Below are 96,087 nucleotides of genomic sequence, written 5' to 3'. Positions count from 1 at the left end.
CGTCGCCATCGCCGGGCACGCAGCACTCGCCCCCGAGGGCGGCCCTTCCCGTGCGGGCACGCGACTGGCAGCCGCCCATGAGCGACAGGGCGGCGGGCGCGGTGGTCGACGAGGCCATGACGTATTTCCAGAAGTTCGAGAAACTCATGGCCGACCCGCAGGTGAGCCAGGACGTCACCGCGCGCATGCTGCCCGGCGCGCTGAAGGCCGCCCGGCGCGCGCTGGAGGCCATTCCCCATCTGAACATCCACCAGCTGCACAGCGTGCAGGGCGAGAAAGCCCGGAGCTATCTCCCGCAGAAGCAGGCGGTCCTGGCCAGCGATCTCGCCGGGGTGCTGATCGATACCTTCGATGCGAAAGATGCCGGGGGCAAGCTCCAATGGCGCATGCGCGCGGCCGAGGCGGCACGCACGGAGACGGCGCCGGAGTTCGACCAGGAACTCGTCGAGTACCTGAAAAGCCTGGACGGGACCCTGGCGCAGCTCGAGCCCTGCATGGACGCCGCATCGTCGTCGATCCGGCTCCTGGGTGCCAGACCGGATCTCAAGGCCAGCGAGGGGATGGCCCAGTGCCTCCGGGAGGCCGTGGTCAGCCTCACCGAGATGCGGCTGAAGCGGATCGAGCGGCACCTGGACGGCATCCGGCTGTGCATCCAGCGCCTCGGCATGGCGCCGGAACTGAAGGCCACGCCGGCCGAAAGCGCCCTCGGCGCACTGAAAGCCCGCGCCGCCGTCCAGGAGGAACTGCTGGACGTGCTGGACGTGCTGCTGGATGCGCGCGCCCCCGCATCGCCGGAAAAGGTGGTGCAGCTGCAGGGCCAGCTGGACGCGCTGCTGGGCGCTGCGCGCAACTTCGTGGAAGTGGCGGGCGCACAGTTCGCCGACGGGGGCGACGATCCGTCCGCCGCGACGGTGCGCCTGGCGCCGTACATCCTGCACGCCGTCGCGCGCATCGCCAGCGAGATGGAGGATGCCCTCGGTGCCTATAAGTTGCCGCGGTCCGTGGCCCGGCACGTGCACGGCACCACCTACCTCGGCGTGGCCGTGGGGCTGGAGGCGGCGCGCAGTCCGGAGCGCAGTCCGGAACGCAAGGTACGGGGCACTGCCGCCCGGGGCGCGGCGCCCGGCGCGCCCGCTCCCCCGGCCTCCCTGACGCGCCCCTCCCGGCAGGCCGAGGCCGCCGCCGCCCCCTCCCGTCCGCGCAAGGCCCCGCCCGGCGGCGGCCGGCCTTCCGCTTCCGGCGCTGCGTCCGCGTCTTCTTCCGGTGCGCAGGAGCCCGCGCACGGGGCCGTGCTGCAACTGGCGCGTGACCGCCTGGGCGCGTACCGGCGCCCCCCCGAGGCCACCGTGGCCCGGCTGGAGGACGTGATCGCGTTGGGCGGCTCGCTCGGCAAGGACACGTCGGTGCTGGAGGCCTACCGCAACGCGGGCAGCGATCCGCTGGAAGCCGGCAGGCAGATGCGGCTGGCGCTCGACGGCTGGTTCGGCCATGCGGGCCGCTGGGCCGGCCTGCACGAGCAGCTGCGGTCGCTGCCGGGTGCAGCGGGCGGGGCCGGCGGGGCGGAGGCGAAGGAACTCCTGAGGAAGATCGACCAGGAACGCATCCAGCCGCTGCGGAAGCTGCATGCGCAGATCGACGCCCTCGAACTGGACCGGACCAGGACTTACCCGCACCCGCGGCTCAAGCACCTGCAGCACCTGATGGACTCCGACCCGCAGGGCGGCAGCGTGCGGGTCGGGGCGCCGCGGCGGCTGCGCGCCCAGGGCGACGCCGACGGGCGGCGCGGCACGCTCTTCGAAGTGGAGCTGCGGCCGGGACCGCTCGCGAACGGCCAGCCCGCGCCGCCGCTCTACGTGCACCTGCACACCCGGCAGCCGGTCACGGCCGAGGCCTGCCGCAGCATCGCCTTCGACGACCTGGACGCCATCCACGTGAAGAACGCGGAGCAGCGGGGCCGGGGCCGTACCTGGGAGCTGCTGAACGACGCCCTGGACAGCGTACACCGCGGGCCCCTGGACGCCAGGGTGCTGGAGCAGCTGCAGGAGCGCATGGCGCGGAGCTGACGCGGCCGCCAGGGCTTTGCGGCCAGGGGCCTTCCCCTCGCGCCGCACCTGCAAGAATGCCGTCTCCATCCGCACATGAAGGAGACAACGCATGACAGCACCCCGCGGCGAACACGCCATCGACTGGAACCAGCCCTACGCCTCGCACCGCAGCGCGGTCATGGGCCGCAACGTCGTGTCCACCTCGCAGCCCCTGGCCGCCCAGGCCGGGCTGCGGATGCTGCAGGCCGGCGGCAACGCGGTGGACGCGGCCCTCGCGGCGGCGATGGTGCTCACCGTGGTCGAGCCGACGGGCTGCGGCATCGGCAGCGACGCATTCGCCATCGTGTGGGATGGCGAGGAACTGCACGGCCTGAACGCCTCGGGGCGGGCCCCCGCGGCCTGGACGCCCGGCTACTTCGCCGAGCGCGGCGGCATCCCCGAAATGGGCTGGAACGCCGTCACGGTGCCGGGCGCCGTCTCGGGCTGGGTGGCGCTCTCGCGGCGCTTCGGCCGCCTGCCTTTCGCGCAGCTCGCGCAGCCGGCCATCGATTACGCGCGCGGCGGCTTCGCCGTATCGCCCACCATCGCGCGGCAATGGGCGCTGGGCGCCGCCAAGCTGGGCGGGCAGCCGGGCTTCGCCGAATGCTTCATGCCCGGCGGCCGCACGCCGCGCGCCGGCGAGATCTTCCGCAGCGAGGCCCATGCCCGCACGCTGGAGCGCATCGCCGCCACCGAGGGCGAAGACTTCTACCGGGGCGAGCTGGCGCGGCAGATGGCCGCGCATTCCCGCGCGAACGGCGGCGCGATGACCGAGGAGGACCTGGCCGCCCACCAGGCCGACTGGGTGGGCACCGTGAGCCGGCGTTTCGGCGATTCGGTCATCCACGAGATCCCGCCCAACGGCCAGGGCATCGCGGCGCTGATGGCGCTCGGCATGCTGGACGCGCACGGCATCGGCGCGCAGCCCGTGGACCATGTGGAGACCGTACACGCGAGCATCGAGGCGATGAAGCTGGCGCTGGCCGACCTGTACCGCCACAACGCCGACGCGGACGCCATGCGCGTGGCCGCGCGCGACCTGCTGTCCGACGCCTACGTGCGCGAGCGCGCCGCGCTCATCGACCCGGCCCGCGCGGGCGACCCCGGCCACGGCACGCCGCGCCCCGGCGGCACGGTGTACCTCGCCGCGGCCGACGAGAGCGGCATGATGGTTTCCTTCATCCAGTCCAACTACATGGGCTTCGGCTCGGGCGTGGTGGTGCCGGGCACGGGCATCAGCCTGCAGAACCGCGGCCACTGCTTCACCGCCGAGGCCGGCCACGCGAACGAGGTGGCGCCGCGCAAGCGCCCCTCGCACACCATCATCCCGGCCTTCGCCATGGACGCCGACGGCGCGCCGCGCATGGCCTTCGGTGTGATGGGCGGGCCGATGCAGTCGCAGGGCCATGTGCAGATGGCGCTGCGCGTGCTGCGCTACGGCCAGAACCCGCAGGCCGCCGCCGATGCGCCGCGCTGGCGCGTGACGGGCGGCCGCGGCGTGGCCGTGGAGCCGGCATTCGACCCCGCCGTGGTCGAGGCGCTGCGCGCACGCGGCCACGAGGTGGCGGTGGAGGCGGGCAACGGCGTCTTCGCATTCGGCGGCGCCCAGCTGGTGCTGCGGCTGGACGGCGGCGCCTATGCGGCGGGATCGGACCCACGCAAGGACGGGCACGCCGTCGCGTACTGAGCCGAGGGAAGGGGCGAGGGGCGGGAGAGCGGGCGACGCTTCGCACCGCCGCGCGGGGTTTCGCACGGGCCCTGCGCGGAAACGGCAGCGCGCGGACCATGGCATCCACATCCGCAATGCGGAAACCAGCGGATGCCGGTGCCTGCGCTCCATCGCGTGGAGCCCGGCCCGGCGTTCCCCTCCAACCCACTTACGACACATTCCCACCATGAGAAGATGTTTCATCGGTTCCGGCAGCAGCAGCCGCGCGTCGCGCGCGCAAGAGCATGAGCGGGCGCAGCAGTCCCGGGAGGCGCCGCGTTCCACCAGCCCGGACAGGAGCGCATTGCTGCACGAGCTCGACAGCAGCCTGCAGGCGCTCTCGCTCAACCGTTCCCGGATCGACGGTGTCCTGCAGCACGAGACGTCCAGCCTGATTCCTCCGCGGGATCGGCAGTCGCTGGAACGGGCCCGCGAGGCCACCGATTACGACCGGTACCGGCTGGGCATGGAGCAGGGCGTGCTCCAGGGTCGGATCACCGGCACCCCGCATTCGGACCCGTACGAGGCGGCCGCCGAGGCCTACCGCGTCGTGAACAGGGCGCACCGCCATCTCTCCCACATCGATGACAGGGGCGTGCTGGACGATCGGGAAGTGGCGCGCGGGCTCTACGAGTCCCATCCGGAGTTCCGCTATCCGGACGCCCGGGACTGACGCACCCTGCGTCGGCGGCCGCCGGGGATTGGTGGGCGCCGCCGGAACGCGGCGAGCCCGCGTCAGCGGCGCGACAGCAGCATCGCGTCGCCGTAGCTGAAGAACCGGTAGCGCTCGGCGATCGCGTGCCGGTACAGATCCATCGCGTGGCCGTAGCCCGTGAAGGCGCTGATCAGCATCATCAGCGTGCTCTTGGGCAGGTGGAAGTTGGTGACCAGCAGATCCACCACCTGGAACGCGAAGCCCGGCGTGATGAAGATGTCGGTATCGCCCGTGGCCTGCCCGCTGCGCGCCCAGGATTCGAGCGTGCGCACCGTCGTCGTGCCCACGGCCACCACGCGGCCGCCGCGCTGCCGGCAGCGCTCCAGCGCCGCGAGCGTGGCCAGCGGCACCTCGTACCATTCGCTGTGCATGCGGTGGTCCGCCAGGCTCTCGGTCTTCACGGGCTGGAAGGTGCCCGCGCCCACGTGCAGCGTGACGCTCGCGCGCTCCACGCCGCGCGCCGCCAGCGCCGCCAGCACCCCTTCGTCGAAATGCAGCGCCGCCGTGGGCGCCGCCACCGCGCCCGGCGCGCGCGCGAACACCGTCTGGTAGCGCTCCGCGTCCTCGGCCGCATCGGGATCGCCGCCGCCCTCCTGGTGGCGCTCGATGTAGGGCGGCAGCGGCATGTGGCCGTGGCGCTCCATCAGCGCATGCGGGCCCGCGCCGTCGGGGCTCGAGAGCGCGAAGCGGAACAGCGGGCCGTCCTCGTCGGGCCAGCGGCCCAGCAGCGTCGCGCCGAAGCCGCCGCCCGCGGGGCCGCCGGCCATGTGGAGCGTGGCACCCACGGCGGGCTTCTTGCTCACCTTCATGTGCGCGACCACCTCGTTGCCGGCTTCGCCCTGCGGGCCCACCAGCACGCGCTCGATCAGCAGCTCCACCTTGCCGCCGCTGGCCTTCTCGCCGAACACGCGGGCCTTGACCACGCGCGTGTCGTTGAACACCAGCAGGTCGCCCGGCTGCAGCAGGTCCGGCAGCTCGCGGAAGATGCGGTCCACGGGTGCCTCCGCACGGCCGTCGAGCAGGCGCGAGGCGCTGCGCTCGGGCGCGGGGTGCTGGGCGATGAGTTCGGGGGGCAGCGAGAAATCGAAATCGCTGAGGGTGAAGGCGCGGGGGGGCTGGCTGGCGGACATGGGAGGCTTGAGGGCCGGACGGGCCCGTTCCAAGGAGAGGATCAGGAAGACGAAACTTTCGATTCTCCCATGGAGGGGTGGGCGCTTTGCTGGGCCCGGCGCCGGCTCCAGGGCGTTTGATCGCTGATGGGCACCTTGGCACGGGCGACTTACAGGCGGCGGTCTTCGATGGCTTTCTCGCACCGATGCGGATCTGCGATCCCGAAGCGGACAGCGCAGTAGTCCCGGAACGCCTGCTGCCGTGCCGCGTCCAGGGTGTCGAAGGCATCCCTGTCCAGGCCCTGCTGCGCAGGGTTGGTGAAGAGCAGGGTGAACGTGGGGCGCGACTTGAGAAACGGCTCCCACGACTTCCCGATTTCATGGTCCCCTACATATCTTTCGATGCCGACCCAGAGCCAGCTGCTGAGCAGCAACAGGCTGGCTATGGTGAAGGAAGTGCGGCGCTGCATGGCCGCCCCAGTCTGAGGGGCGGACAGAACGCAAGCCATGAGGTTCTTTTCCGGCCTGCATGTCGGGCCGTTATGGGATTGGCCCCGCAGGCTCCGCCTCACACCACCTTCAGCGCCAGATCCGGCAGCCCGTCGATGTGCGCCACCATCACGTCCCCCTTCACCACCGCCCCCACGTTCTCCGGCGTGCCGCTGTAGATCAGGTCGCCGGCCTTCAGCTCGAAGGCTTCCGAGAGCTTGGCGATCTGCTCGGCCACGCTCCAGATCATCTGGTCGAGGTCGGCCTTCTGCTTCACGGTGCCGTTCACCGCGAGGGTGATCGCGCCCCGCGGGAAATGGCCGGTGCGGGCCACGCGGTGGATCGGGCCGATGGGCGCGGAGAGGTCGAAGCTCTTGCCGATCTCCCAGGGCTTTTTCTGGTCCTTCATGTCGCCCTGCAGGTCACGGCGCGTCATGTCCAGGCCCACGGCATAGCCGAAGACGTGCTGCAGCGCCTGGTCGGCCGGGATGTTGCGTCCGCCGCTGTGCAGGGCCGCCACCAGCTCCACTTCGTAGTGGTAGTTGCGGGTCAGGGCGGGGTAGGGGTGGTCCACGGTCTGCCCCGGCGGCACGAACTGGATCGCATCGTTGGGCTTCTGGAAGAAGAACGGCGGCTCGCGCGTCGGGTCCGAGCCCATTTCGCGGGCATGGGCCGCGTAGTTGCGGCCGATGCAGTAGATGCGGTGCACGGGAAACACCTCGCCGCTGCCGGCGATCGGCACCGCGGGCACGGGCAGGGTGAAGGGCGAGGGCGCGGAGGGCGCGGCGGCGACGCTGGCGCAGCCGGCGGCCAGGGCGCCGCCGAGGGTGGCGGTGGTGTTCATGAGGATGTCTCTGCGTTGCATGGGAATGTCTCCTGTGTCCGGTATGGGATGGCGGGCGGCCTCTCGCGGGCCGGTGCCTGCCACTCTAGGCGCGGCGGCGCGCCCCCATGCGGACGATTCAACGCAAGACTTGGACGCGATCGGGGGCGCCGCCGGCCTCGCCCTGCAGTTCGCGCAGCCGCTCCGTGCGCCAGTCGCGCGGGCTCAGTCCGTGCCACTGGCGGAAGCGCCGCGCGAAGTAGGCCTCGTCCGCGAAGCCGCAGCGCCGTGCGATCTCGCCGATGCGCTCGCCGGTGGCCAGCAGCAGCTCCTGCGCCAGGGCCAGCCGGCGCTCGGTGAGCAGTTCGGTGAAGGTGCGGCCGGTTTCCTTCTTGATGAGGTGGGCGAGGTAGTTGGGCGAGAGGCAGGCCGCCTCGGCCGCGCTCGCGAGCGTGGGCTCGCCCGCCAGCTCGCCGCGCAGGTAGCGCAGCACCCGCGCCAGCGCCGCGCGCCGGCTGCCGCGCTGCGCCTGGGTGGCCGCCAGCGCGCGCAGCTCTCCCTCCCAGCGCTGGCAGGTGCGCGCCAGCAATTCCAGCAGGCCGCCGCGGATGCGCGCGGACGAGGCCAGCCGCCGTGCCGTGTTCTCGTGCTGCAGCATCTCCAGCAGCGCCAGCACGGCCGGCCATTCCCCGCTGCCGAAGGTGAAGTCCAGGTGCTCCTGGAACTGGAAGGGGGCCAGCTCGGGCGCGAGCGCCAGGGGCACGTCCTCCAGGTCGAGCGGGTCCACGTGCAGGTCGGGCCAGAGGAAGCGCTGGCTGAAGTTCACCACCAGCCAGCGCGTGCCGGGCGGGTGCGGCACCAGGTGCATGCGGTGGGGCAGCACGAAGCTCAGCGTGCCCGGCGTGAACGGGCGCACGGTGCCGCCGACGTGGTGCTGCGTGGCGCCCGCCAGGTTGGCCTGGATCTGGAAGTATTCGTGCTTGTGCGGCTGCGTGAGCGGTGCGCGGCCGCTCTGGTCGCGGATGTCGAAGTCCAGGTGGCGCGAGCGCTCGACCATCGCGTAGGTGCGCACGGCCGCGGCGGCGCCGCGCGGCGCCGCGCCGCTCATGACGCCTCGCCCTCCGGCAGGGCCCACAGTTCCGCGAGGTCCGGGAACCGCCATTTGTCGGGGTCTTCACGGGCCACGATCTTGTCGGTGCCGCCCGGCTGCGAGAGATCGACGACTTCGGGGGGGATGCGCAGGTCGGAGCGGGTGGAGAAGAACACCCGCACGCGCGGCGAGACGAGCGAGGCCGACTGCTCCATCACCACCCCGACGCGGCCGGAGGCGAGCCGCACCAGCGAGCCCACGGGATAGATGCCGATGCTCTTGACGAAGGCCTGGAAGAGCCGGGCGTCGAAATGCCCGTTTGTCCATTCGGCCATGCGGCGCAGCGACTCGGCCGGATCCCAGCCGCGCTTGTAGGGGCGGTTGGAGGTGATGGCGTCGTAGACGTCGCAGATGGCGGTCATGCGCGCGATCAGGCCGATGTCCTCGCCCGCGAGCCGGTGCGGATAACCGCTGCCGTCCATTTTCTCGTGGTGGTGCAGGCAGGCGTCGAGCACCTCGTCGTCCACCCCGCCGCAGGCCAGCAGCATGCGGTGCCCGTGCTCCGAATGGCCGCGGATGATGCCGAATTCCTCGTCGGTGAGCTTGCCCGGCTTGTTGAGCACCGACAGGGGGATGCGCGCCTTGCCGATGTCGTGCATCAGCCCCGCCATGCCGGCGGTGCGCAGGCGCTCGCCCTCCAGCCCGACCTGCCGGCCCAGCGCGACCATGAGCGCGCACACGGCTACCGAATGCATGTAGGTGTAGTCGTCGGCGCTCTTCAGGCGCGCGAGGCTGATGAGCGCGGAGGGGTTGCGCGTGACCGAATCGGAGATCTCCTCCACCAGGCTGCGCGCCTCGGTGGAATCGACCACCCGGCCCATGCGCGCCTCGGTGAACATCGAGCTCATCGTCTGGCGCGCATGGTGGGTCAGCGCGGCGGCATGGGCCAGCTCCTCGGCCATGCTGGTGGGCGCCGTCCCGTGCGTGCGGGCCTCCGCGCGTGGCCGAGGCTGCGGCGACGGCGGGGGGGCGCTGACCTTGAGCTCCGGCATTTCCTGCAGCTTCTGGAAATCCGTCTCGCGCAGCGCCTCCGCCTCTTCCGGCGTCACGGCCTCCACGCCGGAGGCCACGTCCAGCCCCTTGGACACGTCGATCCAGACTTCCTGGATGGCCGTGCCGTGGATGCGCGACAGATCGGCAGGGTCCTTCAGCACGAACCCCGTGCGCCAGAAGGGATGGTCCATCCACGAGCCGCAGAACTGGTGCAGGTACATGCCCAGGGTGAGGTGCTGTACGCTGATTCGCTTGAGCATGGGAGGACGGGGACGTGTGCGGGCGGGAGAAAGCGGTCGGCCTGCAGACATGTTAGCCTTTCCGCATCCTGCGGTAACGCGACGGTGCTCCGTTTCCATTTTTGCAGGCCTGCCGTTTATTGCCGTCTTCGGCGGGCATCTTCCGTCCGCATTCCCGTCCTGCCGCCGCTCTCTCGTTCCCCGCATGCCCAGCCCCGCGCCCAGTCCCGCCCAGAAAGCCCTGCAGAAGATGGGACTGTCGCGCGACATAGACCTGGCGCTGCACCTGCCGCTGCGCTACGAGGACGAAACGCGCATCACTCCGCTGCGCAACGTGCGCGACGGCGACACCGCGCAGATCGAGGCCACGGTGACGGACAGCGAGGTGCAGCTGCGCCCGCGCCGCCAGCTCGTCGTCACCGTGGACGACGGCACCGGCACCTGCGAGCTGCGCTTCTTCAGCTTCTACCCCTCCCACCAGAAGACCCTGGCCGTGGGCGCGCGCCTGCGCATCCGCGGCGAGGTGAAGGGCGGTTTCTGGGGGCGCCAGATGCTGCACCCGGCCTTCCGGCTGGCGGGCGGGGAACTGCCGGCCGCGCTCACGCCGGTCTACCCCACCACCGCCGGCCTGCCGCAGCCCTACCTGCGGCGCGCCGTCGTGGGCGCCCTGCAGCGCGTGGACCTCTCCGAGACCATCCCCCCCGGCCTGGAGCCCCCGATTCCGCGGTTCCTGGGCGAGGGCGGCGGCGGCCGCGCCTGGTGGACGCTGCGCGACGCGCTCGTGTTCCTGCACCACCCCGCCCCCGACGTGGCCCTGGCCACGCTGGAGGACCACAGCCATCCGGCCTGGCAGCGGCTCAAGGCCGAGGAGCTGCTGGCGCAGCAGCTCTCGCAGCTGGAGGCCAAGCGCGAGCGCGACCGGCTGCGCGCCCCGGTGCTGCGGCCCGTGCCGGGCGAAGAGGGCGGGCCCGCGCTGCACGAGCGCCTGCTGGCCGCGCTGCCCTTCGGCCTCACGGCCGCCCAGCAGCGCGTGTGCGCCGAGATCGCGGCCGACCTGGCGCGCCCGGTGCCCATGCACCGGCTGCTGCAGGGCGACGTGGGCTCGGGCAAGACCGTGGTGGCGGCGCTGTCGGCCGCCGTGTGCATGGACGCCGGCTGGCAGTGCGCGCTCATGGCCCCCACCGAGATCCTGGCCGAGCAGCATTTCCGCAAGCTCATCGGCTGGCTGGAGCCGCTGCTGGCCGAAAGCGGCCGGCGCGTGGCCTGGCTGGCGGGCGGGCAGAAGAAAAAGGAGCGCGCGGCGATGCTGGCGCTGGTGGAGAGCGGCGAGGCCGCGCTGGTCGTCGGCACGCACGCCGTGATCCAGGAGCAGGTACGCTTTCGCAACCTCGCGCTCGCCGTGGTGGACGAGCAGCACCGCTTCGGCGTGGCGCAGCGCCTGGCGCTGCGCCGCAAGCTCGCCGACCAGGGCATGGAGCCGCACCTGCTGATGATGAGCGCGACGCCGATCCCGCGCACGCTCGCCATGAGCTACTACGCCGACCTCGACGTCTCCACCATCGACGAACTGCCGCCCGGCCGCACGCCCATCGTCACCAAGCTCATCGCCGACAGCCGCAAGGACGAGGTCATCGCGCGCATCGGCGCGCAGGTCGCCTCCGGCCGGCAGGTCTACTGGGTCTGCCCGCTGATCGAGGAGAGCGAGGCGCTGGACCTCTCCAACGCCACGGCGACGCACATGGACCTGAGCGAGGCCCTGCAGGGCGACCCGGCGCGCGGGCAGCCGCCGGTCATGGTCGGCCTGCTGCACTCGCGCATGCCGCCCGCCGAGAAGAAGGCCGTCATGGAACTCTTCACCAGCGGAACCATGGGCGTGCTCGTCTCCACCACCGTGATCGAGGTGGGGGTGGACGTGCCCAACGCCTCCCTGATGGTGATCGAGCATGCCGAGCGCTTCGGGCTCTCGCAGCTGCACCAGCTGCGCGGCCGCGTCGGGCGCGGCGCGGCGGCCTCGGCCTGCGTGCTGCTCTATTCCACCAACGAGAGCGGCCGCCTGGGCGAGACCGCGCGCGACCGGCTGCGCGCCATGGCCGAGACGCAGGACGGTTTCGAGATCGCCCGGCGCGACCTGGAGATCCGCGGGCCGGGGGAATTCCTCGGCGCCCGCCAGTCCGGCGCGCCGATGCTGCGCTTCGCCGACCTCGCCACCGACACCGTGCTGCTGGAGTGGGCCCGCGAGACGGCCCCGCGCATGCTCGACGGCCATCCCGAGGAAGCCCGCCGGCACGTCGGCCGCTGGCTCGGGGGCAAGGCCGATTACCTGAAGGCGTGAGCCGGGCCGCACCCGGGGGGCGCTATCCGTGGCAGACTTGGCGGCTGAGCGCGCGGACGCCAGGCCGGCCCTGGAAGAAAGGCCCTGCATGCCCCCTGCCCGGCGCACAATTGCACATTCCCGCATCGCCGTCCTTCAGTCATGACCCTCACAGAACTCAAATACATCGTCGCTGTCGCCCGGGAGAAGCACTTCGGGCGCGCTGCGGACGCCTGCTACGTCTCGCAGCCGACGCTGTCGGTGGCCATCAAGAAGCTTGAGGACGAACTCGAGATCAAGCTCTTCGAGCGCAGCGCGGGCGAAGTCTCGGTGACGCCCCTGGGCGAGGAGATCGTCCGCCAGGCGCAGAGCGTGCTGGAGCAGGCCGCGGCGATCAAGGAGATCGCCAAGCGCGGCAAGGACCCGCTGGCGGGCGTGCTCACGCTCGGCGTCATCTACACCATCGGCCCCTACCTGCTGCCCGAGCTGGTGCGCCGCGCCATCGCGCGCACGCCGCAGATGCCGCTCATGCTGCAGGAGAACTTCACCGTCAAGCTGCTGGAGATGCTGCGCACCGGCGAGATCGACTGCGCGATCATGGCCGAGCCGTTCCCGGACACCGGGCTCGCGATGGCGCCGCTCTACGACGAGCCCTTCCTGGCGGCCGTGCCGTCGTCGCATCCGCTCGCCGAGCGCAGCAGCATCTCCGCCGCCGAACTCAAGAGCGAGACCATGCTGCTGCTGGGGGCGGGCCACTGCTTCCGCGACCACGTCCTGGAGGTCTGCCCCGAGTTCGCGCGCTACGCGAGCAACGCCGAGGGCATCCGCCGCACCTTCGAGGGATCGTCGCTGGAGACCATCAAGCACATGGTCTCGGCCGGCATGGGCGTCACGCTGGTGCCGCGCCTGTCGGTGCCGCGCGACGCGCTGCACACCGGCAGCAAGCGCCGCAAGAGCGACGACACGCACATCCGCTACCTGCCCATCGAGGAGGCCGACGGCAGCCCGCCGCCGATGCGCCGCGTGGTGCTGGCCTGGCGCCGCAGCTTTACGCGCTACGAGGCGATCGCGGCACTGCGCAACGCCGTGTACGCCTGCGAGCTGCCGGGCGTGACGCGCCTGTCCTGATCACCGTTGTTTCCAGCCCATCCATCGAAGGAGTCCATCCCATGGCCAAAGCCCCCGGCAAATCCGCAGCCCGCCCGTCCGCCTCCACCGCGCCGCGCATCAACATCGGCATCAGCGACAAGGACCGTGCCGCCATCGCGCAGGGCCTGTCGCGCCTGCTCGCCGACACCTACACGCTGTACCTGACCACGCACAATTTCCACTGGAACGTGACCGGTCCCATGTTCAACACGCTGCACACCATGTTCATGGGCCAGTACACCGAACTGTGGAACGCCGTGGACCCGGTGGCCGAGCGCATCCGCTCGCTGGGCCATCCCGCGCCGGGCTCGTACGCCCAGTTCGGCAAGCTCACCTCGCTGCCCGACGTACCGGCCGAGCCGCCCCATGCGCTGGAGATGGTGCGCATCCTGGTCGAGGGCCACGAGGCCGTCGCCCGCACCGCGCGTGAACTGTTCCCCGTGGCGGACAAGGCGAGCGACGAGCCCACGGCCGACCTGCTCACGCAGCGCCTGACGGTGCATGAGCAGACCGCCTGGATGCTGCGCTCGCTGCTGGAGGATTGAGCGGCTGGCACGCGCCTTCTGGCGCCGTCGCCGCATCGCCCTCGAGGCCACGCCCGCCCGCCGCGGGCGTTTTGCATTCCCGACCCCCCACCCATGCAGAGCACCGCACCGCACATTCCCCCCCGGCCCCCGCGCCTGGCGCTGTACCTCGACCTGATCCGCTGGAGCCGGCCGGCCGGCTGGCTGCTGCTGCTCTGGCCCACCCTGTCGGCGCTGTGGATCGCGGCCGGGGGCTTCCCGGGCTGGCACCTGCTGGCGGTGTTCACGCTCGGCACGGTGCTGATGCGCAGCGCGGGCTGCTGCGTGAACGACGTGGCCGACCGGGATTTCGACCGGCACGTCAAGCGCACCGCGCAGCGCCCCGTGACCAGCGGCGCCGTGTCGGTGCGCGAGGCCCTGGCCGTGGGCGCGGTGCTCGCGCTCGTGTCGTTCGGCCTCGTGCTCACCACCAACGCGGCCACCGTCGCCTGGTCGCTGCCTGCGCTGGCCGTCACCATCGCCTACCCGTTCGCCAAGCGCTTCGTCTCCATGCCCCAGGCCGTGCTCGGCGTGGCCTTCAGCATGGGCATCCCGATGGCCTTCACCGCGGTGGGCGGCAGCGTGCCCCCGCTGGCGGCCTGGCTGGTGCTGGGCAATCTCTGCTGGGTGCTGGCCTACGACACCGAGTACGCCATGGTCGACCGTGACGACGACCTGAAGATCGGCATGAAGACCTCGGCCATCACCCTGGGCCGCCACGACGTGCCGGCCGTGATGGCGTTCTACCTGGGCTTCGTGGCGCTCTGGGCCTGGGCGCTGGCCCCCTTCGCCCTGGGCTGGCCCCTGCATGCCGCCCTGGCGGCGATGCTGGCGCAGGTGGCCTGGCACTGGCGCCTCATCCGCCACCGCACCCGCGAAGGGTGCTTCCGCGCGTTCACGCGCAACCACTGGCTGGGTTTCACCCTGTTCGCGGGCATCGCCGCGGGATTCGCGCTGCGCTGAAGCCGCGCCGATCCGCCCTCGTCAGGCCCAGGGTGCCGCCGGCCCCTGGTGCACATGCCGGCCACTGCGCTGCAGCAGCGCGCCGAAGGCGTCCGACATCAGGTAGGCGAACTCCACCGGCCGCTGCGCCCCGATCGCATCGCCGTGCACCACGTCCGCGGCCGGGTGGCACATCAGCAGCCCGCCCTCCGGCAGGTGCGGCACCCAGCGCTCCATCTGCGCGCCGTAGGCCGCGGCATCGGGGGCGTCGAAGCCGTACACCCCGCCGAAGCCCGGGTTCGTCGCCACGCCGGCCCGGTGCCAGCGCCGCGTGGCCGTCCAGCCGCCGAGCAGGGCGATGACGGCCGCCTTCGGTTGGCGCCACAAACCGGGCGCGGGTGCTGTGGAGCGCACCCAGGGCTGCTCGCCGGGTGCATAGCGGGCCTGCAGTTCGGCCAGCAGGGCATCGCGCACCCGGGGCAGCTGGTGCACGTGCTGGTGGCCGTCGATGAAGTCCGGCGGCGTGCCCACGGCCTGCTCGAACGCATCCAGCTGGGCCCGCCATGCGGCGCGCAGCGATGCGCCGGACCACCGCCGCGCATAGGTGCGCAGGATCACGCGGCCCAGCGGATCCACGGCGTGCGCGCCGCCGTGGCCTTCGGTCAGGTTGAAGTGCAGGCCCACCGCCAGGCGGGGCCGCAGCGCCGGCAGGCGCGCCGCGGCCTCGGCCCAGCGCGGCGACGTCGCCATGCAGCTGGTGGCGGAGAGGCGGCCGGCATGCACGAGGCGCTCGACCGCTTCGTCCACCGCCGGGTGCAGCGCATAGTCGTCCGCGCACAGCACGAGGGCGCGCGAGTTCGGCGCCGCGCGCGCGGCGGGCGGGCGCAACTTTGTCATGGCGTGCGGGCCTTGAACGCCCAGCACTTGCTCAGCACGAAGGTGCCCACGGCCACCAGCACCAGCACACCCGCCAGGCTCCAGAAGTAGTGCCAGTGCAGCCAGTGCAGGGCGATGTAATACAGCGCTTCGTTGGCCGCGAACGACAGGCAGGCCACGGCGAAGTAGCGTGCCGCCACGGCCGGGCCGCGGGCCTGCGTGCGGGCGAAGGTGAGCCGGGCATGGCCGGCATAGCTCACGGTGAAGGCCACCAGGAACGCCAGCACGTTGGCCGCCAGCGGCGGCATGCCGGACAGCGCCACCAGCAGGCCCACCACGGCCAGGTGCGTGGCCGCGGCCGCGCCGCCCACGAGAATGAACTGCAGGCCCTGCGGCAGTCGCTGCAGCAGGGCCCACGGTCCGCGCACCGCCAGGCTCATGGCCGCGGGCCGCCCAGCGGGCTGCGGTCTTCGTCGCGCGCCACCAGGTAGATCGGCCGGCGCTTGACTTCTTCGTAGATGCGTCCGACGTATTCGCCCAGGATGCCGATCGACATCAGCTGCACGCCCGAGAACAGCATGATGCTCACCGCCAGCGTGGGCCAGCCGTCCAGCGGGTTGCCGAACACCAGCGTGTCCACGGCCACCCACAGGCCGTAGGTCAGCGCGGCCAGCGAGATGCAGCCGCCCACCATGCTCCACACGCGCAGCGGCAGCGTGGTGAACGAGGTGAGCCCCGAGAGCGCCAGCGAACCCAGGCGGCGCAGGTTGAAGCTCGACGTGCCCGCGGCCCGGTCGAGCGGCACGAAGGGCAGGGCGGCGGTCTTGAAGCCCACCCAGGCATACAGGCCCTTCATGAAGCGGTTGCGCTCGGGCAGGGCCTTGAGCGCATCGACCACCTTGCGGTCCATCCAGCGGAAGTCGCCCGCGTTGGGCGGGATCTTGACCTGGTTGCCCGCATTCATCAGGCGGTAGAACACGCCGGCGCCCAGGCGCTTGGCACCGCTTTCCGCCCCGCGGTCGGCGATCACGCCATAGACCATGTCATAGCCGGATTGCCACAGCGCATGCATCTCGGGAAGCAGGGCCAGCGGATGCTGGAAGTCCGCATCGATCAGCAGCACCGCATTGCCCCGTGCATGGTCGATCCCCGCGGAGAGGCTGGCCTCCTTGCCGAAATTGCGCGACAGCGCGAGATAGCGCAGCGGCAGCTCCTGCGCCAGCCGCATGGCCACCGCGTGCGTGCCGTCGCGGCTGCCGTCGTTGACGACGACGAGCTCGAATTCCTGCGCCAGCGCGCCGGCCGCCTGCGCCAGCGCGCGCAGGAAGCCCTCCAGGTTCTGCTCCTCGTTGTGCGCGGGCACGACGCAGCTCAGCCGCAGGGGCTCGCGCGGCAGCAGCCCCACCGGCGCACCGGGTGCGAACTCGGCGTGGAAGTCCGGGGCCGCATCGGCGGAGGAGGTGGAGTCCGTCATCGGTGGAGGGGTGGCGGTGGTCAAGGTTGGCGGACGCATGCGGCCGGCACGTAGGCGCGCCAGTGCATCGCGAGCGGTTCGGCGGCGCTCCGGTGGGGCCAGCCGATCTTCGCCTGGCCCTGCTGCACACGCATTCCGGGCTGCGCGGCCAGCGCGTCGAGCCCGGCCGGCACCGGCGCGTCGTCGCCCAGGCCGATCCACAGTGTGCCATGCTCGCGCAGGCGCTCGGGGGTGATCCACGGCGAGAAGCGCGGATCGCCCGCGATGTAGACCGAGGGCCGCTGCGGCAGCTGCGCCGCGACCAGCCCCACCGCCCAGTAATCGCCCGAAACCGAATCCAGGGCGCAACGCGACTGCGCCTGCCATGCCGACAGCGCCTGCTGCGCGATGGCGGCCTGCGGCCAGTCGGTGCGCGACGGCCGGTGGCGCCACTGCGCACCGAAGGCCAGCCAGAGGCCCGTCGCCACCGAGATCAGCACCAGCCACACCGCCAGGCCGCGCAGCAGCCGCGGCTGCAGGGCCGACAGCCAGGGCGCGGGCAGCCACGCCGCCACCAGCAGGCCGCTGAACACCCACATGGGAACGCCCCACATGTCGCGCACCCGCAGCCCGGCCGCCAGGCCCACCAGCACCACCAGCAGGCAGGGACCCAGGGCGACCGTCCACAGATAGGCCGCACGGTCGCCATGCCATTGCCAGCGCCGGCCGGAGAGCGGCGCGGCCCGGCGCTGCCGGCGCGTGCCGGCCCAGGCCGCCAGCACGATCACCGCCAGGGGCAGGTGGTTCACCGCCTGGGTGGCCACGAAGGACAGGGCGTCCCAGCGGCCGTGCGTGCCCGCGCCGGACGCCCGGTCCTGGACGTAGGCCATGGGCAGCCAGTCCGACTGCCACAGCCAGTGCAGGTGCGGCGCGAACAGCGCTGCCATCACCGCCAGGGCCACCCACGGGCCGGCGCCGCGCAGCACCCGCCGCTCGGGCGTCAGCAGCAGATAGAGCGCGAGCGTCGCCAGCAGCAGCCCGACCGAATACTTGGTCAGCAGGCCCAGGCCCGCCGCCATGCCCAGCAGCACCCAGTGGCGCATGCGCCCGTCCTGCAGCGCGGCGAGCAGGCAATACCCGGCCGCCGCCCAGAGCGGCATCTGCGCGATGTTGTGGTTGAACTCCAGCGCCGGACGGGTGTAGTAGGCCACGCCCATGGTCAGCAGCGTGCCGAGGAGGGCCCGCTCGCGCGACATCAGCCGGCAGCCGGTGCGCCAGACCAGCCACAGCGTGGCCACGATGAAGAGCTGGCTCAGCAGGAACGGGCCCACGTGGCCGAAGGCGCGGTAGGACAGCTCCAGCACCCACGGCGCGAGCGGCGGGTGCTTGTAGTAACCCCATTGCCACTCCCGTCCCCAGGACAGGCTTTCGGCGACGTCCAGCGGCAGGCTGGAACTCAGCAGCGGAGGCAGCAGCGACCAGGCCAGCACATAGACGACCGCCGCCAGGGCGATGGCGCGCAGGGAGGTGCGGTACTGCGGCGAAAGGGTGGCGGCGGACATGCAGGGCGGGCCAGTGGCCGTGAGCGGAAGAACCGGCGATTGTAAAAGTCGCAACGGCCCTGCTCATGCATGGCGGAGCCCCGCCGTGCCGCCCGTGCCGTCACCTGCCGTATTCGTCGCCCAGTTCGCGCGCGCGGGCCTGCGCCGCCTTCATCGCGCGGATGAAATGCTCCGGCACGTCCGCCTGCTCCATCGCCTGTACCGCCGCGAAGGTGGTGCCGCCCTTGGAGGTCACGCGCTGGCGCAGCACGGCGGGCGACTCGTCCGACCGGCGCGCCAGTTCGGAGGCGCCCGTGAAGGTGCCCACGGCCAGCTGGTGCGCCTGCTCGGGAGCGAGGCCCATCTCCACGCCCGCGCGCGCCATGGCTTCCAGGAACAGGAACACGTAGGCCGGGCCGGAGCCCGACAGCGCGGTCACCGCGTCGAGCTGGGATTCCTCGTCCACCCACAGCAGCTCGCCGGTGGACGACAGCACCTGCTGCACGGCCGCGCGCTGGGCGGGGCTGACCTGCGGACGGGCGTAGAGCGCCGTCATGCCGCGCGCGATCAGGGCCGGCGTGTTGGGCATCGCGCGCACCACGCATTCGGAGCCCAGCCAGGCGGCGATGCTGTCCGAGCGGATGCCGGCGGCCACGCTCAGGTGGACCGCATTCGCCGTATAGGGGCGTGCCTGCCGGGCGGCTTCCTTGAAGGTTTGGGGCTTGACGGCCCACACCACCACCCCGGCGCGCTCCAGGGCCGTGCCGGCCTCGGGGTGCGCCTCGATGCCATGGTGCGCGCGCAGCGCGGCCCGGGCTTCATCCCAGGGCTCGACCACCTCGATCTGCGAGGCCGGCATGCCCTGGCGGATCAGCCCGCCGATGATGGCGCTGGCCATGTTGCCGCCGCCGATGAAGGCGATGGCGGGCTGGTCGGATGCCGAAGCAAGGGGGGAGGCGGTGTCGAGGGGCATGGCTTGCGGTAGTTGGCGAAGGCGCTCGCGGGAAGAAAAAAGTCCGCGGCGGACGTGCCGCAGCGGACCCCGGATGCGCCGGATGGTAGCGTGCCCGTGGCCGCCCCGGGTCGCCCCGGCTGGCGGCCGGGGGATCAGACCACCGTGGTGCTCAACTGCAGGATCCTCATCTGGAGACCGATCTGCAGCATGCGCTGCTGCTGTGCGAATACCTGCATGCTTTCCGCGGCCTGGCCCAGCAGTTCGCGCACGGACGACATCGGGTCCTGCGCGAGTGACTGGCGAAGTCTCGTCTGCTGCAGGTAGTTGGCCAGGATGCTCGCGGCGTGCTGCCCATCCATGGCCTGGGCCGGAGCCTGCGCAGGCTGCGCGCTCTTGAGCACCTTCAGGATCTGCCGCAGCACATCCTGCACGGGGCTGTCGTTGTCGGTGGCCTGATCGGCCGTCGTGCCCCGGGCGGCCGACGGAGATTGCCGCGTGGCCGTGGCCTGCACCAGCGAGAGCAGCGAACTCAGCACCTGCAGCAGTTGCTGGAGCTGTTGCTGCTGCTGGCCCGTTCTGCCGTTCACGCCCGGCACTTCGCCGCGCGCGGCGGCCAGCAGGTTGCCCAGGCCGGAGATGCCGTCGGCGCCGGCCACGTCATGGGTTTCGATGGCGCGGTAGATGTCCGGGTGCTGGAGCATGAATCTGGCGGCATCCGCCACCGGACCCTGGCCCTGGCTCAGCTGGTAGAGGCGGTCGGGCGTCATCGGTGCGGTCGCAGGCGGGGCAGCGTTGCCGACCAGTTGCCGCGCACCCCCGGCCTCGGAGATCATGTAGTCGGCCAGGATGCGCGCGGCGCCCTGCGCGTCCAGCGGCTGCTTCGATGCGGGCGACGGTGCTGCGTCGGCGGGCTGCGACAGGGATTTCAGCAGCTGCAGGAGCAACTGCAATTGCTGCAGCAGTTGGCCCAGCCGGTCCTGCGTACCGCTTCCGGTCGCAGGGACCGCGTTGCCCGCAGGCGCCAGGGTGCGTGAACCGCCCTGCGCGTCGAGCGGCTTCGCGGCGGGGTGGTTCGCTCCGCTGGAGGAGGCGGGCGTACCGTTCAGTACCTGCAGCAGCAACTGCAGCAACTTCAGGATGCTGTTCGTGGTCTGGGAGGACTTGCCGCCCACGCCGGGGATCTCGCCGCGCGCGGCGGCCAGCAGGTTGCCCACGGCGGATTTTCCATCGGCGCCCGGCACGTCGTGGGTTTCGATGGTCCGGTAGATGTCCGGATTCTTGAGCATGAACTTCGCGGCGGCTGCTACCTCGGGTGGGGCCTTGCCGCCCTCGGCGAGGCGGTAGAGCTGATCCACCGTCATGGCCGAGGGAGCGGGGGATGCCGCCGTGCCGGCGGAAGTGCCGGTGGTGCCGGACAGCATATGGCCGGCCAGGATGCGTGCGGCGCTCTGTCCATCCAGCGCCTGTGAACCGCTGGCGGGCGCGCCGCCGGTACGGGCGGGGCTGGCCGCGGCGCTGCCTGGGGTCTGCTGCGTGGCGCTCTGCTCCGGACCTTTGGGCGCCGACGCGGCAGGGCTGGCCGCGGGAGCGGCAGTGGTCGTTGGCGTGGTGGCGGGCGTAGTGGCTTCCGGGGCCGGTGCGGTGATCTTGTCGAGCACGTCCGGGTTCTTCAGCAGGAACTTGGCCGCGGCCGACGTCGCCGGCGCGGTGTCGCTGTCCGGGCGCATGGCCAGCTGGTAGAGCGTGTTGGGATCGATGCGCGCGGTGGGGTTCTGTTGCCGGAAAGCAGCGATGGCGTTGCGGGCGTCCTGTTCGGTCACGGCCGGCGTGGCGGCCTTGGCAGCGGACGGTGCCGCATCCTGCAGCTGGGCGTCGTAGCCCCCGCGGGCGGCGAAGTCGAAGTTCGACGCGCCCGAGATCCCGTCGCGCCCGGCCACGTCGTGCGTCTCCAGCAGCGCGTAGATGTCGGGGTTGCGCAGCAGGAAGGAGGCCGCGGCGGACACGTCGTCCGGCGCATTGCGCGCCAACTGCGACAGCTGGTTCGGCGTCATCGTATCGGTGCCACTCTGCTGCATGTACTGTCCGATCGCGGCAGCGGCCTGCCGTGTGCGTGCGGCGGTGCTGCCGGTGCTGCTGTCGCCGGCGCCGGTCGTCAGCGCGGGGCCGATGCCGATACCGATGGGGGCTGAATAGCCATTGACTCTCGTGCTCATGGGTCTGCTTTCGTCAGACAGCGGAGACGGATTTCCAGGCCCATCCCCCCTGCCCGAGGTGGAGGATGCGGTCTCGTGTGCCGAGCCGGAAGTGATAGTGGAAGGCTACCGCTCCCGATCATCGAAAGCCGCATGCGTGCGGCCGCGCACCTCTGCGAAGCAATACCACGGAAAACGGAAGCAGGAGCAGATGCCCGTCACGGCAGGCTACGCCGCACGCTGCTGAAGCTCTGGATGCAGAGTGCCGGGGGCGGCATCAGTCCAGCGACGCCTGCCGCACCGCGTGCTCCCAGCGGGCCATGCATTCCTGCGCGCGGTGGGAACTGAGCGTGGGCAGAAAGCGCCGCTCGGCGCGCCAGAGCGAGGACAGCGCCTCGGTGCCGGCATAGACGCCGCTGGAGAGCCCGGCCAGGTAGGCCGCGCCCAGCGCCGTGGTCTCGATCACCGCCGGCCGCACCACGGGAATGCCCAGCAGGTCGGCCTGGAACTGCATCAGCAGGTCGTTCACGCAGGCACCGCCGTCCACGCGCAGCTCGCTCACGGGCGCGCCCCCGGCCGCCACGGCGTCGCGGCTCATCGCCTGCAGCAGCGCCGCGCTCTGGTAGGCGATGCTCTCCAGCGATGCGCGCGCGATGTGGGCGATCGTCGTGCCGCGCGTGAGGCCGGTGATGGTGCCGCGCGCCTCGGGCTTCCAGTAGGGGGCGCCCAGGCCGGTGAAGGCCGGCACCATCATCACGCCGCCGGAGTCCGGCACGCTCTCGGCCAGCGACTGCACCTCGTTGCTCGACGAGATCGCGCGCAGGCCGTCGCGCAGCCACTGCACCACCGCGCCGCCCACGAACACGCTGCCTTCCATCGCGTACTGCACCCCCGCCGGCGCACCGGCAGTGCCCGAAGGCGGCGCGATCTGCGCCGCACTCGTCGTCAGCAGCCCATTGCGCGAGGTCTGGAAGTTGCCGCCCGTGTGCATCAGCATGAAGCAGCCCGTGCCGTAGGTGTTCTTGGCCATGCCGGCGGTGAAGCACGCCTGGCCGAACAGCGCGCTCTGCTGGTCGCCCGCCACCCCGCCGATCGGGATGGCGCCGCCCAGCAGCGCCGCGTCGGTGGCACCGAAATCGCTCGCCGACGGCTGCACGCGCGGCAGCAGTGCGCGCGGAATGCGCAGCAGCGCCAGCAGGTCGTCGTCCCAGTCGTTGGCATGCACGTCGAACAGCATCGTGCGCGCGGCATTGCTCACGTCGGTCACGTGCACCTTGCCGCCCGTCAGCTGCCAGATGAGCCAGCTGTCCACCGTGCCGAAGGCGAGCTCGCCCGCCTCCGCCGCCGCGCGCGCCCCGGGCACGTGGTCCAGCAGCCAGCGCAGCTTGGTCGCCGAGAAGTAGGCGTCGATGCGCAGCCCCGTGCGCTCCTGGATCATCGGCTCGTGGCCCTGCTCGCGCAGCTCGGCGCACAGCGGCTCGGCGCGCCGGTCCTGCCAGACGATGGCGTGGTGCACGGGCTGCCCGGTGCGGCGGTTCCAGAGCACCGTGGTCTCTCGCTGGTTGGTAATGCCCAGCGCCCGCACGTCGGCCGGGCCGATCTTCGCCTGCGCGAGCGCCTGCCGCGCCGTGGCCAGCTGCGTGCGCCAGATCTCCATCGGGTCGTGCTCCACCCAGCCGGGCTGCGGATAGATCTGCGGCAGCTCCTGCTGGGCCTGCGCGACGATGTGTCCGCGCTCGTCGAAGACGATGCTGCGCGAGCTGGAAGTGCCTTGGTCGAGGGCGAGCAGATAGGTCATGGCGAATCCGGGAAATGCGGTGTTGGAAGATAACAAAGGGCCGGCAGCGCAGCGCGGCGGCGCAGTTCGGCGCTCACTCCGCCACGTCGAGCTCCACGCCCGCGTCGCGCAGCAGCGCCGGGAAGGGCTCGGGCGGCGCGGCATCGGTGAACAGGCGGTCGATCTGCGCCAGGGTGGCGACCTGCACCATGGCCGGCCGGTCGAACTTGCTGTGGTCCGTGGCCAGCCACACCTCGCGGGACTGGGCGATGATGGTCTGCGCCACCTTCACCTCGCGCAGGTCGAAGTCGCGCAGCGAGCCGTCCGGCTCGATGCCCGAGATGCCGATGAGCGCGATGTCCACCTTGAACTGGCGGATGAAATCCACCGCCGCCTCGCCCACGATGCCGCGGTCGCGCGCGCGCACCACGCCGCCCGCCACGATCACCTCGCAGTCGGGGTTGCCCGCCAGGATCGCCGCCACGTTCAGGTTGTTCGTGATCACGCGCAGCCCCCGGTGGTGCAGCAGCGCCCGTGCGATCGCCTCGGTGGTGGTGCCGATGTTCAGGATCAGCGAGCAGTTGTGCGGCACCGCCTCGGCCACGGCGCGGGCGATGCGCGCCTTGCCCTCGGCATGCAGCGTCTCTCGCTGGGTGTGGCCCAGGTTCTCCGTGGTGGAGCTGGGCACCCGCACGCCGCCGTGGAAGCGCAGCAGCAGTCCGCTGTCGGCCAGTTTCTGGATGTCGCGGCGCACGGTCTGCAGCGTCACGCCCAGGGTGTCCGCGAGCTGTTCGACGGTGGCCGTGCGGCGGGCGCGGACTTCGTCGAGGAGCAGGAGCTGTCGGGGATTGGTGTTCACGCGGGGGTAGGGTGGCCGTCGGTGGAAAAGGTTCGGTACGGCAGAGACCCGACTTTAAAACGAACGAAAAAGAAAAAACCGAGGGTAAACCTGGAGGCAAAGCGAATCCAAAAGAACAAAAATGAACGCAACCGAAACGCATGCGTCGCACAAAGGTGCGCGTTCCGGCAAAAACGCGCAGGCACGTCCTGCGGACCAAAACAACGGGAAAGGTGCGGGGATGCAGCTGGTACTCGAGCGCATCGGCAAGACGGTGGGTGCGCAAACCTGGCTTCACGGCATGGACATGGCGCTCCAGCCGGGCGCCGTCACGGTACTGCTGGGCGCCACCCAGGCGGGCAAGACCAGCCTCATGCGCATCATGGCCGGGCTGGATGCGCCCACCGAAGGGCGGGTGCGGGTGGATGGCAAGGACGTCACGGGCATGCCCGTGCGCGAGCGCAACGTCGCCATGGTCTACCAGCAGTTCATCAACTACCCCTCCATGACCGTGGCCGACAACATCGCCTCGCCGCTCAAGCTGCGGGGCGACAAGAACGTGCAGGAGCGCGTGCGCGCCCTGGCCGAGCGGCTGCACATCGACATGTTCCTGAACCGCCATCCGTCGGAGCTCTCCGGCGGGCAGCAGCAGCGCGTCGCCCTGGCGCGCGCCCTGGCCAAGGGGGCGCCGCTCATGCTGCTGGACGAGCCCCTCGTCAACCTCGACTACAAGCTGCGCGAGGAGCTGCGCGACGAACTCACCCAGCTCTTCGCCGCGGGCGACTCCACCGTGGTCTACGCCACCACCGAGCCCGGCGAGGCCCTGCTGCTCGGCGGCCACACCGCGGTGCTGCACGAGGGCGAACTGCTGCAGTACGGCCCCACCGCCGAGGTGTTCCACGCTCCCGCGTCGCTGCGCGTGGCGCGCGCCTTCAGCGATCCGCCCATGAACCTGCTGGCGGCCGAGACCGTGGCGGGCGGCGTGCGCGTGGCGGGCCGCGACGTGTTCCCCCTCCCCGAACCACTGCCGGCCGGCGCGGCCTCCGGGCTCACCGTCGGCGTGCGGGCCAGCGCCCTGCGGCTCACCGCGCGCCCGGGCGACGTGTCCGTGCCCGGCACGGTGGAGCTCGCCGAAATCGCCGGCTCCGACACCTTCGTGCATGCCCAGACCCCCTGGGGCGAACTGGTCGCCCAGTTCACCGGCGTGCATGACTTCGCCCTCGGCTCCGCGCTCACGCTGCACCTGCAGCCCGGCGACGCCTACGTCTTCGGCGCCGACGGCGCCTTGCTGCGCGCCCCGGCGCGCCGGGGAGGGCGCTGACATGGCCCGCATCCAGCTCGATCTCGCGCACTCGTACAAGCCGAACCCGCAGCAGGACAGCGATTACGCGCTGCTGCCGCTCTCCATGGAATTCCGCGACGGCGGCGCCTATGCGCTGCTCGGCCCCTCGGGCTGCGGCAAGACCACCATGCTCAACATCATGTCGGGCCTGCTCGTGCCCTCGCAGGGCCGCGTGCTGTTCGACGGCCGCGACGTCACCCGCGCGAGCCCGCAGGAGCGCAACATCGCCCAGGTGTTCCAGTTCCCGGTCATCTACGACACCATGACCGTGGCCGAGAACCTCGCCTTCCCGCTCAAGAACCGCAAGGTGCCCGAGGCGCAGATCCGCCAGCGCGTGGGCCAGATCGCCGAAATGCTGGAGATGAGCCACCAGCTCGACATGCGCGCCGCCGGCCTCTCCGCCGACCAGAAGCAGAAGATCTCGCTGGGCCGCGGGCTCGTGCGCCCGGACGTCTCCGCCGTGCTGTTCGACGAGCCGCTCACGGTGATCGATCCGCACCTCAAGTGGCAGCTGCGCCGCAAGCTCAAGCAGATCCACCACGAACTGCGGCTCACCCTCATCTACGTCACCCACGACCAGGTCGAGGCCCTCACCTTCGCCGAAGAGGTGGTGGTGATGACGCGCGGCCGCGCCGTGCAGGTGGGCTCGGCGGACGCCCTCTTCGAGCGTCCCCAGCACGTCTTCGTCGGCCACTTCATCGGCTCGCCCGGCATGAACTTCCTGCCGGCGCAGCTGGACGGCGGCGCGCTGCGCGTCGGCGGCCAGGCGCTGCCGCGCCCCGCGCGCGAACTGCCCGACGGCCCGCTGCAGCTCGGCGTGCGCCCCGAATACCTCGCCGTGGTGCCCGAGGGCACCCCCGGCGCGCTGCCCTGCACGGTGGACAAGGTGCAGGACATCGGCACCTACCAGCTGCTCACCGCGCGCCTGGACGGCCAGCCGCTCAAGGCCCGCGTCGCGCCCGCCGAGGTGCTGCCCGCGCCCGGCGGCACCGTCTGGGTGCAGGTGCTGGGCGCCCACACCTGCTTCTACCGCAACGAGGAGCTGTTGGCATGAGCCAGACCACCAAGCCCGTGAACCAGAAGGCCTGGTTCCTGATCCTGCCCGTCATCCTCTGCGTGGCCTTCTCGGCCATCCTGCCGCTGATGACCGTGGTCAACTACTCGGTGCAGGACATCATCTCGCCCGAGCGCCGCGTGTTCGTCGGTACCGAATGGTTCGCGCAGGTCATGCGCGACGAAGAGCTGCACGGCGCGCTGCTGCGCCAACTCGGCTTCTCGCTCGCGGTGCTGGCGGTGGAGATCCCGCTCGGCATCTGCCTGGCGCTCTCCATGCCCGCCCAGGGCTGGAAGTCCTCCGCCGTGCTGGTCACCGTCGCCCTGTCGCTGCTGATCCCCTGGAACGTGGTCGGCACCATCTGGCAGATCTACGGGCGCGCCGACATCGGCCTGCTCGGCGCGGCGCTGCAGTACGTCGGCATCGACTACAACTACACCGGCAACGCCACGCACGCCTGGCTCACCGTGCTCGCCATGGACGTCTGGCACTGGACGCCGCTGGTCGCGCTGCTGTGCTTCGCCGGCCTGCGCTCCATTCCCGACGCGTACTACCAGGCCGCGCGCATCGACGGCGCCAGCAAGTGGGCGGTGTTCCGCTACATCCAGCTGCCCAAGATGCGCGGCGTGCTCATGATCGCCGTGCTGCTGCGCTTCATGGACAGCTTCATGATCTACACCGAGCCCTTCGTGCTCACCGGCGGCGGCCCCGGCAACGCCACCACCTTCCTCAGCCAGTACCTCACCCAGAAGGCCGTCGGCCAGTTCGACCTCGGCCCCGCCGCCGCCTTCTCGCTGATCTACTTCCTCATCATCCTGCTGCTGTGCTTCATCCTCTACAACTGGATGCAGCGCGTGGGCACCGACACCGCCCCGGAGAACGGCCATGCATGAGAACCGCTTCCGCAAGCGCACCCTGTTCCTGATCGCCTACCTCGTCTTCGCGCTCCTGCCCATCTACTGGATGGTGAACATGAGCTTCAAGACGAACTCCGAGATCCTCTCGACCTTCTCCTTCTGGCCCGAGCACTTCACCTGGGACAACTACCGGACCATCTTCACCGACGAGTCCTGGTATTCGGGCTACATCAACAGCCTGATCTACGTCGCCATCAACATGGTGATCTCGCTCACCGTGGCGCTGCCGGCGGCCTACGCGTTCTCGCGCTACCAGTTCCTGGGCGACAAGCACGTCTTCTTCTGGCTGCTCACCAACCGCATGACCCCGCCGGCCGTGTTCCTGCTGCCGTTCTTCCAGCTCTACACCACCGTGGGGCTCATGGACACGCACCTCGCCGTCGCGCTCGCCCACCTGCTGTTCAACGTGCCGCTCGCGGTCTGGATCCTGGAAGGCTTCATGAGCGGCATCCCGCGCGAGATCGACGAGACCGCCTACATCGACGGCTACAGCTTCCCGCGCTTCTTCCTCACCATCTTCCTGCCGCTCATCAAGGCCGGCGTGGGCGTGGCGGCGTTCTTCTGCTTCATGTTCAGCTGGGTGGAGCTGCTGCTGGCCCGCACGCTCACCAGCGTGAACGCCAAGCCCATCGTCGCCACCATGACGCGCACCGTCAGCGCCTCCGGCATGGACTGGGCCACGCTCGCCGCCGCCGGCGTGCTCACCATCGTGCCCGGCGCCATCGTGATCTGGTTCGTGCGGCACTACATCGCCAAAGGCTTCGCCATGGGCCGGGTCTGAAAGGAATAAGCCATGTTCGATTGGATGGCCTGGACCACTCCGGTGGCCGTGTTTTTTGTATGCATCGTCCTCATGCTCGCCGGCATGACCGTGTGGGAAATCAAGTCGCCCACGACGCTGCGCAAAGGTTTCCTCCCCATCACCACCACGCGCGGCGACCGGCTCTTCATCGGCCTCTTGTCCGCGGCGTACGTCAACCTCGCCTTCGTGGGCCTGTCGGGCCGCATCGCGGAATGGATGAAGCTGGAGCAGGAGCCTTCCATCTGGATCAGCTTCGTGGCGTCCATGCTCCTGCTCGCGCTCATCCTGCGCAAGGGCTGAATTTTCACGGCCGCGCGGCCCCCCGTTCCCCGGGGCCGGCGGCCGATCGCAACGGCAGCAGGGGACACACCTAACAAGGAGACAGTCATGAAGATGCGTTTGACCGCCCTGGCGTTTGCCGCCACGGCCCTGGTGATCGGGCAGGCCGCGTGGGCCGGCGAGGCGGAGGCCAAGAAGTGGGTGGACAGCGAATTCCAGCCGTCCACGCTCAGCAAGGACCAGCAGATGGCAGAGATGAAGTGGTTCATCGAAGCCGCCAAGAAGCTGCAGGCCAAGGGCGTGAAGGAAATCTCGGTCGTCTCCGAAACCATCACCACGCACGAATACGAATCCAAGACGCTCGCCAAGGCGTTCTCGGAGATCACCGGCATCACCGTCAAGCACGACCTCATCCAGGAAGGCGACGTGGTCGAGAAGCTGCAGACCTCGATGCAGTCGGGCAAGTCCATCTACGACGGCTGGATCTCGGATTCCGACCTGATCGGCACGCACTACCGCTACGGCAAGATGATGAGCCTGACCGACTACATGGCGGGCGACGGCAAGGAATGGACCAACCCCGGGCTGGACCTGAAGGACTTCATCGGCATCAAGTTCACCACCGCGCCCGACGGCAAGGTCTACCAGCTGCCCGACCAGCAGTTCGCCAACCTCTACTGGTTCCGCGCCGACCTGTTCGCCCGCCAGGACCTGAAGGACAAGTTCAAGGCCAAGTACGGCTACGAACTGGGCGTGCCGCAGAACTGGAGCGCCTACGAGGACATCGCCGAGTTCTTCAGCAACGACGTCAAGCAGATCGACGGCAAGCCCATCTACGGCCACATGGACTACGGCAAGAAGGACCCGTCGCTGGGCTGGCGCTTCACCGATGCCTGGCTCTCCATGGCCGGCGCGGCCGACATCGGCACGCCCAACGGCCTGCCGATCGACGAATGGGGCATCCGCGTGGCGGACGACAAGTGCACCCCCGTGGGCGCCTCGGTGGCGCGCGGCGGCGCCACCAACTCCCCGGCGGCGGTCTATGCGCTCACCAAGTACGTGGACTGGATGAAGAAGTACGCGCCCAAGGAAGCCCTGGGCATGACCTTCACCGAGTCCGGCCCCGTGCCGGCCCAGGGCCAGATCGCCCAGCAGATCTTCTGGTACACCGCCTTCACCGCCGACATGGTCAAGCCCGGCCTGCCCGTCGTGAACGCCGACGGCACGCCCAAGTGGCGCATGGCCCCCGGCCCCAACGGCCCGTACTGGAAGCAGGGCATGCAGAACGGCTACCAGGACGTGGGTTCGTGGTCGTTCTTCAAGGGCCATGACGCCAACAAGACGGCGGCGGCCTGGCTCTATGCCCAGTTCGTCACCGCCAAGACCACGTCGCTGAAGAAGACGCTGGTGGGCCTGACGCCGATCCGCGAGTCCGACATCCAGTCCAAGGCCATGACCGACGCGGCTCCGAAGCTGGGCGGGCTGGTCGAGTTCTACCGCAGCCCGGCCCGCGTGGCCTGGTCGCCCACCGGCACCAACGTGCCCGACTACCCCAAGCTGGCACAGCTCTGGTGGAAGAACGTGGCCCAGGCCGTGACGGGCGAGAAGACGCCGCAGGGCGCCATGGACAGCCTGGCCGGCGAGATGGACGACGTCATGGCCCGCCTGCAGCGCGCCGGCATGGCCCACTGCGCGCCCAAGCTCAATCCCAAGAGCGACCCCGCCAAGTGGCTGAGCGACGAGCACGCCCCCTGGAAGAAGCTGGCCAACGAAAAGCCGAAGGGTGAAACCATCGCCTACGACAAGCTGCTGCAGGCCTGGAAGGACGGCAAGACCCGCTGACCGACGGCGGCCCGCCGGGGCCGCTTCCGCTTTCGGCACTCTCCCGCCCGGCCCGCTCGCGGGGCTGCGCGGGAGATCCGCTTTTTGAAGGGTCATATCAGGGTTTACCCTGTACATCGGCCCGGTTGAATGGACAATTCATCGCCATGACATCTCCGAACACGCCCCTGCCCACCGACCGCGCCCGACTGCTGGCGCAGCTTGCCGAACCCCGCCAGTACGATCTGGCGGTCATCGGGGGCGGCGCGACGGGGCTGGGCGTGGCACTCGACGCCGCGGCGCGCGGCTTCAGCGTCGTCCTGGTCGAGTCCCACGATTTCGCGAAGGGCACGTCCTCGCGCGCCACCAAGCTCGTGCACGGCGGCGTCCGCTACCTCGCACAGGGCAATATCTCGCTGGTGCGCGAGGCGCTGCACGAGCGCACCACGCTGCTCGGCAATGCGCCGCACCTGGCGCAGCCGCTGCCCTTCGTGATGCCGTCCTACCGTTTCTGGGAAACGCCTTTCTACGGATTGGGCCTCAAGGCCTACGACCTGCTCGCGGGCCGTGCCGGCCTGGGCACCACCGAATTCCTGGGCCGTGAGGGCACGCTGCGCCTGCTGCCCACCGTGCGCCGCGACGGCCTGCAGGGCGGCGTCAAGTACTGGGACGGCCAGTTCGACGACGCCCGGCTCGCCCTGGCGCTCGCGCGCACCGCGGCGCTGCGCGGCGCGCTGCTCGTCAACTACTGCCCGGCGCGCGAACTCATCCACGAGAACGGCAAGGTGGTGGGACTGCGCTGCGAAGACACCGAGACCGGCACCCCGTACACGATCCGGGCGCGCTGCGTCGTCAACGCCACCGGCGTCTGGGTGGACGGCCTGCGCAGCCAGGACGCCGAAGCCCTGGGCCGGCCCGCGCGGCCCATCGTCGCGCCGAGCCAGGGCGTGCACATCGTGGTGGACCGCGAGTTCCTGCCGTCCGACCACGCGATGATGGTGCCCAAGACCGCCGACGGCCGCGTCCTCTTCGCCGTGCCCTGGCTCGGCAAGGTCATCCTCGGCACCACCGACAGCCCGCGGCAGGACCTGGAACGCGAGCCGCGTCCGTTCAAGGAAGAGGCCGACTTCATCCTCAGCGAATCGGCGCGCTACCTCACCCGCGCCCCGTCGGCCGCGGACGTGCGCAGCATCTGGGTGGGCCTGCGCCCGCTGGTGCGCCCGCCCGACGACGAGGGTGGCAACACCAAGAGCATCAGCCGCGAGCACACCGTGCTGGCGAGCCCGAGCGGCCTGGTCACCGTGACCGGCGGCAAATGGACCACCTACCGGGCCATGGCGGAGGACGTGTTGCAGAAATGCTTCGATGCCGGCCTGCTGCCGGCCCGCGCCGGCGGCGCCACCCAGCGCCTGCCGGTGGTGGGTGCGCCCAACGGCCCGGTGCGGCACGGCATGGACGAGGCCCAGGGGCCGCATTCCTACGGCTCCGAGGCGGTTTTCCTGGACAATGTGCCCGGCGCGCAACACTGGCTGGCGCCGGGCCTCTCCGAGGCGATGGTGCGCTTCGCCGCCCGCCACGAGTACGCCCGCACCGTCGAGGACATGCTCGCGCGCCGCAGCCGCATGCTCTTCCTCGACGCCGCCCAGGCCCTGCGCCTGGCCCCGCAGGTGGCCGCCATCCTGCAGGAAGAGCTGGGCACCGACCCCGGCCTTGCCGCCTTCGAGGCGCTGGCCGCGCAGTACCACACGGTTCCTGCGTAACGGCTTGACACGCCCCTTCTTTTTTGAAAGAATCGAGGGCTTCGCGTTTCTCTACGCGGATTTCTGCCCAGCGGGAAGCGGCGCAAATGGTTTGCGCCGCGGACGACGGGCCCAAGACTGACTGGCTGGTCCGCAGCCCTGAGACGTTCCCAGGGCTGTCGATCTGCTGGTGCAAGTTGGGAATATTCACATGATCCAGACAGAAACTCGGTTAGACGTTGCCGACAATACCGGCGCGAAGTCCGTCCTGTGCATCAAGGTGCTGGGTGGTTCCAAGCGTCGCTATGCCAGCGTGGGCGACATCATCAAGGTGAGCATCAAGGAAGCCGCTCCGCGTGGCCGCGTCAAGAAGGGCGAGGTCTACAGCGCAGTGGTGGTCCGCACCGCCAAGGGCATCCGTCGCGGCGACGGTTCGCTCGTCAAATTCGACGGCAACGCAGCAGTGTTGCTGAATGCAAAGCTGGAGCCCATCGGCACCCGCATCTTCGGCCCCGTGACGCGTGAACTGCGTACCGAGCGCTTCATGAAGATCGTGTCCCTGGCTCCCGAAGTTCTCTGAGGACTCGCCATGAACAAGATTCGCAAGGGCGACGAAGTGATCGTGCTCACCGGGCGCGACAAGGGCAAGCGCGGCACGGTGTCGCTGCGCAAGGATGACTCTTTCCTGGTCATCGACGGCATCAACCTGGTCAAGAAGCACGTCAAGCCGAACCCCATGAAGGGTACGACCGGCGGCATCGTGGAAAAGGCCATGCCCATCCACCAGTCCAACGTGGCCATCTTCAATGCTGCCACGGGCAAGGCCGATCGCGTGGGCATCAAGGTGCAGGCGGATGGTTCGCGCGTTCGCGTGTTCAAGTCCAGCGGCGCTGAAATCAAGGCGGCCTAAGGAGTCAACATGGCACGACTGCAACAACACTACCGCGACAAGATCGCCCCCGAACTCACCAAGCAGTTCGGCTACACCTCGCCCATGGAGGTCCCCCGCCTCACGAAGATCACCCTGAACATGGGTGTGAGCGAAGCGGTGTCCGACAAGAAGGTGATGGACAACGCCGTGGCCGATCTGACGAAGATCGCCGGCCAGAAGCCCGTCGTGACGAAGGCCAAGAAGGCCATCGCCGGCTTCAAGATCCGCGAAGGCCAGGCCATCGGCTGCATGGTCACCCTGCGCGGCGTCCAGATGTACGAATTCCTCGACCGTTTCGTGACCGTGGCCCTGCCCCGCGTCCGTGACTTCCGTGGTATTTCCGGCCGTGCCTTCGATGGCCGCGGCAACTACAACATCGGCGTCAAAGAACAGATCATCTTCCCCGAAATCGAATACGACAAGGTGGATGCCCTGCGTGGCCTGAACATCAGCATCACCACGACGGCCAAGTCGGACGAAGAGGCCAAGGCCCTGCTCGCCGGCTTCCGTTTCCCCTTCAAGAACTAAAGGCTGCGTATGGCTAAACAAGCTTTGATCCAGCGCGAACTGAAGCGCGAAAAACTGGCCGCCAAGTACGCCGCGAAGTATGCGGAACTGAAGGCCATCGCCAGCGACGCGAAGCGCAGCGACGAGGAGCGCGAAGCCGCCCGCCTCGGCCTGCAGAAGCTGCCCCGCAACGCGAACCCCACGCGCCAGCGCAACCGCTGCGAAATCACGGGTCGTCCCCGTGGCACGTTCCGCCAATTCGGTCTGGCCCGCGCCAAGATCCGTGAACTGGCTTTTGCCGGTGACATCCCGGGTGTCACCAAGGCCAGCTGGTAAGCAGGCAGGAGAAAACACATGAGCATGAGTGATCCCATCGCTGACTTGCTGACCCGCATCCGCAATGCACAAATGGTGTCCAAGGCCACCGTGTCCGTGCCTTCTTCCAAAGTGAAGATCGCCATCGTGCAGGTGCTGAAGGACGAGGGTTACATCGACGGCTTCGAAGTGAAGGCCGACGGCAACAAGTCCGAAATCGAAATTTCCCTGAAGTACTACGCCGGCCGTCCGGTGATCGAGCGCATCGAGCGCGTGAGCCGTCCCGGCCTGCGCGTGTACAAGGGCCGCGACTCCATCCCCCAGGTCATGAACGGTCTGGGCGTTGCCATCGTCACCACCCCCAAGGGCGTGATGACGGATCGCAAGGCACGTGCCACCGGTGTCGGCGGCGAAGTGCTTTGCTACGTCGCTTAACGTGGCATTGAGGAGAAACTGAAATGTCCCGCGTAGGAAAAATGCCGGTGGCCATCCCCAATGGTGTGGATGTGTCCATCACGGAACAGCAGATCAGCGTGAAGGGTTCGGGCGGTTCGCTGTCCGTCGCCCAGAACCGCCTGGTCAAGGTGTCCAACAACGAAGGCAAGCTCAGCTTCGAGCCGGCCGACGAATCCCGCGAAGCCAATGCCATGAGCGGCACGATCCGCCAGCTCGTGAACAACATGGTGGTGGGTGTCAGCAAGGGCTTCGAGAAGAAGCTGAACCTGATCGGCGTGGGCTACAAGGCCCAGGCTTCGGGCGCCAAGCTGAACCTCGCCGTCGGCTACTCGCATCCCGTGAACTTCGAGATGCCCGCAGGCATCACGGTGGCCACGCCGACCCCCACGGAAATCGTGATCAAGGGTGCGGACCGCCAGCGCGTGGGCCAGCTCGCCGCCGAAATCCGTGCCGTTCGTCCTCCCGAGCCCTACAAGGGCAAGGGCATCCGTTATTCGGATGAGAAGGTCACGATCAAAGAGACCAAGAAGAAGTAAGGAGCTGCAGCATGTTGACCAAGAAAGAGCAGCGTCTTCGTCGTTCGCGCCAGACCCGTATCCGCATTGCACAGCAAGGCGTGGTACGCCTGACGGTGAACCGCACGAACCTCCACATCTACGCCAGCGTCATCTCCGAAGACGGCACCCGCGTGCTTGCCAGCGCTTCCACGGCGGAAGCCGAAGTGCGCAAGGAACTGGGCTCGTCGGGCAAGGGTGGCAACGCCGCCGCGGCCCAGATGATCGGCAAGCGCATCGCTGAAAAGGCGAAGGCCGCCGGCATCGAGAAGGTCGCATTCGACCGCGCCGGGTTCGCATACCACGGCCGCGTGAAGGCCCTCGCAGAAGCCGCGCGTGAAGCCGGCCTGCAGTTCTAAGCGGAGCGAATAGAAAATGGCTAAGTTTCAACCCAAAGTGCAGACCGAAGGACAAGACGACGGGATGCGCGAGAAGATGATCGCGGTCAACCGCGTGACCAAAGTCGTGAAGGGCGGCCGTATTCTCGGCTTCGCTGCACTGACCGTGGTCGGCGACGGTGACGGCCGCGTGGGCATGGGCAAGGGCAAGTCCAAGGAAGTGCCTGCTGCCGTGCAGAAGGCGATGGAAGAGTGCCGCCGCAACCTGGTGAAGGTTGCGCTCAAGAACGGCTCCATCCACCACTCGGTGAAGGGTCACCACGGTGCCGCTTCGGTGGAACTCCACCCGGCTCCCAAGGGTACCGGCATCATCGCCGGCGGCCCGATGCGCGCCGTGTTCGAAGTGGTGGGCATCACCGACATCGTGGCCAAGAGCCATGGTTCGTCGAACCCCTACAACATGGTCCGCGCTACGTTCGACGCCCTGGTGAACTCCACCACCCCGGCGAACGTGGCAGCCAAGCGCGGCAAGTCGGTCGAAGACATCTTCGCCTGAACGGAGCTCTGCAAATGACTACGCAACAAACCGTCAAGATTCAACTGGTGCGCAGCCCCATCGGCACCAAGGAATCGCACCGCGCCACCGTTCGCGGCCTGGGCCTGCGCAAGCTGAACAGCGTCAGCGAGCTCAAGGACAGCCCCGAAGTGCGCGGCATGATCAACAAGATCAGCTATCTGGTCAAGGTCCTCTGAGAGGTTGATGATGGAACTCAATAGCATCAAGCCCGCAGAAGGCGCGAAGCATGCCAAGCGCCGTGTCGGCCGTGGCATCGGCTCCGGCCTGGGCAAGACCGCAGGCCGCGGCCACAAGGGCCAGAAGTCGCGTTCGGGTGGCTACCACAAGGTGGGCTTCGAAGGCGGCCAGATGCCCCTGCAGCGCCGTCTGCCCAAGCGCGGCTTCAAGTCGCACCTGCTGAAGTTCAACGCCGAAGTGACGCTGAGCACCCTCGAGCAGCTCGGCCTGGCCGAAGTCGACCTCGCAGCGCTCAAGAGCGCCGGCGCGGTGGGCCAGCTCGCCAAGGTGGTCAAGGTCATCAAGAGCGGCGAACTCACCAAGGCCGTGAAGCTGAACGGCATCGGTGCCACGGCTGGCGCCAAGGCCGCGATCGAAGCGGCCGGCGGCAGCCTGGCCTGAGCGGACACGCTGGAAAAGGAACGCATTCGTGGCTACCAGTGCAGCGTCGATTGCAAAGACCGGTAAATTCGGCGACCTGCGTCGCCGGCTGGTTTTCCTGCTGCTGGCCTTGATCGTCTACCGCATCGGGGCGCACATCCCGGTGCCGGGCATCGATCCTGCCCAGCTGCAGCAGCTGTTCAGTGGCCAGCAAGGCGGTATCCTGAACCTGTTCAACATGTTCTCGGGCGGGGCCCTGTCCCGCTTCACGGTGTTCGCACTGGGGATCATGCCGTACATCTCGGCATCGATCATCATGCAGCTGATGACCTACGTCCTTCCGACCTTCGAGCAATTGAAGAAGGAAGGCGAGGCGGGACGCCGCAAGATCACGCAGTACACGCGCTACGGAACGCTCGGTCTGGCCATTTTCCAGTCGCTCGGCATCGCCGTGGCGCTGGAGAGTTCCGCCGGCCTCGTGCTGAGCCCGGGCTTCGGCTTCCGCCTCACCGCGGTGGTCAGCCTGACGGCCGGCACCATGTTCCTCATGTGGCTCGGCGAGCAGATCACCGAACGCGGCCTCGGCAACGGCATCTCGATCCTGATCTTCTCGGGTATCGCGGCCGGCCTGCCGAGCTCGATCGGCGGCCTGCTGGAGCTGGTGCGCACGGGTGCGATGAGCATCCTGGCAGCCATCTTCATCGTGCTGCTGGTGGCGCTGGTGACGTACTTCGTGGTGTTCGTGGAACGCGGTCAGCGCAAGATCCTCGTGAACTATGCCCGCCGCCAGGTGGGCAACAAGGTCTACGGGGGGCAGTCTTCGCACCTGCCGCTGAAGCTGAACATGGCCGGGGTGATTCCACCGATCTTCGCGTCGTCGATCATCCTGCTGCCCGCCACGATCGTGAACTGGTTCAGTGCTGGCGAATCGATGCGCTGGCTGCGCGACATCTCCGGTGCGCTGACCCCCGGTCAGCCCATCTACGTGATGTTCTACGCGGCTGCCATCGTGTTCTTCTGCTTCTTCTACACGGCGCTGGTCTTCAACAGCCGTGAGACGGCGGACAACCTGAAGAAGAGCGGTGCGTTCATCCCCGGCATCCGTCCGGGCGAGCAGACGGCCCGCTACATCGACAAGATCCTGGTGCGGCTGACGCTGGCCGGCGCGGTGTACATCACCTTCGTCTGCCTGCTGCCGGAGTTCCTGATCTTGAAGTACAACGTGCCGTTCTATTTCGGTGGCACGTCCCTGCTGATCATCGTGGTCGTCACCATGGACTTCATGGCCCAGGTGCAGAACTACATGATGTCCCAGCAGTACGAGTCGCTGCTCAAGAAGGCGAACTTCAAAGCAACACCAGGCTCCTGAGGTCTGGCGAGCCGGAAGCGGATCCGCTACAATCGCGGGTTCGCCTCCAGCATGTACGGTTAATGATGCCCATCGATCCATCGCGGGCACGCAAAGTGTGTTCCGCGCGTGGCCGGAACGAATGGACTAGTTTTAGGAGAGTGAAATGAGAGTTTCGGCTTCGGTCAAGAAAATCTGCCGCAACTGCAAGATCATCCGCCGCAAGGGTGTCGTGCGGGTCATCTGCACCGACATGCGCCATAAGCAGCGCCAAGGTTGATTGAAAGTTTAGAGGACGCAAATGGCACGTATCGCTGGCATCAACATTCCGCCGCATCAGCATGCTGAAATCGGCCTGACGGCTATCTTCGGCATCGGACGCACGCGCGCTCGCAAGATCTGCGAAGCCTGCGGCATCGCCTACTCCAAGAAGATCAAGGATCTGACGGACGGCGATCTCGAAAAAATCCGCGACCAGATCGCTCAGTTCACCATCGAAGGTGACCTGCGTCGCGAAACCACGATGAACATCAAGCGCCTGATGGACATCGGCTGCTACCGTGGTTTCCGCCATCGCCGTGGTCTGCCGATGCGTGGTCAGCGCACCCGCACGAACGCCCGCACCCGCAAGGGTCCGCGCAAGGGTGCCGCAGCGCTCAAGAAATAAGCAGATTGAAAGATCCACATGGCAAAGTCTCCCGCCAATAACGCAGCGCAGCGTGTGCGCAAGAAGGTTCGCAAGAACGTCTCCGACGGCATCGCGCACGTGCACGCTTCGTTCAACAACACGATCATCACGATCACGGACCGCCAGGGCAACGCCCTGTCGTGGGCCTCTTCGGGTGGCCAGGGCTTCAAGGGTTCGCGCAAGTCGACGCCCTTCGCAGCCCAGGTGGCTTCCGAAGTGGCCGGCCGCGCCGCGATCGAGCAAGGCATCAAGAACCTCGACGTCGAGATCAAGGGCCCCGGCCCGGGTCGCGAATCGTCGGTGCGCGCCCTGGGCGCCCTGGGCATCCGCATCACGTCCATCTCCGACGTGACGCCCGTGCCGCACAACGGCTGCCGCCCGCAAAAGCGTCGCCGCATCTGATTTTTTCGCGCAAGTAAGCCCACCGCCACCCGGCGCATGCGTGGTTGCATGGTACGGGTGGCTCCCGCGTTTCCAACGCGGCAGATGACAATTCAAGGAAGCTCAAGTGGCACGTTACCTCGGCCCCAAGGCCAAACTCTCCCGCCGTGAAGGCACCGACCTGTTCCTGAAGAGCGCACGCCGCTCCATCGCGGACAAGTCCAAGTTCGACTCCAAGCCCGGCCAGCACGGCCGCACTTCCGGCGCCCGCACGTCCGACTTCGGCCTGCAGCTGCGCGAGAAGCAGAAGGTCAAGCGCATGTACGGCGTGCTGGAAAAGCAGTTCCGCCGCTACTTCGAGACCGCCGACCGCCGCAAGGGCAACACCGGCGCGAACCTGCTGTCGCTGCTCGAGTCCCGCCTGGACAACGTGGTGTACCGCATGGGCTTCGGCTCCACGCGCGCCGAGGCACGCCAGCTGGTGTCCCACAAGGCGATCACGGTGAACGGCCAGTCCGTCAACATCGCGTCCTACCTGGTGAAGCCGGGTGACGTGGTGGCCGTGCGCGAGAAGTCCAAGAAGCAAGTCCGCATCGTGGAAGCTCTGCAACTGGCTCAACAGGTCGGCATGCCCGCCTGGGTGGAAGTGAACGCCGACAAGGCCGAAGGCACCTTCAAGAAGACGCCCGACCGCGACGAATTCGGCGCAGACATCAACGAATCCCTGATCGTTGAGTTGTACTCGCGCTAATCCACGGCGTTCATCGATCGCAATTGTTTCCCGTACCGCGAGGCATCGCGGTACGGGTGCTTCGCCAGCCTTACCGGTGTAACGAGCTGGGGGTATTGAGAGGAAGTCTGCATGCAAACCAATTTGCTGAAACCCAAGACGATCAACGTCGAACAGCTCGGGCACAACCGTGCCAAGGTGGCGCTCGAGCCCTTCGAACGCGGCTACGGGCACACGCTCGGCAACGCCATCCGGCGTGTGCTGCTGTCGTCCATGGTGGGTTACGCAGCAACGGAAGTGACGATCGCCGGTGTGCTCCACGAGTACTCGTCCATCGACGGCGTCCAGGAAGATGTCGTGAACATCCTCCTGAACCTGAAGGGCGTGGTGTTCAAGCTCCACAACCGCGACGAAGTCACGCTGAGCCTGCGCAAGGACGGCGAAGGCGTCGTCACCGCGCGCGACATCCAGACGCCGCACGACGTCGAGATCGTCAACCCGGACCACGTGATCGCCCACCTGTCGCAAGGCGGCAAGCTGGACATGCAGATCAAGGTGGAAAAGGGCCGCGGCTACGTGCCGGGCAACCTGCGCCGCTATGCCGACGAATCGACCAAGTCGATCGGCCGCATCGTGCTGGACGCCTCGTTCTCGCCCGTCAAGCGCGTGAGCTACAACGTCGAGAGCGCCCGCGTCGAGCAGCGCACCGACCTGGACAAGCTGGTCGTCGAGATCGAGACCAATGGTGCGATCACCGCCGAGGACGCCGTGCGCGCCTCCGCCAAGATCCTGGTGGAACAGCTCGCCGTGTTCGCGCAGCTCGAGGGCGGCGAACTGGCTGCGTTCGACGCGCCGGCCGGCCCGCGCGGCAGCGCCACGTTCGATCCGATCCTGCTGCGCCCCGTGGACGAGCTGGAACTGACCGTGCGTTCGGCCAACTGCCTGAAGGCCGAGAACATCTACTACATCGGCGACCTGATCCAGCGTACCGAGAACGAGCTGCTCAAGACCCCGAACCTGGGCCGCAAGTCGCTCAACGAGATCAAGGAAGTGCTGGCTTCGCGCGGGCTGACGCTCGGCATGAAGCTCGAGAACTGGCCTCCGGCAGGCCTGGACAAGCGCTGAGCGGATCGTTTTATAATCTTCGGTTCCCCACTTCGGGGACCAGTGCTGCGGGCAGTACCTGATACGGCTGCCCGTTTTAATTGACTGATAAGGAAAAGCACCATGCGCCACGGACACGGCCTTCGCAAACTCAACCGCACCAGCTCGCACCGCCTCGCGATGCTGCAGAACATGATGAACTCGCTCATCGAGCACGAGGCCATCAAGACCACGGTCCCCAAGGCCAAGGAACTGCGCCGCGTGATCGAGCCCATGATCACCCTGGCCAAGGAAGACACCGTGGCGAACCGCCGCCTGGCTTTCGACCGCCTGCGCGACCGTGACAGCGTGACCAAGCTGTTCAACGTGCTCGGCCCGCTGTTCAAGGCCCGTCCGGGCGGCTACACCCGCATCCTGAAGATGGGTTACCGCGTGGGCGACAACGCACCCATGGCTTTCGTGGAATTCGTGGAGCGTCCGGAAGTCGCCGAAACTTCTGCAGATTCTTCCGCAGACGCCGCAAAGTAAGCTATAATTCATTTCTACCGCGCGATGGAGCAGTCTGGTAGCTCGTTGGGCTCATAACCCAAAGGTCGGAGGTTCAAATCCTTCTCGCGCAACCAAATAAGTGCCCTGCACTTCAAAAACGCCCACTGAACAGTGGGCGTTTTTGTTTTTGTGCTCTCCTTGCGCAGTGCTCTTCGTGCACGGCATCGCGCCGATGCACCTGCCCTGGGCCCGCGAGGTGATGCCGCCTGCCGGCGGACAGCTCTCCGCGGTGTACCGCTGCCGTCCTATTTCGTTTTTTCCACCAGTTTTCGCTGTTCTCCCATGCGCCCGTTGACCCTCGGCATCGATTTCGGCACTTCCAATTCCGCGATGGCGGTCCGGCGGGACGGCGAGCCGGCGCAGATGGTGCCCGTGGAAGACACCCACCACACGCTGCCGACGGCGATGTTCTTCAACACCGAGGAGTCGCGCACGCACGTGGGCCGGGACGCGATCACCCAGTACCTGGCAGGCACCGAAGGGCGGCTGATGCGGTCGCTCAAGAGCCTGCTCGGCAGCGCACTGCTCGAAGAGAAGACGGCGGTGCAGGGTACGCTCATGAGCTACCAGGACATCATCGCGCTGTTCCTGCGCATGCTGGCACGCCGTGCCCAGGCGGTGGTGGGCGAAGCGCCCACGCGCGTCGTGCTCGGGCGGCCGGTGCATTTCGTGGACGGCGATCCGAAGCGGGATGCGCTGGCGGAGAGCGCGCTGCAGCGGGCCGCCGAAATGGCCGGCTTCACGGACATCGCCTTCCAGCTCGAACCGATTGCCGCCGCGCTCGACTACGAGCAGCGCGTGGACCGGGAGACGCGGGTGCTGGTGGTGGACATCGGCGGCGGTACTTCCGATTTCACCGTGGTGCTGCTGGGACCCGATCGCATGCACCGCGCCGACCGCAGCGGCGACGTGCTGGCCACGGCCGGCGTGCACCTGGGCGGCACGGACTTCGACCAGCGGCTGAGCCGTGCGCACGTGATGCCGCTGCTGGGCCTGGGGCACCACGGGCCGTCCGGCCGCGAGGTGCCCAGCCGCGTGTTCTACGACCTCTCGACGTGGCATCTGATCCAGTGGCTGTACAGCCCGAAAGCGCTCGCCGAAGCGAAGGGGCTGCGATCGGACTACCGCGATGCGCAGCTGCACGACCGGCTGATGCGGGTGCTCTCGGAGCGCTGGGGGCACCGCCTGGCGCAAAGCGTGGAGCAGGCGAAGATCGAGGTGTCGAGCGCGGGCGTGCCGGCGGTACTGCCGCTCGACTGGCTGGAGCGCGGGCTCGCAGCGCAGATCACGCCGGAGGCGCTGGCTGCGAACCTGCAGGCGCCTCTGCAGGAGGTGGTGCGCTGCGCGGCGGACTGCCTGGCGGCGGCCGATCTGGGAGGGCGGGGCGTGGATGCGCTCTACCTCACCGGCGGCTCGTCGGCCCTGAAACCGTTGCGCGACGCGCTGGCGATGGCGTTTCCTGGCGTGCCGCAGGTCGAGGGCGATCTGTTCGGTGGCGTGGCTGCAGGGCTGGCGTACACCGTCCGGCCCTGAGAGCGGCTGACGCGACCCTCCTGGCGTCGCCGCCGCATCTTGCCGTACGACCTGTGCTGCCTGCGATGAGACGCCTGGCCAGAACCGCTTCGCTGGCCCGTGCCAGCCGCCCTGATGGCGCGCCGCCGGCCACGGGTTGGCGCGGCAGCGCGCGCCTGCTGGCCGAAAGCGGTCAGCCGGCGTCGTCCTCCCGGCCGTTCTCTTTCTTCATCGCCAGTGCCGCGTCGTAGAGCGTATTGCGCGGCGCTCCGCTGATCTCGGCGGCGAGGCGCACGGCGGTCTTCACGGGCAGTTCGGCCAGCAGCAGGCGCAGGGCGCGCAGGCCGGCGGTGGTGGCGGGCGAGGCATCGCCCTCCGGCGCGGGGGCGGGGTGCACGACGACCACGAATTCACCGCGGGTGCGCGAGGTGCCCTCGGCCTGCAGCCAGTCCGCCAGCGTGCGCGCGGGCAGGGTGGCGATCTCTTCGAACTGCTTGGTGATCTCCCGGGCGAGGGTGACCGGCCGATCGCCCAGGGGTTCCAGCGCGGCCGCCAGTTCGGTGATGCGGTGCGGGGCTTCCAGCAGCACGGTGCAGCGGTGTTCTGCGGCCAGCGCCTGGACCGCGGCGTGGCGCTCCGCGGAGCGCGTGGGCAGAAAGCCCGCGAACAGGAAGCCGCCGGCCAGCGGCTGGTGGGCGGCGGGTCCTGCGGCCAGGGCGCCGGCCACGCTGAGCGCGGCGGTGACGCTGCTCGCTCCCGGCAGCGGCAGCGCACGCAGGCCGGCCGCCTGCACGGCGGCCACGAGGCGCGCGCCCGGATCGCTCACGCCCGGCGTGCCGGCGTCGCTCACGTAGGCGACGCGTTCACCGCGCTGCAGCCGCTGCACGACGGCCTGCGCCGCCTCGGCCTCGTTGTGCTGGTGCACGGCCATGCATTGCGCGGATGCCTTGTCGATGCCGTAGGCGCGCAGCAGCGCCTGGGTGTGGCGGGTGTCCTCGCAGGCGACGGCATCGGCCAGTTGCAGCACGTGGAGGGCGCGCAGGGTGATGTCCGCAAGGTTGCCGATCGGCGTGGCGACGACGTAGAGTGCGCCCTGCGGATAATGCTGCGCTGCGGCCGCGTCGCGCGCGGCGGACAGGGCGGAGGCGAAAGAGGCGCTCAATGGGAATCCTTGAAAAGAAGACGGCCGGCCCGGGAGGGGCCGCGCGGAAGACGACGACGCGGGCCGCGGGCATGGCTGCGGAAGACCGGGCGCTGGCGCATCTGCAGGCGGCCGGGCTGCGGCTGCTCACACGCAATTATCGGACGCCGGGCCGCGGCGGCGGGGAGATCGACCTGATCCTGCGCGACCGCGACGGCACGCTGGTGTTCGTGGAGGTGCGCAGCCGCGCCAGCGCGGCCTTCGGCGGGGCCGGCGCGAGCATCGGCGCGGCGAAACAGCGGCGCATCGTGTTCGCCGCGCGGCACTACCTGCTGCGCTGGCCGTCGCTGCCGCCGTGCCGGTTCGATGCCGTGCTGGTGGAGGCGGACGCGGTGCGGTGGGTGAAGGCGGCGTTCGACGCCGGGTAGGCGGGCCGACCCTCCGACCCGCCAACCCTTTGCTACCTTCGCCGCCAGCCCCGGCGGGTATCATCGGCCTTCATGCTCGAGCAACGCATCCAACAGCATTTCATCGACAGCGCGGACCTCAAATACCAGGCCGCGCAGCTTCTCAGCCAACCCATCGAGGCCGCCGTGCAGGCCGTCCTCGCGTGCGTCACCAGCGGGGCCAAGGTGTTGGCCTGCGGCAGCGGCGCGGCGTCGGGGCTGGCACGGCAGTTCGCCGCGCTCTGCGTGGCCGGCTTCGAACGGGAGCGTCCCGAGCTCGCGGCCATCGCGCTGGAGCCCGACGCGCTCTGGTCCGCCCCGGGCACGCCGGGCGGCGACGCCCAGGTGCTGGCCCGGCAGGTGCGGGCGCTCGGCCAGGCCGGCGATGTGCTGCTCGCGGTGACGGACGGCAGCGCCGGCACGGATGCCGCGCTGGTGGAGGCCGCGCAGGCCGCCCACGAGCGCGACATGACGGTGATCGCCCTCACGGGCCGGGCCGGTGGTGCCCTGGCCGGCATGCTGCGCGAGACCGACGTGCTGATCGGCGTGCCCCACGACCGTGCCGCCCGCGTGCGCGAGGTGCATGCGCTGGTGCTGCACTGCCTGTGCGACGGCATCGATGCCCAATTACTTGGTGAACAGGAGATACCGCTATGACTTTCCGGACCTTGACCCGTACCACCGGCGCCGTGTTGGCCGCCATCGCGCTGGGCACCGTGCTGTCGGCCTGCGCGCCCCTCTTGATCGGCGGCGCGGCCGTGGGCACCATGATGGCCGCCGACCGGCGCACCACCGGCTCCCAGGTGGAGGACGAAGGCATCGAGCTGCGCACGGCCAACCGGCTGCGCGACACCTTCGGCGACCGGGTGCACGTCAACGTCACGAGCTACAACCGGCAGGTGCTGCTGACGGGCGAGGTGCCCTCGCAGCAGGACAAGGAGCGCGTGGAGCAGGCGGTGCTGGCGGTGGAGAACGTGCGCTCGGTGGTGAACGACATCGCCGTGATGTCGGCCAGCACGCTCTCGCAGCGCGCCAACGACACGCTCATCACGGGCAAGGTGCGCGCGAGCCTGGTGGACGCCAAGGACCTCTTCGCGACGGCCTTCAAGGTGGTGACGGAGCGCAACACCGTCTACCTGATGGGCCGCGTCACCCAGCGCGAGGCCGACCGCGCCACGGATATCGCGCGCGGCGTGAACGATGTGCGCAAGGTCGTGCGCGTGTTCGAGATCGTCTCCGAGCAGGAACTGGCGCGCGGGTTCTCGCAGCAGCCGCGTCCTGCACCGGTCACCACGGACAATCAATAAGAGGCACCCCCCTGAGCGGCTGCGCCGCTCCGGGCTGCCGGTTCAGCCGTTCTGCGGCTTCTTCACGCCCAGGCGGGTGATGAGGCTGGAGGTGTCCCAGCGCGCGCCGCCGGACTGCTGGACGTCGGCGTAGAACTGGTCGACGAGGGCGGTGAGGGGAAGGCGGGCGCCGTTGCGGTGGGCTTCCTGGAGCACCAGGCCCAGGTCCTTGCGCATCCAGTCGACGGCGAAGCCGAAGTCGAAGCGGCCCTCCACCATGGTCTTGCCGCGGTTGTCCATCTGCCAGCTCTGGGCGGCGCCCTTGCCGATCACGTCGAGCACGAGCGGCATGTCCAGGCCCGCATGCTGGCCGAAGGCGATGGCTTCCGAGAGGCCCTGGACGATGCCCGCGATGCAGATCTGGTTGACCATCTTGGCGAGCTGGCCGGCGCCGCTGTCGCCGATGCGCGTGAAGGCGCGCGAGAACGCCATCGCCACGGGGCGCACCTGGTCGAAGGCTTCGGCATCGCCGCCGCACATGACGGTGAGCTGGCCGTTCTGCGCGCCGGCCTGGCCGCCGGAGACGGGCGCATCGACGAAGCGCAGGCCCAGCGTGCGCGCGGCCTGGGCCAGTTCGCGGGCGACTTCGGCCGACGCCGTGGTGTGGTCCACGAAGACCGCGCCGGGCTGCATGCCGGCGAAGGCGCCGTCGGCGCCGAGCACGACCGAGCGCAGGTCGTCGTCGTTGCCCACGCAGCAGAACACGATGTCCGCGCCCTGGGCGGCCTCGCGCGGCGTGGCCGCATGCCGGGCGCCGGCCGTCTGCGCGAATTCCCCGCACCAGGCGGCGGCCTTGGCGGCGGTGCGGTTGTAGACGGTGACCTGGTGCCCGGCGAGCGCCAGGTGGCCGGCCATCGGGTAGCCCATCACGCCCAGGCCCAGGAAGGCGACCTTGCGCGGGGGGAGGGCGTCGTAGCTGCGCGGGGCGGTACTGGATGGCATGGGGTCGGGTCTCCTGTCGGGTGCGGGTGAACGGTGGAAAAGACGGCGCCCGCCGGGGCGCGGCGGGCGCGGCGTGGAGGGACGGCGTCAGACGATGGCGAAGTGCTCGGTGCCGGACGACAGGTCGTTGCTGCGCGCGCGCTGGCTGCCGAGCTTGATCTGCAGGCGCAGGTCGTTGAGCGAGTCGGCATTGCGCAGCGCGTCTTCGTAGCTGATGACGTTGGCCTCGAATAGATCGAACAGCGACTGGTCGAAGGTCTGCATGCCGAGGTTGCGGCTCTTCTTCATGATCTCCTTGATCTCGACGACCTCGCCCTTGAAGATCAGGTCGGCGATCAGCGGCGTGTTGAGCATGACTTCCACCGCCGCGGCACGGCCCTTGCCGTCCTGCCGGGGGATGAGGCGCTGCGACACCATGGCGCGCAGGTTGAGCGACAGGTCCATGAGCAGCTGCGTGTGGCGTTCCTCGGGGAAGAAGTTGACGATCCGGTCCAGCGCCTGGTTGGCGCTGTTGGCGTGCAGCGTGGCGAGGCACAGGTGGCCGGTCTCGGAGAAGGCGATGGCGTGGTCCATGGTCTCGCGGTCGCGGATCTCGCCCATGAGGATCACGTCGGGGGCCTGGCGCAGCGTGTTCTTGAGCGCCGCCTCCCAGCTGTCGGTGTCGAGGCCCACTTCGCGCTGCGTGACGACGCAGTTCTTGTGCGGGTGCACGAATTCGATCGGGTCTTCCACGGTGATGATGTGGCCGAAGGAGTTCTCGTTGCGCCAGTCGACCATGGCCGCGAGGGTGGTCGATTTGCCCGAGCCGGTGGCACCCACGAGGATGCACAGCCCGCGCTTGGACATGGTGATCTCCTTGAGCACCTGCGGCACGCCGAGCCCGTCGATGGTGGGCAGCGTGAGCGGGATGGTCCGCAGCACCATGCCGACGCGGCCCTGCTGGATGAAGGCGTTCACGCGGAAGCGGCCGATGCCCGCGGGGGAGATGGCGAAGTTGCACTCCTTGGTGCGCTCGAAATCCGCCACCTGCTTGTCGCTCATGATGGCGCGCGCCAGGGTCAGGGTGTGCGACGGCGTGAGGGGCTGGGGGGAGACCTTGGTGACCTTGCCGTCCACCTTGATGGCGGGCGGGAATTCCGCGGTGATGAAGAGGTCGCTGCCGCCCCGGCCCACCATGAGCTTGAGCAGGTCGTTGATGAATTTGCTGGCCTGATCGCGTTCCATTCAGTGCTCCGGTCGGTGCGCGGCGTGTCAGCGCTGGCTGTCGCTCAGGCGGGCGCTGACCACGCGCAGGCGCTGCGAGAGCTTGCGGGCGAGCAGCGCGACGAGGCTGGCGGCGAGCTGCGGGTCCCGGGCCATCATGTCGTCGAGGGCCTCGGCGCTCAGCACCGCGATCTCGCAGTCGGTGAGCGTGGTGCAGGCGGAGAAGCGGATGCCGCTGTCGAGCAGCGACATCTCGCCCAGGATGTCGCCCGGGCGCGTTTCGGCGAGCCGCAGGTGCTCGCCCCAGGGCTGGACGCGGTCGACGGCGATGGTGCCGGTGAGCAGCACGACCATGAAGTTGCCGTATTCATCCTGGCGGATCACGTCGCGGTCGGCGGGCACGGACGCGAACTGGAAGAAGCGCTCCATGCGCTCGACGGCGGAGGCGTCCAGGTGCGCCATGTAGCGGTCCTTCGACCAGAGCGCCTGCAGCAGCTTGCCGCCGCGGCTGGTGGGCAGGCGCTGGGCCGCGACCTCGACGGCGCGCGCCTCCCAGGGCACGAGCATGGAGCTGTCCACGCCCTGGCCGGCGAAGGCCGTGGTGAAGAAGACCGAATCGCTGCCGCTTTCGCCGCTGGACTTGGCGCCGCTGCGGGACTTGGCCTTGAGCAGGCCGAGGATGCCTTTCATGGGATGCTCCGGTTCGCGCGGCGGTCAGGTGGGCCGTGCGGTGTGTGGAAGGGGGCTGCCGTCGGCGCCGAGGGATCCTTGGGGCCTCAGCCCGGGAAGTTCTCCGGGATCTTGGCCTTGCTGCGCGCCTCGGCGGGGCTGATGACGTTGCGCCGCACGAGGTCGGTGAGGTTCTGATCGAGCGTCTGCATGCCGACGCTGCTGCTGGTCTGGATGGTGGAGTACATCTGCGCCACCTTGGCCTCGCGGATCAGGTTGCGGATGGCGCTGGTGCCCAGCATGATCTCGTGCGCCGCCACGCGGCCCTGGCCGTCCTTGGTCTTGCACAGCGTCTGGGAGATCACGGCCTGCAGGGATTCGGACAGCATGGCGCGCACCATTTCCTTCTCTTCGGCGGGGAAGACGTCGATGATCCGGTCGATGGTCTTGGCGGCGCTGGAGGTGTGCAGCGTGCCGAAGACGAGGTGGCCCGTCTCGGCCGCGGTCATCGCGAGGCGGATGGTCTCCAGGTCGCGCATTTCGCCCACGAGGATCGCGTCCGGGTCTTCGCGCAGGGCGGACTTGAGCGCGGCGGCGAAGGAGAGCGTCATCGGCCCGACCTCGCGCTGGTTGACCAGGCACTTCTTGGAGTCGTGCACGAACTCGATCGGGTCTTCCACCGTGAGGATGTGCCCGTACTCGGTCTCGTTGAGATGGTTCACCATGGCCGCGAGCGTGGTGGACTTGCCCGAGCCGGTGGGGCCGGTGACGAGCACGAGGCCGCGCGGCTTGAGGGCGAGGTCGGCGAAGATGCGCGGCGCGTTGAGCTGCTCGAGCGTGAGGATCTTGCTCGGGATGGTGCGGAACACGGCCGCGGCGCCGCGGTTCTGGTTGAAGGCGTTGACACGGAAGCGCGCCAGGCCTTCGATCTCGAAGGAGAAGTCGACCTCGAGGAACTCTTCGTAGACCTTGCGCTGGGCATCGCTCATGATGTCGTACACCATGGCGTGCACCATCTTGTGGTCGAGCGCGTCGACGTTGATGCGGCGCACGTCGCCGTGGACCCGGATCATCGGCGGCAGGCCGGCGGAGAGATGCAGGTCGGAGGCCTTGTTCTTCACGCTGAAGGCGAGCAGTTGGGTGATGTCCACGGAAGGCCCTTAGGTCGTTTGGTACGCTTGGAGAGCAAACATTATGACGACGATTGGTAACAACCTCCAAGGGGTCCTGGACCGCATCGCGCAGGCCTGCGCATCCGCCGGCCGGCCGCCGCACAGCGTGCGCCTGCTGGCCGTTTCCAAGACGTTCGACGCCGCCGCCGTGCGCGAGGCGGCGCGGGCGGGGCAGCACGCCTTCGGCGAGAACTACATCCAGGAAGGCGTGGAGAAGATCGCGGCCCTGCGCGCGCCGGGCTCGGGGTGGGAGCGGCCGCTGGAGTGGCACTGCATCGGCCCGGTACAGAGCAACAAGACGCGCCTCGTGGCCGAGCACTTCGACTGGGTGCACACGGTGGACCGGCTGAAGACGGCCGAGCGGCTGTCGCAGCAGCGGCCGGAGCACCTGCCTGCGCTGCAGGTGTGCATCCAGGTGAACGTGGACGGCGGCGCGAACAAGGCCGGGGTGCCGCCCGCCGAGGCGCAGGCGCTGGTCCGCGCGGTGGCCGGGCTGCCGCGGCTGCGGCTGCGGGGGCTGATGGCCATTCCCGAGCCGGCGCCGGATTTCGCTGCGCAGTACGCGGTGCACCGGCAGGCGCGCGAACTCTTCGAGCGGCTGCGCGCGGCGGGCGATGCGGGGCTGGAGGCCTTCGACACGCTCTCGCTCGGCATGACGGCCGACCTGGAGGCCGCCATCCACGCCGGCAGCACCCTGGTGCGCGTGGGCAGCGGCATCTTCGGCCACCGCAGCTATCCGGCGCGCTGAGCCGTCCTCAGCCAGTGAAACGTTCGACGCAGTCGAGCGTGTGGGCCACATCGTCCGGCCCGACGTCGAGATGGGTCACCCAGCGCAGGCGGATCTGGCCGCCGCAGAGGCTGCGCGTCACGCCGATGCCGTGCTGCGACAGCCAGGCCAGCAGCGAAGGGGCGATGTCGGAGTGCACGTCGGTGAACAGGATGTTGGTGTGGGCCGAGGCCACCTCCAGCCGCCGGCGCAGCACGGGGTGGCTGCGGCCCGCTTCGGCCAGGCCGTCCGCCAGCGTGCGCAGCAGGGCGTGGTCGTCGGCCATGCGGCGCACGTGGTGCTCCAGGGCGTAGTGTCCCGCGGCCGCGAGCAGGCCCGCCTGCCGCATCGCGCCGCCCAGCATCTTGCGGGTGCGGCGGGCGGCCGAAATGAAATTCCGCGAGCCGAGCAGCAGCGAGCCCACGGGCGCACCCAGCCCCTTGCTGAGGCAGACGGAGGCCGAGTCGAAGTGCGCGCAGATGGCGCGCGCCTCGTCGTAGACGTCGGTGCCGTGGGCCGTGGCATTCGCCGCCGCGGCGTTGAAGAGGCGCGCGCCGTCCAGGTGCATGGCGAGGCCGCGGCCCTGCGCGAGCGCCGCCACCTCGGCGATGTAGGTGTTGGGCAGCACCTGGCCGCCGGTCGTGTTCTCCAGCACCACGAGGCGGGTCCGCGCGAAATGCGGATCGTCGGGCTTGATGGCGGCAGCGATCTCGTGCAGGCACATCGTGCCGTCGGCGCGGTTCTCGATGGGCTGCGGCTGGATGGAGCCGAGGGTGGCCATGCCGCCGCCTTCCCAGCGGTAGGTGTGCCAGGTCTGGCCGACGATGGCCTCGTCGCCGCGCTGGCAGTGGCCCATCAGCCCGATGAGGTTGGCCTGGGTGCCGCTGGGGGCGAAGAGCGCGGCCTCGAAGCCGAGCATGTCCGCGGCCCGGTCCTGCAGGGCGTTCACGGACGGATCGTCGCCGAACACGTCGTCGCCCAGGGGGGCTGCGAGCATGGCCTCGCGCATGGCGGCGGTGGGCCGGGTGACGGTGTCGCTGCGGAAGTCGTGCATCGGGTCGGTTCCTGAATGGGGGCGGGCCGTGCCGAAGGGCGCGGTGGGCGGTCGCCATACTAGCCGCGTCCGCCGCCCGGCTCCGGGGCGGGGGCCGAATTCCCCTGCGGGCACCCCACGGTCCCGGCGGCGGGGGCGGTGTAAGCTGCTGCCATCCGTGCGCGGCTTGCCGGTATCTGCTGGCCTCGGGGCCGCTTCCGCGCCTTCCCTCTCCATTCCCCCTGGCCGTTTCCGTTCCAAGGAGTTGCCCCGCCATGCCCGGACTGTTGCCCGATGTCGATCCCGACGGCCTGCTGGAGTTCTCGGTCGTCTATACCGACCGCGCCCTCAACCACATGTCCAAGCGCTTCACCGGCGTGGTGCAGGACATCCTCGCCACGCTGAAGACGGTGTACGGCGCGCACACCGCGGTGCTGGTGCCCGGCAGCGGCACTTTCGGCATGGAAGCCGTGGCCCGCCAGTTCGCCAACCGCGAGAAGGCGCTGATCGTGCGCAACGGCTGGTTCAGCTACCGCTGGAGCCAGATCTTCGACGCGGGCGGGCTGGGCGGTGGGGCCGTGGTCTGCCAGGCACGCCAGCAGGGCGAGGGCCCGCAGGCACCGTGGGCGCCGTGCCCCGCCGACGAGGTGGCGCAGGCCATCCGCGCCGAGCTGCCGAAGGTGGTGTTCGCGCCGCACGTGGAGACGGCCAGCGGCATCCTGCTGCCGGACGACTACCTGCGCACGGTGGCGGACGCGGCGCACGAGGTGGGCGCGCTGTTCGTGCTCGACTGCGTGGCTTCGGGCGCGATGTGGGTGGACATGCGCGCCACGGGCGTGGACGTGCTCATCTCGGCACCGCAGAAGGGCTGGAGCGGCTCGCCCTGCTGCGCCATGGTGATGCTGAGCGAGCGGGCCCGGCAGGCGATCGAGGGCACGCAGAGCTCCAGCTTCTCGTGCGACCTCAAGAAGTGGATGCAGATCGCCGAGGGCTACGAGAAGGGCCAGCACGCCTACCACACGACCATGCCGACCGATGCGCTGGTGCGGTTGCGCGACGTGATGTTCGAGACCCGGGACGACGGCTTCGAGCAGGTGCGCGAACGGCAGATCGAACTGGGCGCGAAGGTGCGCGCGCTGCTGGAGTCGCGCGGCTTCCCGAGCGTGGCGGCCGAGGGCTGGAAGGCGCCGGGCGTGGTGGTGAGCTACACCACCGATCCGGGCATCCAGAACGGCCGCAAGTTCCTGGAGGCCGGCCTGCAGACGGCCGCGGGCGTGCCGCTGCAGTGCGGCGAGCGCCCGGATTTCCAGACCTTCCGCCTGGGCCTGTTCGGCCTGGACAAGTGGCGCAACGTGGACCGCACCGTGGGGCACCTCGAGGCGGCACTGGACCGCGTGGCGCCGCGCTGAGGCCGGGCCGCAGGGCCTGCGCAGGGCCCGCGGTGCGGCCGCGTTGCCCGCCAAGCCCGTACGGGCAACAGTTGCTTACGCGCGGGCCGCGCACCGGCGGGCTATTCTCGGGGGAATGGACAGCAGCACGCGCAACCGCAGTTCCGGCGATGGCGGCCCCGGCACGGCAGGCGAGGCGCCGGGTGCCGAGGGCCGTTCCACCGCCCCCCTGCCTGCCGACGGGCCGGAGGCATTCGCCGTGCCCCCGCCCGCGGCGACCGCGCACGCGCTGGCGCTGGCACGCTCCAAGTGGCTCGCCACGGGGCTGCTGCTGGCGGTGACGGTCGTGTTCGCCGGCACGTATGCCTTCCCTCCGGGCCTGGCGGTGGACTGCGTGCGCGCCATGGCCGAGGCCGCCATGGTCGGCGCGCTGGCCGACTGGTTCGCGGTGTCGGCGCTGTTCCGCCGCATCCCGCTGCCGTGGGTGCAGCGGCACACCGACATCATCGCGCGCAACAAGGAGCGCATCGGCGGCAACCTGGCCACGTTCGTGCGCGACAAGTTCCTGGACGCGCCCTCGCTCGTCAATCTCATCCGCCGGCACGATCCGGCCGACATGCTCGCGCAGTGGCTCACTTCGCCGGGCAATGCCCAGCTGCTGGGGCGGCAGGTGGCGCGGCTGGCGCTCGCGGCGCTGGACACGGTGGAGGATGCGCGCATCCAGCGGTTCATGAACCAGGCCGCGCGCGCGCTGGTGGGGCAGCTCGACCTGTCGCGCACCATGGCGGCGGCGCTGGAGGCCCTCACCCACAATGGCCGGCACCAGGTGCTGCTCGACGACGTGCTCGGGCGCGTGACGCTGCTGCTGCGCGCGCCCGAGACGCGCACCTTCATCGCCGAGGCCATCGTGCAGTGGATACGGCGCGAGCACCCGCTCAAGGAGAAGGTGCTGCCCACCGACTGGCTGGGCGGCAAGGGGGCGGGCGCGATCGCGCAGGCGATCGACAGCCTGCTGGCCGAGGTGGCGAGCGATCCTTCCCACCAGCTGCGCACGGCGCTGGATGCGGCCGTGCAGCGGCTGATCGAGCGGCTGCAGACCGATCCCGAGTGGGAGCGCCGCGGGCTCGAGCTGCGCGAATACCTGCAGAACGACGAGACCCTGGGCCGCTACGTGCAGGAGCTGTGGACGAGCCTGCGCGAGCGGCTGCAGAAGGACCTGTCCGACGAGAACTCCGAGGTGTCGCGCAAGGTGGCCGCCATGGGCCAGTGGCTCGGCATGGCGCTCGCGGGCGACCCGGCGCTGCGGGTGCGGCTGAACGTGCGCCTGCAGCTCTGGGCCACGCAGGTGGCGCCCGACCTGTCGCAGTTCGTGGCCGAGCACATCCGCAACACGGTGGACCGCTGGGACGCCAAGGAGATGGCACGGCTGGTGGAGCTGCACATCGGCAGCGACCTGCAGTACATCCGCATCAACGGCACGGTGGTCGGCGGCCTGATCGGGCTGGTGCTGTTCGCGCTCTCGCACGCCTCCGAGCTGGCCCGGGGCCTGGGCGCCCTGGCCGGCTGAGCGCGCCTTCCCGCGGACCGGCCCCGGCGTGCGGGGCGGCCGGTCAGCCGTCCCGGTCCTTGCGCTGCGCTTCCCCGGCCTCGTGCGCCCGCGCGATGGCCAGGATCACCTCGCGCGCCAGCCGGCGCTGGGGCACGGGCAGCTTGAGGTAGATGTCGAAGAGTTCGCGGTCGTCGTAGCCCAGCCCCGCATGCCACTTGTGGAGGGGCTCGCCGGTGGCGCGCAGGGCCGCGCCCTCGCCCGCATCGACGAAATCCTCCAGGGGCACGCGCAGCCACTGCGCCAGCGTGGTGAGCTTGCGCGGGCCCGGCATGGTCTCGCCGAGCAGCCAGCGGCGCACGCCGTGCAGCGTCATGGGCTTGCCCCAATGGCGCGTGTTGAACTCGCGTTCGAGTACCGAGGGTTTGGCCTCGTAGCCTGCCGTTTCCATTGCCTCCCGCAACTTCCGGGCGAATTTTTGTTTTGCGTCGTCCTGCATGCCGGCACGCTAGGGACCGGCACGAACTGCAGAGTGACTCGAAAGGCGGGTTACGCTGCCGGCGTGATCCTTGGTTCAGCGGACGGCGGCCGGGACTGCGGAGCTCAGCTTTCGCGCTGCTTTTCGGCGTCGGCGGCGTGGGCGCGGGCGATCGCGAGAATCACCTCGCGGGCGATGCGGCGCTGGGGCACGGGCAGGCGCAGATAGATCTCGAAGAGCTTGCGGTCGTCGTAGCCCATGCCGGCGTGCCACAGGCCGGAAGGCTCGTCGGTGCGGGGCGCGCCGGGCGCGGCGGCCTCGGCGAGGAAGTCCTGCAGGGGCACCTGGAGCCATTGCGAGAGGGTGGCGAGCTTGCGGTGGTCGGGCAGGGTTTCGCCGCGCAGCCAGCGCCGCACGCCATGCAGGCTCATGGGCTTGCCCCAGTGCCGGGTGTTGAATTCCCGCTCCAGCACCGAGGGCCGGGCTTCGTATCCGGCCTTCTCCATAGCTTTTCGTAACTTCTCGGCAAAATTTTGCTTTGCATCCTGCATGCAGTCACGCTAGGGAACTGCCGAGTTTCCGGGGTGATTCGGCGATATAGTCACGAAATTGGCGTAATTCATGGTTACGAAGCGGCGGGGAGACCGCGGCTTCCATGGCCTGCATGAAGGAGAGGAGGGTGGATATGGAGGACATCGGAGGCATGGCGCTGCACGCGCCGGAACACGGGGCGCGCGCGGGCCCGGCAACGGCCGCGGTGCCTTTCACGGAGCACGGGCCGTGGGGCATGGCGGCCGGCGCGGCAAGGCGGGTGGCGGAGCCTGGAAAGCGTAGCGGAGGGGGCACTCCGCAGCGCGGAACTTTCGCACCGCCGCGGGCGGACGATCCGGTCGAGATCGCGGTGGCACAGTTGCGGCTCGCCTGGTGCACGGCGGACCCGTTCACCACGGCGGATCGCTGGATCACGTCCGCCGAGTGGCATTTCCGGATACTGGCCCAGGCGCTGGACGATCGCCGCCGCCTGCTGGCCGGCCGCCTGGCGGCGCTCGGCAGTGCGCGGCTGCAGGCACGGGCGCAGGACCTGGCGGAGGTGCTGTCGCTCGCGCGGCGGTTGCCGCGGGGGCTCGTGCCCACGCGCGGCGCGGGCCTCGGGGGCTCGCCGGAGCAGGGGGCGCCCCGGCTCGAAGACCTCGCCACGGCGGTCGAGCGCGCCGCGGAACTGCGCGGCTCCGGCGGGCAGGGGCTCCCGGCCGGCGCACTGCCGGCCTGGTCGCTGTGTGCCGGGGACGGACCGGCGGATGCCGCGCAGGGCAACGCGACCGTGGTCTGGCTGGGCACCGGCGAGGTGCCGCCCGAGGAAGGCCGCGCGCCGTTCCTGGTGCTCGGCGGCGTGGTCGATGCGGCGGTGCTGCGGTCGCTGCGCGCCTGCGCGGAAGGGCGGATGGATGAGGCGCTGCGGGTGGCGCGCCTCCATTCCGCCTCGCTGCAGGATGCCGCCGAGCAGGTGGAGTGCGCGGCCGCCGCGCTCGACGCCATCGATCTGCGGGTGCAGGAGATCGCGTGGCTGCTCGGGCGCCTGCAGGCGCGGCTCGGTCCCGTCGCGCTGCACGCCCGGCGCGTGCTGGACGTGCAGCAGGCCGGCGAGGAGGGGACCGGGTCCGCGGACCGGGGAGGCGTCGGCGCAGGGGAAGGGCGCGCGGAATCGCTCCCCGCCGACCGCCAGCTGCTGTCGCTGCTGGCGACGGTGGGCGGCGCGCTGTACCGCACGGCGACCGTGCCGGTGCTGGACGAAGCCGGGCGCCTGACGCGCCAGAGTGGCGAGACGGTGGCCGCCATCCGGCGATGGTTGATGACGCACCCCGAAGGCCCGGCGGAGCCCGGCCCGCCCTGACGCCCGGGGGCCGGCCGCCGCGCGGGGGTCAGAACCGGGGCAGGTCGGGGTGTGCGATACGGCCGCCCCGCACCAGCATCCGGCCGTACTCGGCGCAGCGCTGTAGCGTGGGGATCACCTTGCCCGGGTTGAGCAGCCCGGCCGGGTCGAAGGCCGCCTTGAGCGCGAACATCTGTGCGTTTTCCTCGCCGGTGAACTGCGTGCACATGGAGTTGAGCTTTTCCACGCCCACGCCGTGCTCGCCGGTCACGGTGCCGCCCATGGCCACGCTGGTCTCGAGGATGTCGGCGCCGAACAGCTCGCAGCGGTGCAGCTGGTCGGGATCGTTCGCATCGAAGAGGATCAGCGGATGCAGGTTGCCGTCGCCCGCATGGAAGACGTTGGCGCAGCGCAGGCCGTATTTCCGCTCCATGGCCTGGATGGCCAGAAGGATGTCCGCCAGGCGCTTGCGCGGGATGGTGGAATCCATGCACATGTAGTCGGGGCTCATGCGGCCCGAGGCGGGGAAGGCGTTCTTGCGTCCGCTCCAGAAGCGCAGCCGCTCGGCCTCGTCCTGGCTCACCGTGATGGCGGTGGCCCCGGCGTCGCGCAGCACGGCGCTCATGCGGGCGATCTCTTCCTCGACCTCTTCGGGCGTGCCGTCGGATTCGCACAGCAGGATGGCTTCGGCCGCGAGGTCGTAGCCGGCGTGCACGAAGTCCTCGACGGCGGCGGTCATGGGCCGGTCCATCATCTCCAGCCCGGCCGGGATGATGCCGGCCGCGATCACGGCGGCGACGGCGTCGCCCGCGCGGCGCACGTCGTCGAAGCTCGCCATGATGCAACGCGCGACGCGCGGCTTCGGGATCAGCCGCACGGTGACTTCCAGGGCGATGGCGAGCATGCCTTCGCTGCCGATCACGGCGGCCAGCAGGTCATAGCCCGGTGTGTCGAGCGCCTCGCTGCCGAAGGTGACGGGATCGCCCTCGGCGGTGAAGCCGCGCACGCGCAGCACGTTGTGCACGGTGAGGCCGTATTTCAGGCAGTGCACGCCGCCCGAGTTCTCGGCGACGTTGCCACCGATGGTGCAGGCGATCTGGCTCGACGGATCGGGCGCGTAGTAGAGGCCGTGGGACGCCGCGGCTTCGCTGATCGCGAGATTGCGCACGCCGCATTGCACGCGCGCGGTGCATGCGACGGGATCGACCGCGAGGATGCGGTTGAACCGCGCCAGCGAGAGGGTGACGCCGGCCGCGTGCGGCATCGCGCCGCCCGACAGGCCGGTGCCGGCGCCGCGCGCCACCACCGGCACGCCGAGCGCGTGGCAGGTGCGCAGCACGGCCTGTACCTGCGCCTCGGTTTCCGGCAGGCAGACCACCATCGGCCGCTGGCGGTAGGCGGTGAGGCCGTCGCATTCGTAGGGGGTGGTGTCTTCCGCATGCCAGAGCAGCATGTGGGCGGGCAGGTGGGCGCCGAGCGCCTGCACGACCTGCGCCTGGAGGGCGGCGCGCCCGCTGCCGCCGGGGGGCTGCGTGGCGGGGGCGGAGCCGGGAACGGATGCGGGAGGAGGGGCGAGGGCGCTCATGCCCTTCACTTTAGAGGAAGCCCGGCCGCCGGTGCGTGAGTTTTCTTGCAGCGTCGCGTGAATGCGGGTCGGGCGGGGGCGGGTCCGGGGGGCTGCCGCCGCTCAGACCGGCCCGGGGCCCAGGGGGCGCTTGCGGCCTTCCAGCAGCCACAGGTGCTTCTTCGCGCGGGTCATGGCCACGTAGAGCATGTTGCGCTCGCGGTAGGCCTCGTGCCGGGCGGCGGCGCGCGGAAACCGCCCGCGCTCGACCAGCGGCACGGCCACGTGGTCGTATTCGTGGCCCTTGCAGCGCTCCACCGTCAGCAGTTGCAGGCTGGGCGCTTCCTGCTCTCGGTGCTGCTGCATGCCGGACTGCACCATGAGCGTGAGCCGGCCCAGGAATTCATCCACCGGCAGGCCCTCGCAGATGCGCGAGAGCGCCTGCAGGCTGTCCAGGCACTGGCGGTGCTCCTGGGGGCTGATGGGCGCTTCGGCGAAGAAGCGGTGCAGCAGCGGATGGCGGCAGAGCCGGCCCGCGTCGGCGCATACCTCCGGCGGCAGGGCCAGCCAGGCCTCGCAGGCGGCGGACGCCACGGGTGCGTTCGGGTCGAAGCTCGCGCGCAGCAGGAAGTCGCGCAGGCGCTCTGGCTGGTGGACGAGTTCGCCGGCCACGGCCCGCGTGTCCACCTCGGCGGTGGACTGCTGCGCCAGCGCCTGCAGATCGAAGAAGCCGTTGGCCAGCACGTCGGCATCGGGCCGGCTGCCGCGCCGCACGTAGCGCAGCAGGCCCTCGATGGCGCTGCTCAGGATGCCCTGGGTGAGCTGCACCGGGCCGCCGCGGCCCGGCAGCGCCCAGAGCAGGGCGAGCACCAGCGCGATCTCGCGGCGCTGGTAGAACCGCTTCATGCCCCGGCAGGCGTAGTGCACGCCCTCGTGGCCGAAGCACCATTCCAGCAGCACGGAATCCTCGGGCGAGCGCAGCACCACCGTGAGGCAGGGCGCCGTGCCGTTCGCCGGCGCCGGCAGGCGCCGCACGGTCTGGTGGATGGCCAGCAGCTGCTGGGCGCAGTCGTCGTCGCCGTCGTAGGCGAGCCGCTCGAAGCGGGCGGACTGGTTCGGGTAGTGCGTCTCGAACGCCACGCCGAAGAGCGGGTTCAGGCCCGCGCAGATGGCCTGGCCGAAACGGTAGGTGCTGTGGAGCGTGAGCACTTCGGGCGGTTCGGGCAGCTCCTGCCGCAGGCGTTCCAGGCCGTCGCCGAAGACGGAGAACGCGCCGGGCAGGATGTGCTGGTTGAAGTCGCCCGCGCCCACGAACACGCCGTTGCCGCCGGCCACCAGGCGGCGCAGCACCAGCATCGCTGCTTCGTCCAGGTCCTGCAGCTCGTCGAAGAGCACCGCGTCGTGGCGGCCCTCGAGCAGCGGGTAGGGCGCATCGGCATCCAGCTCCCACAGTTGCCGGGCGATCTCGTAGGTGCAGTCGCCGGGGGCGTAGAACTGCGGTTCGTCGTCCGGCCCGCGCCGCAGCCGTTCGTACTGGCGCAGCAGCAGGTAGAGGCCGTGGTCCAGCGCGTGGTCCCGGCAGTAGGCCGCGGCGCCCACGCCTTCGCGGGCGATGTCGCGCAGCAGCAGCCGCTGCTTGGCCAGGGCCTCGAAATCGATGAAGGCCTGCACGTCCAGTTCGCGCGCCGCGAATTCGGCGGCCTCGGGCGGAACGTCCCCGGCATGCCCCGGGCCCCGCTGGAGCTCCTGACGCAGCGCGGCATGGGCCTGGCGGATCAGCAGCTGGCGCTCCAGCGGCTCGGTCAGGCGGTGCACGGGCAGGCCCTGGTCCTTCAGCAGCCCCTCGCAGAGCTGCTCCACCGTCATGATCCGCACTTCGCGCGACGCGGCCGGCATGTAGCGGGCCAGCCGGTCGTGGATGGCGGCCAGGCCCGCATCGGAGTAGGCCAGCATGAGCACGCGGCGCGCGCCCCGCATCTGGACCAGGTCCGCCGCCTTGGTCACCAGCGTGGTGGTCTTGCCCGTGCCGGCCAGGGCGTTGATGAGCACGGTTTTCGCCGTGGTGTTGAGGACGGCCTTCTGCTCGTCGTTCGGGCGGCGCTTGAGGACGGGGGGGGCGGGGGAAGGGGGCTGGGCCATGGAGAGCGGTCGCGGGCTGGAGGCGCGCCAGTGCGGGGCGCCATGCAAACCGGGGGATTATGCGCAGTGGATGCTGCCCTGGAGGCACTGACTCTGATCCATGGCGCAGCACGGCGAGAACGGGACAGCACCCGACAGGGCTCGGGGGAGTGCCTTCATCCCGGTGGTCCTATCGTTGACAGCCCTTGCATCCGGCGCGGCCCAAGCCAGCGGCAGCCGAGCAAGGGCCGCCCCGCAGCGCCTCAGGGGGGCGTCTTCACATCACCCGCCGCAGCCATTCCGCGAAGGCCGCGCATTCCCAGCGGTCCATCGTGCCGGTGCGCCAGCAGAGGTAGTGGGCATGGGGGCTGGGCGCATCGAGCGGGAACAGCCGCACGAGGGTGCCGTTCTCCAGCCAGGGCGCGCCGAGCTTGAGGCGCACCAGCGCCACGCCCATGCCGGCCGATGCGGCATCGCACATCAGGCCGATGTCGTTGAACTGCGAGCCCTCGGACGGTTCCGCCCAGCCCAGGCCGGCGGCGGAGAACCAGGTGCGCCACGGCTCCAGCGGGCTGCGCAGCAGCGCGCTGCCCTCCAGGTCCTCGGGCCGCTCGAACGGCCCGTGCTCGCGCAGGAAGGCGGGAGAGACCAGCGGCGTGACCACGTCGCGCGCCAGTTCCACGTGCTCCATGTCGGCGTAGTGCCCGGGGCCGAAGCGCACCACCAGGTCGGCGTCCTCGGCCACCACGTCGAGCAGCGGGATGGAAACCTGCAGCGCCAGGTCGATTTCCGGATAGGCCTCGGTGAACTGCCGCAGCCGCGGGATCAGGATGGACCGCGCGAAGGTCGGCGTGACGGCGATCTTGAGCCGCCGCTTGCCCGGCGCGGCCGCCGCGCCCGGAAAGCGCTGCAGCGCGCCCAGGCCCTCGCGCACGTGGGCCAGGTAGGCGCTGCCCTCGGTGGTGAGGGAGAAATCCGCCCGGCCGAACAGCCGCGCGCCCAGGATCTGCTCCAGCTGCCGCACGCGGTGGCTCACCGCGCTGGGCGTCACGCACAGCTCGTCGGCCGTCTGCGTCACGCTGCGCAGCCGCGCCAGCGCCTCGAAGGTCAGCAGGCACTGGATCGGCGGGATGCGCTGGGCGGCGCTCCTGGAGGACGGCGAAGCGGGGCTGACGGAGGCCATCTCATGGATTCCCTGCGCCGCGCCCTGCGCGACGCGCACACGTCATTTGAAGATCACCGTCTTGTGGCCGTTGAGCACCACGCGGTGCTCGGTGTGCCACTTCACGGCGCGTGCCAGCACCTGGCTTTCGGTGTCGCGGCCGCGGGCCGTGAGGTCTTCCACGGTGTCGGTGTGGTCGGCGCGGGCCACGTCCTGCTCGATGATCGGGCCTTCGTCCAGGTCGGCCGTCACGTAGTGGGCCGTGGCACCGATGAGCTTCACGCCCCGGTCGTGCGCCTGGTAGTAGGGCTTGGCGCCCTTGAAGCTCGGCAGGAAGCTGTGGTGGATGTTGATGGCGCGGCCTTCGAGCTTGCGGCACAGGTCGTCCGAGAGCACCTGCATGTAGCGCGCGAGCACGACCAGCTCGGCGCCTTCCTGCTGGATGATCTCGTACTGCCGGGCCTCGGCCTGGGCCTTGTTGTCCTTCGTCACCGGGATGTGGTGGAAGGGCACGTTGTAGCTGGCCGCGAGCTGGTAGAAGTCGCGGTGGTTGCTGATGATGGCGCAGATGTGCACCGGCAGCAGGCCGGACTTCCAGCGGAACAGCAGGTCGTTCAGGCAGTGGCCCTCGCGGCTGACCATGATGGCGGTCTTCATCGGCTCGCTGGCGGCGTGCAGGCTCCAGTGCATGCGGTGCGGCTCGGCGAAGGCGGCGAGCTGCACGCGCAGGCTGGCCTGGTCGTGGGTGCCGCAGGCGAAGCGCACGCGCATGAAGAACAGGCCGGTGGCGTGGTCGTTGTACTGGGCGGCCTCTTCGATGTTGCCACCGTGCTCCAGCAGGAAACCGGAGACCGCATGCACCAGCCCGAGCTTGTCGGGGCAGGAGAGGGTGAGAATATAGGCTTGGGTCATAGCGGGGCGATTGTCGCAGCACGGCCCGCAGCAACGCGGAGCAAGGAATTGATGCAAGAGGAGCAGGGGGCCGTCCCCCGCAGCGCCCCCCTGGGAGTGGCCGGCTGGTGGATACCCGCCGCCCTGCTCGTGTATGCCGCGGCCGGCCTCGCCTGGGTGGTGGGCGCCGAGGCGATGGTGCCGGCCGGCAGCGGCCTGCGCATGGCGCTGGAGGCGGCGTTCGTGCTGGCGCCCGCGGGCTGCGGCGTCTGGGCTCTGGGGCGCTGGCGTGCGCGCGGCCGGGAGATCGCCGTGCTGGCGCAGGGCGCGGCGCAGGCCGACGAACGCCAGCGGCTCGCGGCCACGGTGGTGGACAACGCGGCCGAGGGCATGGTGGTGACGGACGCCGGTAGCCGCATCCTGTCGGTGAACGCGGCGTTCACGCGGCTCATGGGCTATGACGAGGCGGAGCTGCTGGGGCGCACGCCGCGGCTCTTCAAGTCGGGCCGCCACGGCCGCGCGTTTTACGAAGCCATGTGGAGCGAGCTGGGCCGCACCGGCCACTGGCAGGGCGAGATCTGGAACCGCCGCAAGAACGGCGAGGTGTTCCCCGAGCGCATGTCGCTCTCCAGCGTGCGCAATGCGCAGGGCGAGGTGACGCACTACGTGTGCCTGTTCACCGACATCTCGCACGAGCACGAGCAGCGCCGCCGCCTGGAGGTGATGGCCCACACCGATCCGCTCACCGGCCTGCCCAACCGCACGTTCTTCGCGCAGCAGCTCGAGGAAGCGATCGCCGACGCGCGGCTGCGGGGCGAGCCGCTGGCGGTGCTGCTGGTCAATCTCGACCGGTTCAAGGACGTGAACGACAGCTACGGCCACGCGGTGGGCGACGAGGTGCTGCGCCACATCGCCGCGCGCGCGCAGGAGGCGCTGCGGCCGGGCGACCTGGCGGGGCGGCTGGCGGGTGACGAGATCGGCGTGATCGCCCGCCGGGTGGACGGCGCGCAGGGCGCGGTGGCGATCGCCCGCGGGCTGCTGGCCGCGCTGGGCGAACCCTGGCGCTCGCCCGACGGCTTCGAGGTGGTGGCCTCGGCGAGCGTGGGCATCTGCCTGTTCCCGGACCACGGCGACAGCGCCGATGCGCTGCTGCAGGGCGCCCATGCGGCCGTGTACGGCGCGCGCGAGCACGGTCACGGCGCCTGGCATTTCTTCGACGAGAGCCTCACGCAGGCGGCGCGGGAGCGGCTTTCGGTGGAGGCCCGCCTGCGCGCAGCGCTCGCGCACGGCCACCTGCAACTGCACTACCAGCCGCAGGTGGACATCGCCTCCGGGCGCATCGTGGGCGCCGAGGCGCTGGTGCGCTGGAACGACCCGCTGGAAGGCTTCATCGCGCCCGACCGCTTCATTCCGGTGGCCGAACGCACGGGCGTGATCGGCCCGCTGGGCGAGTGGGTGATGCACGAGGCCTGCCGGCAGGCCCAGGGCTGGCGCGAGGCGGGGCTGCCCGAGGTGACGATGGCGGTGAACGTCTCGCCGCGCCAGTTCCATCTCACCGACCTGGCGGGCTGCGCGGCGCTCGCGCTGGCGGATTCGGGCTTTCCCTCGACGCTGCTGGAGCTGGAGATCACCGAAGGCGCGCTGGCCGAGCGGCCCGAGGAGGCGCGGCAGGTGCTGCTGCGGCTGCGCGGCCTGGGCCTGCGGCTCGCGATCGACGATTTCGGCACCGGCTACTCGTCGCTCGCGCACTTGAAGCGCTTCCCGATCGACGTATTGAAGATCGACCGCGGCTTCATCCGCGACCTGCCCCAGAGCGCGGACGACATGGCGATCTGCGCGGCGATCATCGCCATGGGCCACAGCCTGGGCCTGCACGTGCTGGCCGAGGGGGTCGAGACGCCCGAGCAGCTGGCGTTCCTGCACGCCCGCGGCTGCGACCGCTACCAGGGCTATCTGTGCCGGCGGCCGGTGCCGGCGACGGAGTTCGCCGCGCTGCTGGCGCAGCAGGCCGCGCAGGACGATTCCGGCGGTTGACTCGGCAGCGCCGGCAGGGCAATAATCCGGCCGCTTTTCGGAAGGGCGCGCACCGTGTGGCGCTGCCCGAAGCCCGCGGACACACCGCGATACACCGCGGACTTTCCCGTGAATGTTTCGCGGACCATGCTTGCGAACGGCCGCCGGGGCTCCCCCGGGCCTTGCGGCGCCGGCCGCGGCCGGCATCCCACTCCCATGCGCGCCGGTGCGTGGGCCCATCCACCGGCGCGCGAGAGCGCGGGAGAGAACGCCATGGACCCTGCCCCCAGACGGCCTTCCCCCGGCCTGCCCCCGGTGTTCCGTTCCCCTTGCATTTCCCTCTCCGCTTCCGGCGCGCGGCTGGAGGCCTTCCGCCGCCCGGCCCTGCGCTGACGGCGCGGGAGGCTCCGCGCGCTGCGGCGCGGCTGGAGCCTTCCGCATGTCTTTCCTCCGCTTCCCTTTTTCGTTTCCACTCTCCTTCCCGGCCTTCGCGCATCGGCGCGCATCGCGCGCCGACGTGCTCCAGCAGGCGCTGCACGATGCGCTCGCCCGCCGGCGCCCGCAGGCCCTGGGCGGGCTGTTGAGCAGCCACGGCTGCCGCCGCGTGGCCGCATGCCTGTCGCGCGAGCCGGGGCCGGTGATCGCCGATGCGCTCTCCCTGCTGCCTCCGGCACAGCGCCGGGCGGTGTTCGTGCGCCTGGGCCGCGCCGCGCGCCGGCGGGCCGAGCGCATCGGCGGGCGGGCCTTCGATGCCTTCCAGGCCGCTGGCGCGGCCGATGCTGCAGGCACGGCCGTGCCGGCCGGAACGTGGTGGCGCGCGTGGGCCCGTGTCGCCCGGAGCTGCCGCCGCCTGCCGGGTGCCGGGGCGTGACGCCTGCGCCCCCGCCTTTCCCTCCTTTCCTGCCGCATCTCCCCATCACGAACCACGGAGCCGCCATGCAATTCCTCCGCCACTTCCATCTGTTCCCGTTCCTCGACACGCTCGTCAGCCTGCTCACCGCCTTCGGGCTGGGCGCGGCGATCGGTCTGGAGCGCCAGGTCCGCCAGCGCACCGCGGGCCTGCGCACCAACACGCTGGTGGCCGTGGGCGCGGCGGCGTTCGTGGTGCTGGCCGACCGGCTGGAGGGCCCCTCGGGCGCGGTGCGGGTGATCGCCTACGTGGTGTCGGGCGTGGGCTTCCTGGGGGCCGGCGCGATCATGAAGGAGGGGGCCAACGTGACCGGACTCAACACCGCGGCGACGCTCTGGGGATCGGCGGCAGTCGGTGCCTGCGCGGGGTCTCACCTCGTGGCCGAAGCCGTGCTCGCTGCCCTCTTCGTGCTGGCCAGCAACACGCTGCTGCGGCCCGTGGCCAACCGCATCAACCGCCGCCCGGTGCAGGAAGCGACGGGCGAGGCGATCTACACCGTGTACGTGCTCTGCGGGCGCGGCGTGCACGGTGAAGTGCGCGAGCGCATGGTGGAGCTGCTGGAGGCCGCCAACTACCCCGTGCGCGGCGTGGGCCAGCATGCCTTCGGCCGCACCGAGACCGAGATCGAGGCGACGCTCTATGCCACGGCGGTGGAGACGGAAGAGCTGGATGCCGTGATGGGCGCGATCGAGGCGCTGCCGGGCGTGCTGCAGGCGTTCTGGAACGGGGGCTCGGACGATTAGGGCCGGGACGGCACGCTATTTTCGCAGCGCGGCGCAGCGGTCCGTGGGCGGCAGCGCGGGCGTGGGCAGGACGGTGTCCGCGGCGCCCTCGGGCAGGGGCTCGGTGGTGGATCGCGCGCGGGCGATGGCGACGCGGGACCGCACGCTGCCATCCCAGTGCAGCGGAATGCCGAGGTCGCGCCGCACGTGTTCCGCGCCCGCGATCAGCAGCACCGCCTGGCCAGGGCGGCGCGCATCGGCCGCCGCGCGGGCCAGGCTGGCGTCGCGCGCGATCTGGATGCGCGCCATGCCGGGCCACTGCGACGAGGGCAGCAGGCCGCAGTGGCCGGCGTCCATGGCGGCGATCTGCCGGCGCAGCACGTCGGGCGGCACGCGTGCGTCCCAGGCCGGATCGCGCATGGCATCGCGCATGCGCGCACGCGGCAGATTGCCGCCGAGCACCGGCACGCCGGCGCGCACGGCCTCCATCACCACCGGACCGTAGCGCTCCCAGGGCCAGGCCGCATCGTTCCAGGCCAGCGCCGCGCGCACGGCGGTTTCGCCGGCATCGCGCGGCAGGCCCTGCGTGCCGTGGCCGGCCTCGGCCATTTCCAGCACGACGGCCGACAGGGCGCCGCGCGCGCCCAGCGCCGCCACCGCTTCGCGCTGCAGGCGCTGGTGGTCCGGCGCGTCGTGCTGCTCGCCCAGCAGCAGCACGGGGGGCGGCAGCAGCGCGGCCCAGGGCGCGGCTGCGTCGGCCGCAGGCGTTGCGGGAGGCGGTGGCGAGCGGGTATCGGCAGGCGGCGCGTTCGAGCAGCCTGCGGCAACCATCAGAGCGGACAGGACGGTAGCGGCGCACAGCCGCGGGAGCAGTGGCGGAAGGGGCATGCGCAAACAGGGCCTTCTGAAACAGTACGGAGGACGAACACGAACATGGGCAACGCCGCATGCTACGGCGGCGGGCGCTGGCCGGAAGCGATGCCCGCGGCGGCGCGCGGGCCTTGGCAATGCGCGCTTCCGCCCGGCTTGACCTGCATCAAGGTGCGCACGGGCCCGCGTTCCTACACTGCCCGCCATGCGCAGGCCCTTCACGCTGACCACCCGGCTGCTCGCCATCGGCGGGAGCTTTCTTGCGGTGGCGCTGCTGTCCATCGCGCTCACGCTGTGGATCACCTGGAGCCTAGAAGGCGGCGCGGCCGCGGTCAACGAGGCAGGCCGGCTGCGCATGACGATGATGCGCATGGCGCTCGCGGGGCAGGCCGAGGCACCGGGCGCGCTGGCGCCGCTTGCCGCCCGGTTCGACGCCAGCCTCGCGCTGCTGCGGCAGGGGGATCCCGCCCGGCCGCTGTTCGTGCCGTGGAACGAAGACACGCAGGTGCGCTTCGAGGGCATCCGCGAAGAATGGCGCCAGATGCGCGGCAGCGGCCAGAAGGCGCCCACCGTGGCGCAGGCCGATGCGTTCGTGGCGCGCGTGGACGGCTTCGTGGACGCGATCGAGCGCCAGATGGCGCGCTGGACGGCCGCGCTCCACCTCTTCCAGCTGGCGATGATGGCGGTGGCCATCGCGTCGGCGGTGGCCTTCATGGCCCTGAGCCACTGGCTGGTGCTGGCGCCCGTGGCGCGGCTGCAGCAGGCCCTGGCGCGCATGCGGCAGGGAGACCTGCGCACGCGCCTGCCCGTCGAATCGCAGGACGAGTTCGGGCAGGTGGCGACCGGCTTCAACCTCATGGCGCATGCGCTGCAGTCCTCGCACCAGGACCTGGAGCGCAAGGTGGCCGAGAAGACCTCGCGGCTGCAGGAGCGCAACGAGCGCCTGGCCGCGCTCTATGCGGTGAGCGCCGAGGTGTCGGAGGCCGGGAGCCTGGAAGCGCTCGCGCGCGGCTTCGTGCAGCGCGTGCGCGAGATCGCACGGGCGGATGCGGCGGCGATGCGCTGGTCCGACGAGGCCAACGAGCGCTACCTGCTGCTCGCGGGCGACGGCCTGCCCGAGACGATGGTGCAGGGCGAGCACTGCCTGCGCACCGGCAGCTGCCACTGCGGCCAACCCGAGGCTTCCGCGCGCCTGCGCGTCATTCCCATCCTGCCCGGCGCGCCCACCGGCATGCCGCACTGCGGCGACGCGGGCTACCAGACGCTGGTGCTGGTGCCCGTGCGCACGCAGCAGCGCGTACTCGGCGAGATCGACCTGTTCTTCCGCGCGGCCACCGGCATCGAGCCCGGCATGCAGGAGATGCTGGAAGCCATGGCGAGCCATCTCGCCACCGCCATGGAAGGGCTGCGCGCCACCGCCCTGGAGCGCGAGGCCGCCGTGGCGCAGGAGCGCTCGTTCATCGCGCGCGAGCTGCACGACTCGATCGCGCAGTCGCTCGCCTTCCTGAAGATCCAGACCCAGCTGCTGCGCGACGCGGTGCTGCGCGGCGACGACGGCGCGCGCGACCGCAGCATGGGAGAACTCGACGTCGGTGTGCGCGGCTGCTATGCCGACGTGCGCGAATTGCTGGTGCATTTCCGCACGCGCACCAGCGAGGAAGACATCGAAGGCGCGCTGCGCTCCACGCTCTCCAAGTTCGGCCACCAGACCGGCATCGCGCATGCGCTGTCGATGGCGGGCCACGGCCTGCCGCTCGCGCCCGACGTGCAGGTGCAGGTGCTGCACATGGTGCAGGAAGCGCTCTCCAACGTGCGCAAGCACTCGGGCGCCCGCCGCGTGGAGGTGCGCGTGCAGCGCGCGCCGCACTGGCGCTTCGAGGTCGAGGACGACGGCTGCGGTTTCGATCCGGCCGCCGTGCCGCCCGATTCGCTGCACGTGGGCCTGGGCATCATGCGCGAGCGGGCCGAGCGCATCGGCGCGCGCGTGCAGGTCGGCCCGGGGGAGGGTGGCGGAACGCACGTCTGCATCGAGCTGCCGGCGGTGCCTGTGCCCGGCGACGCCATGGCTTCGGTGGCGTCACCAGCCTCCGGGTTTTCCGCCGTTTCTCCTCCCGCGCCGCGCGCGCCGCTGTTCCCCCTCACCGCCGCGCCGCTCGCTTCCTGAGCGAGTGGGTGCCGGCACGCACTCCCGGAGCCTTCTTCGCCATGACTGCCCCCGATGTTTCCCGCCCGCCGGCTTCCCCTCCGCTCCGGGTGTTCGTGGTGGACGACCACACGCTGTTCCGCCGCGGCCTGATCGCCCTGCTGGCGCAGTACCGGTCCGTGCAGGTGGTGGGCGAGGCCGGCGATGCGGCAGAGGCCCTGCGCCTCGCGCCGCCGCTTGCGCCGCAGGTCGTGCTGCTCGACAACCACCTGCCCGGCGTGCGCGGCATCGATGCGATCCGCGGCCTGCGCGAGGCCATGCCGGGCGTGCGCGTGCTGATGCTCACCGTGAGCGAGGACGGCGAAGACCTCGCGCAGGCACTGCGCCAGGGCGCCCAGGGTTACCTGCTCAAGACCATCGAAGGCGACCTGCTGGCCGATGCCATCGGCCGCGCCGCGCGCGGCGAGCCCGTGGTGAGCGCGGAGCTGATGGGCAAGCTGGTGGCGGCCTTCCAGGCGCAGGGCGGACCGCCCGCCATGCAGGCGGCGCCGCCGCAGCCCGTGGAGGCTCCGTCTCCCGGCCCGGCTGCGGCAGGCGAGCCCGCCGCTCCGCTCTCGCCGCGCGAGGAGGACGTGCTGCGCGAGATCGCCCGCGGCGCGAGCAACAAGGAAATCGCCCGCGCGCTCGACATCGCCGAGACCACGGTGAAGATCCACGTGCAGCACATCCTGCGCAAGCTGGGGATCAGTTCGCGCGTGCAGGCGGCGGTGTACGCGTCGGACCGGCAGCGCGCGCCCTGACGCGGGGCGGGACATAGTTCTTCCGGAGGATGCGCCCGCCGCGCGCATCCTCCTTCCGCCGGGGCGTTCACCTCCCACCGGAGGATGTGCAGGCGGCGCCGTTCGCGGGACGATCGTTCCCGAGCCCCGTGGATCGACCGCAGGGCCGCCACCAGGAACGAACGCCATGGCCCACGCAAGCGCCACAGCCCCATCCCGCCGAGGCCGCAGCGCCTCCGCCCCCCCTTCCACCGCGCCCGCCACCCCGGCCGCCACCGCGCGCCGCACGCGCCAGGCCTGGTCCGTGCTCGCCGTGAGCACGCTCGCCTTCACCGTGTGCTTCATGGTGTGGATGATGTTCGGCGTCATCGGCATCCCGATCAAGAAGATGCTGGGCCTGAACGCCACGCAGTTCGGCCTGCTCACGGCCATGCCGGTGCTCACGGGCTCGCTCGTGCGCGTGCCGCTCGGCATCTGGACCGACCGCTACGGCGGCCGCATCGTGATGGCCTGCCTGATGGCCGCGACGGTGCCCGCCATCTGGGCGATGGGCTATGCCACCGAGTACTGGCACTTCCTCACGATCGGCCTGTTCGTCGGCCTGGCGGGGGGCTCGTTCTCGGTGGGCACGCCCTACGTGGCGCGCTGGTTCCCCAAGGAGCGCCAGGGCACGGCCATGGGCATCTACGGCGCCGGCAATTCCGGCGCGGCGGTGAACAAGTTCGTGGCGCCCGCCATCCTGGTGGCCTTCGGCTGGGCGGCCGTGCCGCACGCCTATGCAGCCATCATGCTCGGCACGCTGGTGCTGTTCTGGCTGTTCAGCCACAGCGATCCGGCGCACCGCGTGCCCAGCCACGTCACCTTCCTGGACCAGCTGCAGGCGCTGAAGGACCCGCGCGTGCTCAAGTACTGCCAGTACTACAGCATCGTGTTCGGCGGCTACGTGGCGCTGTCGCTCTGGATGGTGCAGTACTACGTGGGCGAATACGGGCTGGACATCCGCGTCGCCGCGCTGCTGGCCGCCTGCTTCTCGCTGCCCGGCGGCGTGCTGCGCGCCATCGGCGGCGCGCTCAGCGACAAATACGGCGCCCACAGCGTGACCTGGTGGGTGCTGTGGGTCTGCTGGGTGTGCCTGTTCCTGCTGTCGTATCCGCAGACCGATTTCACGGTGCTCGCCACGGACGGCCCGCGCAGCTTCCACATCGGCCTGAACGTGTACGCGTTCACCGGGCTCATGTTCGTGCTGGGCATCGCCATGGCCTTCGGCAAGGCGAGCGTCTTCAAGTACATCAGCGACGACTACCCCGCCAACATCGGCGCCATCAGCGGCATCGTGGGCCTGGCCGGCGGCCTGGGCGGCTTCGTGCTGCCGATCCTGTTCGGCGTGCTGCTGGACTGGACGGGCGTGCGCTCCAGCGCCTTCATGCTGATGTACGGCGTGGTCTGGGTGTCGCTGGCCTGGATGTATTTCACCGAAGTGCGCCGCACCGACGTGATGGATGCGTCCGGCGCACGCGCCGCCGCCCGCACCGCCCGCTGAGCGCGGGCAGCGAAGCCCAAGGAGAGACTCCCATGTCCACCACCACCCCATCCCGCAGCGACCGCCAGGGCCGCCTGCTCACGCTCTGGACCCCGGAGGACAAGGCCTTCTGGGAACGCGAGGGCGAGGCCGTCGCGCGCCTCAACCTCTGGATCTCGGTACCGGCGCTGTTCCTGGCCTTCGCCATCTGGCAGGTCTGGAGCGTGGTCGCCGTCAGCCTGCCCGCGCTGGGCTTCCGCTATTCGACCAACCAGCTGTTCTGGCTGGCCGCCGCACCCGCGCTCTCGGGCGCCACGCTGCGCATCTTCTACTCGTTCATGGTGCCCCTGGTGGGCGGCCGCCGCTGGACGGCGATCTCCACCGCGTCGCTGCTGATCCCGGCGATCGGCATCGGCTTCGCGGTCCAGGACAACACGACCGCCTACCCGACGATGCTCGCGCTCGCGCTGCTGTGCGGCCTGGGCGGCGGCAACTTCAGCTCCAGCATGGCCAACATCAGCTTCTTCTTCCCGAAGGAGCGCAAGGGCTCGGCGCTCGGCGTGAACGCGGGGCTGGGCAACCTGGGCGTGTCGGTGGTGCAGTTCCTGAGCCCGCTGGTCATCACGGCCGGCGTGTTCGGCGTGCTGGGCGGCGATGCGCAGACGATGGTGAAGAACGGCCAGGCGCAGCAGGTGTGGGCGCAGAACGCGGCCTTCGTCTGGGTGCCCTGGATCGCGCTCGCGTCGCTCGCCGCCTGGTTCGGCATGAACGACATCGCCGACGCGCGTGCCTCGTTCGCGGCGCAGGCCGCGATCTTCCGCCGCAAGCACAACTGGATCATGTGCGTGCTGTACCTGGGCACCTTCGGCTCGTTCATCGGCTTTTCCGCGGGCTTCCCGCTGCTCATCAAGAGCCAGTTCCCGGACGTGAACCCGCTCGCCTACGCATGGCTCGGCCCGCTGGTGGGCGCGCTGATCCGGCCCGTGGGCGGATGGCTGTCGGACAAGCTCGGCGGCGCGCAGGTCACGCTCTGGAACTTCGCCGTGATGGCCCTGGCCGTGGTGGGCGTGCTGGCCTTTCTGCCCAAGGGCACGGGCGGCTACGCGCTCGCCTTCGGGCCGGCCGAGGGCAGCTTCGCGGGCTTCTTCGCGATGTTCATGGTGCTGTTCCTCACCACCGGCATCGGCAACGGATCGACCTTCCGGATGATCCCCGTGATCTTCCTGAACCTGCGCCTCGCCGAAGTGCGCGCGGGCAGCGCCGATGCCTGTGCCCAGGCCACCCGCGAAGGCAACACCGAAGGCGCCGCGGCCCTGGGCTTCGCGGGCGCGCTGGGCGCCTACGGCGGCTTCTTCATCCCCAAGAGCTACGGCAGCTCCATCGCCGCGACGGGCGGGCCGGAGCTCGCGCTCTGGACGTTCGCCGCGTTCTACGCGCTGTGCATCGGCATCACGTGGTGGTACTACGCCCGCGCCCGCGCCGAAATGCCCTGCTGACCCCACGACTTTCAAGGAACCACGATGAGCCACTTTCTCGACCGCCTCACGTACTTCAGCCAGCCGCGCGAATCGTTCGCGGGCGGCCATGGCCAGGTCAACGGCGAAGACCGCACCTGGGAAGACGCCTACCGCAACCGCTGGGCGCACGACAAGACCGTGCGCTCCACCCACGGCGTGAACTGCACGGGCTCCTGCTCGTGGAAGATCTACGTCAAGGGCGGGATCGTCACCTGGGAAACCCAGCAGACCGACTACCCGCGCACCCGCTGGGACATGCCCAACCACGAGCCGCGCGGCTGCGCGCGCGGCGCGAGCTACAGCTGGTACCTCTACAGCGCCAACCGCGTGAAGTACCCCATGGTGCGCGGCCGGCTGCTGCAGGCCTGGCGCGCGGCGCGGGCCGCGATGGGGCCGGTGGAAGCCTGGGCCGCGATCGTCGGCGACGAGGCCACGCGCCAGAGCTGGCAGCGCGTGCGCGGCCTGGGCGGCTTCGCGCGCTCCAGCTGGGACGAGGTGAACGAGATCGTCGCCGCCGCCAACATCCACACCATCCGGCGCCACGGGCCGGACCGCATCATCGGTTTCTCGCCGATTCCCGCGATGTCGATGGTGAGCTACGCGGCCGGCTCGCGCTACCTGAGCCTGATCGGCGGCGTGTGCATGAGCTTCTACGACTGGTACTGCGACCTGCCGCCCTCCAGCCCGCAGGTGTGGGGCGAGCAGACGGACGTGCCCGAATCGGCCGACTGGTACAACGCCGGCTACATCATCGCCTGGGGCTCCAACGTTCCGCAGACGCGCACGCCGGACGCCCACTTCTTCACCGAGGTGCGGTACAAGGGCACGAAGACGGTGGCGGTGACGCCCGACTATTCCGAGGTCGCCAAGCTCGCCGACCTGTGGATGAACCCCAAGCAGGGCACCGACGCCGCGGTGGCGATGGCCATGGGCCACGTCATCCTCAAGGAGTTCTACTTCCCCGAGCAGGGCGAGCGCAGCGCGTATTTCGACGAGTACGTGCGCCGCTACACCGACATGCCCATGCTGGTGACGCTGCGCGAGCAGGCGCTGCCCGACGGCCGCGTGGTGCGCGTGCCCGACCGCTACGTGCGCGCCAGCGATTTCGCGGGCCGGCTGGGCCAGGACAACCATCCCGAGTGGAAGACCGTGGCGCTCGATGCGCACGGCGAGGTCGTCTGCCCGCAGGGCGCGATCGGCTTCCGCTGGGGTCCGGACGGCCGCGCCGACCAGGGCCAGTGGAACCTGGAGGACAAGGACGCGCGCACGGGCGACGCGGTGCGGCTGCGCCTGTCGCTGATGGAGGCCGGCGCGGAGGAAGCGCAGGGCTGGGAGACGGCGCAGGTCGGCTTCCCGTACTTCGGGGGTATCGAAAGCGAGCATTTCCCGGCGAACGTGCAGTCCGACGTGATCGCGCGCACCGTGCCCGTGCGGCGCCTGGCCACCGTGGATGCCGACGGCACCGCGCGCGAAGTGCTCGTGGCCACCGTGTTCGACCTGCAGGTGGCGCAGTACGGCGTGGCGCGCGGCCTGCCCGGCGAGAACGCCGCCGCCAGCTACGACGACGACACGCCCTACACCCCCGCATGGCAGGAAAAGATCACCGGCACGCCGCGCGCGCAGGTGATCGCCGTGGCGCGCCAGTTCGCCGAGAACGCGGACCGCACGCGCGGCCGCTCGATGGTGATCATCGGCGCGGCGATGAACCACTGGTACCACTGCGACATGAACTACCGCGGCATCATCAACATGCTGATGATGTGCGGCTGCATCGGCCAGAGCGGCGGCGGCTGGGCGCACTACGTGGGCCAGGAGAAGCTGCGGCCGCAGACCGGCTGGACGGCGCTGGCCTTCGCGCTCGACTGGGTGCGGCCGCCGCGCCAGCAGAACTCCACCAGCTTCTTCTATGCGCACACCGACCAGTGGCGCTACGAAAAGCTGGGCGTGGAAGAGGTGCTCTCGCCCCTGGCCGACCGCGCGCAGTTCGGCGGCAGCATGATCGACTACAACGTGCGCGCCGAGCGCATGGGCTGGCTGCCTTCCGCGCCGCAACTGCAGACCAACCCGCTGCAGGTGGTGCGCGACGCCGAGGCCGCGGGCCTGGACCCGAAGGCCTACGCGGTGGAGGGCCTGCAGAGCGGGGCGCTCAAGATGAGCTGCACCGATCCGGACCATCCCGACAACTGGCCGCGCAACATGTTCGTGTGGCGCTCCAACATCCTGGGCTCGTCGGGCAAGGGGCACGAATACTTCCTCAAGCACCTGCTGGGCACGCGCAACGGCGTGCAGGGCAAGGACCTGGGCGAGGGCGACGCCAAGCCCTCCGAAGTGGAGTGGCATGCGCAGGCGCCCGAAGGCAAGCTGGACCTGCTGGTCACGCTCGACTTCCGCATGAGCACCACCTGCCTCTATTCGGACATCGTGCTGCCCACCGCCACCTGGTACGAGAAGAACGACCTCAACACCAGCGACATGCACCCGTTCATCCACCCGCTCTCCACCGCGGTGGACCCGGCCTGGCAGTCGCGCAGCGACTGGGACATCTACAAGGGCTTCGCCCGCGCGGTCAGCGAACTCGCGCCCGGCCACCTGGGGGTGGAGCGCGACCTGGTGCTGAGCCCCATCGCGCACGACACGCCCGGCGAACTCGCCCAGCCCTTCGGCGTGGCCGACTGGACGCGCGGCGAATGCGACCTCATCCCTGGCAAGACCGGCCCGCAGATGAGCGTGGTGGAGCGCGACTACCCCAACCTCTACCGCCGCTTCACCGCGCTCGGGCCGCTGATGGAGAAGGTGGGCAACGGCGGCAAGGGCATCGGCTGGGACACGAAGGCCGAGGTGCAGCAGCTGCGCGAACTCAACGGCACCGTGCCCGGCAACGGACCCACGCAGGGGATGCCGCGCATCGATTCCGACATCGACGCCTGCGAGGTGATCCTGCAGCTCGCGCCCGAGACCAACGGCCACGTGGCCGTGAAGGCCTGGGACGCGCTCGGCCGGCAGACGGGCCGCGACCACACCCACCTGGCGCTGCACCGCGAGGACGAGAAGATCCGCTTCCGCGACGTGCAGGCCCAGCCGCGCAAGATCATCAGCTCGCCCACCTGGAGCGGCATCGAGAGCGAGACCGTCAGCTACAACGCCGGCTACACCAACGTGCACGAGCTGATCCCATGGCGCACCCTCACGGGCCGCCAGCAGTTCTACATCGACCATCCGTGGATGCAGGCCTTCGGCGAAGGCTTCAGCAGCTACCGCCCGCCGGTGGACCTGAAGGCCACGGCCGAGGTGCAGGGCCGCCAGCCCAACGGCAACCCCGAGATCGCGCTGAACTTCATCACGCCGCACCAGAAGTGGGGCATCCACTCGACCTACACCGACAACCTGCTCATGCTCACCCTGAGCCGCGGCGGGCCCTGCGTGTGGATCAGCGAGGACGACGCGAAGCGCGCGCAGATCGAGGACAATGACTGGATCGAGCTGTTCAACGCCAACGGCGCGCTCACCGCCCGCGCGGTGGTGAGCCAGCGCGTGAAGCCGGGCATGGTGATGATGTACCACGCCCAGGAAAAGATCGTGAACACCCCCGGCTCGGAGGTGACCGGCACGCGCGGCGGCATCCACAACTCGGTAACCCGCGTGGTGCTCAAGCCCACCCACATGATCGGCGGCTACGCGCAGCTGAGCTACGGCTTCAACTACTACGGAACGATCGGCACCAACCGCGACGAATTCATCGTGCTGCGCAAGATGAACCGCGTGGACTGGCTCGACACGCCCGTCGCCGACCCGCTCGTCCGCCCCACCCTGGACCAAGGAGAAACCGCATGAGAGTCCGCGCACAGATCGGCATGGTGCTCAACCTGGACAAGTGCATCGGCTGCCACACCTGCTCCGTCACCTGCAAGAACGTCTGGACCAGCCGCCCGGGCATGGAATACGCCTGGTTCAACAACGTCGAGACCAAGCCCGGCATCGGCTACCCGAAGGACTGGGAGAACCAGGACCGCTGGAACGGCGGCTGGGTGCGGCGCGCGGACGGCTCCATCGCGCCGCGGCAGGGCGCGAAGTGGAAGCTCCTGATGAAGATCTTCGCCAACCCCAACCTGCCGGAGATCGACGACTACTACGAACCCTTCACCTACGACTACGCGCACCTGCAGTCCGCGCCCGAGATGAAGGCCGCGCCCACCGCGCGCCCGCGCAGCCTGATCACCGGCAAGCAGATGGACAAGATCGTCTGGGGCCCGAACTGGGAAGAGATCCTGGGCGGCGAGTTCTCCAAGCGCAGCAAGGACAAGAACTTCGAGGACGTACAGAAGGACATGTACGCGCAGTTCGAGAACACCTTCATGATGTACCTGCCGCGCCTGTGCGAGCACTGCCTCAATCCGGCATGCGTGGCCTCGTGCCCCTCGGGCTCGATCTACAAGCGCGAGGAAGACGGCATCGTGCTCATCGACCAGGACAAGTGCCGCGGCTGGCGCATGTGCGTCTCGGGCTGCCCCTACAAGAAGATCTACTACAACTGGAAGAGCGGCAAGGCCGAGAAGTGCATCTTCTGCTATCCGCGCATCGAATCGGGCCAGCCCACCGTGTGCTCGGAGACCTGCGTGGGCCGCATCCGCTACCTGGGCGTGCTGCTCTACGACGCCGACCGCATCGCCGAGGCCGCGAGCGTGGAGCGCGACCGCGACCTGTACCGCGCGCAGCTCGACATCTTCCTCGACCCGAACGACCCCGAAGTGATCGCGCAGGCCCGCATCGACGGTATTCCCGACGCCTGGATGGAAGCCGCCCGCCGCAGCCCCGTCTACAAGATGGCGGTGGACTGGAAGGTGGCCCTGCCGCTGCACCCCGAGTACCGCACGCTGCCGATGGTCTGGTACGTGCCGCCGCTCTCGCCCATCAGCGCCGCGGCCAACGCCGGGCATATGGGCGCCAACGGCCTGATCCCGGACGTGGGCCAGCTGCGCATTCCCGTGCAGTACCTCGCCAACCTGCTCACGGCCGGCGACACCGCGCCGGTGGTGCGCGCGCTCGAGCGCATGCTCGCCATGCGCGCCTTCCAGCGCGCCAAGCACGTGGAGCAGCGCACCGACCTCGACGTGCTCGCGCAGGTGGGCCTCACGCAGGAGGAGGTGGAGGACATGTACCAGACCATGGCCATCGCCAACTACGAAGACCGCTTCGTCATCCCCACCACGCACCGCGAGTATGCGGAGAACGCCTTCAACGTGCGCGGCGGCTGCGGCTTCAGCTTCGGCAACGGCTGCTCCGACGGCGTGAGCGACGTGAGCCTGTTCGGTGCCGAGAAAAAGCGCACCATTCCCATCCGCGCGGAGGTCTGACATGGGCGCCACCACCGACCTGCGCTCCGCCCAGGCGGCCATCGCCGGCCGCCATCCCGGCAGCGCCACGCTGCGCGTACTGGGCGCGCTGCTCGACTATCCCGGCGCCGGCCTGCGCGCGCACCTCGCGGAACTGCCCGCGCTGCTCGATGCCGATGCCGCGCTGGCCGTACCGCGCCGCGCGCAGATCGCCGGCCTGCTGGAATTGCTCGGCACGGGCGATCCGCTCGATGCCGAGACCGCCTACGTGGAACTGTTCGACCGCGGGCGCGCGACGTCGCTGCACCTCTTCGAGCACGTGCACGGCGATTCGCGCGACCGCGGCCCCGCCATGATCGACCTGGGCGAGACCTACGCCCGCGCCGGCCTGCTGCTGCGCGAGGACGAGTTGCCCGACTACCTGCCGGCGGTGCTGGAGTTCGTCTCCACCCAGCCGCCGCGCGAGGCGCGGGCCTTCCTCGGCGAGATCGCGCACCTGCTGGCCGCCATCCACGGCGCCCTCGTGCAGCGCGGCAGCGCGCAGGCGGCGCCCTATGCGCAGGCCTACGCGGCGGTGTTCGCCGCGCTGCTGGAGCTGGCGGGCCAGCCCGTGCCCGAGGTGCCCGCCGCGCCCGCGAAGGCGGCACCCGAGCCCGGCATCGACGAGAGCTGGACCGAGCCCGCGGCCTTCGACGGCTGCGCGAACCTCGGCCAGGCCCGCGCCGGCCAGCCCTCCCAGCCCCAGCCCATCCACATCGTCCGCGCCGGAGGCTCCGGCGCATCCCGAGGAGCGAACCCATGACCGCCGCCCTGCATGATTTCCTGTTCCAGGTGTACCCGTATGTCTGCTTCACCGTGTTCGTGGTGGGCAGCCTGATCCGCTTCGACCAGAACCAGTATTCCTGGAAGAGCGATTCCTCGCAGATGCTGCGCGCCGGCCTGCTGCGCTGGGGCAGCAACCTGTTCCACTTCGGCGTGCTGTTCCTGTTCTTCGGTCACCTGGTGGGCCTGCTCACGCCGCACAGCGTGTACGGCCTCTTCATGAGTGCTTCGGCCAAGCAGATGATGGCCGTGTCGGCCGGCGGCGTGGCGGGCGCGATGTGCTTCGCCGGCCTCAGCATGCTGCTGTGGCGGCGGCTGTTCGATCCGCGCATCCGCCACACCAGCCACGCGGCCGACATCGCGGTGCTCGTGGTGCTGTGGGTGCAGCTGGTGGTGGGGCTCGTCACGCTGCCGTATTCGTTGCAGCACACCGACGGCAGCGTGATGCTGATCCTGGCCGACTGGGCGCAGCGCATCGTCACGCTGCGGCCGGTGGATGCCACCGCGCTCGCGGTGCTGCCCTGGCCCTATCTGTTCCACATCGTGTTCGGCATGACGATCTTCCTGCTCTTCCCGTTCAGCCGGCTGGTGCACGTCTGGAGCGGCTTCGGCACCGTCGCCTACCTGCTGCGCGCGCCGCAGGTGGTGCGCTCGCGCCGCATGAACGTGCCGCGCGGCCACGACCTGCCGGGCCAGCCCAGCGCCGTGCCGTCGCCCGACGTGGCCCGCGCCATCGACAACCCGCGCGCCACGCGCTAGCGGCTTTTCTCACCGGAGCACACCATGTCCTGCACCTGCCAAGACTCTCCCGCCTCCACCGGCTGCTGCGGCTCCGGTGCGGGTACCGCCACGGATGCCGCCATCGACACCGCCCCCGGCTTCGATGCGGACCTTCTCGGGCATGGTCCCGGCTCGCCCGCACCGGCCGTCCCGGGCCCGGTCGCTTCGGTGAACGGCATCGCGCTGCACCGCGCCGATGATGCGCCCGATGCCGACACGCTGCGCCAGCGCGCCTGCACCGAGCTGCTGCGCCAGGCCGCTCAGCGCGCCGGCCTGCTGGCGGCGGGCGATGCCCCCGCCGACGACGGCACCACCTCCGAAGCCGCGACCCAGGCCATCGAGGCGCTGCTGGAACAGGCCCTCGCCGTGCCCGATCCGTCGGAAGAGGCCTGCCGCCGCCACTACGAGGCCCACGCCGCGCGCTACCGCGACGGCGAGCGCGTGCACCTGCGGCACATCCTCTATGCCGTCACGCCGGGCGTGGACGTGCAGCGCCTGCGGGAACGCGCCGAGGCCGAACTGCTGCAATTGCGCTGCGCCCATGACGGCGGCGAGGCCTTCGCGCGTGCCGCACGGCAGTGGTCCAACTGCCCCACGGGATCGGAAGGCGGCGACCTGGGCTGGCTGGCGCACGGCGACTGCGCGCCCGAGTTCGCACGCGAGGTGTTCGGCGCCAGCGAAGTGGGCGTGCTGCCGCGCCTCGTGCACAGCCGCTTCGGCCTGCACGTGGTGGAAGTGGTGGCGCGCGACGCGGGCCGCCAGCGCGGCTACGGCGAGGTGCGCGAGGCCGTCGCGCTCGCGCTGCGCCAGCAGGCCTGGGTGAATGCGCTGCGGCAGTACCTGCAGGTGCTCGCCGGAGAGGCCGCGCTGCAGGGCGTGGACCTGGAAGGCGCCGACACCCCGCTCGTGCAGTAGCGCTAGCGAGGACCGCTACGCCATGCCCGACGAGCTGCTGCAGCGCCTGCGGCGCTTCCACGACGATGCGTTCCCGCGCTACCGCCAGCGCTTCCAGGACCTGGTGGCGCAGGGCCAGCGGCCCACCACGCTCTTCATCGGCTGCTCCGATTCGCGCCTGGTGCCGCATCTGCTCACCGGCACGGGGCCGGGCGAACTCTTCCTGGTGCGCAACGTGGGCGCCTTCGTGCCGCCCTACGACGGCTCGCACGGCCACCACGGCACGGCCGCCGCCATCGAATTCGCGGTGCTCAGCCTGCAGGTGCGGCGCATCGTCGTGTGCGGACACAGCCACTGCGGCGCGGTGAAGGCGCTCTACGGCGAAGTGCCGGCCGAGGCCCTCAACCTGCAGCGCTGGCTGGAACTCGGCCGCGAAGCCGTGCTGCCCGTGCAGGCCACGCCCGAGGCCCTGCGGCGCACCGAGCAGCGCGCCGTGGTGCTGCAGCTCGAACGCCTCATGGACTACCCCATGGTGCGGCGGCGCGTGCAGGCGGGAGATCTCACGCTGCACGGCTGGCACTACGTGATCGAGGAGGGCGAGGTGCATGTCTTCGACCTGGAGCAGGCCGGTTTCGTGGCCGCTTCGAGCGCCGACCACAGCGGCACCGGCCCCTATGCACCCTACGTCGAACACGACGGACAAATCCTTTGCGACGACGTTGACATAGCCCAGTGCGGCGACACGGCGCAGGAGTAGAAAGACGGTTTGGCCGTGATCCGGCGCTCCCCGGCTGGCGCCTCCTCGGGAAACTGGAACCCATGCAACGCGATCCGATCGACTCCCTCGCGCCCGATGCGGCGCCCCGCCTGCCCGAGCAGCCCATCAGCCTCGACGTGCTGCGCGAAAAATACCTCAAGCCCGGCGAGACCGATGCCGAGACGCTCTACCGGCGCGTCGCCCGTGCCCTGGCCTCGGTGGAGGCGCCGCCGGTGCGCGAGGCGATCGGGGCGCGCTTCCTCGCCAACCTGCGGGCCGGCGCGATCGGCGCGGGGCGCATCATGAGCGCGGCGGGCACCGACATCCAGGCCACGCTCATCAACTGCTTCGTGCAGCCCGTGGGCGACTGCATCCAGGGCCTGGACGAGGGCGGCTACCCCGGCATTTACGAAGCGCTGCGCGAAGCCGCGGAAACCATGCGGCGCGGCGGCGGCGTGGGCTACGACTTTTCGCGCATCCGCCCGCGCGGCGCCGAAGTGAAGGGCACGGCCTCGATGGCCTCGGGGCCCTGCAGCTACATCAACGTCTTCGACCAATCCTGCGCCACCGTGGAGAGCGCGGGCGCGCGCCGCGGCGCGCAGATGGGCGTGCTGCGCATCGACCACCCGGACGTGCTGGACTTCATCACCGCCAAGCGCACGCCGGGCCGCTGGAACAACTTCAACGTCTCCGTCGGCGTGCCGGATGCCTTCGTGCAGGCCGTGCTGGACGATGCGCCGTGGGAGCTGGTGCACCCCGCGCGCCCCGGCGCCGCGCTGCGCGAAGAGGGCGCCCGCCAGCGCGCCGATGGCCAGTGGGTCTACCGCGCGCTGCCCGCGCGCGAACTGTGGGACACGATCATGCGCTCGGCCTACGACTTCGCCGAGCCGGGCATCCTGTTCCTCGACCGCGTCAACACCGACAACAACCTGGCGTACTGCGAAAGCATCGCGGCGACGAATCCCTGCGTGACGGCGGACACCTGGGTGATGACGGACACCGGCCCCGCGCAGGTGGCCGACCTCGTCGGCAGGCCGTTCAATGCCGTCGTGGACGGGCGCGCCTTCCCCACGCTGAGCGCAGGCTTCTTCGCCACCGGCCACAAGCCCGTGCTGCGGTTGCGCACCCGCCAGGGCCACACGCTGCGGCTGACGGAAGACCACCGGGTGCGGCGCGTGGCGAAGCAGACCCGCTGCGTGCGCGAGGTGGAGTGGATCGCCGCGGGCGCGCTGCAGCCCGGCGACGAGATCGTGCTGAACGACCACCGCGCCCTGCCGGGCTGGAACGGCGAGGGTACCGAGGCCGAAGGCTACCTGCTGGGCCTGCTGATCGGCGACGGCACCTTGAAGGCCGACAAGGCGGTGATCTCCGTCTGGCTTGCGGAAGAGAACGATGCGCTGCTCGTCGCCAATGGCGCGCCCGCGCCCTCCAGCGGCGCGCACGGCATCCTGAGGGCCGCCGAGGCTGCCGCAGCGACGCTGTCGCACCGGGCGGATTTCCGCGGATTCCAGCGCACGGTGGCGCGCAGCGGCGGGGCCTGCGCGGAGCGGCGCATGGCCAGCGGCGCCGTGCGTGCGCTGGCGCTGCGCATGGGCATGCGCCCCGGCGCGAAAGTCATCACCCCCGCCATGGAGCGCGCATCGTCCGCGTTCTCGGTGGGCCTGCTGCGCGGCCTGTTCGATACCGATGGCTCGGTGCAGGGGCGCCAGGAGAAGGGCGTGAGCGTGCGGCTCGCGCAAAGCGACCTGGAGTTGCTGCAGACCGCGCAGCGCATGCTGCTGCGCCTGGGCATCGCCTCCTCGCTGTACCTGGACCGGCGCACGGCCGGGTTGCGCCTGCTGCCCGACGGGCGCGGCGGCCAGCAGCCCTATGCCACACGTGCGCAGCACGAGCTCGTCGTGAGCGGCGACAACCTGCGCGTTTTCGCCGAACGCATCGGCTTCGAAGACGCGGACAAGGCCGGGCGGCTGGCAACGGCGCTCTCCGGCTACCGACGTGCGCTGAACCATGAGCCCTTCACCGCCACCGTGCAGGACGTGCTGCCGGACGGGCACGAAGACGTCTACGACGTCACCGTGGCCGACTGCCATGCCTTCGACGCCAACGGCCTCTACGTGCACAACTGCGGCGAACAGCCGCTGCCCCCCTACGGCTGCTGCGACCTCGGCCCCATCATCCTGCCGCGCTTCGTGCGCCACCCGTTCGGCTTCGCCGGCGAGCCGGCCTTCGATTTCGAGGCGTTCGCGGCCAGCGTGGCCACGCAGGTGCGCGCGCTCGACAACGTGCTGGACGTCACCTTCTGGCCGCTGCCGCAGCAGCGGGCCGAATCCGCGGCCAAGCGGCGCATCGGCGTGGGCTTCACGGGCCTGGGCAATACGCTCGCCATGCTGCGGCTGCGCTACGACGCCGACGCGGGCCGCGCCATGGCCGTGCGCATCGCCGAGTGCATGCGCGATGCCGCCTATGCCGCCTCGGTGGAGCTGGCGAAAGAAAAAGGCGTGTTCCCGAAGTTCGACGCCGCGGGCTATCTCGCGCCCGGCACCTTCGCGAGCCGCCTGCCCGCCGCGCTGCAGGAGGCCATCCGCACCCACGGCATCCGCAACAGCCATCTGCTCTCGATCGCGCCCACGGGCACCGTGAGCCTCGCCTTCGCGGACAACGCCTCCAACGGCATCGAGCCGCCGTTCTCGTGGACGTACACGCGCCGCAAGCGCGAGGCCGACGGCAGCACCAGCGAATACGCGGTGGAGGACCACGCCTGGCGCCTCTACCGCGCGCTGGGCGGCGACGTGGACGCGCTGCCCGACTACTTCGTGAGCGCGCTGCAGATGCCCGCGGCCGGGCACATCGCGATGATGGAGGCCGTGCAGCCGTTCATCGACACGGCCATCTCCAAGACCGTGAACGTGCCGGTCGACTATCCCTACGAGGATTTCAAGAACCTCTACCTGCACGCCTGGCGCGCGCGGCTCAAGGGCCTGGCCACCTACCGGCCGAATGCCATCCTGGGGGCCGTGCTGGAAGCGCCGGCCGCTGTGCCGGAGACTGGCGCGGCGACCGCAGCGGCTGCGCCGCCGGATGCGCCAGGTGCGGCGGATGCGGCGGATGCGCCGGCAGCGCAGGCATCGGCGATGTCCACTGCCGCCGCTCCTGCCTTCGCCCCCGCCCCTGCGGACCCGATGCGTGCCGTGATCGAAAGCCGCCCCAAGGGCGCGCTCTCCGCCGTGGCCGAGAAGGTGGAGTACTGGACGCAGGAGGGCCGCAAGACGCTCTACCTGATCGTCTCGTTCCTGCCCGTGCCCGACGGCCAGGGCGGCACGGTGGACCGCGCGATCGAGTTCTTCATGCCCGTGGGGCAGAGCGGCGAATCGCAGCAGTGGATCACCTCCAGCATGCGCCTGCTCTCGCTCGCCGCGCGCGGCGGCTTCCTGGAGCGCGCGCTCAGCGACATGCGCAAGGTCGCGTGGGACCGCGGCCCCGTGCGCCTGGGCACGCACACGCGGGCCGACGGCGCCCGCGTGCCGCTCTGGCACGACTCCGAAGTGGCCGCCATCGCCTACGCGGTGCAGAACATCCTGGCTCAGCGCGCGGCCGAGCCCGTGGGCCCGATGCGCCAGCAGGAGCTGCCGCTGGATGCGCCGGCCGCCGCCCCGGGGCTGCCGCCCGCGATGGCGGGGCGCAAATGCCCGGAATGCGGCGCGCATGCGGTGATCCGCAAGGACGGGTGCGATTACTGCACGCAGTGCGGGCACCTGGGCAGCTGCGGATAAGAGCGGCTAACACGACCCTTCTGGCGTCGTTGCCGCATCTTGTCGTACTACTCGTACTGCCTGCGATGCGGCGCCTAGCCAGAACCGCTTCGCTGGGTCGTGTTAGCCGCTCTAAGGGGCGCCATTCAGTCCGGCGTCGGCACGACGCGCCCCGCCTCCAGGTGTACCACCGACTGCGCCAGCGCCTCGACGTCGCTCGGGTCGTGCGTGACCAGCAGGGTCGGCACCTGCACGCGCTCCAGCAGTTCCGCGAGTTCGCCGCGCAGGCGCGTGCGCAGCTGCGTGTCGAGCGCGGAAAGCGGTTCGTCCAGCAGCAGCAGGCCGGGCTGCGGCGCCAGCGCCCGTGCGAGCGCCACGCGCTGCCGCTGGCCGCCGGAGAGGTGGCGCGGCCAGGCCCCGCGCAGCGTCTCCAGCCCGAACTGCCGCACCAGCGCCTCGATGCGATCCCGCCCCGCCGCGTCCGGCCGCCGGCCGAGCCGGGACAGCCCGAAGGCGAGGTTCTGCTCCACCGTCATGTGCGGGAACAGCGCATAGTCCTGGAACACCATGCCTACGCGGCGCTCGCGCGCGGGCAGGTCGATGCCGCGGTCGGTGTCCAGCAGCGTGCGGCCCGCCACGCGCACGTGGCCGTGCACGCCCGGCGCCAGCCCGGCGATCGCCATCAGCACCGTGGATTTGCCCGAGCCGGAGGCGCCGACCAGGGCGGTGCGCTGCGTTGCCGAGCGCAGGCACGCGTCGAGCGCGAAGCTGCGCCCCGGGGACTCGAGCGTCGTCCGCACGTGCAGGTCGAGGATGGCGCCGTCCATCGCCATCAGTGCCTCGCCCGCAGCAGGCGGCTCGACGCCACCAGCACCGCCACGCAGACCACCGAGATCACCAGCGTGAGCCACAGCGCCTGCGCGTCGTTGCCGGCCTGCACCGCGTCGTAGATCGCGATGGAGAGCGTCTGCGTCTTGCCGGGCAGGTTGCCGGCGATCATCAGCGTGGCGCCGAACTCTCCCATCGCGCGTGCGAACGCCAGCATCAGCCCGGCCGCGATGCCGCGCACTGCCAGCGGCAGCGAGATGCGCACGAACACCTCGAACTCGCCCGCGCCCAGCGTGCGCGCGGCGTGCAGCAGGCGGCCGTCCACTTCCTCGAAGGCCGCGCGCGCCGCCTTGTAGATGAGCGGCAGCGACACCAGCGAGGCCGCGACCACCGCGCCCTGCCAGGTGAACATCAGGTTGATGCCGAACCAGCGGTCGAGGTACTGCCCGATCGCGCCGTTGCGCCCGATCAGCACGATCAGGTAGTAGCCCAGCACCGTCGGCGGCAGCACCATGGGCAGCATCAGCAGGGCGTCCGCCGTGTCCTTGCCCAAGAAGTCGCGCCGCGCCATCCACCAGCCCAGCGCGATGCCCACCGCCCCCGCCACGAGCGTGGCGAGCAGCGCGATCTGCAGCGTGAGCCAGAGCGGGGCGAGCACGGGCGAACGGGTGCGTGGCCGATCAGGGCTGCGAGAAGCCGAAGCCGCCGAGGATCTTCTGCCCCGCCTCGCCGCGCACGAAGGCGATGAAATCCCGGCCCAGCGCGGCGTTCTTGGTGGCCGCGACCTGCGCGATCGGGTAGCTCACCGGCGTGGCCGTCGGCACCGTGAAGGCGATGCGCGTCTTGTTCTTGTCGATCAGCGCATCGGTGCGGTAGACGAAGCCCGCATCCACCTCGGCGCGCGCGACGTAGTTCAGCACCTGCCGCACGCTCTCGCCGTAGATCCATTTCGGCTCCAGCGACGCGGCCAGCCCCGCGTCCTGCACGGCGGCCATCGTGTAGCGTCCGACCGGCACCGAGGCCGGCGTGCCGGTGGCGATGCGCCGCAGGCCGGCCCCGGTGAGGTCCGCCAGCTTCTGCGGAATGGCGGTGGCAGACGCGGGAACGATCAGCACCAGCGTGTTGCGCGCGAAATCGGCGCGCGTGCCGTCGGCCAGCAGCCGGTCCTTCGCGGCGCGGTCCATCGTCTCCTGGTCGGCCGAGGCGAACACGTCCACCGGCGCCCCCTGCCGGATCTGCGCCAGCAGCGGGCCGGAGGCCGCGAAGTTGAACGTCACCTTCGCGCCGGGATGCGCCTTCTCGAACGCCGTGCCGATGGCCTGGAACGCGTTCGTCAGGCTGGCGGCCGCGGAGACGATCAGCTCCTGCGCTTGTGCGGCGGCGGGCGCCAACGCGATCATGCCGGCCAGAGCGGCGGACCACAGCGAGGAAGAGAGCGCGGAGCCCACCGCGGAGCGGGCCGTCTTGCCGGGGCGGAAGGAAAAGGCGTGCATGGGCGGCTCTCAGAATCGCTATTCAAAAAATGAATAGCGAAATCATAGCAAGCCGACGCCGGCCTGTGATTCGTGCGGGATCAGCTCACTCCGCCGCGTGGCAGACCGCCTCGATGTTGTGCCCGTCCGGATCGCGCACGAACGCACCGTAGTAATGCGGGTGGTAGTGGGGCCGCAGGCCGGGCGCGCCGTTGTCGGTGCCGCCCGCCGCCAGGGCCGCGGCATGAAAAGCATCGACCGCCGCACGGCTCGGCGCGCGGAAGGCCACGTGGATGGCAGGCCGGTTGGGGCCGCCCCCGCTGATCCAGAAATCGGTCTTGGGCGGCTCGCCGAAGCCCGCCATGTCGGTGCTGCCCGTCAGCGCCGCGCTCACTTCCATGAGCAACTGGTAGCCGAGCGGCGCGAGCGCCTGGGTGTAGAACGCCTTGCTTTGAGCGAAGTCGGTGACGGCGACGCCGGTATGGTCGATCATGTCGGGAGCCCTCTTTGTCTTGACGGTTTCTGGTGGCGAAAGTGTAGGTGCCGGGATGCTCGGCAGTAGTGCCTCCCATCGTGACCCCGCCGCCGGTTTTTCATGCCGATGCCAGCCCGCCACAGGCTTTTTCTGATGATCCGCTCGTCCGTTCCCTTCCCGCCCCGGCCCTCCCGCGCGACTGCGCGCACAGCCACCGATGCCGAGCCCGGTGCCAGTGCCAGTGCCGATGCCCATGAGGTTCCCGGCCTGCGCAGCCCTGCTGCGGGCTTCGACCAGCCGTTCGAGATGCTGCACGCCTGCCACGAGCGCGTGCAGCGCACGCTGGGGCTGTTGGCGCGCCTGCGCGGCCACCTGCGCCGCCACGGCGCCGACGCCCAGGCCCGCGAGGCCGCCCGCGATGTGCTGCGCTATTTCGACATCGCCGCGCCGCTGCACCACGAGGATGAGGAACTGCACGTCTTCCCGCCGCTGCTGGCGCACGGGTCGGCCGCCGTGGTGGAACTCGTGCAGACGCTCCAGGCCGAGCATGCCGCCATGGCGCGGCAATGGGCCGAGGCGCGCATGCTGCTGGCGGCGGTGGCGGAAGGGGCTGAGTGCGCGGTGCCCTGGTCAGCGGAACAGGAGAAGGTGCTGGAGGATTTCGCCGGGCTGTACGCGGAGCACATCGTGCGCGAGGAGTCGGTGGCTTATCCGGCGGCGCAGGTGTTGTTGGGCGAGAGCGAATGGGCGCCGATGGGGCGGGAGATGGCGCGACGCAGGGGTGGTTGATGGTGAATCCGCTGAGGATTTCTGTTTAACGGCCCCGCCATACGCTGCTCTGTCACTCCTGTCCATAGCGAAACGGACATGTTTTGCATTTCGGAATTCATGAGGCCTGACGCTTCCAGGTGGCCGTCCGCTTGTGCGTAGTTCAGCGGGCGTACCAATGTATGCCGAAGAAGTTGGTTCAGTGTTTGGCGGAGGAGCACCATTGAATAAGGCCGCACGGGTGTGTTGGGGCTTGGCGCTGTTGTGTGTACTCGCAACCTTGGCCGCCGTCTGGATACGCGCCCCTCTAAACGTCCAAGCCACCCGCATTGAAAATATCACGGAGTCCACCGAGCAGCGGACATCAAGGGAGCTGTGCGAGCACTTCGATCTCACCGCGGAGCAGTTCAACCAGAAGCTCGGCCGATCAGATGCGATTCCCATGGCGCGATGGAGCGAGTACCCGTGGCTACCGTGCTACTACGCAGCGAAAGTGGACGGTGTGGAATACCGCCTCCGGCTGGGAGGCCTGGTGGAAGTGGTGGGAGCGGATGGCCATGTCCGGGAGTACCGGCACTGGCAGGATTGATAGAGTGCGCGCCGCCAAAAAGAAAACGCACCCGAAGGTGCGTGTCAGTGCGCATGACAAGCGGCGTGCAAAAGATCAGTGCATCACCACCGGATTCTGTGCCAGCCCCACGTACCCGTCGAGCGTGTCGTCCACCTCTTCCTGGGTCGGGGTGTCGCGCTGCCAAGCGATGATCTGCTGCTGGAACATCTCGGCCCACGAGCCGTCAAGGTAGACCTCCTTGCCGGACCGCTTGTCGACGATCTCGAAGCCGTGGCGAACCAGCTGGTGCACGGGCGGCACGCCCGCAGGGGCCTCGGCCTCGGCGGTGGCCGTATCGGGCTGCATGTGGACCACCACGAAGGAGTCGGAGTCGTAGAGCATGTGCATTGGCGTTCCCCTGTCGGTCAAACAATCCATCGAATCGGTCGAATCGAATCAAATCGTCGTGTTTACTTGGGTCAGATGACCACCCGGACCGCGAAGTTCAAGACCCGCGGGGCCCGGTGCATGCATCCGGCGTGCCGGTCCGGCGGTGGCCGGGCGGAGCGCCTGCTGGGTTTGGATGCGTGGCCCCAGTATTTCATGAAAAACCCGACCGTGCGGGGTGTGGGGCGAAGTCGAGTATCCATCCCACGAAGCTGTGGGCGAAACCGCACACGGGCCCGGCATCGCGGCTGCCTTCCCGCCCGTGTGGTTCTATGGAGGCGCGTGGCGCACACAGCGCACATCAGGGGTCAGGGATTGCCCTTGTTCGACAACTGCAGGTCGGCGTAGTCGCCGTTGCCCTGCGTGATGCGGATGCGCGCCGGCAGAAAACCCAGCGACGGGGCCAGCCACAGTTCGGCCTTCTGGTCCGCATCGCGCGCATCGCGGCGGGGCAGCCGCTGCAGCTTGAGCGCGGGCGTGGGGCCGATGGGCAGGTCCAGCATCTCGGTGCCTTCGATCGAGAAAGCCCAGCGGTCGGCGTTGCGCGCGCCCACGGTGGTCAGGGTGATGCGGGTGCCGTCCGGATAGCGCTCGGGCGCGGCCGCCAGCAGCGCGCCGAGCTGGATGAACACGCTGAGGCGGTCCTGCGCCCCCGCGGCGATGGCGGCAGGCGCATTGCCGCCACTGAACGTGGCGCGCCCGGCCGCGAAATCCAGACTCGCCGTCTGCGCGTTGCGGGCCTGGTCCACGAAGCGCTGCGGCTGCAGGCCCGCGGGCGTGACGAGGCCGGTGCTGCTCTGCGAGCGCGATCCGAGCAGGAAGGCCTTGATCTCCTGGCGGGCTTCGTAGTGGTCGCCGTCGCGCTTCCAGGCCAGCGTGGCGCTGGCGCGGTAATTGAACTTCTTGGCCTCCCCGCTCACTTCGAACGTGAGGCGCACGGACGGCGGCAGCTGCACGGGCGGCGGATGGGCGCTCGCGTCGGTGGCGGGGCCGTTGGGCGGGCGGATCTCCACGCCGGCGTTGCGCAGGTCGTCCGGGGCGCTGGCGGAGGCGGCGGGCGCAGCGGCGACGGCGGTGGACGACGCGGCGCTGGCGGGCGCGGATGCCATCGGCGCGGGAGCGGCAGCCACGGCCCCGGCGGAGGGCGGGGGGGCCGCACTGTCCGCGGCTGCGGGGGTAGTGCCGTCGTCGGCCGGAGAGCCCTCCGCAGGCGATGCCTGTGCGGGCATGGCGGCGGCATCGGCCGGGGGCTCCGCGACGGTGGCGGATGGGAGGGAAGGCGACGCGTCCGGTGGCGGTGCGCTGTCGGCGGCGGTTTCGGGTGCCGGCGCGGCCGGCTTGCGGGCTGGCGCGGGCCGGGGCCGGGGCGCCGCCGCGCGCTTCGGTGCGGGCGCGGGCTGGGCCACCGCAGCAGGGGCCGCGGGCTCCGCAGCCTCCGGAGCAGGCGAGGGCAAGGGTAGAGCCGGCTCCAGCATGCGCGTATGGAACGCCATGCGCTCGTCCCGCGGGGCATCGGGGCCGCCCGTCCAGCGCGGCAGGCCGAACAGCACCAGGGCATGCAGCGCGGCCACCAGCACGGTGAGCGCCGCCAGGGCGCGGCGCGGCATCAGCGGCGGCTCCTCCGGCACAGGGCCCACAGGTCGGTGCATGGGAGCACCCGCCGGGCGCACCGGCCGCGGGCGTTCGGCACGCAGCTCATGCCTGCCCGTAGCCCAGATCGGCCGAGAGCTTGTCCGCCATGGCGCGCAGCGGCGCGTCGATGGCGCCGCCCCATTCCGGATCGAACGTGGCCACCGAGCCCAGCGTGGTGATGCCCAGCGCGAGGTGCCCGTCCGCATCGAACACCGGCGCGCAGAAGGCGACGATGCCCGGCAGCAGCGTGTCCACCACGCGCGCGGAGCCGCGCTGGCGCACTTCCTCCAGCATCGGCTGCAGCGCCTCGGGCGTGGCGGGAATGTCCTTGCGGCCGCGCCGGGCGGCTTCGGCCAGCTCTTCGGCGACCAGGCCGGCCGTCACGTCGGGCGCCAGATGGGCCGTGAAACAGCGGCCCGTGGCGGAGGACAGCAGCGGCATCACGTCGCCCAGCCGCAGGTTGGCCGTGACGGACTGGTGCGATTCCTCCCAGTGGACGATGGTCGGGCCCCGGTTGCCCCAGACGGCCAGCGCCAGCGTCTGCTGGAGGTCTTCCATGAGGGCCGGCAGGCGCTCGCGGGCGAGCCGCACCGGGTCCAGCCGCGCGAGCGACGCCAGGCCGAGCTTCAGGGCCGCCGGGCCCAGGTCGTAGCGGGCGGTGCGCGGGTCCTGCGCGACCAGGCCCATGCGCTGGAAGCTCACCAGGTAGCGGTGCGCCTTGGCCGCGCTCATGCCGGCGGCGGCGGCCAGGTCCTTGAGCATCAGCGGGCCCCGGCTGCGCGTGAGGCCTTCGAGCAGCGCGAAGCCGACCTCGACCGATTGGATGCCCGCCCGTTCCTTGTCCATCTGCAATAGAATTCCTGGAGTTTTGTTTAGTTAAATCAATTTAACCATTCGTAATTCGTGCCAGGCCCCGGGCCGGCGCGACCGGACACACCAGGAGACGCAGCCCCCATGAAACTCGCCACCTACAAGGACGGTTCCCGCGACGGCCAGCTGGTCGTCGTCTCCCGCGATCTGGGCACGGCCCATTATGCGACCGGCATCGCGAGCCGCCTGCAGCAGGTGCTCGACGATTGGGGCTTCCTCGCGCCGCAGCTGCAGGACCTCTACGACCAGCTCAACGCGGGCCGCGCGCCGCACGCCTTCCCGTTCGAGCCCGAGCGCTGCATGGCCCCGCTGCCGCGCGCCTACCAGTGGGCGGACGGCTCCGCCTACATCAACCACGTCGAGCTGGTGCGCAAGGCGCGCAACGCCGAAGTGCCCGAGAGCTTCTACACCGATCCGCTCATGTACCAGGGCGGCAGCGACGATTTCCTGGGCCCCTGCGACGACGTGGTGGTGCCGAGCGAAGCCATGGGCATCGATTTCGAGGCCGAGATCGCCGTGGTGACCGGCGACGTGAAAATGGGCGCCACGCCCGAGCAGGCGCTCGACGGCATCCGCCTGGTGATGCTGGCCAACGACGTCTCGCTGCGCAACCTGATCCCGGCCGAGCTGGCCAAGGGCTTCGGCTTCTTCCAGTCCAAGCCCGCCACCGCCTTCAGCCCCGTGGCCGTCACGCCGGACGAGCTGGGCGATGCCTGGGAGGGCGGCCGCCTGAACCTCACGCTGCAGTCCACCTGGAACGGCCGCAAGGTCGGCATGTGCGATGCCGGCCCGGAGATGACCTTCCATTTCGGGCAACTGATCGCCCACATCTGCAAGACCCGCAACGTGCGCGCCGGCTCCATCGTGGGCAGCGGCACGGTGAGCAACAAAGGCGTGGATCAGGGCGGCCGCATGGAATGGCCCAAGGGCTACAGCTGCATCGCCGAGAAGCGCTGCATCGAAACCATCCAGGACGGCAAGCCCTCCACCGAATTCATGAAGTTCGGCGACACCATCCGCATCGAGATGAAGAACAAGGCCGGCCAGAGCGTGTTCGGCGCGATCGACCAGGCCATCGCCGAGCCGGCCGCGCGATGATGCTCCGCGCCCTGCGCCGCCGGATCGCCGCGGGGCTCTGGAGCCTCGCGGTGCCCGCGCTGACGCTGGCCCAGGCCCCATCCGCTGCACCGGCACCCGCCGCAGCGGCACAGCGCGCGGACTGCCCGCCGCTGCCGCAACCGCTCGACCCCGCCGCCATCCCGCAGGCCCTGCGCGCCGCGCGCGACCACGGCCTGCTCTGGCGCGTGGAGCAGGGCGGCCGCACCAGCTGGCTCTATGGCACGGTGCACGCCGCCAAACGCGACTGGATGCTGCCCGGCCCGACGGTGCTGGCCGCCGTGCGCGCGAGCGACCGCGTGGCGCTGGAGCTGGACCTGCTCGACCCCGCCGTGGCCCGCGCGCTGCAGGCCGCCATGCGTGCGCCGGCCGGCACGCCGCCGCTGCCGCCCGCGCTGGCCCGCCGGCTCGCCGCCCAGCGCGATGCCGCCTGCGCCGATCCGTCGCTCGCGGAACTGCGGCCCGAGCTGCAGGTCGCGTCGCTCGCCGTGATGGCCGCGCGGCGCGACGGCATCGACCCGGCCTACGGCATCGATCTGGTGCTCTCGGGCCTCGCCCGCGGGCTCGGCAAGCCGGTGGTGTCGCTGGAATCGGTCGAACTGCAGGTGGGCGTGCTGGCCTCCAACGATCCGCAGGAAACCGCCGCCGCCGTCGCCACGGGCCTGGAGCAGCTCGAAGGCCCCGCCGCGCGCGACACGCTCACCACCCTGGCGACCGCCTGGGCGGACGGCCGCGCCCAACTGCTGGAGAGCTATGGCCAGTGGTGCGACTGCATGCGCACGCCCGAAGAGAAAAAAGCCTTCGAGCAGCTCGTGGTGGACCGCAACCCGGGCCTGGCGCGCTCCATCGCGGCCGAGCACCGCGCGGGGCAGAGCGTGTTCGCGGCCGTGGGCGCGCTGCACATGGTGGGCCCCCGCGGGCTGCCGGCCCTGCTGGCGCGCGAAGGCTTCCGCGTGGAGCGCGTGCAATGGCCCGCGCAGGGAGCTGCCGCCGCCGACACCCCGGCCCGCTGATCCAAAAACTTCAACACAACAAGGAGACAACCCCATGCACCGCAGAACCCTGCTCGGCCACGCCGCCGCAGTGGCCGCCCTGGCCGCCCACCCCTTCGCCCGTGCCCAGGCCGACTACCCGAACCAGCCGATCCGCTGGGTCGTGCCGTATCCGGCCGGCGGCGGCACCGACGTGCTCGCCCGCACCGTGGCCGAGGCGCTGCGTGTGCCCCTGGGCCAGCAGATCGTGGTGGACAACCGCCCCGGCGCCTCCACCAACATCGGCGCGCAACTGGTCGCCACCGCCAAGGCCGACGGCTACACGCTGATGTCCGCCGACAACGCCCTGCTGGCCTACAACGAGCACCTGTTCAGCAAGCTGCCCTTCAGCCCCGAAAAGGACTTCACGTACGTGGGCGGCCTCTCGCGCTTCCCGCTCGCGCTGGTGGTGCACCCGGGTTTCGAGGCGCGCACCTTCCAGGAATTCATCGCGTATGCGCGCGCCAACCCGGGCAAGCTCAACTACGCATCGCCCGGCAACGGCTCGCCGCACCACCTGGCGATGGAGATGTTCAAGAACCGCACCAAGACCTTCCTCACCCACATCCCCTACCGCGGCGCCGCGCCCGCGCTGCAGGACGTGATGGGCGGGCAGGTGCCGTGCATGTTCCTCGACCTCGCGGCCGGCCTGCCGGTGATCCAGTCGGGCAAGGTGCGCGCGCTTGCCATCGGCTCCGGCCGCCGCGCCGCCAGCCTGCCCCAGCTGCCCACGCTCGCCGAAGTGGGCGTGCCCGATGCCGAGGTGTACGCCTTCCAGGGCGTGCTCGGCCCGGCTGGCCTGCCGCCTGCCATCGTCGCCCGCCTGAACGGCGAGATCAACAAGGCGCTCGCCACCCCGCCCGTCGTCAAGCGCATGCAGGATTTCGGGATGGAGGCGCTGCCCGGCACGCCCGAACAGTTCCGCGCCATGGCGCGCGGCGAGGCCAAGCGCTGGGGGCCGATCATCCAGGCGGCCGGCGTGAAGCTGGACTGAACGGTTCCCGCAGGCAATCGCCTGTAAACCGCCTGTACACCGCCTGTAGGCCGGTGCCGCAAACCCGGCGCCCTGGCTGCGCGTGCCGGGGGAATTGCGCTACGGTGGAGCATTGTCCGAACGACGACTCCACGAAAGCGAATTCCCCATGGCAAACACGCCCACGCGCATCCTGATGGTTCTCACGTCCCACGACCGCCTCGGCGACACCGGCAGGAAGACCGGCTTCTGGCTCGAGGAGTTCGCCGCGCCGTATTACGTCTTCAAGGATGCGGGCGCGGAAGTCACCCTCGCATCCCCCGAAGGCGGCCAGCCGCCGCTCGACCCCAAGAGCGATGACGAGAGCGCCCAGACCGACGCCACGCGCCGCTTCAAGGCCGATGCCGACGCGCAGCAGCAGCTCGCCACCACCGTGCCCCTCGCCAGCGTGCGCGCCGGAGACTTCGACGCGGTGTTTTACCCCGGCGGCCACGGCCCGCTGTGGGACCTGGCCGAAGACGCGCAATCCATCGCGCTGATCGAAAAAACCTTCGCCGCCAAGAAACCGCTGGCCCTGGTCTGCCACGCCCCCGGCGTGCTGCGCCACGCCAAGGCCCCGGACGGCCAGCCGCTGGTCAAGGGCCGCAAGGTCACTGGCTTCACCAACAGCGAGGAAGAGGGCGTGCAGCTCACGAAGGTGGTGCCGTTCCTGGTGGAGGACATGCTCAAGGCCAATGGCGGCGAATACGCCAAGGGCGCGGACTGGGCGCCGTTCGTGCTGACGGATGGGATGCTGGTGACGGGGCAGAATCCGGCGTCGTCGGAGGGGGCGGCGGAGGCGTTGCTTGGATTGTTGAAGTAATGCTGCCGTTGGGTTGTGTTTGAAACGAGCGCCAGCGCTTCAGGAGGAAGCGCTGGCGCTGCTGTCGGATCGCAG

The 96,087-nt window shown here is 70.2% G+C and carries 92 protein-coding genes and 1 tRNA gene; 60 read left to right on the top strand and 33 right to left on the bottom strand.

Going from position 1 to position 96,087, the window contains the following annotated elements; all coding sequences use genetic code 11:
* From Q9R47_RS18840 to Q9R47_RS18830, 3 genes are all read left to right on the top strand, one after another.
* A partial coding sequence (locus Q9R47_RS18840) for a hypothetical protein (protein WP_311234690.1) occupies positions 1-2,063 on the top strand: 2,063 nt, incomplete at its 5' end.
* A gap of 91 nt (positions 2,064-2,154) precedes the next feature.
* Positions 2,155-3,771, top strand: coding sequence for a gamma-glutamyltransferase family protein (locus Q9R47_RS18835; protein WP_311234689.1), 1,617 nt, complete (start codon positions 2,155-2,157; stop codon positions 3,769-3,771).
* 208 nt (positions 3,772-3,979) lie between these two features.
* The gene (locus tag Q9R47_RS18830) at positions 3,980-4,465 is read left to right on the top strand and encodes a hypothetical protein (protein ID WP_311234688.1); all 486 of its coding nucleotides are present in this window, start codon (positions 3,980-3,982) and stop codon (positions 4,463-4,465) included.
* Between the two features lie 62 nt (positions 4,466-4,527).
* On the opposite strand, the gene queA is transcribed toward Q9R47_RS18830, so the two are convergent.
* The 5 genes from queA to Q9R47_RS18805 all read right to left on the bottom strand — a co-directional run bounded on the left by queA (position 4,528) and on the right by Q9R47_RS18805 (position 9,331).
* A complete protein-coding gene (gene queA, locus Q9R47_RS18825) occupies positions 4,528-5,637 on the bottom strand; it encodes a tRNA preQ1(34) S-adenosylmethionine ribosyltransferase-isomerase QueA (RefSeq protein WP_311234687.1) in 1,110 nt (369 codons plus the stop codon).
* Positions 5,638-5,786: 149 nt separating this feature from the next.
* Complete coding sequence (locus Q9R47_RS18820) at positions 5,787-6,086, bottom strand: hypothetical protein (RefSeq protein WP_311234686.1); 300 nt, start codon at positions 6,084-6,086, stop codon at positions 5,787-5,789.
* Between the two features lie 98 nt (positions 6,087-6,184).
* Positions 6,185-6,970, bottom strand: a complete 786-nt coding sequence (locus tag Q9R47_RS18815) for a fumarylacetoacetate hydrolase family protein (RefSeq protein ID WP_311234685.1) — start codon at positions 6,968-6,970, stop codon at positions 6,185-6,187.
* A gap of 97 nt (positions 6,971-7,067) precedes the next feature.
* Entirely contained in the window at positions 7,068-8,036 is a 969-nt protein-coding gene (locus tag Q9R47_RS18810; RefSeq protein ID WP_311234684.1) for an AraC family transcriptional regulator, read from the bottom strand.
* Entirely contained in the window at positions 8,033-9,331 is a 1,299-nt protein-coding gene (locus Q9R47_RS18805; RefSeq protein ID WP_311234683.1) for an HD-GYP domain-containing protein, read from the bottom strand. The genes Q9R47_RS18810 and Q9R47_RS18805 overlap by 4 nt, the downstream gene beginning before the upstream one ends.
* Positions 9,332-9,515: 184 nt before the next feature.
* Between Q9R47_RS18805 and recG the strand changes: the two genes are divergently transcribed.
* The 4 genes from recG (at position 9,516) to ubiA (ending at position 14,296) form a co-directional block, all read left to right on the top strand.
* Entirely contained in the window at positions 9,516-11,642 is a 2,127-nt protein-coding gene (gene recG, locus Q9R47_RS18800; protein ID WP_311234682.1) for an ATP-dependent DNA helicase RecG, read from the top strand.
* Positions 11,643-11,783: 141 nt separating this feature from the next.
* The gene (locus Q9R47_RS18795) at positions 11,784-12,749 is read left to right on the top strand and encodes a LysR substrate-binding domain-containing protein (RefSeq protein ID WP_311234681.1); all 966 of its coding nucleotides are present in this window, start codon (positions 11,784-11,786) and stop codon (positions 12,747-12,749) included.
* A gap of 41 nt (positions 12,750-12,790) precedes the next feature.
* Complete coding sequence (locus tag Q9R47_RS18790; RefSeq protein ID WP_311234680.1) at positions 12,791-13,315, top strand: Dps family protein; 525 nt, start codon at positions 12,791-12,793, stop codon at positions 13,313-13,315.
* Positions 13,316-13,408: 93 nt separating this feature from the next.
* A complete protein-coding gene (ubiA, locus tag Q9R47_RS18785; RefSeq protein ID WP_311234679.1) occupies positions 13,409-14,296 on the top strand; it encodes a 4-hydroxybenzoate octaprenyltransferase in 888 nt (295 codons plus the stop codon).
* Positions 14,297-14,317: 21 nt separating this feature from the next.
* On the opposite strand, the gene Q9R47_RS18780 is transcribed toward ubiA, so the two are convergent.
* From Q9R47_RS18780 to Q9R47_RS18745, 8 genes are all read right to left on the bottom strand, one after another.
* A complete protein-coding gene (locus Q9R47_RS18780) occupies positions 14,318-15,172 on the bottom strand; it encodes a ChbG/HpnK family deacetylase (RefSeq protein WP_311234678.1) in 855 nt (284 codons plus the stop codon).
* Positions 15,169-15,591 (bottom strand): GtrA family protein, encoded by a 423-nt coding sequence (locus tag Q9R47_RS18775; RefSeq protein ID WP_311234677.1) that lies wholly within the window; start codon positions 15,589-15,591, stop codon positions 15,169-15,171. Before Q9R47_RS18775 ends, Q9R47_RS18780 begins: the two co-directional genes overlap by 4 nt.
* Positions 15,588-16,625 carry a glycosyltransferase family 2 protein gene (locus Q9R47_RS18770; RefSeq protein ID WP_311234676.1) on the bottom strand — a complete coding sequence of 346 codons (1,038 nt, stop codon included), beginning with the start codon at positions 16,623-16,625 and terminating at the stop codon, positions 15,588-15,590. The genes Q9R47_RS18775 and Q9R47_RS18770 overlap by 4 nt, the downstream gene beginning before the upstream one ends.
* Positions 16,626-16,645: 20 nt before the next feature.
* Complete coding sequence (locus Q9R47_RS18765; protein WP_311234675.1) at positions 16,646-18,166, bottom strand: glycosyltransferase family 39 protein; 1,521 nt, start codon at positions 18,164-18,166, stop codon at positions 16,646-16,648.
* A 100-nt stretch (positions 18,167-18,266) separates the two neighbouring features.
* Complete coding sequence (proC, locus tag Q9R47_RS18760) at positions 18,267-19,118, bottom strand: pyrroline-5-carboxylate reductase (protein ID WP_311234674.1); 852 nt, start codon at positions 19,116-19,118, stop codon at positions 18,267-18,269.
* A 134-nt stretch (positions 19,119-19,252) separates the two neighbouring features.
* Complete coding sequence (locus Q9R47_RS18755; RefSeq protein ID WP_311234673.1) at positions 19,253-21,313, bottom strand: hypothetical protein; 2,061 nt, start codon at positions 21,311-21,313, stop codon at positions 19,253-19,255.
* Positions 21,314-21,569: 256 nt separating this feature from the next.
* Positions 21,570-23,090: a glycerol kinase GlpK gene (glpK, locus tag Q9R47_RS18750; protein WP_311234672.1), complete on the bottom strand. Its 1,521-nt coding sequence runs from the start codon at positions 23,088-23,090 to the stop codon at positions 21,570-21,572.
* A 73-nt stretch (positions 23,091-23,163) separates the two neighbouring features.
* Positions 23,164-23,928, bottom strand: a complete 765-nt coding sequence (locus Q9R47_RS18745) for a DeoR/GlpR family DNA-binding transcription regulator (protein ID WP_311234671.1) — start codon at positions 23,926-23,928, stop codon at positions 23,164-23,166.
* A 220-nt stretch (positions 23,929-24,148) separates the two neighbouring features.
* On the opposite strand from Q9R47_RS18745, the gene Q9R47_RS18740 reads away from it, so the two are divergent.
* The 26 genes from Q9R47_RS18740 to Q9R47_RS18615 all read left to right on the top strand — a co-directional run bounded on the left by Q9R47_RS18740 (position 24,149) and on the right by Q9R47_RS18615 (position 42,469).
* Positions 24,149-25,228, top strand: coding sequence for an ABC transporter ATP-binding protein (locus tag Q9R47_RS18740; protein ID WP_311234670.1), 1,080 nt, complete (start codon positions 24,149-24,151; stop codon positions 25,226-25,228).
* Between the two features lies 1 nt (position 25,229).
* Entirely contained in the window at positions 25,230-26,303 is a 1,074-nt protein-coding gene (locus tag Q9R47_RS18735) for an ABC transporter ATP-binding protein (protein WP_311234669.1), read from the top strand.
* Positions 26,300-27,196, top strand: coding sequence for a sugar ABC transporter permease (locus Q9R47_RS18730; RefSeq protein ID WP_311234668.1), 897 nt, complete (start codon positions 26,300-26,302; stop codon positions 27,194-27,196). The genes Q9R47_RS18735 and Q9R47_RS18730 overlap by 4 nt, the downstream gene beginning before the upstream one ends.
* Positions 27,189-28,001 (top strand): carbohydrate ABC transporter permease, encoded by an 813-nt coding sequence (locus Q9R47_RS18725; RefSeq protein ID WP_011793782.1) that lies wholly within the window; start codon positions 27,189-27,191, stop codon positions 27,999-28,001. Before Q9R47_RS18730 ends, Q9R47_RS18725 begins: the two co-directional genes overlap by 8 nt.
* 12 nt (positions 28,002-28,013) lie before the next feature.
* On the top strand, positions 28,014-28,322 hold the full coding sequence (locus Q9R47_RS18720; protein ID WP_311234667.1) for a DUF2160 domain-containing protein: 309 nt from the start codon (positions 28,014-28,016) through the stop codon (positions 28,320-28,322).
* An 87-nt stretch (positions 28,323-28,409) separates the two neighbouring features.
* Positions 28,410-30,143 carry an ABC transporter substrate-binding protein gene (locus tag Q9R47_RS18715; protein ID WP_311234666.1) on the top strand — a complete coding sequence of 578 codons (1,734 nt, stop codon included), beginning with the start codon at positions 28,410-28,412 and terminating at the stop codon, positions 30,141-30,143.
* A 146-nt stretch (positions 30,144-30,289) separates the two neighbouring features.
* Entirely contained in the window at positions 30,290-31,882 is a 1,593-nt protein-coding gene (locus Q9R47_RS18710; protein WP_311234665.1) for a glycerol-3-phosphate dehydrogenase/oxidase, read from the top strand.
* A gap of 190 nt (positions 31,883-32,072) precedes the next feature.
* A complete protein-coding gene (gene rplN, locus Q9R47_RS18705; protein ID WP_092952073.1) occupies positions 32,073-32,441 on the top strand; it encodes a 50S ribosomal protein L14 in 369 nt (122 codons plus the stop codon).
* A 9-nt stretch (positions 32,442-32,450) separates the two neighbouring features.
* On the top strand, positions 32,451-32,771 hold the full coding sequence (gene rplX, locus Q9R47_RS18700) for a 50S ribosomal protein L24 (RefSeq protein ID WP_311234664.1): 321 nt from the start codon (positions 32,451-32,453) through the stop codon (positions 32,769-32,771).
* A gap of 9 nt (positions 32,772-32,780) precedes the next feature.
* Complete coding sequence (gene rplE, locus Q9R47_RS18695) at positions 32,781-33,320, top strand: 50S ribosomal protein L5 (protein WP_311234663.1); 540 nt, start codon at positions 32,781-32,783, stop codon at positions 33,318-33,320.
* Between the two features lie 9 nt (positions 33,321-33,329).
* The gene (gene rpsN / locus Q9R47_RS18690) at positions 33,330-33,635 is read left to right on the top strand and encodes a 30S ribosomal protein S14 (RefSeq protein ID WP_311234662.1); all 306 of its coding nucleotides are present in this window, start codon (positions 33,330-33,332) and stop codon (positions 33,633-33,635) included.
* An 18-nt stretch (positions 33,636-33,653) separates the two neighbouring features.
* Positions 33,654-34,049 (top strand): 30S ribosomal protein S8, encoded by a 396-nt coding sequence (rpsH, locus tag Q9R47_RS18685; protein WP_107171494.1) that lies wholly within the window; start codon positions 33,654-33,656, stop codon positions 34,047-34,049.
* 23 nt (positions 34,050-34,072) lie between these two features.
* Positions 34,073-34,606 carry a 50S ribosomal protein L6 gene (gene rplF, locus Q9R47_RS18680; protein WP_311234661.1) on the top strand — a complete coding sequence of 178 codons (534 nt, stop codon included), beginning with the start codon at positions 34,073-34,075 and terminating at the stop codon, positions 34,604-34,606.
* Between the two features lie 11 nt (positions 34,607-34,617).
* Positions 34,618-34,983 (top strand): 50S ribosomal protein L18, encoded by a 366-nt coding sequence (rplR, locus tag Q9R47_RS18675; RefSeq protein ID WP_159502555.1) that lies wholly within the window; start codon positions 34,618-34,620, stop codon positions 34,981-34,983.
* Between the two features lie 16 nt (positions 34,984-34,999).
* On the top strand, positions 35,000-35,518 hold the full coding sequence (gene rpsE, locus Q9R47_RS18670) for a 30S ribosomal protein S5 (RefSeq protein WP_311234660.1): 519 nt from the start codon (positions 35,000-35,002) through the stop codon (positions 35,516-35,518).
* Between the two features lie 14 nt (positions 35,519-35,532).
* Entirely contained in the window at positions 35,533-35,715 is a 183-nt protein-coding gene (gene rpmD / locus Q9R47_RS18665) for a 50S ribosomal protein L30 (RefSeq protein ID WP_011793794.1), read from the top strand.
* A 10-nt stretch (positions 35,716-35,725) separates the two neighbouring features.
* Entirely contained in the window at positions 35,726-36,157 is a 432-nt protein-coding gene (gene rplO / locus Q9R47_RS18660) for a 50S ribosomal protein L15 (protein WP_311234659.1), read from the top strand.
* Positions 36,158-36,185: 28 nt separating this feature from the next.
* Complete coding sequence (secY, locus tag Q9R47_RS18655) at positions 36,186-37,505, top strand: preprotein translocase subunit SecY (protein ID WP_311234658.1); 1,320 nt, start codon at positions 36,186-36,188, stop codon at positions 37,503-37,505.
* Between the two features lie 145 nt (positions 37,506-37,650).
* Complete coding sequence (rpmJ, locus tag Q9R47_RS18650; RefSeq protein WP_011793797.1) at positions 37,651-37,764, top strand: 50S ribosomal protein L36; 114 nt, start codon at positions 37,651-37,653, stop codon at positions 37,762-37,764.
* Between the two features lie 21 nt (positions 37,765-37,785).
* Positions 37,786-38,151 carry a 30S ribosomal protein S13 gene (rpsM, locus tag Q9R47_RS18645; RefSeq protein ID WP_011793798.1) on the top strand — a complete coding sequence of 122 codons (366 nt, stop codon included), beginning with the start codon at positions 37,786-37,788 and terminating at the stop codon, positions 38,149-38,151.
* Positions 38,152-38,169: 18 nt separating this feature from the next.
* Entirely contained in the window at positions 38,170-38,574 is a 405-nt protein-coding gene (gene rpsK / locus Q9R47_RS18640) for a 30S ribosomal protein S11 (RefSeq protein ID WP_011793799.1), read from the top strand.
* 106 nt (positions 38,575-38,680) lie between these two features.
* Complete coding sequence (gene rpsD, locus Q9R47_RS18635; protein ID WP_311234657.1) at positions 38,681-39,304, top strand: 30S ribosomal protein S4; 624 nt, start codon at positions 38,681-38,683, stop codon at positions 39,302-39,304.
* Between the two features lie 111 nt (positions 39,305-39,415).
* Positions 39,416-40,408, top strand: coding sequence for a DNA-directed RNA polymerase subunit alpha (locus Q9R47_RS18630; RefSeq protein WP_311234656.1), 993 nt, complete (start codon positions 39,416-39,418; stop codon positions 40,406-40,408).
* Between the two features lie 102 nt (positions 40,409-40,510).
* Complete coding sequence (gene rplQ, locus Q9R47_RS18625; RefSeq protein WP_311234655.1) at positions 40,511-40,915, top strand: 50S ribosomal protein L17; 405 nt, start codon at positions 40,511-40,513, stop codon at positions 40,913-40,915.
* 18 nt (positions 40,916-40,933) lie between these two features.
* Positions 40,934-41,010: transfer RNA gene (locus tag Q9R47_RS18620), tRNA-Met, on the top strand.
* A 208-nt stretch (positions 41,011-41,218) separates the two neighbouring features.
* Positions 41,219-42,469 carry an Hsp70 family protein gene (locus Q9R47_RS18615; protein ID WP_311234654.1) on the top strand — a complete coding sequence of 417 codons (1,251 nt, stop codon included), beginning with the start codon at positions 41,219-41,221 and terminating at the stop codon, positions 42,467-42,469.
* A gap of 172 nt (positions 42,470-42,641) precedes the next feature.
* Here Q9R47_RS18615 and rsmI read toward each other — a convergent pair whose 3' ends face one another.
* On the bottom strand, positions 42,642-43,610 hold the full coding sequence (gene rsmI, locus Q9R47_RS18610; protein WP_311234653.1) for a 16S rRNA (cytidine(1402)-2'-O)-methyltransferase: 969 nt from the start codon (positions 43,608-43,610) through the stop codon (positions 42,642-42,644).
* Between rsmI and Q9R47_RS18605 the strand changes: the two genes are divergently transcribed.
* The 3 genes from Q9R47_RS18605 (at position 43,610) to Q9R47_RS18595 (ending at position 45,342) form a co-directional block, all read left to right on the top strand.
* Complete coding sequence (locus Q9R47_RS18605; RefSeq protein WP_311234652.1) at positions 43,610-44,017, top strand: YraN family protein; 408 nt, start codon at positions 43,610-43,612, stop codon at positions 44,015-44,017. The two genes, rsmI and Q9R47_RS18605, sit on opposite strands and share 1 nt — an antisense overlap.
* A gap of 72 nt (positions 44,018-44,089) precedes the next feature.
* A complete protein-coding gene (locus Q9R47_RS18600) occupies positions 44,090-44,692 on the top strand; it encodes an SIS domain-containing protein (RefSeq protein WP_311234651.1) in 603 nt (200 codons plus the stop codon).
* The gene (locus Q9R47_RS18595) at positions 44,689-45,342 is read left to right on the top strand and encodes a BON domain-containing protein (RefSeq protein ID WP_311234650.1); all 654 of its coding nucleotides are present in this window, start codon (positions 44,689-44,691) and stop codon (positions 45,340-45,342) included. The genes Q9R47_RS18600 and Q9R47_RS18595 overlap by 4 nt, the downstream gene beginning before the upstream one ends.
* 42 nt (positions 45,343-45,384) lie before the next feature.
* On the opposite strand, the gene Q9R47_RS18590 is transcribed toward Q9R47_RS18595, so the two are convergent.
* The 4 genes from Q9R47_RS18590 to Q9R47_RS18575 form a co-directional block, all read right to left on the bottom strand.
* Positions 45,385-46,323: an NAD(P)-dependent oxidoreductase gene (locus Q9R47_RS18590; protein WP_311234649.1), complete on the bottom strand. Its 939-nt coding sequence runs from the start codon at positions 46,321-46,323 to the stop codon at positions 45,385-45,387.
* A gap of 87 nt (positions 46,324-46,410) precedes the next feature.
* Entirely contained in the window at positions 46,411-47,547 is a 1,137-nt protein-coding gene (locus Q9R47_RS18585) for a PilT/PilU family type 4a pilus ATPase (RefSeq protein ID WP_311234648.1), read from the bottom strand.
* Positions 47,548-47,574: 27 nt separating this feature from the next.
* Positions 47,575-48,216, bottom strand: a complete 642-nt coding sequence (locus Q9R47_RS18580) for a cyclic nucleotide-binding domain-containing protein (RefSeq protein ID WP_311234647.1) — start codon at positions 48,214-48,216, stop codon at positions 47,575-47,577.
* Positions 48,217-48,302: 86 nt separating this feature from the next.
* Positions 48,303-49,346 (bottom strand): type IV pilus twitching motility protein PilT, encoded by a 1,044-nt coding sequence (locus Q9R47_RS18575; protein WP_311234646.1) that lies wholly within the window; start codon positions 49,344-49,346, stop codon positions 48,303-48,305.
* Positions 49,347-49,389: 43 nt separating this feature from the next.
* Here Q9R47_RS18575 and Q9R47_RS18570 point away from each other — a divergent pair, with 43 nt between their 5' ends.
* Complete coding sequence (locus Q9R47_RS18570; protein WP_311234645.1) at positions 49,390-50,115, top strand: YggS family pyridoxal phosphate-dependent enzyme; 726 nt, start codon at positions 49,390-49,392, stop codon at positions 50,113-50,115.
* Between the two features lie 7 nt (positions 50,116-50,122).
* On the opposite strand, the gene ltaE is transcribed toward Q9R47_RS18570, so the two are convergent.
* Positions 50,123-51,187, bottom strand: a complete 1,065-nt coding sequence (gene ltaE, locus Q9R47_RS18565) for a low-specificity L-threonine aldolase (protein WP_311234644.1) — start codon at positions 51,185-51,187, stop codon at positions 50,123-50,125.
* Between the two features lie 254 nt (positions 51,188-51,441).
* Between ltaE and Q9R47_RS18560 the strand changes: the two genes are divergently transcribed.
* Positions 51,442-52,575 carry an aminotransferase class V-fold PLP-dependent enzyme gene (locus Q9R47_RS18560; protein WP_311234643.1) on the top strand — a complete coding sequence of 378 codons (1,134 nt, stop codon included), beginning with the start codon at positions 51,442-51,444 and terminating at the stop codon, positions 52,573-52,575.
* A 115-nt stretch (positions 52,576-52,690) separates the two neighbouring features.
* A complete protein-coding gene (locus Q9R47_RS18555; protein WP_311234642.1) occupies positions 52,691-54,121 on the top strand; it encodes a DUF445 domain-containing protein in 1,431 nt (476 codons plus the stop codon).
* 43 nt (positions 54,122-54,164) lie between these two features.
* On the opposite strand, the gene Q9R47_RS18550 is transcribed toward Q9R47_RS18555, so the two are convergent.
* Together Q9R47_RS18550 and Q9R47_RS18545 are read right to left on the bottom strand one after the other, a co-directional pair.
* On the bottom strand, positions 54,165-54,599 hold the full coding sequence (locus Q9R47_RS18550; protein WP_311234641.1) for an XRE family transcriptional regulator: 435 nt from the start codon (positions 54,597-54,599) through the stop codon (positions 54,165-54,167).
* A gap of 104 nt (positions 54,600-54,703) precedes the next feature.
* Complete coding sequence (locus Q9R47_RS18545; protein ID WP_311234640.1) at positions 54,704-55,129, bottom strand: XRE family transcriptional regulator; 426 nt, start codon at positions 55,127-55,129, stop codon at positions 54,704-54,706.
* A 134-nt stretch (positions 55,130-55,263) separates the two neighbouring features.
* On the opposite strand from Q9R47_RS18545, the gene Q9R47_RS18540 reads away from it, so the two are divergent.
* Positions 55,264-56,469, top strand: coding sequence for a hypothetical protein (locus tag Q9R47_RS18540; RefSeq protein WP_311234639.1), 1,206 nt, complete (start codon positions 55,264-55,266; stop codon positions 56,467-56,469).
* Between the two features lie 28 nt (positions 56,470-56,497).
* Here Q9R47_RS18540 and Q9R47_RS18535 read toward each other — a convergent pair whose 3' ends face one another.
* From Q9R47_RS18535 to purU, 4 genes are all read right to left on the bottom strand, one after another.
* A complete protein-coding gene (locus tag Q9R47_RS18535; RefSeq protein WP_311234638.1) occupies positions 56,498-58,033 on the bottom strand; it encodes an FAD-linked oxidase C-terminal domain-containing protein in 1,536 nt (511 codons plus the stop codon).
* 102 nt (positions 58,034-58,135) lie between these two features.
* The gene (locus tag Q9R47_RS18530; protein WP_311234637.1) at positions 58,136-60,151 is read right to left on the bottom strand and encodes an ATP-dependent helicase; all 2,016 of its coding nucleotides are present in this window, start codon (positions 60,149-60,151) and stop codon (positions 58,136-58,138) included.
* Between the two features lie 256 nt (positions 60,152-60,407).
* Positions 60,408-61,313, bottom strand: coding sequence for a LysR substrate-binding domain-containing protein (locus Q9R47_RS18525; protein ID WP_311234636.1), 906 nt, complete (start codon positions 61,311-61,313; stop codon positions 60,408-60,410).
* Positions 61,314-61,355: 42 nt separating this feature from the next.
* Positions 61,356-62,204, bottom strand: a complete 849-nt coding sequence (gene purU, locus Q9R47_RS18520; protein WP_311234635.1) for a formyltetrahydrofolate deformylase — start codon at positions 62,202-62,204, stop codon at positions 61,356-61,358.
* A 51-nt stretch (positions 62,205-62,255) separates the two neighbouring features.
* On the opposite strand from purU, the gene Q9R47_RS18515 reads away from it, so the two are divergent.
* From Q9R47_RS18515 to Q9R47_RS18505, 3 genes are all read left to right on the top strand, one after another.
* Positions 62,256-64,217: an EAL domain-containing protein gene (locus tag Q9R47_RS18515; protein ID WP_311234634.1), complete on the top strand. Its 1,962-nt coding sequence runs from the start codon at positions 62,256-62,258 to the stop codon at positions 64,215-64,217.
* Between the two features lie 418 nt (positions 64,218-64,635).
* Positions 64,636-65,067, top strand: a complete 432-nt coding sequence (locus Q9R47_RS18510; protein WP_311234633.1) for a hypothetical protein — start codon at positions 64,636-64,638, stop codon at positions 65,065-65,067.
* Positions 65,068-65,132: 65 nt separating this feature from the next.
* Positions 65,133-65,849: an MgtC/SapB family protein gene (locus Q9R47_RS18505; protein WP_311234632.1), complete on the top strand. Its 717-nt coding sequence runs from the start codon at positions 65,133-65,135 to the stop codon at positions 65,847-65,849.
* Between the two features lie 15 nt (positions 65,850-65,864).
* Here Q9R47_RS18505 and Q9R47_RS18500 read toward each other — a convergent pair whose 3' ends face one another.
* On the bottom strand, positions 65,865-66,716 hold the full coding sequence (locus Q9R47_RS18500) for a ChaN family lipoprotein (RefSeq protein WP_404977172.1): 852 nt from the start codon (positions 66,714-66,716) through the stop codon (positions 65,865-65,867).
* Between the two features lie 187 nt (positions 66,717-66,903).
* Here Q9R47_RS18500 and Q9R47_RS18495 point away from each other — a divergent pair, with 187 nt between their 5' ends.
* From Q9R47_RS18495 to Q9R47_RS18445, 11 genes are all read left to right on the top strand, one after another.
* On the top strand, positions 66,904-68,862 hold the full coding sequence (locus tag Q9R47_RS18495) for a type IV pili methyl-accepting chemotaxis transducer N-terminal domain-containing protein (RefSeq protein WP_311234630.1): 1,959 nt from the start codon (positions 66,904-66,906) through the stop codon (positions 68,860-68,862).
* A gap of 41 nt (positions 68,863-68,903) precedes the next feature.
* The gene (locus Q9R47_RS18490; RefSeq protein ID WP_311234629.1) at positions 68,904-69,641 is read left to right on the top strand and encodes a response regulator transcription factor; all 738 of its coding nucleotides are present in this window, start codon (positions 68,904-68,906) and stop codon (positions 69,639-69,641) included.
* Positions 69,642-69,807: 166 nt separating this feature from the next.
* Positions 69,808-71,160, top strand: a complete 1,353-nt coding sequence (locus Q9R47_RS18485) for a nitrate/nitrite transporter (protein WP_311234628.1) — start codon at positions 69,808-69,810, stop codon at positions 71,158-71,160.
* A 32-nt stretch (positions 71,161-71,192) separates the two neighbouring features.
* Positions 71,193-72,635, top strand: a complete 1,443-nt coding sequence (locus tag Q9R47_RS18480; protein WP_311234627.1) for a NarK family nitrate/nitrite MFS transporter — start codon at positions 71,193-71,195, stop codon at positions 72,633-72,635.
* A gap of 24 nt (positions 72,636-72,659) precedes the next feature.
* The gene (locus tag Q9R47_RS18475) at positions 72,660-76,487 is read left to right on the top strand and encodes a nitrate reductase subunit alpha (protein WP_311234626.1); all 3,828 of its coding nucleotides are present in this window, start codon (positions 72,660-72,662) and stop codon (positions 76,485-76,487) included.
* A complete protein-coding gene (gene narH / locus Q9R47_RS18470; protein WP_311234625.1) occupies positions 76,484-78,007 on the top strand; it encodes a nitrate reductase subunit beta in 1,524 nt (507 codons plus the stop codon). Before Q9R47_RS18475 ends, narH begins: the two co-directional genes overlap by 4 nt.
* 1 nt (position 78,008) lies before the next feature.
* The gene (narJ, locus tag Q9R47_RS18465; RefSeq protein ID WP_311234624.1) at positions 78,009-78,788 is read left to right on the top strand and encodes a nitrate reductase molybdenum cofactor assembly chaperone; all 780 of its coding nucleotides are present in this window, start codon (positions 78,009-78,011) and stop codon (positions 78,786-78,788) included.
* Complete coding sequence (narI, locus tag Q9R47_RS18460) at positions 78,785-79,567, top strand: respiratory nitrate reductase subunit gamma (protein ID WP_311234623.1); 783 nt, start codon at positions 78,785-78,787, stop codon at positions 79,565-79,567. The genes narJ and narI overlap by 4 nt, the downstream gene beginning before the upstream one ends.
* A 24-nt stretch (positions 79,568-79,591) precedes the next feature.
* Complete coding sequence (locus tag Q9R47_RS18455) at positions 79,592-80,503, top strand: peptidylprolyl isomerase (protein ID WP_311234622.1); 912 nt, start codon at positions 79,592-79,594, stop codon at positions 80,501-80,503.
* 22 nt (positions 80,504-80,525) lie between these two features.
* Positions 80,526-81,239, top strand: a complete 714-nt coding sequence (locus Q9R47_RS18450) for a carbonic anhydrase (protein ID WP_208912270.1) — start codon at positions 80,526-80,528, stop codon at positions 81,237-81,239.
* Between the two features lie 62 nt (positions 81,240-81,301).
* A complete protein-coding gene (locus Q9R47_RS18445) occupies positions 81,302-85,009 on the top strand; it encodes an LAGLIDADG family homing endonuclease (RefSeq protein WP_311234621.1) in 3,708 nt (1,235 codons plus the stop codon).
* A 125-nt stretch (positions 85,010-85,134) separates the two neighbouring features.
* Here Q9R47_RS18445 and Q9R47_RS18440 read toward each other — a convergent pair whose 3' ends face one another.
* The 4 genes from Q9R47_RS18440 to Q9R47_RS18425 all read right to left on the bottom strand — a co-directional run bounded on the left by Q9R47_RS18440 (position 85,135) and on the right by Q9R47_RS18425 (position 87,781).
* Positions 85,135-85,815, bottom strand: coding sequence for an ATP-binding cassette domain-containing protein (locus Q9R47_RS18440; RefSeq protein WP_404977174.1), 681 nt, complete (start codon positions 85,813-85,815; stop codon positions 85,135-85,137).
* A gap of 5 nt (positions 85,816-85,820) precedes the next feature.
* Complete coding sequence (gene modB / locus Q9R47_RS18435; protein WP_311234619.1) at positions 85,821-86,474, bottom strand: molybdate ABC transporter permease subunit; 654 nt, start codon at positions 86,472-86,474, stop codon at positions 85,821-85,823.
* A gap of 22 nt (positions 86,475-86,496) precedes the next feature.
* Positions 86,497-87,309 (bottom strand): molybdate ABC transporter substrate-binding protein, encoded by an 813-nt coding sequence (gene modA / locus Q9R47_RS18430; protein ID WP_404977171.1) that lies wholly within the window; start codon positions 87,307-87,309, stop codon positions 86,497-86,499.
* A gap of 85 nt (positions 87,310-87,394) precedes the next feature.
* A complete protein-coding gene (locus Q9R47_RS18425; protein WP_311234618.1) occupies positions 87,395-87,781 on the bottom strand; it encodes a VOC family protein in 387 nt (128 codons plus the stop codon).
* A gap of 135 nt (positions 87,782-87,916) precedes the next feature.
* On the opposite strand from Q9R47_RS18425, the gene Q9R47_RS18420 reads away from it, so the two are divergent.
* Together Q9R47_RS18420 and Q9R47_RS18415 are read left to right on the top strand one after the other, a co-directional pair.
* The gene (locus tag Q9R47_RS18420) at positions 87,917-88,552 is read left to right on the top strand and encodes a hemerythrin domain-containing protein (RefSeq protein WP_311234617.1); all 636 of its coding nucleotides are present in this window, start codon (positions 87,917-87,919) and stop codon (positions 88,550-88,552) included.
* A 157-nt stretch (positions 88,553-88,709) separates the two neighbouring features.
* On the top strand, positions 88,710-89,120 hold the full coding sequence (locus Q9R47_RS18415) for a hypothetical protein (protein ID WP_311234616.1): 411 nt from the start codon (positions 88,710-88,712) through the stop codon (positions 89,118-89,120).
* 75 nt (positions 89,121-89,195) lie between these two features.
* Here the strand turns inward: Q9R47_RS18415 and Q9R47_RS18410 are convergent, their stop codons facing one another.
* From Q9R47_RS18410 to Q9R47_RS18400, 3 genes are all read right to left on the bottom strand, one after another.
* On the bottom strand, positions 89,196-89,489 hold the full coding sequence (locus Q9R47_RS18410) for a DUF3567 domain-containing protein (protein WP_311234615.1): 294 nt from the start codon (positions 89,487-89,489) through the stop codon (positions 89,196-89,198).
* 347 nt (positions 89,490-89,836) lie between these two features.
* Complete coding sequence (locus Q9R47_RS18405; protein ID WP_311234614.1) at positions 89,837-91,135, bottom strand: DUF3108 domain-containing protein; 1,299 nt, start codon at positions 91,133-91,135, stop codon at positions 89,837-89,839.
* A gap of 88 nt (positions 91,136-91,223) precedes the next feature.
* Complete coding sequence (locus Q9R47_RS18400) at positions 91,224-92,006, bottom strand: IclR family transcriptional regulator (RefSeq protein WP_311234613.1); 783 nt, start codon at positions 92,004-92,006, stop codon at positions 91,224-91,226.
* A 108-nt stretch (positions 92,007-92,114) separates the two neighbouring features.
* Here Q9R47_RS18400 and Q9R47_RS18395 point away from each other — a divergent pair, with 108 nt between their 5' ends.
* From Q9R47_RS18395 to Q9R47_RS18380, 4 genes are all read left to right on the top strand, one after another.
* Positions 92,115-93,128, top strand: a complete 1,014-nt coding sequence (locus tag Q9R47_RS18395; RefSeq protein WP_311234612.1) for a fumarylacetoacetate hydrolase family protein — start codon at positions 92,115-92,117, stop codon at positions 93,126-93,128.
* Entirely contained in the window at positions 93,125-94,159 is a 1,035-nt protein-coding gene (locus Q9R47_RS18390) for a TraB/GumN family protein (protein WP_311234611.1), read from the top strand. Before Q9R47_RS18395 ends, Q9R47_RS18390 begins: the two co-directional genes overlap by 4 nt.
* Positions 94,160-94,193: 34 nt before the next feature.
* Positions 94,194-95,171, top strand: coding sequence for a tripartite tricarboxylate transporter substrate binding protein (locus Q9R47_RS18385; RefSeq protein ID WP_311234610.1), 978 nt, complete (start codon positions 94,194-94,196; stop codon positions 95,169-95,171).
* Between the two features lie 148 nt (positions 95,172-95,319).
* Positions 95,320-96,012, top strand: coding sequence for a type 1 glutamine amidotransferase domain-containing protein (locus Q9R47_RS18380; protein ID WP_311234609.1), 693 nt, complete (start codon positions 95,320-95,322; stop codon positions 96,010-96,012).
* The last annotated feature ends 75 nt before the right edge of the window (positions 96,013-96,087 follow it).

Source organism: Acidovorax sp. PRC11, from assembly GCF_031844105.1.
GTDB lineage: Bacteria > Pseudomonadota > Gammaproteobacteria > Burkholderiales > Burkholderiaceae_C > Paracidovorax.
This window is presented reverse-complemented; position numbering and strand designations above follow the sequence as displayed.

Coding starts and splice junctions, on each gene's coding strand:
- Q9R47_RS18405 (WP_311234614.1), bottom strand. CDS start 91,135: ATGCCGCGCCGCGCCCTGGCGGCGCTCACCGTGCTGGTGGCCGCGCTG.
- rpsE (WP_311234660.1), top strand. CDS start 35,000: ATGGCTAAGTTTCAACCCAAAGTGCAGACCGAAGGACAAGACGACGGG.
- Q9R47_RS18560 (WP_311234643.1), top strand. CDS start 51,442: ATGCCCGGACTGTTGCCCGATGTCGATCCCGACGGCCTGCTGGAGTTC.
- Q9R47_RS18525 (WP_311234636.1), bottom strand. CDS start 61,313: ATGGCCTCCGTCAGCCCCGCTTCGCCGTCCTCCAGGAGCGCCGCCCAG.
- Q9R47_RS18510 (WP_311234633.1), top strand. CDS start 64,636: ATGTCTTTCCTCCGCTTCCCTTTTTCGTTTCCACTCTCCTTCCCGGCC.
- rplF (WP_311234661.1), top strand. CDS start 34,073: ATGTCCCGCGTAGGAAAAATGCCGGTGGCCATCCCCAATGGTGTGGAT.
- Q9R47_RS18400 (WP_311234613.1), bottom strand. CDS start 92,006: ATGGACAAGGAACGGGCGGGCATCCAATCGGTCGAGGTCGGCTTCGCG.
- Q9R47_RS18495 (WP_311234630.1), top strand. CDS start 66,904: ATGCGCAGGCCCTTCACGCTGACCACCCGGCTGCTCGCCATCGGCGGG.
- rpmD (WP_011793794.1), top strand. CDS start 35,533: ATGACTACGCAACAAACCGTCAAGATTCAACTGGTGCGCAGCCCCATC.
- rpsH (WP_107171494.1), top strand. CDS start 33,654: ATGAGCATGAGTGATCCCATCGCTGACTTGCTGACCCGCATCCGCAAT.
- Q9R47_RS18420 (WP_311234617.1), top strand. CDS start 87,917: ATGATCCGCTCGTCCGTTCCCTTCCCGCCCCGGCCCTCCCGCGCGACT.
- Q9R47_RS18810 (WP_311234684.1), bottom strand. CDS start 8,036: ATGAGCGGCGCGGCGCCGCGCGGCGCCGCCGCGGCCGTGCGCACCTAC.
- Q9R47_RS18730 (WP_311234668.1), top strand. CDS start 26,300: ATGAGCCAGACCACCAAGCCCGTGAACCAGAAGGCCTGGTTCCTGATC.
- Q9R47_RS18490 (WP_311234629.1), top strand. CDS start 68,904: ATGACTGCCCCCGATGTTTCCCGCCCGCCGGCTTCCCCTCCGCTCCGG.
- rplO (WP_311234659.1), top strand. CDS start 35,726: ATGGAACTCAATAGCATCAAGCCCGCAGAAGGCGCGAAGCATGCCAAG.
- Q9R47_RS18720 (WP_311234667.1), top strand. CDS start 28,014: ATGTTCGATTGGATGGCCTGGACCACTCCGGTGGCCGTGTTTTTTGTA.
- rpsK (WP_011793799.1), top strand. CDS start 38,170: ATGGCAAAGTCTCCCGCCAATAACGCAGCGCAGCGTGTGCGCAAGAAG.
- Q9R47_RS18450 (WP_208912270.1), top strand. CDS start 80,526: ATGCCCGACGAGCTGCTGCAGCGCCTGCGGCGCTTCCACGACGATGCG.
- Q9R47_RS18425 (WP_311234618.1), bottom strand. CDS start 87,781: ATGATCGACCATACCGGCGTCGCCGTCACCGACTTCGCTCAAAGCAAG.
- Q9R47_RS18795 (WP_311234681.1), top strand. CDS start 11,784: ATGACCCTCACAGAACTCAAATACATCGTCGCTGTCGCCCGGGAGAAG.
- Q9R47_RS18390 (WP_311234611.1), top strand. CDS start 93,125: ATGATGCTCCGCGCCCTGCGCCGCCGGATCGCCGCGGGGCTCTGGAGC.
- Q9R47_RS18455 (WP_311234622.1), top strand. CDS start 79,592: ATGTCCTGCACCTGCCAAGACTCTCCCGCCTCCACCGGCTGCTGCGGC.
- Q9R47_RS18595 (WP_311234650.1), top strand. CDS start 44,689: ATGACTTTCCGGACCTTGACCCGTACCACCGGCGCCGTGTTGGCCGCC.
- Q9R47_RS18440 (WP_404977174.1), bottom strand. CDS start 85,815: ATGGACGGCGCCATCCTCGACCTGCACGTGCGGACGACGCTCGAGTCC.
- Q9R47_RS18740 (WP_311234670.1), top strand. CDS start 24,149: ATGCAGCTGGTACTCGAGCGCATCGGCAAGACGGTGGGTGCGCAAACC.
- rplR (WP_159502555.1), top strand. CDS start 34,618: ATGTTGACCAAGAAAGAGCAGCGTCTTCGTCGTTCGCGCCAGACCCGT.
- Q9R47_RS18475 (WP_311234626.1), top strand. CDS start 72,660: ATGAGCCACTTTCTCGACCGCCTCACGTACTTCAGCCAGCCGCGCGAA.
- Q9R47_RS18415 (WP_311234616.1), top strand. CDS start 88,710: ATGTATGCCGAAGAAGTTGGTTCAGTGTTTGGCGGAGGAGCACCATTG.
- Q9R47_RS18545 (WP_311234640.1), bottom strand. CDS start 55,129: ATGCAGGATGCAAAGCAAAATTTTGCCGAGAAGTTACGAAAAGCTATG.
- rplX (WP_311234664.1), top strand. CDS start 32,451: ATGAACAAGATTCGCAAGGGCGACGAAGTGATCGTGCTCACCGGGCGC.
- Q9R47_RS18410 (WP_311234615.1), bottom strand. CDS start 89,489: ATGCACATGCTCTACGACTCCGACTCCTTCGTGGTGGTCCACATGCAG.
- Q9R47_RS18600 (WP_311234651.1), top strand. CDS start 44,090: ATGCTCGAGCAACGCATCCAACAGCATTTCATCGACAGCGCGGACCTC.
- Q9R47_RS18570 (WP_311234645.1), top strand. CDS start 49,390: ATGACGACGATTGGTAACAACCTCCAAGGGGTCCTGGACCGCATCGCG.
- recG (WP_311234682.1), top strand. CDS start 9,516: ATGCCCAGCCCCGCGCCCAGTCCCGCCCAGAAAGCCCTGCAGAAGATG.
- Q9R47_RS18835 (WP_311234689.1), top strand. CDS start 2,155: ATGACAGCACCCCGCGGCGAACACGCCATCGACTGGAACCAGCCCTAC.
- Q9R47_RS18790 (WP_311234680.1), top strand. CDS start 12,791: ATGGCCAAAGCCCCCGGCAAATCCGCAGCCCGCCCGTCCGCCTCCACC.
- Q9R47_RS18715 (WP_311234666.1), top strand. CDS start 28,410: ATGAAGATGCGTTTGACCGCCCTGGCGTTTGCCGCCACGGCCCTGGTG.
- Q9R47_RS18580 (WP_311234647.1), bottom strand. CDS start 48,216: ATGAAAGGCATCCTCGGCCTGCTCAAGGCCAAGTCCCGCAGCGGCGCC.
- rpsM (WP_011793798.1), top strand. CDS start 37,786: ATGGCACGTATCGCTGGCATCAACATTCCGCCGCATCAGCATGCTGAA.
- Q9R47_RS18725 (WP_011793782.1), top strand. CDS start 27,189: ATGCATGAGAACCGCTTCCGCAAGCGCACCCTGTTCCTGATCGCCTAC.
- Q9R47_RS18830 (WP_311234688.1), top strand. CDS start 3,980: ATGAGAAGATGTTTCATCGGTTCCGGCAGCAGCAGCCGCGCGTCGCGC.
- Q9R47_RS18775 (WP_311234677.1), bottom strand. CDS start 15,591: ATGAGCCTGGCGGTGCGCGGACCGTGGGCCCTGCTGCAGCGACTGCCG.
- Q9R47_RS18815 (WP_311234685.1), bottom strand. CDS start 6,970: ATGCAACGCAGAGACATCCTCATGAACACCACCGCCACCCTCGGCGGC.
- Q9R47_RS18500 (WP_404977172.1), bottom strand. CDS start 66,716: ATGCCCCTTCCGCCACTGCTCCCGCGGCTGTGCGCCGCTACCGTCCTG.
- Q9R47_RS18590 (WP_311234649.1), bottom strand. CDS start 46,323: ATGCCATCCAGTACCGCCCCGCGCAGCTACGACGCCCTCCCCCCGCGC.
- rplE (WP_311234663.1), top strand. CDS start 32,781: ATGGCACGACTGCAACAACACTACCGCGACAAGATCGCCCCCGAACTC.
- rpmJ (WP_011793797.1), top strand. CDS start 37,651: ATGAGAGTTTCGGCTTCGGTCAAGAAAATCTGCCGCAACTGCAAGATC.
- glpK (WP_311234672.1), bottom strand. CDS start 23,090: ATGACCTATCTGCTCGCCCTCGACCAAGGCACTTCCAGCTCGCGCAGC.
- Q9R47_RS18630 (WP_311234656.1), top strand. CDS start 39,416: ATGCAAACCAATTTGCTGAAACCCAAGACGATCAACGTCGAACAGCTC.
- Q9R47_RS18755 (WP_311234673.1), bottom strand. CDS start 21,313: ATGAGCACGAGAGTCAATGGCTATTCAGCCCCCATCGGTATCGGCATC.
- narJ (WP_311234624.1), top strand. CDS start 78,009: ATGGGCGCCACCACCGACCTGCGCTCCGCCCAGGCGGCCATCGCCGGC.
- Q9R47_RS18615 (WP_311234654.1), top strand. CDS start 41,219: ATGCGCCCGTTGACCCTCGGCATCGATTTCGGCACTTCCAATTCCGCG.
- Q9R47_RS18765 (WP_311234675.1), bottom strand. CDS start 18,166: ATGTCCGCCGCCACCCTTTCGCCGCAGTACCGCACCTCCCTGCGCGCC.
- Q9R47_RS18820 (WP_311234686.1), bottom strand. CDS start 6,086: ATGCAGCGCCGCACTTCCTTCACCATAGCCAGCCTGTTGCTGCTCAGC.
- Q9R47_RS18515 (WP_311234634.1), top strand. CDS start 62,256: ATGCAAGAGGAGCAGGGGGCCGTCCCCCGCAGCGCCCCCCTGGGAGTG.
- Q9R47_RS18780 (WP_311234678.1), bottom strand. CDS start 15,172: ATGACAAAGTTGCGCCCGCCCGCCGCGCGCGCGGCGCCGAACTCGCGC.
- Q9R47_RS18530 (WP_311234637.1), bottom strand. CDS start 60,151: ATGGCCCAGCCCCCTTCCCCCGCCCCCCCCGTCCTCAAGCGCCGCCCG.
- narI (WP_311234623.1), top strand. CDS start 78,785: ATGACCGCCGCCCTGCATGATTTCCTGTTCCAGGTGTACCCGTATGTC.
- queA (WP_311234687.1), bottom strand. CDS start 5,637: ATGTCCGCCAGCCAGCCCCCCCGCGCCTTCACCCTCAGCGATTTCGAT.
- modA (WP_404977171.1), bottom strand. CDS start 87,309: ATGCACGCCTTTTCCTTCCGCCCCGGCAAGACGGCCCGCTCCGCGGTG.
- ubiA (WP_311234679.1), top strand. CDS start 13,409: ATGCAGAGCACCGCACCGCACATTCCCCCCCGGCCCCCGCGCCTGGCG.
- Q9R47_RS18380 (WP_311234609.1), top strand. CDS start 95,320: ATGGCAAACACGCCCACGCGCATCCTGATGGTTCTCACGTCCCACGAC.
- rplN (WP_092952073.1), top strand. CDS start 32,073: ATGATCCAGACAGAAACTCGGTTAGACGTTGCCGACAATACCGGCGCG.
- Q9R47_RS18480 (WP_311234627.1), top strand. CDS start 71,193: ATGTCCACCACCACCCCATCCCGCAGCGACCGCCAGGGCCGCCTGCTC.
- Q9R47_RS18505 (WP_311234632.1), top strand. CDS start 65,133: ATGCAATTCCTCCGCCACTTCCATCTGTTCCCGTTCCTCGACACGCTC.
- Q9R47_RS18550 (WP_311234641.1), bottom strand. CDS start 54,599: ATGCAGGACGACGCAAAACAAAAATTCGCCCGGAAGTTGCGGGAGGCA.
- Q9R47_RS18735 (WP_311234669.1), top strand. CDS start 25,230: ATGGCCCGCATCCAGCTCGATCTCGCGCACTCGTACAAGCCGAACCCG.
- rplQ (WP_311234655.1), top strand. CDS start 40,511: ATGCGCCACGGACACGGCCTTCGCAAACTCAACCGCACCAGCTCGCAC.
- proC (WP_311234674.1), bottom strand. CDS start 19,118: ATGCCCCTCGACACCGCCTCCCCCCTTGCTTCGGCATCCGACCAGCCC.
- purU (WP_311234635.1), bottom strand. CDS start 62,204: ATGACCCAAGCCTATATTCTCACCCTCTCCTGCCCCGACAAGCTCGGG.
- ltaE (WP_311234644.1), bottom strand. CDS start 51,187: ATGCACGACTTCCGCAGCGACACCGTCACCCGGCCCACCGCCGCCATG.
- Q9R47_RS18605 (WP_311234652.1), top strand. CDS start 43,610: ATGGGAATCCTTGAAAAGAAGACGGCCGGCCCGGGAGGGGCCGCGCGG.
- rpsN (WP_311234662.1), top strand. CDS start 33,330: ATGGCTAAACAAGCTTTGATCCAGCGCGAACTGAAGCGCGAAAAACTG.
- Q9R47_RS18585 (WP_311234648.1), bottom strand. CDS start 47,547: ATGGAACGCGATCAGGCCAGCAAATTCATCAACGACCTGCTCAAGCTC.
- Q9R47_RS18555 (WP_311234642.1), top strand. CDS start 52,691: ATGGACAGCAGCACGCGCAACCGCAGTTCCGGCGATGGCGGCCCCGGC.
- narH (WP_311234625.1), top strand. CDS start 76,484: ATGAGAGTCCGCGCACAGATCGGCATGGTGCTCAACCTGGACAAGTGC.
- Q9R47_RS18540 (WP_311234639.1), top strand. CDS start 55,264: ATGGAGGACATCGGAGGCATGGCGCTGCACGCGCCGGAACACGGGGCG.
- Q9R47_RS18535 (WP_311234638.1), bottom strand. CDS start 58,033: ATGAGCGCCCTCGCCCCTCCTCCCGCATCCGTTCCCGGCTCCGCCCCC.
- Q9R47_RS18385 (WP_311234610.1), top strand. CDS start 94,194: ATGCACCGCAGAACCCTGCTCGGCCACGCCGCCGCAGTGGCCGCCCTG.
- Q9R47_RS18395 (WP_311234612.1), top strand. CDS start 92,115: ATGAAACTCGCCACCTACAAGGACGGTTCCCGCGACGGCCAGCTGGTC.
- Q9R47_RS18805 (WP_311234683.1), bottom strand. CDS start 9,331: ATGCTCAAGCGAATCAGCGTACAGCACCTCACCCTGGGCATGTACCTG.
- Q9R47_RS18485 (WP_311234628.1), top strand. CDS start 69,808: ATGGCCCACGCAAGCGCCACAGCCCCATCCCGCCGAGGCCGCAGCGCC.
- Q9R47_RS18770 (WP_311234676.1), bottom strand. CDS start 16,625: ATGACGGACTCCACCTCCTCCGCCGATGCGGCCCCGGACTTCCACGCC.
- Q9R47_RS18710 (WP_311234665.1), top strand. CDS start 30,290: ATGACATCTCCGAACACGCCCCTGCCCACCGACCGCGCCCGACTGCTG.
- Q9R47_RS18445 (WP_311234621.1), top strand. CDS start 81,302: ATGCAACGCGATCCGATCGACTCCCTCGCGCCCGATGCGGCGCCCCGC.